Source organism: unidentified bacterial endosymbiont, from assembly GCF_918797525.1.
In the GTDB taxonomy this organism is placed as follows: domain Bacteria; phylum Pseudomonadota; class Gammaproteobacteria; order Enterobacterales; family Enterobacteriaceae; genus Enterobacter.
The window spans coordinates 4017528-4132870 of record NZ_OU963893.1; the positions used below are offsets into that span (position 1 = coordinate 4017528).

The window sequence follows — 115343 nt, forward strand, 5'->3', positions numbered from 1 at the left end:
ATTCTGCGTCAGCATCGGCTTCCAGCAGCTGTGGATCCGCTAGCCATTTTTCCATGCCCTGAATACGACGCTCCAGCGTCCGACGATCGCCGTAGCCTTCAGCGATCATCCACTTCAGCAGCACGATGTTAGAGGTCAGATACTCTTCGATCGGCGCCTTGTTCAGCTTGATGGTACAACCTGCGGCAGATCGCTCTGCGGAGGCATCGGTCAGCTCGAACGCCTGCTCCACTTTCAGATCCGGCAGTCCTTCAATCTCCAGGATGCGGCCTGAGAAGATGTTTTTCTTACCTTTCTTCTCTACGGTCAGCAGGCCCTGTTTGATGGCATACAGCGGGATAGCGTGAACCAGGTCGCGCAGAGTGATCCCCGGCTGCATCTTACCTTTAAAGCGTACCAACACTGATTCCGGCATATCCAGCGGCATTACGCCAGTCGCAGCGGCAAACGCCACCAGACCCGAGCCCGCCGGGAAGGAGATACCAATCGGGAAGCGGGTGTGAGAGTCACCACCGGTACCAACGGTATCTGGCAGTAACATGCGGTTAAGCCAGGAGTGGATAACACCGTCACCCGGACGCAGGGAAACACCGCCACGGTTCATGATGAAGTCTGGCAGCGTGTGGTGCGTGGTCACGTCGACCGGCTTCGGATACGCCGCCGTGTGGCAGAAGGACTGCATTACCAGGTCAGAAGAGAAGCCCAGGCACGCCAGATCTTTCAGTTCATCACGGGTCATAGGGCCAGTGGTATCCTGAGAGCCCACGGAGGTCATTTTCGGCTCGCAGTAAGCACCAGGGCGAACACCGGCTACGCCGCACGCGCGGCCAACCATTTTCTGCGCCAGAGAGTAACCCCGGTCGCTTTCAGCCACGTCTTTCGCCTGACGGAAAACGTCTGAGTGCGGCAGACCCAGCGCGTCACGCGCTTTGGTGGTCAGGCCACGTCCGATGATCAGCGGAATACGGCCGCCCGCACGCACTTCGTCAACCAGGACGTCGGTTTTCAGCTCGAAGCTTGCCAGCAGGTCGTTGGTTTCATGGTTACGCACTTCGCCTTTGAACGGATAAACATCAATCACGTCGCCCATATTCAGGTTGTTCACATCCACTTCAATTGGCAGCGCACCGGCATCTTCCATGGTATTAAAGAAGATCGGCGCAATTTTGCCGCCGAGGCACAGACCACCTCCGCGTTTGTTTGGTACATGAGGGATGTCATCCCCCATAAACCACAGCACGGAGTTAGTGGCGGATTTGCGCGAAGAACCGGTCCCGACAACGTCACCGACGTAGGCCAGCGGGAAGCCTTTTTCCTGCAGCGCTTTAATTTGCTTGATCGGGCCAACCACGCCCGGCTGATCCGGATCGATCCCCTCACGGGCGTTTTTCAGCATCGCCAGGGCGTGCAGAGGGATATCCGGGCGAGACCAGGCATCCGGAGCAGGAGAAAGGTCATCCGTGTTGGTTTCACCCGTCACTTTAAAAACGGTAACGGTAATTTTTTCAGCCAGCGCAGGACGGTTGAGGAACCATTCTGCATCAGCCCAGGATTGCATCACCTGCTTCGCGTAAGCGTTGCCGGCTTTGGCTTTTTCTTCCACATCGTAGAAGTTATCAAACATCAGCAGCGTTGAAGAGAGCGCTTTTGCGGCAATCGGTGCCAGCGTTTCGTTATCCAGCGCGTCAATCAGCGGATGAATGTTGTAACCACCCTGCATGGTGCCGAGCAGTTCAATCGCTTTTTCAGGAGTAACCAGTGGGGAGGTTGCTTCGCCTTTGGCAACCGCGGCAAGGAACCCGGCTTTTACGTAGGCAGCTTCATCTACGCCAGGCGGTACGCGGTTGATCAACAGATCTAACAGGAATGCTTCTTCGCCCTCAGGCGGGTTCTTCAGCAGCTCGACGAGCGCGGCCATTTGGGATGCATCTAACGGTTTGGGTACAATTCCCTCGGCGGCACGTTCTGCTACGTGCTTACGGTATTCTTCTAGCACGACGGTTCTCCTCGCTCTCATTATCATATTGCGGCGGGCGTTCTCTTCACGCTCCTGTGAGACAGCAGTTTAGTAGGGTAAAGCCCGATACCGCGTCGGGCAGCATAGCAGGATTTCTGCACAGTGTTAATCCGTTTACAAAAAAGCAACATTAAAAGATTTGCTGAATCGTTAAGGATGGTATATACCGCATCGGCAACAGCGGCCTTCTGAATTCCCCACGGCTTTTCGACCAGCAGATAGCATTGTGTAATAAATGCACACACTCTTTATCCGGATGTACCGGATGGTTTCCCAAGAAAAGTCAAAACTGTAAAACACGGGTGAATAATACTCGCGGCAACAGCGGCGCCTCACGGCACTGCACTCGTCTCGTTGGAGTCATTTTATGAAGTTGCCCCTTAAGCCACATCTGCTTGTTCTTTTTTGCAGTGTCGGGCTGTTTGCCGCCTCTGGCGTGATGTTCGTCAAAAGCCGCGTCGCGGATCCGGCTACCGGCGTCCCCGTCACGCAACCCGTATCCACGCCTCCGACACCCGCAGCACAGCCGGAACCGGTTATTACACCTACCTACAGCGCTGTACAAATCGATCAGTGGGTGGCCCCCATCGCGCTGTATCCGGATGCTTTACTGTCGCAAATCTTGATGGCATCGACCTACCCGTCCAACGTGATTCAGGCTGCCCAGTGGTCGAAAGATAACCCCAAAATGCAGGGTGATGCCGCCATTCAGGCAGTTGCCAGCCAGCCCTGGGATCCCAGCGTGAAATCACTGGTCGCCTTTCCTCAGTTGATGTCACTGCTAGGGGAAAATCCGCCGTGGGTACAAAACCTGGGCGATGCGTTTCTGGCGCAGCCAAAAGCGGTAATGGACTCCGTGCAACGCCTGCGCCTGCTGGCTCAGCAAACCGGGACACTGCAGTCGACGCCGCAGCAAACGGTCATCACCGGGACGAAACCCGCGCCTGCCAAAAACGTCGCCAGTGAGCCAACTCCCCGCACGAAAACAACACCCAGCCCAACGGTTATCAGGATTGAATCCGCCGACCCGCAGGTGATTTATGTTCCCACCTATAACCCGAATACAGTTTACGGGACCTGGCCAAACACCGCCTATCCGCCCACGTATCTCCCCCCCACCCCGGGAGAACAGTTTGGTAAAAGCGTCGTTAACGGCTTAGGTTTCAGCCTCGGTGTTGCAACAACCTACGCGATATTCAGCAGTATCGACTGGGACGACGACGACCATCACCATCATCATGATGATGATGGCGACCACCACCACCATGATGACGGCGATCACCACGACGGTTATAACCGCAACGGTGATAACAACATTAATATAAATGTTAATAACTTCAATAAAATCAGCGGACAACATCTCACGGATATCAACCGCAGCTGGCAGCACAATCCGGCGTATCGTCAAGGAGTAGCCTATCCCACTCACTCGTTGACTAACCGTTTCTATGCCACTAACGCGGCAACGGGGCTGAGTTCAGCGTCGCAACAATCGCTCAACCGTGACGGTCAACGCCAGGCTGCCATGAGTCAAATGGAGAAAACGACGGGCAAAATATTCCCGCAAGCAGCGCGACCGGGAACCAAAGACGCGCAGCGCCAGGCCTCCAGCCAACAGTTAAAGCAGATTACCCAGCGCAATAACTACCGGGGTTACGATACCAAACCGCAAACCGTGACACGGCCCCATACGCAGCAGCATGAGCACCGTCAGGCAATAACGCAAAGACAGGAGCAGCGTAGCCCGCAACTGGGCACTATAGCGCAGCGAACCAGCCAGCCACGCGCCAATGCCCTGAGCGGAAATGACAGTCGCTCCGCCAGCTGGCAGGCACAGCAGCAGCGTGGCGCACAGAGCCGCCAGATAGCAGCCCGCAATCATCCGCTACGGCAAGCACCTGCCGGACGCGCTGAGCATCATGAATTCCGTCATCGTTAAGGGAGCCGACATGAAAAGTAAAATCCTCAGTGGCATGGTGTTATTCATCGTTTCGGCCACCGCAATGGCACAGCAATATTTCGCGACTCCCGAGCAGGCAACCCGGACGCTGGTCAGCGCCATCAGCGAGCAGAATGAACCTACCCTGAACAACCTGCTTGGCGATCGCTGGCGCGATGTCCTGCCGCCTGAAGGGGTCGATCCTGGTGCCGTCGACCGCTTCCTGCGCGACTGGAAAGTTCGTCACCAGACCATTATCAACGGCGATACGGCGCACCTTGTTGTCGGGGAGAATCAATGGCAGTTGCCTCTTCCGGTGGTTAAAACCGCCTCCGGCTGGCGCTTTGACATTCAGGAAGCCGCCGGGGAGATCCAGACCCGGGAGATTGGGCGCAACGAGCTCGCCGCCATTGAGGCGTTACATGCCTACGTCGATGCCCAACAGAGCTACTTTGCGATGAACCATCAGTACGCCCGGAAGATTGTCAGTTCTGAAAGGAAAAAGGATGGCCTGTACTGGCCGACAGAACCCGGCGATGCGCCAAGCCCGCTTGGTCCGGCGTTCAGCCCGGGTGAGCCGGGTACCGGCTATCACGGGTATCATTTCCGTATTATGCCGGACAACAATGGCTTTGCGATGGTTGCCTGGCCGGTCAGCTACGGTAAGACAGGTGTGATGAGCTTTGTGATTAACCAGGACGACAGCGTAAACCAGGCGGATCTCGGCAATGATTCAGAGCACAAAGCCCGGGCGCTTACCGCATACATTACGGATAAAACCTGGCAGCCTGTCGCGCCGTAATACAGGCAAAAAAAACGCCTCCGCAGAGGCGTTTAGCAAGCAGGAAGAGACTTATTTCTTCTTCGCTTTGGCGTTTGGCAGGTCGGTGATGCTACCTTCGAACACTTCTGCCGCCAGGCCCACAGACTCATGCAGCGTCGGGTGGGCGTGGATGGTCAGCGCGATGTCTTCCGCGTCACAGCCCATTTCGATAGCCAGACCGATTTCACCCAGCAGCTCGCCGCCGTTGGTGCCGACAATTGCCCCACCGATAACGCGGTGAGTCTCTTTGTCGAAGATCAGTTTGGTTACGCCATCGGCGCAATCAGACGCAATAGCTCGCCCGGAAGCCGCCCACGGGAAGGTGGCCGTTTCGTAGCTGATGCCTTTCTCTTTCGCTTCTTTCTCGGTCAACCCTACCCAGGCAACTTCTGGCTCGGTGTAGGCGATAGACGGGATAACTTTCGGATCGAAGTAATGCTTCATGCCGGCGATAACTTCAGCGGCAACGTGACCTTCATGAACCCCTTTGTGCGCCAGCATTGGCTGACCGACGATATCGCCGATAGCAAAGATGTGCGGCACGTTGGTACGCAGCTGCTTGTCAACGCGGATGAAGCCACGGTCGTCCACTTCCACGCCAGCGGCCCCCGCGTCGAGATTTTTACCGTTCGGCACACGGCCGATGGCCACCAGCACCGCGTCGTAACGCTGTGCTTCAGCAGGGGCTTTTTTGCCTTCCATGGAAACGTAAATACCGTCTTCTTTCGCTTCAACGGCAGTCACTTTGGTTTCCAGCATCAGGTTGAATTTCTTACTGATGCGTTTGGTGAAGACTTTCACGATGTCTTTATCGGCAGCCGGGATAACCTGGTCGAACATTTCAACCACGTCAATCTCTGAACCCAGCGCATGGTATACGGTACCCATTTCCAGACCGATGATACCGCCGCCCATAACCAGCAGGCGTTTTGGAACGGTTTTCAGCTCCAGCGCGTCGGTGGAGTCCCATACGCGCGGATCTTCATGGGGAATAAACGGCAGTTCGATTGGACGAGAACCCGCAGCGATGATCGCGTTGTCGAAGTTGATCACGGTTTTGCCGTTTTCGCCTTCCACTTCCAGGGTGTTCGCACCGGTGAATTTACCCAGACCATTTACCACTTTCACTTTACGGCCTTTCGCCATGCCGGCCAGACCGCCGGTCAGTTGAGTGATAACCTTCTCTTTCCAGGTACGGATTTTGTCGATGTCGGTTTTTGGCTCGCCGAAGACGATACCGTGGTCCGCCAGCGCTTTGGCTTCTTCGATAACTTTCGCAACGTGCAGCAGCGCTTTAGAAGGGATACAGCCGACGTTCAGACACACACCGCCGAGGGTGCTGTAACGCTCTACGATGACGGTTTCCAGACCTAAATCCGCTGCGCGGAACGCTGCGGAGTAACCTGCCGGGCCTGCCCCAAGTACTACGACCTGAGTTTTGATTTCTGTGCTCATCATGACCTCTTAATTTATACCCGTCGTCCACCGGGTCGTTCAATCCGCCCGCAGTTTACAAAATTGTTAACAAGTTTGAAACAACAAACGGCTCACGAAGTGTCGCTTTCGCTAATAACCTCACAGCCTACATGAGATTAACAGAAAAAAGCCGGCCGATTGGCCGGCTTTTCAGTTACATCACCAGGCGGCGAATGTCGCTCAGCATGTTGTTGATGATGGTGATGAAACGCGCACCATCAGCCCCGTCGATCACGCGATGGTCGAAGGACAGAGAGATGGGCATCATCAGACGCGGCACGAACTCTTTACCATTCCACACCGGTTCCATCGCGGACTTAGACACGCCGAGGATAGCCACTTCCGGCGCGTTAACAATCGGTGCAAAGTGGGTAGTACCCAGGCCACCGATGCTGGAGATAGTGAAGCAGCCGCCCTGCATTTCGCCGGCAGTCAGCTTACCATCACGCGCTTTCTTAGAAATCACGGTCAGTTCACGGGACAGCTCGGTAATGCTCTTCTTGTTCACATCTTTAAAGACCGGAACAACCAGACCATTTGGGGTATCAACCGCCACACCGATATTGATGTATTTCTTCAGCGTCAGACGCTGTGCGTCTTCAGACAGCGAGCTGTTAAAGCGCGGCATCTGCTCAAGCGCCGCAGCAACCGCTTTCATGATGAAGACAACCGGGGTGAATTTCACGTCCAGCTTACGCTTCTCAGCTTCGGCGTTCTGCTGTTTACGGAACGCTTCCAGATCGGTGATATCGGTTTTGTCGAAGTGGGTAACGTGCGGGATCATCACCCAGTTACGGCTCAGGTTAGCACCCGAGATTTTCTGGATACGGCCCAGCTCCACTTCTTCCACTTCACCAAACTTGCTGAAGTCCACTTTCGGCCATGGCAGCATGCCCGGGATACCGCCGCCGGTAGCAGCAGGCGCAGCTTCAGCGCGTTTCACCGCCTCTTTCACGTAGGTCTGAACGTCTTCGCGCAGGATACGGCCTTTACGACCGGAACCTTTTACTTTCGCCAGGTTGACGCCAAATTCGCGCGCCAGGCGACGGATCAGCGGAGTCGCATGCACGTAAGCGTCGTTTTCCGCAAACTCAGACTTGCCTTCCGCCTTCGCTGCAGGCGCTGCGGCAGGTTTAGCCTTCTCTGCCGGTGCGGCGGCAGGAGCCGGTGCAGCAGCCGGTGCGGCGGCAGGCGCTGCGCCTTCCACGTCGAAGACCATAATCAGGGAGCCGGTGGACACTTTGTCGCCGGTGCTGATTTTGATCTCTTTGACGGTGCCCGCGAATGGCGCAGGCACTTCCATGGAAGCCTTGTCGCCTTCAACAGTGATCAGTGACTGTTCAGCGGCAACTTTATCGCCCACTTTCACCATCACTTCGGTGACTTCAACTTCGTCACCGCCGATGTCCGGTACGTTAACGTCTTTCGTGCCGCCAGCGGCAGCAGGTGCAGCGGCCGGAGCCGGGGCAGCAGCCTGTGCAGGCGCAGCGCCCGCCACGTCGAAGACCATGATAAGCGACCCGGTGGACACTTTGTCGCCGGTATTGATTTTGATCTCTTTGACGGTGCCTGCAAACGGCGCCGGCACTTCCATAGAGGCTTTATCGCCTTCTACGGTAATCAGCGACTGTTCAGCGGCGATGGTATCGCCCACTTTCACCAGGATTTCCGTGACTTCAACTTCGTCACCGCCGATGTCCGGCACGTTGACGTCTTTCGCTGCCGCGGCAGCTGCTGGAGCAGTGGCGGCCGGAGCGGCGTCTTTCTTCTCTTCCTGCGCAGGTGCAGCAACTGCACCGTCGGCGGAATCGAATATCATGATAAGTGCACCGGTCTCGGTTTTATCGCCAACAGAGACTTTGATCTCTTTAACGATGCCAGCCTGAGGAGACGGGACTTCCATAGAGGCTTTGTCGCCTTCTACGGTGATCAGCGACTGTTCAGCCTCAACGCTGTCGCCCACTTTGACCAGGATCTCGGTGATTTCAACTTCATCAGCCCCGATGTCCGGTACATTGATTTCGATAGCCATTATTCTTTTACCTCTTACGCCAGACGCGGGTTAACTTTATCTGCATCGATGTTGAATTTGGTAATTGCTTCCGCAACCACTTTCTTATCGATTTCGCCACGTTTAGCCAGTTCGCCCAGGGCTGCAACAACCACGTAAGAAGCATCGACTTCGAAGTGGTGACGCAGGTTTTCGCGGCTGTCAGAACGACCGAAGCCGTCAGTACCCAGTACGCGATAATCATCCGCTGGAACGTAAGTACGAACCTGCTCAGCGAACAGTTTCATATAGTCAGTAGACGCCACCGCTGGAGCATCGTTCATCACCTGAGCGATGTACGGCACGCGCGGGGTTTCCATTGGGTGCAGCATGTTCCAGCGCTCACAATCCTGGCCGTCGCGCGCCAGTTCGGTGAAGGAGGTGACGCTATAAACGTCAGAACCTACGCCGTAGTCTTTTGCCAGAATCTCTGCTGCTTCACGTACGTGACGCAGGATAGAACCGGAGCCCAGCAGTTGGACTTTACCTTTGTTACCTTCGAGGGTGTCGAGTTTATAGATACCTTTACGGATACCTTCCTCTGCACCTGCTGGCATTGCCGGCATGTGGTAGTTTTCGTTCAGAGTGGTGATGTAGTAGTAAATGTTCTCTTGCGCTTCACCGTACATACGGGTCAGACCGTCGTGCATAATGACAGCCACTTCGTACGCGTAAGACGGGTCGTAAGAGATACAGTTAGGGATAGTCAGAGACTGAATATGGCTGTGACCATCTTCGTGCTGCAAACCTTCACCGTTCAGGGTCGTACGACCGGAAGTACCACCAATCAGGAAGCCACGAGCCTGCTGGTCGCCTGCCTGCCAGCACAGGTCACCGATACGCTGGAACCCGAACATGGAGTAGTAAATGTAGAACGGGATCATCGGCAGGTTGTTGGTGCTGTAAGAGGTCGCAGCAGCCAGCCAGGATGCGCCCGCGCCCAGCTCGTTAATCCCTTCCTGCAGGATCTGACCTTTCTCGTCTTCTTTGTAGTATGCAACCTGCTCGCGGTCCTGCGGGGTGTACTGCTGGCCGTTCGGGCTGTAGATACCAATCTGACGGAACAAACCTTCCATACCAAAGGTACGCGCTTCATCGGCGATGATCGGCACGAGGCGGTCTTTAATAGACTTGTTCTTCAGCATCACGTTCAGGGCGCGAACGAAAGCGATGGTGGTAGAGATCTCTTTGTTCTGCTCTTCCAGCAGCTGAGAGAAGTCTTCCAGCGCAGGCAGTTCCAGCTTCTCGGTGAAGTTAGGCTGGCGAGCTGGCAGGTAGCCTTTCAGCGCCTGACGACGTTCGTGCAGGTACTTGTGCTCTTCAGACCCTTCCGGGAAGGTGATGTAAGACAGGTTTTCTACCTGCTCATCGGTCACAGGAACGTTGAAACGGTCGCGGATATAACGCACGCCGTCCATGTTCATTTTCTTCACCTGGTGCGCGATGTTTTTACCTTCTGCGGTATCGCCCATGCCATAACCTTTGATGGTGTGGGCCAGGATAACAGTCGCTTTACCTTTGGTTTCCTGTGCTTTTTTCAGTGCAGCGAAGACTTTCTTCGGATCATGACCACCACGGTTCAGGGCCCAGATCTGCTCGTCAGTCCAGTCTGCAACCAGGGCCGCAGTTTCAGGATATTTGCCGAAGAAGTGCTCGCGAACGTAGGCACCGTCTTTGGATTTGAAGGTCTGATAGTCGCCGTCAACGGTTTCGTTCATCAGTTGGATCAGTTTACCGCTGGTGTCTTTAAGCAGCAGTTCATCCCAACGACCGCCCCACATGACTTTAATCACGTTCCAGCCAGCACCTGCGAAAATGCCTTCCAGTTCGTTAATGATCTTGCCGTTACCGGTTACCGGACCATCCAGACGCTGCAGGTTACAGTTGATGATGAAGCACAGGTTGTCCAGCTTCTCACGGGTGGCGATAGTGATCGCACCTTTCGATTCTGGCTCATCCATCTCACCATCGCCCAGGAAGGCGTAAACAGTCTGCTCAGAGGTATCTTTCAGGCCACGGTGTTCCAGATATTTCAGGAATTTAGCCTGGTAGATTGCACCAATTGGCCCCAGGCCCATTGAAACGGTCGGGAACTGCCAGAATTCTGGCATCAGTTTAGGGTGCGGATAAGAAGACAACCCTTTACCGTGTACTTCCTGACGGAAGTTGTTCATCTGCTCTTCAGTCAGACGACCTTCCAGGAATGCACGTGCATAGATGCCCGGAGAGATGTGGCCCTGGAAGTACACCAGATCGCCGCCGTCTTTCTCGTTCGCTGCACGGAAGAAGTGGTTGAAGCACACTTCGTAAACGGTTGCAGAAGACTGGAAGGACGCCATGTGGCCACCCAGTTCCAGGTCTTTTTTAGATGCGCGCAGAACGGTCATGATGGCGTTCCAGCGGATGGCAGAACGGATACGACGTTCCAGATCCAGATTGCCCGGGTATTCCGGTTCGTCTTCGACGGCAATCGTGTTTACGTAGTTGTTAGCCCCTGCACCTGCAGCAACCTTTACGCCGCCTTTGCGGGCTTCTGAAAGGAGCTGATCAATCAGATACTGAGCGCGCTCAACACCTTCTTCACGGATGACCGATTCGATCGCCTGTAGCCAGTCGCGAGTTTCGATCGGATCCACGTCATTTTGGAGACGTTCTGACATGGGGGTATTCCTTATCTAATACGTTGATTTGTCTGGAACCTGTCCCATTGTATTTTCGCCGGAAAACACAATAAGACAGGTTCTACGTTTAGTTGCCGCGCGCTAAAATTTCCTGGCGCTTAATCCTTTCGTTGCTGTATGCGGCGTAATGAACGTTCGCGACGCGATTGTTCACGACTGCGGTCCAGCAAGATTTCCTCAATGAAAGCCAGATGGCGGTGCGACGCTTCGCGCGCCTGCTCCGGTTCCCCGGCCATTATCGCCTCGAATATTCGGGTGCGATGGTTGCTTACCAGTGGGAGCATGTCCCGCCGGGAATACAACAATTCAAAATTCTGACGAACGTTCTGGGCCAGCATCGGTTCCATGCAGCGTAGCAGATGGAGGAGCACCACATTGTGCGCCGCTTCGGTAACGGCAATTTGATACTGGACGACGGCGCTGGACTCGGCGTCTAAATCGCCGGACTGTTGTGCCCGTTCAATGGCCTGATGCAGTTCGCAGATACGCACGCGATCTTCATCATTGCTGCGAAGGGCGGCGTAATAGGCCGCAATACCTTCAAGCGCGTGGCGGGTCTCAAGCAGATCAAACTGGGATTCTGGGTGGTCAGAGAGAAGTTCTACCAGCGGGTCGCTGAAGCTCTGCCACAGGCTGTTTTGCACAAAGGTTCCGCCGCCCTGTCGACGAAGCAGCAAGCCCTTTGCTTCAAGGCGTTGAATCGCCTCACGCAGAGAGGGACGTGAAACGTCGAACTGTTTTGCCAGCTCGCGTTCTGGCGGAAGTTTCTCACCCGGGCGCAGTGTCCCTTCAAGGATTAAAAACTCCAGCTGCTGCTCAATCACATCAGATAATTTTGGTTGGCGAATTTTGCTGTAGGCCATATTCCCTGTCTTACGCCTTTTGCCCGGAGTCAATTGGTCTTACCAATTTCTTGTTCGTATCGCTAAAGTAACAAAGTATTCACCTTCTGTCCATATTGGTTTTGATTCAAATCAGTAAACCCGGCACATTTTAACAACCTTACAGATGTAACGTTTCAGACATGTAACTTTGCACAAATGAGCTGATTACTCTTTAAGGAGGCAGATTTAACCATAATGAAAAGAGGGTTTTGTAACCTGAAGCGATTCACGCGTACAGATTATGAAAACTTGCCCACTTTTTGCGCAACACTGTTGACCGGACGGGAAGACCTGGTGCCGGGCGATAACGTACAAATGCTCTATTTTTATTCAACTCGTCATCAGCCCTTCATAAAGCAGGTGCATTCGCGCTCACTTACCACTATTCTTTCGCTTACGGAAGGCATCTGGGCTATTTTCGGTATTTTTAACCGTAAAGAAATAAATACAGAAAACGGATATTCATAATTACACACGCGCAGCGTGAACATAACAACCACACACGAGGTTTCAAATGGAAGCTCAACAGCACGACGATCGGCTAAAGCGCGGGCTTAAGAACCGCCATATTCAGCTTATCGCGCTGGGCGGTGCTATTGGTACCGGCCTGTTTCTGGGAAGCGCGTCCGTTATCCAGTCAGCCGGGCCAGGCATTATTTTGGGTTACGCGATTGCAGGCTTTATTGCCTTTTTGATCATGCGTCAGTTAGGTGAAATGGTGGTTGAAGAGCCTGTTGCAGGCTCATTTAGCCATTTTGCCTATAAATACTGGGGCAGCTTTGCCGGCTTTGCATCTGGCTGGAACTATTGGGTACTTTACGTTCTGGTTGCCATGGCCGAGCTTACCGCCGTTGGGAAGTACATTCAGTTCTGGGATCCGGAAATCCCAACCTGGGTCTCCGCTGCCGTGTTCTTTGTCCTGATTAACGCCATCAACCTGACCAACGTAAAGGTGTTCGGCGAAATGGAGTTCTGGTTCGCGATTGTTAAAGTGGTCGCCGTTGTGGCGATGATCATCTTTGGCGGCTGGCTGCTGTTTAGCGGCAACGGTGGCCCGCAGGCGACCGTTCGCAACCTCTGGGAACAGGGGGGATTCTTGCCACACGGCATGACCGGGCTGGTGATGATGATGGCAATCATTATGTTCTCCTTCGGCGGTCTGGAGCTGGTAGGGATCACCGCAGCCGAAGCGGATAACCCGGAGCAAAGTATCCCAAAAGCCACTAACCAGGTTATCTACCGTATCCTGATTTTCTACGTGGGCTCGCTGGCCGTTCTGCTCTCATTGCTGCCGTGGACGCGCGTGACCGCTGACACCAGCCCGTTTGTGCTGATCTTCCACGAGCTGGGCGATACCTTCGTGGCCAACGCGCTGAACATCGTGGTCCTGACCGCGGCACTGTCGGTTTACAATAGTTGCGTCTACTGCAACAGCCGGATGCTGTTTGGCCTGGCTCAGCAGGGTAACGCGCCAAAAGCGCTGCTTAATGTCGATAAACGTGGCGTACCGGTAAATTCTATTTTCGTCTCTGCCGTCGTAACGGCGCTCTGCGTACTGATTAACTACCTGGCCCCGGAGTCCGCTTTCGGTCTGCTGATGGCGCTGGTGGTGTCTGCTCTGGTCATCAATTGGGCAATGATCAGCCTGGCGCACATGAAGTTTCGTCGCGCCAAGCAGCAGCAAGGTGTGACCACTCGCTTCCCTGCTCTGCTCTATCCGCTGGGTAACTGGATCTGCCTGCTGTTCATGGCCGCTGTGCTGGTAATTATGCTGATTACCCCCGGCATGGCGATTTCTGTGTACCTGATCCCGGTCTGGATTGCGATCCTCGGCGTGGGTTATATGGTTAAGCAGAAAAATGCCAAAAGAGTGAAAGCGCACTAACTCTTCTACTCTGTACCCGTTTTCACGGGTACAGAGTGTTGTTACCTTCCTCACAAATTCTCTTCTACAGCAATTTTATCCATATCACTGACCTTATACTGCAACGCATAAATTGATAAGCCAGAGAATAATTCTCTCCATACCGTAACCCGGAGAGCAGTCAATGGATAACAACAAACTTTCAGTAAAAGAAAAGATCGGCTATGGGATGGGCGACGCGGGATGTAACATCATCTTCGGCGCTATCATGCTGTTTGTTAACTATTTTTATACGGATATTTTTGGTCTCGCACCGGCGCTGGTTGGCGTATTGCTGCTGTCAGTCCGGGTGATTGACGCCGTAACGGACCCGATCATGGGCGCTATCGCGGACCGTACCCGCAGTAAATATGGCCGTTTTCGTCCATGGCTGCTGTGGATCGCCTTCCCTTATGCCCTGTTCAGCATCCTGATGTTCACCACCCCGGACTGGAGCTATAACAGCAAAGTTATCTATGCCTTCGTCACCTACTTCCTGCTCTCTTTGACCTATACCGCGATCAACATTCCTTACTGCTCGCTGGGAGGCGTGATCACCAACGACCCTAAAGAGCGCGTCGCCTGTCAGTCGTATCGCTTTGTGATGGTCGGTATCGCCACGCTGCTGCTGTCTCTGACGCTGCTGCCGATGGCCGACTGGTTCGGAGGAGACAACAAGGCCAAAGGCTACCAGATGGCGATGACCGTCCTGGCGCTGATTGGTACCTGTATGTTCCTGTTTAGTTTCTCAACCGTACGCGAGCGCGTGCGTCCGGCGGTACAGACTAATGATGAGCTGAAAAACGACCTCAAAGACGTGTGGAAAAACGACCAATGGGTACGCATTCTGCTCCTGACGCTGTGTAACGTCTGTCCGGGGTTTATTCGCATGGCCGCCACCATGTATTACGTCACCTGGGTGATGGGCCAGACCACCCACTTCGCCACCCTGTTTATTAGCCTTGGCGTGGTCGGCATGATGTTCGGCAGTATGCTGGCGAAAGTGTTAACCGACCGCTGGTGTAAGCTGAAAGTGTTTTTCTGGACCAACATCGCGCTGGCGATTTTCTCCTGCGCGTTTTACTTCTTCGACCCAAAAGCCACCATCACCATTATGGTGCTCTATTTCCTGCTGAACATCCTGCACCAAATCCCGTCCCCCCTGCACTGGTCGCTGATGGCCGACGTGGATGACTACGGCGAGTGGAAAACCGGTAAGCGCATCACCGGAATCAGCTTTTCCGGCAACATCTTCTTCCTCAAACTGGGGCTGGCGATTGCCGGTGCGATGGTCGGTTTCCTGCTCTCCTGGTATGGTTACGATGCGGGAGCCAAAGCGCAAAGCGCGGATGCGATTAACGGGATTGTGCTGCTCTTCACCGTTATCCCGGGCGTGGGTTACCTGATTACGGCGGGCGTCGTGCGTCTGCTGAAGGTAGACCGTGAAACCATGAAACAGATCCAGTCCGATCTCGACAAGCGCCGCAACAACTACCGCGAGCTGAATGACTATACCCTAAATAATTCGAGTTGCAGGAAGGCGGCAAAGGAGTGAATCCCCGGGAGCGTACATAGGTACGTGACTGGGATGAACGCGTGCAGCCAACGCACATGCAACTTGAAGTATGACGGGTATATCAGGAACTTAAAGCCGCTGAGACTACATAAGGAACGCCGAATGCAAACCTGGCCAAACCCGTTTATTGAACAACGTGCCGACCCCTACATTTTGCACCACGAGGAGCAATACTATTTTATTGCCTCCGTACCGCAGTACGACAGGCTGGCGATACGTCGCGCGGCTACGCTGGAAGGTCTGCGCAACGCCGACGAGGTGGTGGTCTGGCATAAACCTGACACCGGCCCGATGAGCCAGCTAATCTGGGCACCGGAGCTGCATAACATCGACGGCAGGTGGTACATCTATTTTGCCGCAACGCATACTCAGGCGCTCGACGACCTGGGGATGTTCCAGCACCGTATGTTCGCCCTGGAATGTAACGATCACGATCCGCTCAGCGGAAAGTGGGTAGAAAAAGGGCAAATTAAAACGCCGTTTGACACGTTTGCGCTGGACGCCACAACCTTTGTCCATCAGGGCAAACGCTGGTATCTATGGGCGCAAAAAGCCCCGGATATTTACGGCAACTCCAATCTCTATTTATGTGAAATGGAGAACCCGTGGACGCTCAAAGGCGCGCCGGTCATGCTCAGTAAACCGGAATATGATTGGGAGTGCCGCGGATTTTGGGTCAACGAAGGACCCGCCGTGCTATTCCATAAGGACAAACTGTTTATCAGTTACTCTGCCAGTGCGACCGACGAAAACTACTGCATGGGGTTATTGTGGATCGACAGGAGCGCCGATCCGCTTAATCCGGCAAACTGGCATAAAGCGCCGCAACCGGTGTTTGTCACGAGTGACGAAAACCGCCAGTACGGGCCGGGTCACAACAGCTTTACGCAAACGCCGGATGGCGACGATGTGCTGGTGTATCATGCGAGAAATTACACTGAAATCGAGGGCGACCCGCTCTACGACCCGAATCGACATACCCGCCTGAAACGTGTTCGCTGGGACGAAAACGGGATGCCTGATTTCGGCATCCCGCCTGCGGATACGCGTTAACCGGTACGGCGCGCGGGTTTACACCAGCGTGCCGTAAATGGTCAGCAGCGCCACAATCACCACTATCACAAAAGACGTTTTCTTCGCCATAGAGACCGCGGCTTTTGGCGTTTCAATCTTGTCGGTATGCGGCTCACGCGAGAGAGAGAACTGCGCCAGGCGGGTTAATACCTGGTATTGCGAGGTATGACGATCGCCCAAAGACGCGAACCACGCCGGCAGGGCTTTTTCGCCGTGACCGATTAACGCATATACCACTCCCGCCAGACGTACCGGGAGCCAGTCCAGCACGTGCAAAATAGCATCGATACCGGCCAGCAGGCGTTCATGCGGTGTCAGATACCGGGCAAGCCAGCTCTGCCAGGCACGAAAGAAGGCATATCCCATCAGCAGAACCGGTCCCCACGGCCCCCCCACCACTAACCAGAATAACGGCGCAAGATAGTAGCGAAAGTTAATCCACAGCAGCGCGTTTTGCAGCTCGCGTAAAAACTCGCGCTCATTGCAATCCGGCGGCACGCCATGAATGAGGGTAAGCTCGCTTGCCATCGCACCGCGCGCGTGGGTATCGTCACGGGAGGCTGCTTTCAGATAGGCATGGTAGTGCATACGTGCCTTACCCGCGCCAATACACAGCACCCCGAGCATGATCCACGCCACCAGCAACAGAACATTGAAAAAGAGGCCGTGAAGCGCGCGCAATAGCAGAAAGGTAACGAGCATGACACCTGCGGTCATAATCAGCGTCCGCAGCAGGGAAAAATGTTTAATCCGGCGAAAAAGCACCTCGATCCGATGATCCAGGTGCCAGTGCTCGCCAACTTTAAACAGGCGTTCAGCAATTAATACCAGTAGCATGGTAAACAACGTCATGTTATCTCCTTATCTGACGACGCGGTAAGCATGGCGTGAAACCGGGACCAGTCGAATGCCGGGCCTGGATCAGTTTTTCTCACGGGCGCAATGTCGCTGTGTCCCGTTATGTTGTCGGCAATTGCAGGGTACAACCCCGTCAACGCCTGTGTAACAGTCACCAGTTGTTGATACTGCGCATCGGTGTAGGGCGTAGCGTCAGTCCCTTCCAGCTCAATGCCAATAGAAAAATCATTGCAGCGTTCACGTCCTTGATAAACCGAAACGCCCGCATGCCAGGCTCGCTTATCAAAGGAAACGTACTGAACCACTTCCCCGTCACGACGGATCAAACAGTGAGCCGATACGCGTAAATGGGCGACGCTGGCGAAGAAAGGATGCACATCAGGATCAATCGTTCCGGTAAATAAGGCATCGATCCACGGACCACCAAATTCACCGGGCGGAAGACTGATATTGTGAACCACCAGCAGTGTGGGCTTTTCATCCTCCGGGCGGCAATCGTGGTGCGGCGAGGGCACATGCCGCGCGTCGACCAGCCATCCGTTTTCTAACAACATGCTGGAACTCCTTATATATGGTGCTGCTACCCGGTTCAGAGTAGCATGTTTCAATATTATGATTCGTTACCAATTTGGAGTTTTATCATGCCGCCTCGCCGCTATAACCCCGATCACCGACGTGAAGCGCTTCTGGAACGTATAAATAGGGATATCCCGGCAAGTGTTGCCCATGCCCTGAAAGAAGATCTGGGCGGTGACGTCAGTGCCGAAAACGATATTACGGCACAATTGTTGCCAAAAGAGACGCGCTCGCACGCGGTGGTCATCACCCGTGAAGATGGCGTATTTTGCGGCAAGCGCTGGGTGGAGGAGGTCTTTACCCAACTGGCGGGCGATGAGGTGCAGATGACCTGGCATATTAATGACGGTGATACGATTACGGCAAATCAGCCGTTGTTTGAGCTGGACGGCCCTTCCCGCGTGCTGCTCACCGGCGAACGTACCGCGTTAAACTTTGTGCAAACCCTGTCTGGCGTGGCAAGCGAAGTGCGTCGCTACGTCGAGCTGCTGGCAGGCACCCGCACGCAACTGCTGGATACTCGTAAAACGCTGCCGGGCCTGCGTACTGCGCTGAAGTACGCGGTGCTGTGCGGCGGTGGCGCAAACCATCGTCTGGGGTTGTCCGACGCCTTCCTGATTAAAGAGAATCACATTATTGCTTCTGGCTCAGTACGGCAGGCGGTTGAAAAAGCCTTTTGGCTGCACCCGGATGTCCCGGTCGAGGTGGAAGTTGAAAGTCTGGAAGAGCTGGAGCAGGCCATCAAAGCCGGTGCCGATATCATCATGCTTGATAACTTTGAAACGGAGCAAATGCGTGAGGCGGTGAAACTCACTAACGGGCGGGCACAACTGGAAGTGTCTGGCAACGTGACGTTCGATACCCTTCGCGAATTTGCCCAGACCGGCGTGGATTACATCTCCGTTGGCGCCTTGACCAAACATGTGCGTGCCCTCGACCTCTCGATGCGCTTTACATAATCTTCGCTTCCCTCTCCAGCCGGAGAGGGAAGATTCGACGCGGCTCGCATTCCCGTTATCCTGCGCTGCAACCTCGTATTAATTTTCTGAAAGCCCCTTCCCGTTCCCTTTTTTACCCCTCGATTCCGCGCCTTCACACTGGCAAAGTCGCGCCATCTAACCCGAGGAGCAGCCATGAAAAGACAACAAGGATTCACACTCATTGAGCTGATGGTGGTGATTGGCATTATTGCCATTCTGAGCGCCATCGGCGTGCCCGCATATCAAAACTACCTGCGGAAAGCGGCGTTGACCGACATGCTGCAAACCTTTGTTCCTTACCGTACGGCCATTGAGCTTTGCGCCCTCGATCACGGCGGCATTGATAGCTGTGACGCAGGCAGTCATGGTATTCCTTCTCCCACCACGACGCGTTATGTCTCAGGCATGAGCGTGACAAAAGGGATAGTGGTATTAACAGGCCAGGAGAGCCTGAACGGGCTTGAGGTGGTTATGACACCGCTCTGGAATGATGGCGATGGCATGACGGGCTGGACGCGCGACTGCAACACCAGTAGCGATAGCGCACTTAAAGAAGCCTGCGAAGATGTCTTTCGCTTCGACAACTGACGGGAGCGGCTCATGAACTCAGAACAACTTGTCGCCCTGTGCCAGCGCCATCAGGCCCTGCTACTGAGCAGTGATACCGAGAAAGTTAGCATTGCGGTGGTGGGAACTCCCGCTAATGAACTGATGGAAGCCCTGCGCTTCGCGACCCAAAAACGCATTGATATTGAGTGCTGGAGCGCTGAGCGTATGGAAAAAAACAGGCAGATGAACAGCCCGTCACAGCTACCGAACGTAACGACACCGCACTCGGCGGTGGATATCCTCAACCACACGCTGCAACAGGCGATAAACCAGCGCGCATCCGATATCCATATCGAACCGATGGAGCACACGTGTCAGTTGCGCTTACGCATTGACGGGATGCTTTATCCGCAGCCTCCCCTTTCAACAGAGCTGGCGACGATGCTATGCGCACGCTTAAAAGTGCTGGGTAATCTGGATATCGCCGAGCGTCGCTTACCCCAGGATGGTCAGTTCACGGTTGAACTGGCAAACGAGGCGGTCTCTTTTCGTATCGCCACGCTTCCCTGCAGCGGGGGCGAGAAAATTGTGCTGCGCCTGCTGCACCAGGTGCAACAGGCGCTGGATCCGGGAGCGCTGGGTATGGCTCCTCAGCAACTGACCGCCTTTAACGAGGTACTCCATCGGCCGCAAGGATTGATTCTGGTTACCGGTCCTACCGGAAGCGGTAAAACGGTCACGCTCTACAGCGCACTCCAGGCGCGTAACCGCCCAGACGTCAACATCTGCAGCGTAGAAGATCCCATAGAGATCCCCCTAAGCGGGTTAAATCAGACACAAATCAATCCGCGGGCAGGCTTAACGTTTCAAACCGTTCTACGAGCACTGCTGCGCCAGGATCCGGACATCATTATGGTGGGGGAAATACGCGATGGCGAAACGGCAGAAATTGCCATCAACGCCGCCCAGACCGGGCACCTGGTATTATCCACACTGCACACTAACTCGACGACAGAAACGCTGGTTCGTCTGCAGCAAATGGGGGTCGCGCGCTGGATGCTATCCTCTGCGCTCTCGCTGGTGATTGCCCAGCGGCTGGTGCGCCGTCTGTGTCCTCATTGTCGACAGGAAGCCGGGCCCCGCGCGGAATTACCCCGTTCCGTGTGGTCTCGCTCGCTTCCCCGCTGGCAAGCAGCAGGTTGCGATCGCTGTTATCGCGGTTTTTATGGCCGCGTTGCCATTTTTGAAGTGCTGACTATCGACAACACGCTTCAACAGGCGATTGCCAGCGGAGCGGGTATCGAGGCGATCGAATCGGGTGCCCGCCAGGCAGGAATGACATCGCTATTCGAGCATGGCTGTATGGCCGTTGAACGTGGGTTAACCACGCTTGAAGAGTTGCTGCGCGTACTGGGAATGCCCGATGGCTGCTGATCACCTTTGGCGCTGGCGGGCGCTTTCTCCTGAAGGAGAACCGCTGAGCGGAACGCTTTTGGCAACGAACAGGGAGGCGGCCTTCGCCAGTTTACTGCGCAAAGAGCTGCATCCTTTGTCCCTCACCCGTTGCTCACGAAGTGCTCGCTGGCATCCGCATCATTGCTATGACGTGTTTCGCCAGCTCGCGACGCTTTTACAGGCCGGGCTGACATTATCGCACAGCCTGCAAATGTTGGCACAACAACATCCTGCAAAACAGTGGCAGGCGTTGCTGCAAAACATCGCTGACGATCTTGCGGGAGGCTGCGCATTCTCAGAGGCGCTGAAGAAATGGCCCGCCGTATTTAGCCCCCTTTACGTTTCGATGGTGAAAACCGGCGAACTGACGGGCAAGCTGGAAACGTGCTGTCGTCAGCTCGCACAGCAACAAAAATCTCAGCAGCAGCTCAGTGCAAAAGTGAAAAAGGCGCTGCGCTACCCGACGATCATCCTTACGCTGGCGGTGCTTGTAGTGCTGGCAATGGTCACGCTGGTGCTACCGGAATTCGCTGCTATCTACAAAACGTTTAACACTCCACTTCCCTGGTTAACACGGCGAGTCATGGGGCTGGCGACATTTTTACAGTCAAACGCTCTCGCACTTTGTATTCCTCTTTTATTGGCTGCTATTACCGCCTACCGTTTGCGACAACACCCACGCTGGCAGCGCTTGATATTGCGTCTGCCCGTTATGGGGTCGCTGGCGCGAGGGCAAAAACTGGGGCGGATCTTCACCGTGCTGTCGCTCACGCAGCAGGCCGGTATCGCTTTTTTACAGGGGCTGGAAAGCGCCGAAGAGACCGTGGAGAGCCCCTACTGGCAGGGAATACTCCGCAATATCAAAGAGGATATTGAAAAAGGGTTACCCGTCTGGTCAACGTTTCAGAAAGCGGCAGTCTTTACCCCGCTGTGCATCCAGTTGGTCAGAACCGGGGAAATATCAGGGGCGCTCGACGTCATGCTAGAGAATCTTGCACGCCACCATACGGAGCAAACCTTTCAGCTGGCAGACAGTCTGGCGGCGCTGCTGGAACCGTTACTTCTCATTGTGACGGGCGTCATTATCGGCACGCTGGTGGTGGCAATGTACCTGCCTATTTTCCATCTGGGTGATGCGATGAGCGCGGGATAAGGCTGGCGCAGGGATATGCGCCAGCGCCAGTGTAAGCCCTTACAGGCTGTTGAATACGCGGTTTTCCTGTTCCTGAACGCGAATAAAGGTCGTGCGTTTCGTCAGTTCTTTCAGGCGGGAAGCCCCAACGTAGGTGCAGGCAGAGCGCAAGCCGCCCAGCACATCACGCGCCGTATTCTCAACCGGCCCGCGCAGGGGCAGCTTAACGGTTTTACCTTCCGCTGCGCGATATTTTGCCACTCCGCCAACGTGACGGGTCATCGCAGATTCAGAGCTCATACCGTAGAACAGCATGAATTTTTCGCCGTTTTCTTCAACCACGGTGCCACCGCTCTCTTCATGGCCTGCCAACATACCGCCGAGCATAACGAAGTCAGCGCCGCCGCCAAAGGCTTTGGCAACATCACCCGGCATGGTGCAGCCACCGTCGCTAATGATCTGGCCGCCCAGGCCATGCGCGGCATCCGCACACTCAATCACCGCGGACAATTGCGGATACCCGACGCCGGTCTTCACACGCGTGGTACACACAGAGCCGGGACCAATGCCCACTTTCACGATATCCGCGCCGGAGAGGATAAGTTCTTCACACATTTCACCGGTCACCACGTTGCCCGCGATGATGGTTTTGGTCGGCCAGGCTTCGCGCGCCTTGCTGACGAACTGGACAAAGTGCTCGGAATAACCATTTGCCACATCAATGCACACGAAGTTAAGCGCCGGGTTGGCATGCAAAATGTGGTTGGTTTTTTCGAAATCAGCGTCAGACGTTCCGGTCGATACCATTACATGCTTCAGCACATCTTCAGATGCTGCTGCGGCAAACGCGTTCCACTCTTCGGCGCTGTAGTGCTTGTGCACGGCGGTGAGGACATCAAATTTCGCCAGTGCGGTTGCCATCGCAAAGGTGCCCACCGTATCCATATTCGCTGCAATGATCGGCACGCCAGACCAGGTCTGACCGGAATGCTTAAAGGTGAATTGACGTTCGAGTTCAACGTCTGAGCGACTTTTCAGCGTAGAGCGTTTAGGGCGGATGAGGACGTCTTTGAAACCTAACTTCAGATCTTCTTCGATACGCATGTGGGGATTCCTGGGGTTAGAGGCAAATTGGTTAAAAGCACAACTCCAGTGACGCTATCATACGCACTAATACCTGCTCTGCAAGACTGCGAAATTCTCTTTTTTTACGCTACAATCCTATAAATTTACCTGGTCAAAAGCGGGTAAAACGAGCTAAACATGTGCGGAAGCATGTTTGAATTTTAAACAACTGATTTTAATAATGAATAATTCCCAGGATTTGATTTAATGGGGTATATCGTCGCATTAACCGGCGGCATCGGCAGTGGTAAAAGTACCGTTGCTGACGCATTTTCTCGTCTGGGCATCATGATAATCGATGCCGATGTCATTGCCCGTCAGGTGGTAGAGCCTGACACACCTGCGCTGAAGGCTATCGAAGCGCATTTTGGTCAGGCGATAATCAATGCGGACGGCACGCTTAACCGTCGCCAGCTTCGGGAATGTATATTTTCTGACGCTTCCGAAAAAAACTGGCTTAATGCCCTGCTCCATCCCATTATCCATCGGGAAACCCAGCGTCAGATTGCCGCCGCACGCTCGCCCTATGTTCTGTGGGTAATTCCACTTTTGGTAGAGAATCGACTGCAGGATAAAGCTGATCGCGTTCTGGTCATCGATGTGTCCCCTGAAACGCAGATCCAGCGGACCGTGGCGCGTGACCATGTGTCTCGTGAACATGCTGAACACATTCTCGCCGCACAGGCCACGCGCGCTCAGCGCCTTGCCGTTGCGGATGATGTTATTAATAATAACGGCGCACCAGATGCCATCGCATCGGATGTTGCCCGCCTGCACGCGCAGTATCTGACGTTCGCCGCGCAGGCCGTAGCCCAGGAAAAACCATAATGTCGACTCACATCCTTTTCGAGCATCCGCTCAACGAAAAAATGCGTACCTGGCTGCGCATCGAATTTCTTATTCAACAGCTTTCACAACATCAGCCAGTCAACGATCATGCCGCTGCATTGCATTTCTTCCGCAACGTGGGCGACCTGCTGGACGTGCTTGAACGCGGCGATGTCCGCACAGAGTTGCTGAAAGAGCTGGAGCGCCAGCAGCGTAAATTGCAGGCCTGGACGGAAGTGCCGGGGGTTGACCAGAGCCGTATTGATGCGCTTCGCCAGCAGTTGAAAAACAACAGCGTTTTGCTGATGGCCGCCCCTCGCGTTGGGCAGTTCTTACGTGAAGACCGCTTAATTGGTCTGGTGCGTCAGCGCCTTAGCATCCCTGGCGGCTGCTGCAGCTTTGATCTGCCCACGCTGCACATGTGGCTGCACATGCCGCAATCTCAGCGCGACATCCAGGTTAATAGCTGGCTGGCAAGCCTTGAGCCAATGACTCAAACGCTTTCGCTGATCCTCGATCTTATCCGTAATTCAGCTCCGTTCCGCAAACAAACCAGCCTGAACGGTTTCTACCAGGATAATGGTGATGATGCCGATCTGCTGCGCCTGAACCTGTCGCTTAGCGAGCAGCTTTACCCGCAAATTTCCGGACATAAAAGTCGTTTTGCGATCCGCTTTATGCCACTGGACAACGAAAATGGCACCGTGCCGGAACGCCTCGATTTTGAACTGGCCTGTTGTTAAGGAGCGCCTGTGTCTGACGTAACCACCGTTAACTGCCCCACCTGTGGCAAAACTGTCATCTGGGGCGAAATCAGTCCGTTTCGCCCCTTCTGTTGTAAGCGCTGCCAGCTTATTGACCTCGGCGAATGGGCGGCGGAAGAGAAACGCATCCCAAGCGAAGGCGATCTCTCAGACAGCGATGACTGGAGTGAAGAGCAGCGGTAGTTAACTGCCCCGCACCAACCGGGTAATCACAGGTTTATTGGCTGGCGGAAAGTTTTCGGCATCGCTCGCCTGAAGCGCAACCCAGTTACCCGGCTGCCCCTCTTTTCCCCAGGGTTCGCCTTCCCAGCTTTCCACCAGCCAAAACCACAGCGTGATGTGGCGATCCGGGAACTGATACTCACGTTTATCGAACAGCGTTGCACCAAGCGGCGTAATCCCCACCTCTTCCTGAAGCTCGCGTACCAGCGCCTGTTCCGGCGTTTCACCCGCCTCAATTTTCCCGCCCGGAAACTCCCACTTATTCGCCATATGGGCATCCGCAGCACGTTGAGTGATGAAGATCTCCTTTTGCGGATTGCGAATTATCCCGACGGCAATTTGCAGTGTTTTCATGGTGTCGCTCCCATAAAAAAGGCGCAGAGTTCTGCGCCTTTTCGATGTGTGTTGGTGTTAGTTCAGACGGCCGTGGCACGCCTTGTATTTTTTACCGGAACCGCAAGGGCACGGATCGTTACGCCCAACTTTACGATCGCCGGTCTGCGCCGCAATCGCCTCAGCGGCTTCGCTTTCATCCGTCTGGTGACTCAGCTGTTGCATCTGCGCCAGGCGCTCAGCTTCTTCACGACGCTGCTGCTCCATCTCTTCCACTTCTTCTGGCATACGTACCTGCACTTTGCTGAGCGTGCTGATCACTTCATACTTCAGCGACTCCAGCATAGCAGCAAACATCGCGAAGGATTCACGCTTGTACTCCTGCTTAGGATCTTTCTGCGCATAGCCACGCAGGTGAATCCCCTGACGCAGGTAGTCCATCGCTGCCAGATGCTCTTTCCACAGGGAATCCAGCGTCTGCAGCATCACGCCTTTTTCAAAGTGGCGCATCATCTCAGTACCAACCACGTCTTCTTTACGCTTGTAGACTTCCAGCGCATGTTCAAAGATACGTTCACGCAGCGTCTCTTCGTGCAGTTCAGGCTCTTTGTCCAGCCACTCTTTGATTGGCAGGTCGAGGTCGAAGTCGTTTTTCAAACGTTCCTGCAGCCCTTCAACATCCCACATCTCTTCAAGAGACTGCGGTGGAATGTGCCCGTCGATGGTTGCTTTGAACACATCTTCGCGAATGCTGTTAATGGTTTCGCTCACGTCGGACACATCCAGCAGCTCGTTACGCTGGGTGTAGATTGCGCGACGCTGATCGTTAGCCACGTCATCATATTCCAGCAGTTGCTTACGAATATCAAAGTTACGGCTTTCAACTTTGCGCTGGGCGTTAGCAATCGCCTTGGTGACCCATGGGTGTTCAATTGCTTCGCCAGGTTTCATACCCAGTTTACGCATCATGCCGGACACGCGGTCGGAGGCGAAAATACGCATCAGCGCATCTTCCATTGACAGGTAGAAGCGAGAAGAGCCGGCATCACCCTGACGACCCGCACGGCCACGCAGTTGGTTATCGATACGACGCGATTCATGACGCTCAGTACCAATAATGTGCAGGCCACCGGATGCCAGAACCGCGTCATGACGAACCTGCCAGTCCGCTTTAATCTGCGCAATCTGTTCTTCCGTTGGCTCTTCCAGCTCAGCCACTTCGGCCTGCCAGCTTCCCCCAAGCATAATGTCGGTACCACGACCCGCCATGTTGGTGGCGATGGTCACGGCAGCCGGATAGCCCGCCTGCGCGACGATATCCGCCTCTTTGGCGTGAAACTTGGCGTTCAGTACGTTGTGTTTGATACCCGCTTTGGTCAGTTCACTGGAGACCACTTCAGATTTCTCAATGGAGATGGTCCCGACCAGCACCGGCTGACCTGCCGCCGTACGATCGCGAATATCTTCGATGATCGCCTGAATTTTTTCCGCTTCCGTCATGTACACCAAATCCGGCATGTCCTTACGGATCATCGGACGGTTGGTTGGCACCACCACGGTATCCAGTTTATAGATAGAGCTGAATTCAAATGCTTCGGTGTCTGCCGTACCGGTCATCCCTGCCAGCTTCTCGTAAAGACGGAAGTAGTTCTGGAAAGTAATGGAGGCCAGCGTCTGGTTTTCGTTTTGAATATCAACGCCTTCTTTGGCTTCAACAGCCTGGTGCAGACCGTCGGACCAGCGACGTCCCTGCATGGTACGGCCGGTGTGTTCATCAACAATGATCACTTCACCGTCTTTCACGATGTAGTCGACATCACGGGTGAACAGCACGTGGGCACGCAGTGCCGCAGTCACGTGGTGCATCAGCATGATGTTAGTTGGGGAGTACAGCGACTCGCCCTCTTCCATAATGCCCTGCGCAACCAGCAGTTCTTCAATCTTCACCAGACCGCGCTCGGTCAGGTTCACCTGTCGTGCTTTTTCATCGACGGAGAAGTGGCCTTCACCCTGGAAAGTGTCGGAATCTTCTTTCTCCTGACGCAGCAGGTGTGGAATGATTTTGTCGACTTTACGGTACATTTCGGAGCTATCTTCCGCCGGACCGGAGATGATAAGCGGAGTACGCGCTTCATCGATCAGGATGGAGTCCACCTCATCCACCAGCGCATAGTGCAGTTTACGCTGTACGCGCTCTTCAGGGCTGAACGCCATGTTGTCGCGCAGGTAGTCAAAACCGTATTCGTTGTTAGTGCCGTAGGTGATGTCCGCGTTATAGGCGTCACGCTTAGCGGGCGCAGGCAGACCAGACATGTTAATACCAACGGTCAGCCCCAGGAATTCGAACAGGGGGCGGTTGTTTTCGGCGTCACGCTGTGCCAGATAGTCGTTGACGGTCACCACGTGAACGCCTTTACCGCTCAGTGCGTTCAGGTAGGCAGGCAGCGTTGCGGTCAGGGTTTTACCCTCACCGGTACGCATTTCTGCGATGCAACGTTCGTTAAGCACCATACCGCCCAGCAACTGCACGTCGAAGTGACGCATGCCGAAGACACGCTTACTCGCTTCACGCACCACGGCAAAGGCTTCCGGGATCAGGTTCTCTAAGACTTCGCCTTTCTCAAGACGCGCGCGGAACTCGCCGGTTTTAGCTTTCAGCTCATCATCGGAGAGCTTCTCCATCGCTGGTTCCATACCGTTGATGAGGGTGACAGCTTTACGCATACGGCGCAGAGTACGATCGTTACGACTACCTAAAACTTTGGTTAATAATTTGATTAGCATAATAAATTCTCAAACGCCCCATAATGGGCAGATAAATTAAGGTATTAATGAAGGTTAATTTAGCTGAGGCGTTGAGGCCCGGCGCGGATGCCATGAACCTGGCTTATCCATGTCGAGACAGAGAATGCTGCCGGTGGAACGAGCGTAAGTTGCGCCGTGTGACGAACGTTTACAGGCGCCTGAGTATCCTGGGTGAGCAAAGCATTGAGCGTGTCCAGCAGAGCAAGATGCTGGGCCTGAACAGGCAGCGTCTCTTCGGCCGCAGGCATGGCCTGCGGCACCATCGCAAATGAAAGATGGCGGATAACCGTGCGGATGGCGTGCTGATGCCAGTAATCAACCGAGAAATTCGGACGGCGATTAACCTCAAGCAAGGCGAGGTTAGTAAAGTTAACGCGTGTGGTGAGATCGTGTTTAGTCGTGGAGGTCTTTGGCGGGGACGCCGCTTCAGCATTGTTGCTGAGCACAGGCAAGCCGAGACTCGCCGCAACCATCCCTAATAAGAGATGCGGCCAGAAGTAACGTCTGCCAAATTGTCGCCAGCGCGTCAGTATTCCGCTCACCTGCTCCACCACATAAGCCAGCCCAAGACAGGCCGAGTCCAATTATTTTTTAGCGTCCAGATATTACCACTAATGCCAATACACATCAGCAGGAATGACGACGTACAGCCATCAAAAACGGTTAAGAATGCAGCTATCGCACGTATTTTCTACGCCAGGCAGGCAAAAAGAGAAACAGGGGCAAAATGAAGAAGGGAAAAAATAAAACGACTGGTCTCCCTGGCCGGAGAGAGTACCAGGTTAACCAGTCGATTTTTTACGAACGGTATAAACCGTTATGCGAGAACCGTAGTCGGTGCTTTGAAGGCAAGCGGCAGTTCAGCTTCATCTTCAAAGGTCACATATTCCCAGGCTTCCTGTTTTGCCAGAACGGCCTGCAACAGTTTATTGTTTAGTGCATGACCGGATTTGAACGCGGTAAATGCACCAATAATATTGTGACCACACATGAACAGGTCGCCGATAGCATCCAGCATTTTATGACGAACAAATTCATCTTCAAAACGCAGACCGTCTTCGTTCAGTACGCGATAATCGTCAACAACGATGGCACAATCGAAGCTGCCGCCCAGGCACAGGCCACGGGACTGCAGATATTCGATATCACGCATGAAGCCGAAAGTACGTGCACGGCTGATCTGGCGCATAAACGCATCGGCAGAGAAGTTCATCGCATAGCGCTGGGTGCTGGCATCAATCGCCGGATGGTTAAAGTCGATGGTGAAATCCAACGAGAAACCATTGTACGGTTTGAATTCAGCCCATTTGTCGCCATCTTCGACGCGAACGGTCTCTTTGATACGCACAAATTTCTTCGCGCAGTTCAGTTCTTCGATGCCAGCATCCAGCAACAGATAAACGAACGGAGCTGCACTACCATCCATAATCGGGATTTCTGGCGCATCGACTTCAACAATAATGTTGTCGATACCCAATCCCGCCAGGGCAGCGTTCAGGTGCTCTACGGTAGAAATCCGCACGTCATGCTCGTTCACCAGGCAAGTACAGAGCATAGTATCACGCACAGATTTGGCATCAGCCGGAAAATCTACCGGTGGATTCAAGTCGGTGCGACGATAGATGACCCCGGTATTGGCCGGCGCAGGGCGTAACGTCAGTGTGACTTTCTTGCCGGTATGTAAACCGACACCCGTCGCCTGAACGATACGTTTAAGTGTCCTTTGTTTGATCATCGTATAATCTCGCCAAATTAACTATCCAACCGAGAGTGTATATCACTAACGGTAGGCCAGTTTAGCACAAAGAGCGAAAATCCCCAAATTCCAGCCAATTCTTAGTCAGCTTGCTTACGCAGGAACGCTGGGATGTCCAGATAATCTGGCTCTTTCGCCGTTTGCGGGGTGGTATCGTTAACCACTTTCGCGGCCGGTTTCTGATCTTGAGTCAGTGGAGCCATACCGTGCTGCTGGTAACGATCCATAACCGGCTGCTGGGTCTGCTTATTGGTCACCAGGGTAATCTCGGGACGCTTGTCCATGCCAATACCGGTAGCAACAACAGTCACACGCAGCTCGTCGTTCATTTCCGGATCAAGAGAAGTACCGATTACCACAGTAGCATTGTCGGAGGCGAACGCACGGATGGTGTTACCCACGGTTTCGAACTCATCCAGACGCAGGTCAAAGCCAGCGGTAATGTTGACCAGCACGCCGCGCGCACCGGACAGGTCAATATCTTCCAGCAGTGGAGAAGAGATAGCCATTTCAGCCGCTTCTTCCGCACGATCTTCACCGCTCGCCACACCGGAGCCCATCATCGCATAGCCCATTTCGGACATTACGGTGCGAACGTCTGCAAAGTCAACGTTCATCAGGCCAGGACGGGTAATCAGTTCTGCGATACCCTGAACCGCGCCTTTCAGCACGTCGTTTGCTGCGCCGAAGGCGTCCAGCAGGGAGATGCCGCGACCCAGAACTTTTAATAGCTTGTCGTTCGGGATAGTAATCAGCGAATCCACATGCCTGGACAGCTCAGTAATACCCTGCTCCGCAAATGCCATACGCTTCTTGCCTTCAAAGTTGAAAGGCTTGGTCACCACAGCAACGGTCAGGATACCTAAATCTTTTGCGACTTCAGCAACAACAGGAGCTGCACCGGTACCGGTACCGCCGCCCATGCCCGCTGCGATGAAGACCATGTCCGCGCCATCAAGCGCTGCACGCAGGGCTTCACGATCTTCTTCTGCCGCATTGCGACCGACTTCCGGGTTAGCCCCAGCGCCCAGACCTTTGGTGATGCCACCACCGATCTGAATCGTCTGGCCAACAGCCGTTTTACGCAGTGCCTGTGCATCTGTGTTGACGGCAAAGAATTCAACGCCTTCAATGCGCTCGCGCACCATATGCTCTACGGCGTTACCGCCGCCGCCACCGACGCCGATGACTTTAATCACCGCGTCGTTGGTTAATTCCATTGGTTCAAACATAGTTTCTCTCCGTTGTGCCTGTCGCCCGAGACCGCTAATTCTCTCCGGTCTCTTTAAAAAATTAAAACTCTTTTCGCAGCCAGGTGTTAAGTCGTTTTACCCACGACCCCACCGAGACGCGTTTTTCCACTTCTGCTTCACCACTCAAGTGGGACTCTTTCCCGTAGTGCAGCAGGCCCACGGCCGTTGAATAGTACGGCTCCTGAGCGTAATCCGTTAAACCGGTAATATTCAGCGGCGCCCCGATACGTACCTGCGTATGGAACACGCGCTGAGCGCAGGCCGCAAGACCTTCAATTTGCGCTGCCCCGCCGGTTAATACAATCCCCGCCGCGAGATGATGTTTCACACCCTGCTGGCGAAGCTGTTCCTGTAACTGCAAAATCTCTTCGTTGACCAGGTTAAGCAGCTCGGTATAGCGCGGCTCAATCACCTCTGCCAACGTCTGGCGCTGCAGGCTGCGCGGTGGACGACCACCTACGCTTGGCACTTCAACGCTTTCATCTTTGCCCACGATAGACCCCAGCGCACAACCGTGGCGCACTTTAATCGCCTCTGCATCGCTGGGTGGCGTACCGAAGGCATAGGCAATATCGCTGGTCACAACGTTCCCTGCGTAAGGGATCACTTTGGTGTGGCGCAGCGCACCGCCGGTATACACGGCCATGTCCATTGTACCACCGCCAATATCGACCACACAGACGCCCAGTTCACGTTCGTCTTCGGTCAGCACGGAATAACTGGCGGCAAGACCGGCAAAAATAAGTTGGTCTACTTTCAGGCCACAACGTTCAACGGCTTTTACAATGTTCTTCGCCATATCGTTGTGACAGGTGATCAGGTGCACTTTTGCCTGCATGCGCACGCCGGAAAGTCCTACCGGGTTCTTGATCCCCTCCTGGTAGTCAATCGCATACTCCTGCGGGATAACGTGCAGCACCCGATGCTCATCGCGCACGCGCACGGATTTCGCCGTGTGCACAACGTTTTCAACGTCTTCCTGCGTCACTTCTTCTTCTGAAATGGGCACCATGCCGATTTCGTTCTGGCAGCTAATATGCTTGCCAGAGAGGGCCAGATAGACAGAGGAAATCTGGCAATCTGCCATCAATTCAGCCTGATCGATGGCGCGCTGAACGCATTTCACCACCGACTCAAGGTCGTTAACCCCACCTTTATCCATACCACGGGACGGGCAACTGCCCACGCCAATGATATTGACCATACCGTCGGGCAGAACTTCCCCTACTAAAGCGGCAACCTTCGCGGTGCCAATCTCCAGTCCAACTACCAGTTTTCTGTCCGTCGCCTTGATCATTGTTGTTCTGCCTGTACCTGTGCCTGATTCTGTTGCTGATTAGGTTCCTCGACCGGAGCCGGTTCCCAACCGACTGCTGCGCCTGAGTCATAGCGCAAATCAACGTAGCTTATCCGTTTGCCGTCCGTCTGCGCCTGCTGTTGTAAAACCGGGTAAAGTTCTACAAAACGCGCCAGACGCTTCATTGTATCGCCGCGCCCCAGGTTGAGCTTAATCCCATTCGTTAACGTCAGTTGCCATGAGCGACGCGCCGTCATCGCTGCATCTTTTAACGTAAACCTGTCCTTTGCCAGCACCTGACCCATTTCGCGGAAACCTTGCAGTACGTCGTTTTCGCTGCCTTCCGGGCCATACAACATCGGTAAATTTTGCTTGTTGACACGATCGGCCGGGACGCTGAAGGAATTTCCGTCCACATCAACCATGTGCTGATCATTCCACCGCGCAATGGGCACATATTCAACCAGATGAATCTTCAATTCATCAGGCCATTGCTTTCTCACACTCGCCTGTTTAATCCACGGCAGACGTTCAATCTGACTCTGGATAATATTGACATCCTGGGTCATAAAGGTGCCGGGCGACCCAAGTGCCAGGATAGACTGGCGAATATCATCGTTGCGCGTGTAATGACGTTCACCGGTCACCACCAGCTTCGAAAGCGGCAAGCGTTGCGCATCTTCCATCCAGCCTAGTACCATCCAGCCGCTGATAAACACGGTGCACAGCACCCCGAGCAGGAAGATAATCCCTGCAAGACGCGTTCCATTACTGCGGCGTGAAGAGGAATATTCTTCCTCTTCGTCGCGGTTGCGTGTGTTCAAAGCAGCCTGAGACATATCAGCCCGCCTGGTCCAGGATACGCACAACGAGTTGCGAGAAGCTCATTCCAGCCTGACGCGCAGCCATTGGCACAAGACTGTGGCTGGTCATACCGGGAGAAGTATTGGCTTCCAGCAGATAAAATTGCCCGTCACTGTCGCACATGACATCAATACGTCCCCAGCCGCTGCATCCCAGAATATGCCAGGCTTTAAGCACCAGAGACTGTAATTCTGCTTCCTGTTCTACTTCCAGCCCTGCGGGACAGAAATATTGCGTCTCATCAGAGAGATACTTCGCCTCATAATCATAGAAGACTCCGGCGGGTTGGATACGAATTGCCGGTAAAATTTCTTCGCCAAGCATCGCGACAGTCAATTCCGGCCCGCTAAGCCATTTTTCAATTAAAACGTCATCATCATGTTGAAATGCCAAATCTAAAGCCGCAGATATATCGCCAGCTTTATCCACTTTAGACATTCCCACGCTCGACCCTTCACGGCTCGGCTTTACAATAACCGGTAAGCCTAGCGCCGCAATGCGCGAAGTAACGCTGTCCTGCAGGCCCCATTCATATTCGCGTCGCGTCAGCGCAACCCAGGGAGCCACGGGCAAACCTGCGCCCTGCCACAACAGTTTACTGCGCAGTTTATCCATTGAAATTGCAGATGCCATCACGCCGCTGCCGGTATACGGCATGCCAATCACATCCAGCAGCCCTTGTAAGGTACCATCTTCACCACCGCGCCCGTGCAGCGCGATAAAGACTTTATCGAAGCCCATCGCTTTCAGTTGCGTGATATCAACCTCTTTTGGGTCGACCGGATAGGCATTTACGCCGCCTTCACGCAGACCCGCCAGTACGGCAGCGCCTGAGTTCAGAGAAACCTCGCGCTCGGCGGAGGTGCCGCCAAACAGGACAGCAATCTTATCAGCCATGACGCTCCACCTCCTGAGTTTGCGGCTTCAGTTTGATTTCGGCTAAGGTACGGGCGATTTTGCCGATATTTCCCGCACCCTGAATCAGAATTAAATCGTTGCCTGTTAGCACCGGCGCCAGAATTTCAGCCGCCTGAGCCGGGTCAGAAACCAGAATAGGGTCCACTTTACCGCGTCCGCGGATAGTACGACACAACGAGCGGCTGTCGGCGCCTGGAATCGGCGTTTCGCCCGCCGAATAAACATCCAGCATTAGCAATGTATCGACCTGCGATAGTACGTTAGCAAAATCGTCGTATAAATCGCGGGTACGGGTGAAACGGTGAGGCTGGAAGATCATCACCAGATTTTTTTCCGGCCAGCCCGCACGAGCGGCTTTGATGGTCGCATCCACTTCGGTCGGGTGGTGACCGTAGTCGTCCACCAGCATCGCGGTACCCGGCTTACCGTTCACGACGTCCAGGGGGAATTCACCGAGGAAGTCAAAGCGGCGGCCGGTTCCCTGGAAGTTTTCCAGCGCGCGCAGGATCGCCTCGTCACCAATGCCTTCTTCCGTTGCTACGGCAACGGCCGCCGCCGCGTTCAGGGCGTTGTGACGGCCCGGTGCGTTCAGCGTCACCTGCAGTAATTCTTTGTCCTGACGCGCGAGGGTGAAATGCCCCTGCGCGCCACTCTGCGTGTACGCTTCTATACGCACGTCAGCGTCTTCGCTGAAACCGTAGGTGGTTATCTGACGTCCGACGCGCGGCAAAAGCTCGCGGATCACCGCATCGTCCACGCACATCACCGCACGGCCATAAAACGGCAGGTTGTACAGAAAATTAATGAAGGTCTGTTTTAAATTCTCAAAGTCGCCCTGGTAGGTATCCATGTGATCGGCTTCGATATTGGTGACAATCGCCACCATTGGCTGCAGGTGCAGGAAGGATGCATCGCTCTCATCGGCTTCGGCAATCAGGTAACGGCTTTGTCCGAGACGCGCATGTACGCCTGCCGCTTTCACCAGGCCACCGTTCACAAACGTGGGATCAAGGCCCGCTTCAGCATAAATGCTGGACACCATGGCCGTAGTCGTGGTTTTACCGTGGGTGCCGGCAACCGCGATGCCGTGACGAAAACGCATCAGTTCAGCCAGCATTTCAGCACGACGAATAACCGGAATGCGCGCCTCGTGCGCGGCAACAATTTCCGGGTTATCTGCGGAGATGGCGCTGGACACCACCACCACGCTTGCATCGCTCACGTTTTCCGGGCGATGGTTGAAATAGATAGTCGCCCCAAGCGACGCCAGCTGCTGCGTAACAGGGTTTGGGGCCAGATCGGAACCACTGATCTGGTAGCCTTCGTTAGCTAACACTTCGGCAATACCACCCATGCCAGCACCACCGATGCCGACAAAGTGAATGTGCCGGACGCGACGCATCTCGGGCACGATTGAACGCAGTTTTGCCAGTTGTTGTGTATTCATTCTCTAAACGCCATCGACTACTTAAAAATTCGTGCAGCGCAACACGCGCTGCGAGGGTTAAGCCTGGGCTGCCAGACTCACTTCTTTTGCCACCCGTTCCGTCGCATCCGGGATGGCGGCTGCCCGCGCGCGTTGGGCCATCGCCAGTAATGCGGCTCTGTTCCAGCCCGCCAGGGTGGTGGCGACCGCATCGGCAGTAAATTGCGGCTGTTCGAAAATTTTCGCGGCGCCGGCTTTCTCAAGCGGCAGCGCATTCCAGTACTGCTGTCTGTCTTTATGCTGAAACGGCACAAACAGAGCAGGCAAACCAGCGGCGGCAATTTCGCTCACCGTCAATGCGCCTGAACGACAGACGACGACATCGGCCCATGCATAAGCGGCGGCCATGTCATCGATAAACTCGGTCACTTTATGCTGCGGCTGACCGGCATCGGCGTAAGCCTGTTCAACACTCTGCTGAGCGCCTTTTCCGCTTTGATGCCAGATAGAAACTGCCTCACCCAGCATTGCGGCAACCTGCGGCATCGTCTGGTTTAAAATGCGTGCGCCCTGAGAGCCGCCGACCACCAGCACGCGTACCGGCCCGTCACGCCCCTGTAGCCGGACATCCGGCAGCGGTAACGCCAGCACGTCAACCCGTACCGGGTTACCGACCACCTCCGCTTGCGCAAATGCGCCGGGGAAGGCTTGCATCACTTTAGTGGCAATTTTTGCCAGCCACCTGTTGGTCAACCCGGCAATGCCGTTCTGCTCATGCAGCACAACCGGGATCCCCAGTGACCATGCCGCCAGACCGCCGGGGCCAGAAACATAGCCCCCCATGCCTAATACCACGTCAGGCTGAAAGCGCTTCATGATGCTGCGCGCCTGCCGCCAGGCGTTAAAAATACGCACCGGCGCCAAAAGCTGAGCCTTGATACCTTTACCACGGAGGCCGGAAATCCGAATAAAGTCGATCTCAATACCGTGTTTCGGCACCAGATCGGCTTCCATGCGGTCTGCGGTTCCCAGCCAGCGAACCTGCCAGCCCTGATCCATTAAATGGTGCGCAACCGCCAGCCCCGGGAACACGTGTCCTCCGGTACCGCCTGCCATCACCATTAACCGCTTCGGTTGATTCATCGTGAACCTCGCGTAAACGCCTGAGCCTTCTCCAGACGCGTTTCATAATCTATGCGTAACAAGAACATAATGGCCGTCGACATGATCAACAGACTCGAACCACCATAACTGATCAACGGCAACGTCAGACCTTTAGTCGGTAACATACCGGCTGCGGCCCCGACGTTAACTAAGGCCTGAAAGCTGAACCAGATACCAATTGAACAGGCCAGGAAACCTGAGAAGCGGTGATCGATCTCCAGCGCTTTCCGGCCAATTGACATGGCGCGGAAAGCGACGAAGAATACCATTAATAGTGCTAATACCACACCGATATAACCCAGTTCTTCCCCAATAATGGAGAAGATGAAGTCGGTATGCGCCTCGGGTAAATACTCAAGTTTTTGCACCGAGTTTCCCAGGCCTTGCCCCCAGATTTCACCCCGGCCAAACGCCATCAGCGACTGTGTTAACTGATAACCGCTGCCGAACGGGTCTTCCCACGGGTTCCAGAAAGAGGTGACGCGACGGATACGATAGGGTTCGGCGAGGATCAGCAGCACAACCGCTGAAATACCCATCCCAATGATGGCGATGAATTGCCACAGCTTCGCCCCGGCCAGGAATAGCATCGCCAGGGTAGTCACAAACAGCACCACCACGGTACCGAGGTCAGGCTGCGCCAGCAAGAGGACCGCAAGCACCAGAATAACGCCCATCGGTTTTAAGAAGCCACGGAGGTTGTTACGTACCTCGTCAACCTTACGCACCAGATAGTTCGCCAGGTAGCAGAACAGGGACAGCTTGGTGAATTCCGCGGGCTGAATACGCAGCGGGCCGAAGGCAATCCAGCGCGATGCCCCGTTTACGGAGCTGCCGACGACCAGTACGATCAACAACATGATGATTGAGGCAATCAGCATCGCCGTACTGTGACGCTGCCAGAACGCCATCGGCAGGCGCAGGGTAATCATCGCCAGACAGAACGCCAGTATGATGTACAACCCGTCACGCTTGGCAAACAGGAAAGGATCGTTCGCCAGGCGCTGGCCAACGGGCATTGACGCCGAGGTCACCATAATAAAGCCGACCGCCGCCAGCCCCAGCGTGAACCACAACAGCATGCGGTCATACATAATCAGGCTGTCGGAATCTTTATCCCGCGAAGCCATCACCCAGCCTTTTAGCGCCGCAAACAGCCATGCCAGAATGCCAAAACCTGGCAGGCGCGGCATTTTCAGGCGAGGGAGAGATAAACGCATCAGCCTAACTCCTTCGCCAGGCGGGTAAAGACGTCACCCCTCTGTTCGAAATTCTTGAATTGATCGAGGCTGGCGCATGCCGGAGAGAGCAGCACCATATCACCCGGCTTCACGCGCGGAGCAACTAACCGCATCGCCTGCTCCATGGTCTCGGTTTGTTCTGCGATCTCAGGGCGCAGTTCGGCCAGTTGGCTACCGTCGCGGCCAAAGCAATAAAGACGGATATTCTCTCCGGCCAGGTACGGCTGCAGGGGAGAGAAATCGGCAGATTTACCGTCGCCGCCAAGCAGCACATGCAGCGTGCCGTCAACGTGCAGGCCATTCAGAGCCGCCTCTGTGCTTCCCACGTTGGTCGCTTTTGAATCATTAATCCAGCGCACACCGTTATGCTCCAGCGCGAGCTGGAAGCGGTGGGCCAGACCAGTGAAGGTGGTCAACGCTTTCAGGCTGGAGGAGCGAGGCAGACCTACGGCATCCGCCAGCGCCAGCGCCGCCAGGGCATTGGTGTAATTATGCTGGCCTGAAAGCTTCATCTCTTTGACATCCAGCACTTTCTCACCTTTCACGCGCAGCCAGGTTTCGCCTAACTGACGGTTAAGATGATAATCACCCATGGTGATACCAAAGCTGATGCAGCGTTCATCAGCGCCGCGTACCGGCATGGTCAGCGCGTCGTCGGCATTGACCACGCAAACGTTGGCATTTTCGTAAACGCGCAGTTTGGCCGCGCGGTATTGCTGCAGGCCAAACGGGTAGCGGTCCATATGATCTTCAGTCACGTTCAGGATCGTCGCCGCCGCCGCGTGCAGACTGGAGGTCGTCTCCAGCTGGAAGCTGGAGAGTTCCAGCACGTACAGTTCGCAATCCTTATTCAGCAGCATCAGGGCCGGTAGACCAATATTGCCGCCCACTCCCACGTTCTTACCCGCCGCCTTTGCCATTTCGCCGACCAGCGTGGTCACGGTGCTCTTACCGTTAGAACCGGTGATCGCAACCACCGGCGCCTGTGCTTCACGGCAGAACAATTCGATGTCGCCGACAATCTCTACACCCGCGTCCGCAGCCGCGCTGAGTGAAGGGTGCGCCAGCGCCATGCCCGGGCTGGCAACAATCAGATCGGCTGCCAGCAGCCAGTCGTCATTCAGCCCACCAGGGTGGCATTCCACCTGTTCCGGCAGTTTATCCAGACCCGGTGGAGAAACACGCGTATCCATCACCCGCGGCGTCACGCCACGCGCGAGGAAAAAGTCTACGCACGAGAGGCCGGTCAGGCCCAACCCGATGATAACGACTTTTTTGCCCTGGTAATCTGCCATGATTAACGTACCTTCAGCGTTGCCAGGCCAATCAGCACCAGCATCAGCGAAATAATCCAGAAGCGCACAATTACGCGCGGCTCTGGCCAGCCTTTCAGTTCATAGTGATGGTGAATCGGCGCCATACGGAAGATGCGCTGACCGCGCAGCTTAAAGGAGCCAACCTGCAAAATAACCGACAGGGTCTCAACCACAAACACGCCGCCCATGATAACCAGCAGGAATTCCTGACGCAGCAGCACGGCAATAATGCCCAGCGCGCCGCCCAGGGCCAGCGAGCCGACGTCGCCCATAAAGACCTGAGCCGGATAGGTGTTGAACCACAGGAAGCCAAGGCCTGCCCCGACAATCGCCGTGCAGACAATCACCAGTTCCCCTGCGTGGCGCAGATACGGAATATGCAAATAGTTGGCAAAGTTCATGTTACCGGTCGCCCAGGCTACCAGGGCAAAACCAGCCGCCACAAAAACGGTTGGCATTATCGCCAGGCCATCCAGACCATCGGTGAGGTTGACAGCGTTGCCGGTGCCGACAATCACAAAATACGCCAGCAGGATGTAGAACAACCCCAGTTGCGGCATGACATCTTTGAAGAATGGCACCACCAGCTCGGTGGCGGGGGTGTCTTTACCGGCAAGGTACAGCGCGAAGGCCACGCCCAGAGCAATCACCGACATCCAGAAATATTTCCAGCGGGCAATCAGCCCTTTGGTATCTTTACGCACCACTTTGCGATAGTCGTCGACGAAACCAATGATTCCATAACCTATGAGGACGGTCAGTACGCACCAGACGTAGGGATTAGAGGGATACGCCCACAGCAGCACGGAAACGACAATGGCGGTCAGGATCATAATCCCGCCCATCGTCGGCGTACCACGTTTGCTGAAATGGGACTCCGGACCGTCGTTCCGCACGACCTGACCGAATGAGAGTTTTTGCAGACGGGCAATCATGCGCGGCCCCATCCACAATGAGATGAACAACGCAGTCAGCAGGCTGACAATGGCGCGAAACGTCAGATAGGAAAAGACGTTAAAGCCTGAATAATATTTGACCAAATGTTCGGCCAGCCAAACTAACATGTTCCGTTCTCCTGTAATGCGTGCACAACCTGCTCCATGGCGGCACTACGTGAACCTTTCACAAGCACTGTCACAATGTGTTTTTCTGCAATTAAAGATTTAAGCCGTTCAATTAATGCGTTTTTTTCGGCAAAGTGTTCGCCGACACCGCTGGCATCGCTAAGCGCCTGGCTCAGTTTTCCTGTGCTCAGCACACAATCCAGCCCTGCGGCTTTCGCAGCATCGCCCACCTGAATATGACAAGCTTCACTGTCATCACCCAGCTCGGCCATATCACCAACCACCATCACGCGATAGCCCGGCATCTCAGACAGCACCTGCACCGCCGCGGTCATCGAACCAACATTGGCGTTGTAAGAGTCATCCAGCAGCAGTGTATTTTCCGCCAGCCGAATCGGGAACAAACGCCCCGGCACGGCGGTTAAGTTTGCCAACCCGGTTTTGATCGCCTCATGCGTCGCACCCACCGCCATCGACAACGCCGCCGCCGCGAGTGCATTGGCGATGTTATGGCGCCCCGGCAGCGGCAACAGCACGTCAATCCCGCCCGTAGGGGTATTGAGCGTGAATTGCGTACCCTGCGAAGTCACATGAATATGGGTGGCGGTAAAATCACTGTCGGCGGCATTCGGCGAGAAACGCCAGGTCTTGCGTGCCCCAATAGTGCTCTGCCAGTTCAGCCAGTCGTTATTATCGGCATTCATAATGGCGATACCGTCAACCGGCAGGCCGGTGTAAATCTCCCCCTTGGCTTTCGCCACGCCTTCCAGCGACCCGAAACCTTCCAGATGAGCAGCGGCCAGGTTATTGACCAGCGCCGCTTCCGGGCGGGTCAGGCTCACGGTCCAGGCGATTTCGCCCTGGTGGTTTGCCCCCAGTTCAATGACCGCAAACTCATGCTCTTTGGTCAGGCGGAGTAATGTCATCGGCACGCCGATGTCATTATTGAGGTTCCCGGCGGTATAAAGTGTCTTTCCACACTGCCCGAGAATAGCCGCCGTCATCTCTTTTACTGACGTCTTTCCAGACGACCCCGTAAGCGCCACGACGCGCGCGGGAACGTGCTGACGCACCCACGCGGCCAGCTCACCAAACGCCAGCCGCGTATCCTTCACCACAATCTGCGGCAAGTCGATGTCGAGCTTGCGGCTGACCAGCAGCGCGCCTGCTCCGTTCTCTTTGGCCTGTGCCACAAAATCATGGGCGTCAAAACGTTCGCCTTTCAGCGCCACGAAAAGAGAGCCTTCGGTCACTTTACGGGTATCGGTTGTCACGGCGTCAATGGTCAGATCCTGCCCCAGCAGCTCGCCCTGCAATACCGCAGCGGCCTGGGTTAGCGTGATGTTAATCATGTGACCACCCCCAGCAGACGTGCAGCCGTCACGCGGTCGGAGTAATCCAGACGGCGATTGCCGACAAGCTGATAATCTTCGTGGCCTTTACCCGCCAGCAGAACCACATCGTTCTCACGCGCCTGCATAATAACGTTGGTAACAGCTTGCGCACGGCCTTCCACCACCCGCGCGCGTCCAGCGTCCAGCATGCCAGCCAGGATATCGTTAATGATGGCGCGTGGCTCTTCGGTGCGCGGGTTGTCATCGGTGACAACCGGAATATCCGCGAACTGTTCGGCAATGGCCCCCATCAGAGGGCGCTTGCCTTTATCACGGTCACCGCCGCAGCCAAAGACGCACCAGAGTTTACCGGCGCAGTGCAGACGTGCCGCTTCCAGCGCTTTTTCCAGCGCATCCGGCGTGTGGGCATAATCCACCACCACGGTCGGTTTCCCCGGTACGCTGAACACTTCCATACGGCCACATACCGGCTGCAGACGCTCTGCAGTTTGCAGCAGTTCAGCCATCGGATACCCCAGCGCCAGCAAGGTCGCCAGAGCCAGTAGAACGTTGCTGACGTTAAAAGCCCCCATCAGGCGGCTTTCAATCTCGCCCTCCCCCCACGAGGAAGCAAAGCGGATTGTCGCCCCGCTGTCGTGATAGCTCACGTCAAGCGCCTTTAACCAGCGGCCGTGGCAGTTCGGGTTAATGTGGTCTTCCATTGATACGGCAACCGCATCCGGCAGTTTTGCCAGCCAGCGGCGGCCTACTTCGTCATCAGCGTTGATGATCGCCTGTCCACAGTGATGGGTGGAGTAGAGCAGCCATTTAGCCGCTTCGTAATGCTCCATATCACCATGATAATCAAGATGGTCGCGACTGAGGTTGGTGAATACAGAGGCGGCAAATTTCAGCGCCGCCACACGGTGTTGCACCAAACCGTGCGAAGAAACTTCTATTGCGGCAAAGGTCGCCCCCTGCTCTGCCAGGCCCGCCAGCACATGCTGCACGTCAACGGCAGAACCGGTGGTGTTTTCCGTTGGGATCACTTTGCCCAACAGACCGTTGCCCACGGTGCCCATCACCGCGCCAGTTTCACCCAGCAGTTGCGCCCATTGCGCCATCAACTGGGTGGTGGTGGTTTTTCCGTTAGTGCCTGTTACCCCTACCAGACGCAACTGGTCGGAAGGTTGGTGATAGAAACGTCCTGCCAGCGCAGAAAGACGTTCATTCAACTGGCGAAGATAAATAACCGGCACACCGTGCATTTCACGAATTTCACCGTCGGTTGCCTCATCTTTAGCCTCAGCAATAATGGCAGCAACCCCTTGCGCAATCGCCTGCGGGATATAACGACGCCCGTCCGCCTGATGACCCACTACAGCCACAAAAAGATCGCCAGAAGCAGCCGCACGGCTGTCCAGCACCATCTCCCGTAGCGCTCGCGCAGGCGCATTTTGCACCCACGGAGCGAGAAGGTCGCGCAAATTACGATCTGCCACCTGTACCCTCGCCTTGATTAGTTACAAATTCACTTTTATCGCCCGTCGCCAGCGCATCCGGTTCAATGTTCATGGTGCGCAACACGCCGCCCATGATTGCGCCGAAAACAGGCGCGGAGACGGCGCCGCCGTAATATTTACCCGCCTGTGGATCGTTGATGACGACCACCAGCGCAAAACGCGGATTGCTTGCAGGCGCGACGCCTGCGGTGTAGGCAATGTATTTATTGATGTAGCGGCCGTCTGGCCCCACTTTTTTCGCCGTACCGGTTTTGATGGCGATACGATAACCTTTGATCGCGGCTTTCACGCCGCCGCCGCCAGGCAGCGCCACGCTCTCCATCATGTGCACAACGGTACGCACAATGGATTCCGGGAACACCCGCTCGCCCGGAACCGGGGGATCAACTTTGGTAATCGACAGCGGGCGGTAGATGCCATAGCTGCCAATCGTTGCGTAGACTCGCGCTAACTGTAATGGCGTTACCATTAGCCCATAGCCGAAAGAGAAGGTGGCCCTCTCTATGTCAGACCACCGTTGTTTTTGAGGATATAAGCCACTGCGTTCCCCGACCAACCCCAAATTGGTCGCTTTTCCCAGCCCAAAACGTGAGTAAGTCTCTACTAACGCTGAGGACGGCATCGCTAACGCCAGCTTAGACACACCGACGTTACTCGACTTCTGTAAGACCCCGGTGAGGGTCAGTTCGCTGTAACGTGCCACATCTTTAATTTCATGGCCGTTAATGCGGTAAGGAATGGTATTCAGAACGGTACTTTCATTAACGATGCCGCGCTGGAGCGCTGTCATCACCACCATCGGTTTTACGGTGGAACCGGGTTCAAACACGTCGGTGATTGAACGGTTACGCATCGCATCTTTTGCGGTGCCGGCGAAATTATTGGGGTTATAAGACGGACTGCTGGCCATCGCCAACACCTCGCCCGTGGCGACATCCACCAGCACAGCGCTGCCGGACTCTGCTTTGTTGAAGGCGACAGCGTTATTCAACTCGCGGTAGACCAGCGCCTGAAGACGTTCATCAATGCTCAGGGCCAGGTTGTGCGCCGCCTGACTGTCGGTTGACGAGATATCTTCGATAACGCGACCGTAGCGGTCTTTACGCACGATACGTTCGCCCGGCTGGCCGGTCAGCCATTTATCAAAGCTTTTCTCTACCCCCTCGATACCCTGGCTATCGACGTTGGTAAAGCCGATGAGGTGAGCGGTTACTTCGCCTGATGGATAATAACGACGAGACTCCTCACGCAGATGGATACCCGGCAGTTTCAGTTTGCGAATATAGTCTGCCATATCAGGGTTAACCTGGCGCGCCAGATAGATAAAGCGCCCTTTCGGGTTCGCATTGACGCGGGATGCCAGCTGATCCAGCGGCATCTTCAGGGCATCCGAGAGCGCTTTCCAGCGATTATCGAGCGTGATGCCGCCAGCATCGTGCAGCTCTTTCGGATCGGCCCAGATGGCCTTAACCGGCACGCTTACCGCCAGCGGGCGACCAGAGCGGTCGGTGATCATACCGCGCGATGTCGAGACTTCCTGCACGCGCAGGGAGCGCATGTCCCCCTGACGGACCAGCATGTCAGGCGCGATAATCTGTAACCACGCCACGCGACCCAGCAGAAAACCCAGTGCCAGTAAAATGCAGCCGCAAAGCAACGCAAAACGCCAACTGACAAAGTTGGCCTGTTCTTCCTGACGTTTTGGTTTTAGCGTCTTTGCCGCTGATTTCATGCGTCGCATTTTTCCTTATTTTTGTACTACGATATTTTCCTGCGAAGGATCAACATGCTGCAGTTGCAGCTTTTCCGTTGCTATCCGTTCAACCCGGCTGTGATCGCCAAGCGCATTCTCTTCAAGGATCAGGTTTCGCCATTCAATATCCAGCGCATCGCGTTCCAGTACCATCTGCTCGCGCTGCGCAGTTAATAAACGGGTATGGTGGGCGGTTGTGACCACCGTTACGGCCGTCGCAATGATGCAAATGAACAAGCAGAGTGGTAGCTTCCCAAACCGCAAAAGATCGTCGCCGATCACGCCAGGCAAGGCATGGCGCTCGTTGCTTCCTAACGAATCCTTAACTTTGCTTAGGGTCTCTGTCACTCTGCCGATCATGCGTTCGTCCTTTCTGCAATGCGCAGCACTGAACTACGGGCACGTGGATTCTCTGCCACCTCTTCTTCGCCCGGCATCAACTTGCCTAATGCTCGCAAATAACGGCCACCCAATTTACTGAGTTGTTCTTCCGTCATCGGCAACCCTGCAGGAACCTGCGGACCGCGGCTCTGTTCACGCATAAAGCGTTTCACAATGCGGTCTTCCAGCGAATGGAAGCTGATGATGGATAACCGCCCATCCGGGGCAAGCACGTCGAGCGAGTTTTTTAGCGCCAGCTCTATTTCCTCCAGTTCACTGTTTACCCAGATGCGAACCGCCTGGAAGGTACGGGTCGCGGGATGTTTGTGCTTATCCTTCACCGGCATGGCAGCGGCAATTACCTCGGCCAGCTCTTTCGTGCGGGTCATCGGCTCAATACGGTTGCGCTCAACGATGGCGCGCGCAATACGCTTGCCAAAACGTTCTTCGCCGAAGGTTTTGATTACCCATGCAATATCGGCTTCGTCAGCAGTTTGTAACCACTGCGCAGCAGATTGACCACGCGTAGGATCCATGCGCATGTCCAGCGGGCCGTCTCGCATAAAAGAGAAACCGCGTTCTGCATCATCAAGCTGGGGTGAGGAGACGCCAAGATCGAGAAGGATTCCGTCAATCTTGCCCGTCAGGCCACGCTCGGCAACATAATCCGCGATCGCAGAGAAAGGTCCATGGATGATGGAAAAGCGAGGGTCATCGATGGTTTGCGCAACGGCAATCGCCTGCGGATCGCGATCGATTGCCAGCAGACGTCCATCCGCTCCAAGCCGGGAAAGGATCAAACGTGAGTGCCCACCGCGGCCAAAAGTGCCATCAATGTAGATGCCGTTTGGACGAATATTCAGGCCATTCACGGCCTCATCCAGCAACACCGTTGTATGTTTGTAATTTTCCATCATATTTATAGAGACAAGTCCTGCAGCCGTTCCGATAGCGTTTCGGAATCGTTCTGCTCAGCGTCGATATCTTCCTTGACCTGTTGATACCAGGTCGTTTCATCCCACAGTTCAAACTTGTTGAACTGTCCGACCAGCATCACTTCTTTAGTCAGACCGGCATGTTGCCGCAACACAGGCGCAATCAGTAATCGCCCTGCATTATCCATCTGACACTCACTGGCATGACCCAATAACAACCGCTGTACGCGGCGTTCCTGCGGGTTCATGCTCGACAGTCGCGACAGCTTTTGCTCAATAATTTCCCATTCAGGCAAGGGATAAAGCAGCAGGCAGGGGGAGTTGATGTCAATGGTGCACACCATTTGACCTGAAGCATTCTCGATCAACTGGTCACGGTATCGCATTGGTACCGATAAGCGACCTTTGCTGTCGAGGTTAACTAACGTTGCTCCACGGAACATGCCAGCCACACCCCTCCTCACCACTTTAACCCACAAATTCCCACACGAAGGAGTTTACGGAGCGAGGGAAAAGCTTGTCAAGCCAGGACTATCCCTACAAGGGCCCGAAAGCCCTCTATTTACAGAGATAAACGCGCCTGGTTAATAACTGCACAACTGGCGAGGCAAAATTAACGTTATGAATATTTGTAAGAAAAAAACCGAATATGCACACTAGCGTTAACGCTCACTCAATATCATCGCAACGAAATATAAAGTGTCAGTTTGCGACGCGGGCTGCATTTTAAGACATATTCCCTGGGGATAACAGCGTCAGATGAATCCTGACAGCGCGTGAGTGCACGAGCAGACAGACGAACGGGGTCGGGCGGGAGAAAAAGGAGTGAATATTCATCGACAGAGCATGCCTGTAACAAAATAATACAAATATAATGTTTAAAAAACGATTAAAGGTTCTTTAAGTCGCAATTTATAATGGCGAAATGAATAAATAAAAACTGCAGGCTATGATTCGTAAGGAATTATCCTAATTTTTATCCGGGAATTATCCCTATGCCTTTCTCTCTCAAATGGGGGCGGTTTTTCCCCCCTGAAGCATTAATGACGGCTCAGAATTCCGCGGCGGTACAGATTGCGTTTGATGCGCGTCAGCCCTGGCTTCGGTTTACGCGGCTCGTCCAGGCTCGCCAATACGATCTCCAGCACCCGTTCAGCCACGTCGCGATGTCGCTGAGCAACCGCTAGTACCGGGCACTGCAGGAAATCGAGCAGTTCATTATCGCCGAAGGTGGCAATAGCCAGATCGGATGGCAGCTTACCTTCGCGACGCAGCGTCACATCCATGACACCCTGCAATAATGCAAACGAGGTCGTGAACAAGGCTTGCGGCATGGGATGCGTCTCCAGCCATTTTTCAAACAGCAGTGCAGCGGCCTCACTTTCATAGCTGTTGGCATAGAGATAGTCGACCTCACGCGGATCGTCTTTCCATGCGGCCCTGAACCCTTGTTCACGCAAGAAACTCACAGAAAGCTCGGGCAACGCCCCCAGATAAAGCACGGTTTCGGCCGGGAAGGTTCTCAGCTCAGCCGCCAGCATTTCTGCATCATCCCGATCGGCGCCCACCACACTGGTGAAATGCTCTCTGTCCAGTGCGCGGTCGAGCGCGACGATGGGCAGCGGATCATTCGCCCAGCGCTGATAAAATGGGTGTTCTGGCGGTAAAGCGGTTGAAACGATAATGGCATCGACCTGGCGCTGGAGCAGATGCTCAATGCAGCGCATTTCGTTATCCGGCTGATCTTCCGAACAGGCAATCAATAATTGATAGCCACGCTGGCGAGCCTGACGTTCAAGGTAGTTAGCGATTCGGGTATAGCTGGTGTTTTCCAGATCGGGGATCACCAGACCAATAGAGCGGGTACGCCCGGCGCGTAAGCCGGCTGCGACAGCATTCGGATGGTAATTATGCTCACGAACCACCGCCATCACTTTTTCAACGGTCTTATCACTGACACGGTACTGCTTTGCTTTACCGTTAATCACATAGCTGGCTGTAGTTCGTGACACGCCCGCTAGCCGGGCGATTTCATCCAGTTTCACAATTGCCCCTTAAAAAAAGAAAAGTGTCCATGGCCCTGTCAAGGTTATGGTTAAATCTTTTAACATCTAAACGCAGAATAGTCACCGCGGCAATCGCTTTTATCTGTATTCGCGGTGGTTTGTACAAAAAAAAGCCCGGCTTTGGCGACCGGGCAGGAAGAGGCTAACTATTTTGACAACTAACGCATGATTTTATCGCCGCGCGACAGGCCAACAATGCCGGAACGCGCAACCTCAACAATTTTTGCCACATCCCGTACAGATGCCAGAAAAGCATCCAGTTTATCGCTCGTTCCGGCCATCTGAACCGTATAGATAGATGGCGTAACGTCGATAATCTGCCCACGGAAGATATCCGTATTGCGCTTGATCTCTTCACGCCCGTAACCGCTGGCCTGAATCTTTACCAGCATGACTTCACGTTCAACGTACGCCCCCTGCCCGAGTTCACTGACCCGCAGCACATCGACCAGCTTATGCAGCTGTTTCTCGATCTGCTCCAGCACTTTGGCATCTCCGACGGTTTGAATCGTCATACGTGACAGCGTAGGATCGTCAGTAGGCGCAACGGTCAGGCTTTCAATGTTGTAACCGCGCTGCGCGAACAGCCCGATGACGCGAGACAGCGCACCTGACTCATTTTCCAGTAATACCGATAATATCCGGCGCATATCAGGTTCTCTCCGTTTTACTTAGCCACATTTCGTCCATACCACCACCGCGAATATGCATCGGATAAACGTGCTCTGTACCGTCGACCACGACATCGACAAAAACGAGGCGGTTGTTTTTAACATGCTCCAGCGCTTCAGCGAGTGTAGCTTCCAGCGCTGCCGGCTCGGTCACGCGCATACCAATATGGCCGTAGGATTCGGCAAGGCGCACAAAATCGGGCAATGACTTCATATATGACTGAGAGTGCCGCCCGGAATAGATCATATCCTGCCACTGCTTCACCATACCGAGATAACCGTTATTCAGGTTCAAGACCAGTACCGGCAGCTCATACTGCAGTGCCGTAGAAAGCTCCTGAATATTCATCTGAATACTGCCATCCCCCGTGACACAAACGACGGTCTCCTTGGGCAGAGCCAGCTTCACGCCCAGCGCGGCGGGCAGACCAAAGCCCATCGTTCCCAGGCCGCCCGAGTTGATCCAGTGACGAGGTTTATCAAACGGATAATACAGGGCGGCGAACATCTGGTGCTGGCCCACGTCAGAGGTAACATACGCATCGCCTCTGGTCAGCCGCCAGAGCGTTTCAATAACCGCCTGCGGTTTTATACTCTCACTGTGCGTGTCGTACTTCAGACACTGACGCCCTCGCCACTGCTCAATCTGCTGCCACCAGTCGCGGATCTCATCCAGCGGTTGCACCGTAGTCTCATGAGCGAGGAGATCCAGCATTTGTTGCAGGACCTGGCGCGCATCGCCCACGATCGGTACATCTGCCGAAACTGTTTTTGAAATAGAGGTAGGATCGATATCAATGTGCAATACAGTGGCATTCGGGCAGTATTTCGCCAGGTTGTTGGTGGTTCGATCGTCAAAGCGCACGCCAACGGCAAAGATCACATCCGAGTTATGCATGGTCATATTAGCTTCATAGGTACCATGCATACCTAACATGCCGAGAGCCTGACGATGCGATGCCGGAAATGTGCCCAACCCCATCAGCGAAGAGGCGACGGGAAGATTCAATTTTTCTGTCAGTTCGCGAAGCTGCGCCTCGCAGGCGGCGTTGACCGCTCCGCCGCCGACATAGACCACCGGTTTTTTCGCCGCCACAAGCGTTTGCAAGGCACGTTTAATCTGGCCTTTATGCCCCTGCGTAGTCGGGTTGTAAGAGCGCATGCTCACCGAATCAGGCCAGAAATAAGGCAGCTTATTTCCCGGGTTCAGTATATCTTTCGGCAAATCAACCACCACCGGACCAGGGCGCCCGCTTGCCGCCAGCCAGAAGGCTTTTTTTAATACGCCAGGAATGTCTTCGGTTTGTTTGACCAGGAAGCTGTGCTTAACAACGGGGCGTGAAATCCCCACCATGTCGCACTCCTGGAACGCATCATAGCCAATCAACGAGGTCGCCACCTGTCCGGAGAGAATGACCAATGGGATGGAGTCCATATAGGCCGTTGCAATCCCGGTTATAGCATTTGTCGCCCCAGGCCCTGACGTCACCAGCACTACGCCCACCTCGCCTGTGGCACGTGCCAGCCCGTCAGCCATATGCACCGCTGCCTGCTCGTGGCGTACCAGAACATGGTCAATGCCGCCTACCGTATGCAGCGCATCATAAATATCGAGGACTGCGCCTCCCGGGTAGCCGAACACTTGCTTTACGCCTTGATCGATAAGCGATCGAACGACCATTTCCGCGCCAGACAACATCTCCATGCTTCGCCTCCAGGCTTTTTGTTACAGACCGACAGCAGACTTCATTTCTACGCCGTCTTACGACTGGAATGAACCAATCTTATAATGTGCAGAGTGATAGCTACCTTAACCGCTCGTTATGAGGCAGGCAATTAGCAAACCGGGAGGGGCAAAGGGCATGGAAAGCAGAAAACATAGCCATCGGCAAGGGATATGGTGAATTCGTCTGGCAAGAGCATGGGCGGTGATAAATCATCGCTTAAAACAGGGAAGATTCAGTAAATCATCTATTTTTGAGAGGCTCACAGCAGGCCGCAAAAAAATCTCACAGAATAAAATAGTTTTTTTATAGAAAAATACAGGATAAATAGCATAGTAGCATGCAATTTATCCTGATGAGCCTATCGACGGCAGACGCTAATAAGTAACTCTTCCATCCACTGATGCCCTTTATCCCGGCCAGCCGCTTCATGCCAGGAGAGGTAGCAGGTACGGCTGTTTAGCTTAAGCGGTAACGGCAATACCTGCAGGTTTAACTGTTCAGAAAACTCTTCCGCCAGCCAGCGCGGGGCAATGGCCACCAGGTGCGTCTGAGAAACCACGTTTAATACGCTAACCATGGCCATTCCCTGATAAGCAACGCTTGCTTGCTTGTCCGGCGTGTCGTACCACGGCAGACTGAACGAGGCATATCTGTCGAGCGCCACCACGGCATGCTGCTCATTATAAACATCGCTTTCCCGAAGCGGAGAATTCATTCGAGGATGTTTTTTACTGGCGACTAACACCATTTCATCTTTAAAGAGGGGAATACATGAAAACTCAGGACGACGAAACTCTTCATATCCAAGAACGAACTCTGTTTCCTGATAACGAAGCTGGTGTTCGGTGTTCTGATTAAGGGATGATTTAAATACCAGGTGAATATTTGGCGCAATTTCTTCAACTTTATTGTATATAACTGATGTCAAATAGTTATCTAACGGGCTACAAACGCAAAGATGGAAAACACGCTCACTGCTTAAGGGTTCAAAACCAGAGCCGGGAAGCTCATTCTGGACTAACTGCAGCGCCTGACGGATAGAACCAAAAAGCTGAAACGCACGCGCGGTGGGTTGAATCCCTCTGCCGTAGCGTACAAACAATTCGTCGTTAAACATAACTTTAAGCCTGGCCACTGCATTACTGACGGCCGGCTGTGACATGCCCAGAGTTTGTGCTGCTCGGGTAATATTCTGCTCCTGCATTACCGCGTCGAACACGGTGAGCAGGTTGAGATCTACCATGCGTAACTGAGGTTTAACCCCATCATGAATTTGAGGCTGATTAATTTTTATTTCTGGCATTTCTAACTCCACTGTCACGCTAAATTCCCTTTGCAAAAGTACAGTAATAAGTTGTAAAAATATGATTTACCATGCAGATAAAACCAGCGAAAGAGAATTTTTTAAAATTCGGAAAATATAAAGAATAGCCATCATAAGACAGGCATCGCTTATCTCAGAAATATAGTGAGGAAATCGCCCGCTAATAATATCAAAAACATTATGAGCGGAATGAAACCATAATCCGGAAAAATATACAATCACCCCTTCGGTTAAGGATAACTTAAGTATTATTAAACTATTAACATTTCACCCACGCAAAGAGTTAACATCTCGGTAGCATCTTAATCTTTTTATCTCTGCCATGGACATTCACCGCATTTATAAGTTAATGAATGCAAACAGATTCCCCCCACCACGATTTCACGGGTTTAAATATGTTGAAATGAAACTAATTATATTTAAACCATACCAGAGATGAATAACCAGTCCAAAAGTAGACAATTGAATGGGTACAAAAGGACAAAACCAGCACAATAAGCTAATCCCAACAAAGGGCCACGGCGGGGTGTTGGGTGGGTTTCTGCTCTCAAGGGTTGACATGCGCTGCGGTATCCAGTACCACTAAAAGCATATTAACGTTCACGGAGCACGATTCATGATTCGCACCCTTCGTTTCACCGGTCTACTACTACTAAACGCATCCACTGTGCGCGGTAGACTGGCGGGCGACATTCAGCGTTGAATCGTCACCAGTAAAACTAAAACCCGCGCCATTGCGCGGGTTTTTTTATGCTCGTAGCAAGGCGCCCTAAGACTGACAAGGACCTAACCCATGAGCCAGCAAGTCGTTATTTTTGATACTACTTTACGTGACGGTGAACAGGCATTACAGGCGAGCCTGAGTGCGAAACAGAAACTGCAGATTGCGCTGGCTCTCGAACGTATGGGCGTCGACGTAATGGAGGTCGGTTTCCCTGTCTCTTCTCCGGGTGATTTCGAATCGGTACAGACCATTGCGCGTACGATTAAAAACAGCCGTGTATGCGCTCTGGCTCGTTGCGTAGAGAAAGACATCGACGTTGCAGCCGAATCGCTGAAAGTGGCCGAAGCCTTCCGTATTCATACATTTATCGCCACCTCCCCTATGCACATTGCAACCAAATTGCGCAGCACGCTGGATGACGTCATTGAGCGGGCGGTTTACATGGTTAAACGTGCACGCAACTATACTGATGACGTTGAATTCTCCTGTGAAGATGCGGGCCGTACGCCGATCGACGATTTAGCGCGCGTCGTTGAAGCCGCAATCAATGCCGGTGCCAAAACCATCAACATCCCGGATACCGTCGGCTACACCATGCCGTTTGAGTTTTCTAATATCATCACCGGCCTGTATGAGCGTGTGTCAAACATCGATAAAGCGATTATCTCTGTTCATACTCACGATGATTTAGGTCTGGCGGTGGGTAATGCCATCGCCGCCGTCCACGCCGGCGCGCGTCAGGTTGAAGGCGCAATGAACGGCATTGGTGAACGTGCCGGCAACTGCTCGCTGGAAGAAGTGATCATGGCGATCAAGGTGCGCAAAGACATCATGAACGTGAACACGCGCATTAATCACAATGAAATCTGGCGCACCAGCCAGACCGTCAGCCAGATTTGCAACATGCCGGTCCCGGCGAACAAGGCAATTGTCGGTACCGGTGCCTTTGCACACTCCTCGGGTATTCACCAGGACGGCGTGCTGAAGAACCGTGAAAACTACGAGATCATGACCCCGGAATCGATCGGTTTAAACCAGGTCCAGTTGAACCTGACTTCTCGCTCTGGCCGTGCGGCAGTCAAACATCGCATGGAGGAGATGGGTTATCAGGACAGCGATTACAACATGGATCAGCTGTACGACGCATTCCTGAAGCTGGCGGACAAAAAAGGACAGGTCTTCGATTATGACCTGGAAGCGCTGGCCTTCATCAACAAGCAGCAGGAAGAACCAGAGCATTTCCGTCTGGACTACTTCACCGTGCAATCAGGCTCAAGCGACATTGCCACCGCATCCGTAAAACTGGCCTGCGGCGAGGAAATCAAAGCTGAAGCGGCAAACGGTAATGGCCCTGTCGATGCCCTCTACCAGGCGATTAACCGCGTAACTGAGTACGACGTCGAGTTAGTCAAATATGATCTGACGGCTAAAGGCCAGGGTAAAAATGCTCTTGGTCAGGTGGATATCGTTGTGAACTACAACGGGCGTCGTTTCCACGGAGTAGGCCTGGCAACGGATATCGTTGAATCCTCTGCAAAAGCGATGGTGCATGTCCTGAACAACATCTGGCGCGCCGCCGAAGTTGAAAAAGAGTTACAACGTAAAGCTCAGAACAACGAGAACAAAAAGGAAACCGTGTAATGTCGAAGAGTTACCATATTGCTGTGTTGCCGGGTGATGGTATTGGCCCGGAAGTAATGGCACAGGCGTTGAAAGTACTGGAAGCCGTGCGTTCACGGTTTGCGATGAAAATTACCACCAGCCACTACGATGTGGGCGGCATAGCTATCGATAATCACGGTATGCCGCTGCCTAAAGCGACCCTTGAAGGTTGTGAAAATGCAGATGCCGTGCTGTTTGGCTCCGTGGGTGGCCCACAATGGGAACACCTGCCGCCAGCAGAACAACCAGAGCGTGGCGCGCTGCTGCCGCTGCGTAAACACTTTAAGCTGTTCAGCAACCTGCGTCCGGCGAAGCTGTATCAGGGTCTGGAAGAGTTTTGCCCGCTGCGTGCGGATATCGCCGCCAACGGTTTCGATATCCTGTGCGTGCGAGAATTGACCGGCGGTATCTACTTTGGTCAACCAAAAGGCCGCGAAGGCAATGGCCAGCACGAGAAAGCGTTTGATACCGAGGTGTATCATCGTTTCGAAATTGAACGTATTGCCCACATCGCTTTTGCGTCTGCGCGCAAACGTCGCCATAAGGTGACCTCAATTGATAAAGCGAACGTTCTGCAGTCATCCATTTTGTGGCGTGAAATCGTCGGTGAAATCGCAAAACAGTACCCGGACGTTGAACTGTCGCACATGTACATCGATAACGCGACGATGCAGTTGATTAAGGATCCGTCCCAGTTTGACGTCCTGCTGTGCTCCAACCTGTTTGGCGATATCTTGTCGGACGAGTGCGCGATGATCACCGGCTCCATGGGCATGTTGCCGTCAGCAAGCCTAAATGAAGAAGGCTTTGGACTGTACGAACCCGCAGGCGGCTCCGCGCCGGATATCGCGGGCAAAAACATTGCCAACCCGATTGCGCAGATCCTCTCTCTGGCGCTGCTGCTGCGCTATAGCCTGGATGCAGGCGACGCGGCAACCGCAATTGAAAACGCCATTAACCGTGCGTTAGAAGAAGGCGTTCGTACCGGTGATTTGGCACGCGGCACGGCGGCAGTCAGTACCGATGAAATGGGCGACATCATTGCCCGCTATATCGCGCAAGGGGTGTAATCATGGCGAAGACGTTATACGAAAAGTTGTTTGACGCGCACGTTGTCTACGAGGCGCCAAACGAAACCCCGCTGTTGTACATCGACAGGCATCTGGTGCACGAGGTAACGTCACCACAGGCATTCGACGGCCTGCGCACGCATAAGCGTCCGGTGCGTCAGCCGGGTAAAACCTTCGCCACCATGGATCACAACGTCTCCACTCAGACCAAGGACATCAATGCGTCCGGCGAGATGGCGCGTATCCAGATGCAGGAGCTTATCAAGAACTGCAATGAATTTGGCGTTGAACTCTACGACCTGAACCACCCGTATCAGGGCATTGTCCACGTAATGGGGCCAGAGCAGGGCATCACCCTCCCGGGCATGACCATCGTCTGCGGTGACTCCCATACCGCCACCCATGGTGCGTTTGGGGCGCTGGCATTTGGTATCGGCACGTCTGAAGTTGAACACGTTCTGGCCACGCAAACCCTGAAGCAGGGCCGCGCCAAAACCATGAAGATTGAAGTGAAGGGCAAAGCGGCCCCGGGCATTACTGCAAAAGATATCGTGCTGGCCATCATTGGTAAAACCGGTAGCGCAGGCGGTACCGGCCACGTGGTTGAATTCTGCGGCGAGGCTATTCAGGCGCTGAGCATGGAAGGGCGTATGACCCTGTGCAACATGGCTATTGAGATGGGCGCAAAAGCGGGCCTGGTGGCGCCAGACGAGATCACCTTCAGCTACGTGAAGGGCCGTTTGCATGCGCCAAAAGCGCAGAATTTTGTCGATGCCGTCGAATACTGGAAAACCCTGAAAACCGACGATGGTGCGAATTTTGATACTACCGTCACCCTGCAGGCGGAGGAAATTGCGCCACAGGTCACCTGGGGTACCAACCCGGGCCAGGTGATCTCGGTCAACGACGCCATTCCCGATCCGGCCTCTTTCGCCGATCCGGTTGAACGGGCGAGTGCGGAAAAAGCGCTGGCCTATATGGGGCTGAAACCCGGCGTTCCCTTAACCGATGTCGCCATCGATAAAGTCTTCATTGGCTCTTGCACCAACTCCCGTATCGAAGATTTGCGCGCCGCCGCCGATATTGCCAAAGGCCGCAAAGTAGCGCCGGGCGTGCAGGCGCTGGTGGTGCCAGGCTCCGGTCCGGTGAAAGCCCAGGCGGAAGCCGAAGGTCTGGATAAGATCTTTATCGACGCGGGCTTCGAGTGGCGCCTGCCAGGCTGTTCCATGTGTCTGGCCATGAACAATGACCGCCTGAACCCAGGTGAGCGTTGCGCCTCCACCAGCAACCGTAACTTTGAAGGCCGTCAGGGTCGGGGCGGGCGCACGCATCTGGTCAGCCCGGCGATGGCTGCCGCTGCCGCCGTTACCGGCCATTTCGCCGATATTCGCAGCCTGAAATAAGGAGACAATCATGGCAGAGAAATTTACCCAACATACGGGCCGGGTTGTCCCACTCGACGCCGCTAACGTCGATACCGATGCGATCATTCCAAAGCAGTTCTTGCAGAAAGTCACGCGCACCGGCTTTGGTGCGCACCTGTTTAACGACTGGCGTTTTCTGGACGACAAGGGCGAAGTTCCCAACCCGGAGTTCGTTCTGAACTTCCCGGAATATAAAGGCGCGTCGATTTTACTGGCACGAGAAAACTTTGGCTGCGGTTCGTCACGCGAGCATGCCCCCTGGGCGTTGACCGACTACGGTTTTAAAGTGGTGATTGCCCCGAGCTTCGCGGATATCTTCTACGGTAACAGCTTTAACAACCAGTTGTTGCCGGTGACGCTGAGCGATGCGCAGGTCGATGAGCTGTTCGCACTGGTGCAGGCGAATCCGGGGATGTCGTTTGAGGTGGATCTGGACGCGGAAATGGTAAAAGCCGGGGATAAGACCTACAGCTTCAGCATTGATGCCTTCCGTCGCCACTGCATGCTGAACGGTCTGGACAGCATCGGCCTGACGCTCCAGCACGAAGACGCTATCTCAGCGTATGAGAAAAAACAGCCTGCGTTTATGGGCTAAAGGCAATGGCCCGCAGGGTGCGGGCCATTGATAAGGGTGCGTTGAGGCTCAACCACTCCAGAGAGGCGGGGAAACTTCCCCCGCCAATACCGCTAACGTTTTGCTTCGTAAGCCAACACTGCCGCCAGCTCTGTTTTCTCCTGTCTGAAGTGCAGCTCACACAGCGAGTCGCGCACCATCCAGGTGAAGATCAACAGCGTCGTACAGATCAAAAACAAACTTAACAGCAGAGTACGTTTTGGCATTCCAGCCTCCTTATTGCTTTTCGGCAATGAAGAGACTAACCTCGCAATGATGGTTGTGAAGTTGGTCTCCCCATCAATTTTTTGATGTGGGACTCTCCACTGTTTGCCTCTTGCGATAGCCTGAGGCAAACAGCCTCAAGCACCCGCCACGCACTCTATGCGCCTTCTGCGTTCCTGTCAGAAAGTCGTATCATTTCGTGAAGCCGCCTTCCAGAATCAAACATCTTTAACCCGGCAGGTCAGTACCAGCGTAACCACCGAAATCGCCGCAATCATCCAGTAAACTGACGCATGTCCGTAGCTTTGCGACAGCGCGCCCTGAATCACACCGGCAAGAATGACGCCCGTCGAAATACTGTTGGTGAAAAGCGTGGTCGCGGAGCCTGCCCGCCCCGGCATTAAATCCTGGAACCAGAGCATGCCTATCCCGGCGACGATGCCGATAAACACGGCGTTGAAGAGCTGCAATGCCAGCAACGCTTCCTGCGAATGGAAAAGGATCAGCCCCAGGTAGAACAGCACCCCAGCCGCTACCGCCACAATCATCATCCGGCGTTTGCCAAAGCGCTTCACGTAATACCCCGCCAGGATCATCGCCGGAATTTCCAGCCCGGCGGCGGTACCCATCATGATCCCCGCAAGCTTGTCCGGTAACCCCAGATCGCCGCTGATCCACAATGGCATATCGATAATGTACATGGTGTTGCAGGTCCACATCAGCGTGGAAGCAATAAACAACATGCGGACGTTTTTATCCTGCCAGCCGCTAACCTGGGTGATGGGCTTATCCGTCGTCTGCTCAACCCGCGCCACCGACGGCAGCGCGAAAGCAATCAGCACCAGGCTGATGACAAAGATCCCGGCAGCGATAGAGAACATGGTGGTGAAGCCGTAATTCAGCGCTAGCATGAATGCCAGCGGCGGGCCAATCACCCATGCCAGCGAAAGCTGCGCACGCATCACTGAACTGAACATCACCACTTCCCGCGCTGAATTATCCGCATATTCACGCGCCAGCGCGAACAGTTGCGGCATCGCGGTATTGGCCAGCGAGGCCAGCAGCACGCCGCAGGTGATGAGCGTCAGATAATGGCGATTAAATGCAAATAGCAGCGCGTTACCCACGGCCATCGCACAGCAGAACAGGATCAGCTTACGCCGGTCACCCTGACGGTCAGATCGTTTCGCCAGCCCCAGGCTCACCAGGATCCCGGCAATGGCGTTGACGGTATAAAACAGCCCCACCCAAAACGGCTGTGCGCCCACCTCGCGGCTGAGGAACAGGCTGAGCGTCGGTGCCTGTAGCGCCCCCGCCACGCCCATCATAAAGGCCACCAGCATAAAAGCGGCATACACGCCGTTCAGGCGTCGCCCCATCGTCATCAACCAGAGCATGCGCAAGTCCTTGTGAAAGCAAAATCGAAATTGGGTGAAATAATAAACGAAAAAAGCCAGCAAAAACATTTTGCTGGCGGGTGATTAGCACCAATACTCAGTCACACATGATCGAGGCGAGTTAACCAGAAGAAACCGCTGTAACGTCCCACTGCATCAATTCTTCTAACATTTTCAGCCGTTGCTCAGCGCACTGGCGGGCCAGCCAGGATGCGCCTTTTGTCGCCGAAAAGTACTGCTGATAAAACTGACGTGCGGTAGACCTCTTCATAATTCACCTCCTCGCTTCATCGCTAAGGATTATTGGCTTAATATAGGGAAAAATAAATTGCTGGTTTTCTTTCAGGAGTTCCCCTTTTATGCCTTCTGGTCGTCTGCAACAACAATTCATCCGCCTCTGGCAATGCTGCGAGGGGCAATCGCAGGAGACCACGCTAAACGAGCTGGCTGACCTGCTCAACTGCTCACGTCGGCATATGCGTACCTTGCTCAACACCATGCAGCAGCAGGGCTGGCTCAGATGGGAGGCCGAGGCCGGGCGCGGTAAGCGTTCACGTCTGACCTTCCTCTACACCGGTCTGGCGTTACAGCAACAGCGTGCAGAGGATCTGCTTGAGCAGGACAGAATTGACCAGTTAGTGCAGCTGGTGGGAGACAAGGCGGCCGTGCGTCAGATGCTGGTCTCGCATCTTGGACGAAGTTTCCGCCAGGGCCGCCATATCCTGCGGGTGCTCTACTATCGCCCGATGAAAAACCTTTTGCCTGGCACGGCGTTACGGCGTTCAGAAACCCATATGGCCCGGCAGATTTTCAGCGGCCTGACGCGAATAAATGAGGAAAACGGGGAACTGGAAGCGGATATTGCCCACCACTGGCAGCAAATCGCGCCCCTTCACTGGCGCTTCTTTTTACGTCCTGGCATCCATTTTCACAACGGTCGTGAACTGGAAATGGTCGATGTGATTGCCTCTCTTGAGCGTGCGCGCAGGCTACCGCTTTACGCGCACATTTCACGCATCCACTCCCCGACGGCATGGACACTGGATATTGAGCTAGCGCAGCCGGATAAATGGCTTCCCTGGCTGCTGGGGTATGTGCCGTCAATGATTCTCCCTGCCGAGTGGGAGTCACTTAACCATTTTGCCAGCCAGCCGATTGGCACCGGCCCCTACTCGGTTTCCCGCAATAATAATAACCAGTTGAAGATCCGCGCCTTTGATGACTATTTTGGCTACCGGGCGCTGATCGACGAGGTGAACGTCTGGGTGTTACCGGATCTTAACGAAGAACTGAGCGCCGGGCTGACGCTGGAAGGCCCGACGACGGGCGAAAAAGCGGTTGAAAGCCGCCTTGAGGAAGGGTGTTATTATCTGCTGTTCGATCGCCGTAGCCAGCGTGGCGCCAGCCACGAGGTCCGCCAGTGGATTAGCCACATTCTGGCGCCCGCGAGCCTGATTTACCATGCGGATGTACAGTATCAGGCCTGGTGGTTCCCGGCCTACGGTCTGCTTCCCCGCTGGCACCATGCCCGTCCAGCGCGCAGTGAAAAGCCCGCTGGGCTGGAATCCATTACTTTGACCTTCTATCGCGAGCACGTTGAACACCGCTTTATTGCCAGGATCATCGGAAAATTGCTGGCGGCGGCTGGGGTGACGCTGGAGATCCAGGAAGTCGACTATGATGAATGGCATCGCGGCGATATCGTGAGCGACATCTGGCTTAACAGCGCTAACTTCACTCTGCCGCTGGATTTCTCGCTCTTTTCACATCTGTATGAAGTCCCGCTGATCCAACACTGTATCGATCGGGACTGGCAACAAGATGCCGCCAAATGGCGCGCAGGCGAGATGCATCTGGCCGCGTGGTGCCAGCAGTTGCTGGCTGAACAGGCTATCGTGCCGTTGATTCACCACTGGCTCATGATCCAGGGGCAACGCAGTATGCGCGGCTTACGGATGAATACGCTGGGCTGGTTTGATTTTAAATCCGCCTGGTTTGCCCCGCCGGAACCATAACACTTTCGTAATATTCACCAAATCATTACAATACCGCCGTTCTCAACGGGGTGCTGCATCACTGATGTGCGCTGAGATAATACCCGTCGAACCTGATCCGGATAACGCCGGCGAAGGGATTTGAGGCTGTCGCTCAAAATCCTTTGCCACTCAACATTGAGGTGCAAAGTGTTAAAAAAAGTTCTTTCCCTGCTGGCGCTGTTTGCGCTGCCTGCCGTGGCTAAGCCCGTTCTGACGGTCTACACCTACGACTCCTTCTCTGCCGACTGGGGCCCTGGCCCGGTGGTTAAACAAGCTTTTGAAGCCGACTGTGGCTGCGAGCTGAAGTTCGTGGCACTGGAAGACGGCGTTTCACTGCTTAACCGTCTGCGTATGGAAGGCAAAAACAGCAAAGCCGACGTGGTGCTCGGCCTGGATAACAACCTGCTGGAAGCCGCCACTCAAACCAAACTGTTTGCCAAAAGCGGCGTGGCGGCAGAGGCGGTTAACGTGCCGGGCGGCTGGACAAATGACATCTTTGTGCCGTTTGATTATGGCTATTTTGCTTTTGTTTACGACCAAAACAGGCTGAAAAATCCGCCGAAAAGCCTGAAAGAGCTGGTTGAAGGCGATCAGAAATGGCGTGTGATTTACCAGGATCCGCGCACCAGCACGCCGGGTCTTGGGTTGTTGCTGTGGATGCAGAAAGTGTATGGCGATAAAGCGCCCGAAGCGTGGCAGAAACTGGCCGCTAAAACCGTGACCGTCACCAAGGGCTGGAGTGAAGCATACGGTCTGTTCCTGAAAGGGGAAAGTGACCTCGTCCTGAGCTATACCACTTCTCCGGCTTACCACATTATCGCCGAAAAGAAAGACAACTATGCCGCGGCGAACTTCGCAGAAGGCCACTATCTGCAGGTCGAAGTGGCTGCACGCACCGCCGCCAGCAAACAGCCGGAACTGGCGGAGAAGTTCCTGAAATTTATGCTTTCACCCGCATTCCAGAATGCGATCCCGACCGGCAACTGGATGTATCCGGTCACCGACGTCGCGCTCCCGGCAGGCTTCGGGCAACTGACTAAACCACAAACCTCGCTGGAGTTTACGCCGCAGCAGGTTGCCGCGCAGCGTGCCGCCTGGATAAGTGAATGGCAACGCGCCGTCAGCCGCTGATCCCCGGCTGGTTAATTCCCGGTCTGCTCGCCGCCCTCCTGATGGTGGCGGTCAGCCTCGGCGCGTTCCTCGCGTTGTGGTTTAACGCGCCTGAAAGCGGCCTGCCCGCGCTCTGGCACGACAGCTATCTCTGGCACGTCATTCGGTTCTCCTTCTGGCAGGCGTTTCTTTCTGCCCTGCTGTCGGCGATCCCGGCCATTTTTCTGGCGCGAGCGCTTTACCGCAGGCGTTTTCCCGGCAGGCAGGCGCTGCTTCGCCTGTGCGCAATGACGCTGATCCTGCCGGTGCTGGTAGCCGTGTTTGGCATCCTGAGCGTGTATGGCCGTCAGGGCTGGCTGGCCTCTCTCTTTACGATTTTAGGACTGGAGTGGACCTTCTCCCCCTACGGGCTGAAGGGCATTCTGCTGGCGCACGTCTTTTTCAATATGCCGATGGCGACACGGCTCTTTCTGCAGGCGCTGGAGAACATTCCCGGCGAGCAGCGTCAGATTGCAGCGCAACTGGGCATGCGTGGGGGAGCCTTCTTCCGTTTTGTCGAGTGGCCATGGCTGCGTCGGCACATTCCCCCCGTGGCGGCCCTGATCTTTATGCTCTGTTTCGCCAGTTTTGCCACCGTGCTGTCGCTCGGCGGTGGCCCACAGGCGACGACCATCGAGCTGGCTATCTATCAGGCGCTAAGTTATGACTACGATCCGGGTCGCGCCGCGCTGCTGGCTCTGGTGCAAATGGTATGCTGTCTCGTGCTGGTGATACTCAGCCAGCGGCTGAGCAAAACCATTGCGCCGGGCAGCCATCAGATTAAAGGCTGGCGCGATCCGCAGGATAGCCTGCACAGCCGCATCTGCGATGTCATTCTTATTACGCTGGCGCTTATGATTCTGCTTCCGCCATTGATAGCAGTTATCGTTGATGGTCTGAACCACAACCTTGTATCCGTATTGCTGCAGCCCATACTTTGGCAAGCCACCTGGACTTCGCTACGGATTGCGCTGGCAGCCGGACTGCTCTGCGTTAGTCTGACCATGATGCTGCTGTGGAGCAGCCGGGAGCTTTACGCTCGTCAGGCCCGCAAAGCCGGGCAAGCGCTGGAACTTACGGGGATGCTGATTCTGGCAATGCCGGGGATTGTGCTGGCGACGGGATTCTTTTTACTGTTGAACAGCACCGTTGGCCTGCCGGAAAGTGCCGACGGCATTGTGATTTTCACCAATGCCCTGATGGCGATCCCTTACGCCCTGAAGGTACTGGAAAACCCGATGCGCGACGTCAACAGCCGCTACAGCCTGCTGTGCCAGTCGCTCGGCATGCGGGGCTGGCAGCGCTTAAAGATCGTCGAACTGCGTGCGCTGAAACGCCCGCTGGCTCAGGCGCTGGCCTTTGCCTGCGTGCTGTCGATCGGCGATTTTGGCGTCGTTGCGCTCTTTGGCAATGAAGATTTCCGCACGCTGCCGTTCTGGCTGTATCAGCAGATAGGCTCCTATCGCAGCCAGGATGGCGCAGTGACGGCATTGTTGCTGTTGCTGCTGTGCTTTGCATTATTTACCGTTATCGAGACACTCCCGGGGCGCGATGATAAAACTGATTGATGTAACCTGGCTGTACCAGCATCTGCCCATGCGCTTTACCCTCTCCGTGCGTCAGGGAGAGAGGATTGCGGTGCTTGGCCCCAGCGGGGCCGGAAAGAGTACCTTGCTTAATCTGATCACCGGTTTTTTGCAGCCGGCAAGCGGATCGATACAGATCGAAAATCGCGACCATGCCCACACGCCGCCCTCCAGGCGTCCGGTATCGATGCTGTTTCAGGAAAATAATCTGTTTACCCATCTGACCGTACGGCAAAACATCGGCCTGGGGATGGATCCTGGGTTAAAGCTGGACGATGCACAGCGGCAGAAGCTGGAGCTTATTGCCGGGCAGATGGGCATTACCGCCTTACTTGACCGCCTGCCAGGTGAGCTTTCCGGCGGGCAGCGGCAACGTGTGGCGCTGGCGCGCTGTCTGGTGCGAGAGCAGCCGGTACTGCTGCTTGATGAACCCTTCTCCGCACTCGACCCGGCACTGCGCCAGGAGATGCTCGCGCTGGTAAAGGATGTCTGCCAGCGTCAGCAACTGACGATGTTAATGGTATCGCACAGCATTGAAGATGCGGCACGCATCGCTCCGCGATCGGTGGTGATCGCAGAGGGACGCATTGTATGGGATGGTGAAACAGAAGCGTTGATCAACGGCAAAGCAAGCGCATCGCACCTGCTGGGCATCCATTAACGGCTGACCACCTTCAATAAAATCTCGCCGTAGACCGGCATCAGCGGGTGGCGGATAAGCGCCACCAGCGCCACTACCGCCACACCCAACGTCACCGGCGCCAGCCAAAACAGGCGAGCCCGGGGCAGATAGCGCGTCAGGCGATCGGCAGTCGCTTTTGCGCTGCGCCACAGCCGCCAGCAGAGCCACACCGCCAGCCACAACAGCACAGCGGTTCCCAGCAGCAGCCACTTAAACTCACCGCTGTGCATACCGTCAGGGATCTCTACGGTCGCGCCAGCGAGGATACCCGGCAGGAAGTAAAACGGCGGCCAGAAAACACAGCCGATAATGTTCGGGACCATGAATTTAGTAACAGGCAGGTCCAGCATCCCGGCGACCATCGGCACAAGCGGACGCGTTGGCCCGACAAAGCGGCCGACAAGGATAGTGAACATGCTGTGCTGATGCAGCGCGTGCTCGGTTTTATCCAGCAGCGCTTTGTTCTTTTTCATAAACGACCAGCGATGCAGCGGCTTTTTAAAGCGCCAGCCCAGCCAGAAGGAGACCCAGTCCCCGAGTAAACAGCCAACAATACCGGCCATCCACGCCTGCCAGAAACTGACCTCGCCGCTGCCAATCAACGCCCCAAGCCCCGCCATCATCACCGTGCCGGGCAGAATAAGTCCAACGAGCGCCAGTGACTCCAGAAACGCCACCAGCGCAACGGCGATGAGCGAATACATAACGGACTGGGTGATAAAATGTTCCAGCAATGCCTGCATACCTATTCCAGTCAAAAAACGAATCAGGGATTCTGCTTAGCGCCCTGCTCCGCGTCAAGGCAATATAGTTTACAGGGTGCTTCCAGGGTTCACCTGTTTGTTTCGCTATTTTTACGGTTTATTCACATCCCGCGCGAAATTCGCTGGGGCTTGCACCGGTGCATTTCTTAAACACGCGGGAAAAATAGAGCTGATCTTCAAAGCCCACGTTGCGCCCCACGGTGGCAATCGGCATTCGGGTGGTGCTGAGCAACAGCTTCGCCTGGCTGATACGCTGATCCTCGCGCCAGCTCAGTACGCTCACCCCAAGCTGCTGGCGGAACAGATGCGATAAACGCGACGGGGAAAGGCAGACATGCTGGGCGACGCTGGCAATATCAAACTGGCTGTCGGCCAGATGATCGCTGATATACTGACAGGCATCGCGCACGCGGTTATCCAGCGGTGGATTAAGCGACTCGTTAATCGCTTCCATCCTGCGCAACAGCACCTGTTCAAGCAGGTTAATCGCCAGCAGTTCAGCGTAGCGCCCTCCCGCTTGCCCCGCGTCAATAATCTGCGCAAACAGCTCGCGAAACTGCGCCAGATGAGCCTCGTCAGGACGATAAAAACCGGTGTGCGCGAAAATCGCTGGCCACGACAGCCACTCCTGCCAGTAGGCTCGCGGGCGGAAATAGACCCACTGGTGATACCACTCTTTCGCATCCGGATGACGCCCGTAGTGATGGACCTCCCCCGGCGGAAAGAGCAGCATATCGCCGGGTCGGCAGACGAACTGCTGATCACCGTTTTTTACGATCCCTTCGCCGCGTACGGTGAGATTCAAAATAAAGCCCTTCATCCCCAGCGGTCGGTCGACGTAAAAATCGAGGTACCCTTCCGACTCAATCGGGGTTAACCCTGCCACCAGATGGGCATTAAACGAGTAGCCAGGCAGTAAGGGATCGTTTTGCGTTTCGGCCATAGATTCAGTTCTCCCAAGGGTCCAGAAGGAAACCAATTGTCCATATCGATAAAAGCGGGTTAAACATGCCTCGTGAAATGCGCTAAAAACCATGACACCGCATTCATTTGCGCCAGGCTTCAGCCTTTCCCCCTATTTTGTCCGCCCCTGAGGGCAGATAAGCAGTAACAAAAGTGTCTATAAGTACGGCAGAAATGTCCACATAGAATATTTGCACGGCGTCACACTTTCCAACGTAACAGCAATTTAATCCATAAGATTAGCGGATCCTGCCTGACGATTTTTTTCCCCAGTCTCTAATGTTCTTTCATATCTGTTTTTTGATGGAGCAACACCATGGCAATTGCGATTGGTCTCGATTTTGGCAGCGACTCGGTTCGCGCTCTGGCAGTGGATTGTAAGACTGGCCAGGAGATAGCAACCAGCGTTGAGTGGTATCCGCGCTGGCAAGAGGGGCGCTACTGCGATGCGCCAAACAACCAGTTCCGCCACCATCCGCGTGACTACATTGAGTCGATGGAAGCGGCAATCAAAACCGTCCTCGCCGAGCTTTCTGACGCCCAGCGAGCAGAGATCGTCGGGATTGGCGTCGACAGCACCGGTTCAACGCCCGCCCCGGTGGATGCTGAAGGCCGCGTGCTGGCGCTGCGCCCCGAGTTTGCTGATAACCCGAACGCCATGTTCGTGTTGTGGAAAGATCATACCGCCGTCGAAGAAGCTGAAGCCATTACCCGTTTATGCCATCAGTCGGGTAAGACGGACTACTCACGCTATATTGGCGGTATTTACTCCAGCGAATGGTTCTGGGCCAAAATTTTGCACGTCACCCGTGCAGATGCCGCAGTCGCGCAGGTTGCCGCATCGTGGATTGAGCTGTGCGATTGGGTTCCGGCGCTGCTCTCGGGCACCACGCGTCCGCAGGATATCCGCCGCGGGCGCTGCAGCGCCGGACATAAGTCTTTATGGCATGAAAGCTGGGGCGGCCTGCCGCCAGCGGCATTCTTTGATGAACTCGATCCGATCATCAATAAGAACCTGAAATATCCGCTATTTACTGAGACTTTCACCGCAGATGTTCCGGTTGGCACGCTCTGCGACGTGTGGGCGAAGCGTCTGGGTCTGCCGCAGAATGTGGCGATTTCCGGCGGCGCATTTGACTGCCATATGGGCGCGGTCGGCGCGGGCGCACAGCCCAATACGCTGGTTAAAGTGATTGGGACGTCTACCTGCGACATTCTGACGGCAGATAAAGCCAGCGTGGGCGACCGCACGGTGAAAGGTATCTGCGGCCAGGTGGACGGCAGCGTCGTGCCAGACTTTATTGGCCTCGAAGCGGGCCAGTCCGCGTTTGGCGATATCTACGCCTGGTTTGGCCGCGTGCTGGGCTGGCCGCTGGATAGGCTGGCGGCTGCGCACCCTGAACTGAAAGCGCAAATTGCAGAGAGCAAAAAACAGCTTCTGCCTCAGCTCACTGAGGCCTGGGCAAAAAATCCGTCTCTCGACCACCTCCCGGTGGTGCTTGACTGGTTCAACGGCCGCCGCACGCCGTTTGCTAACCAGCGCCTGAAAGGGGTCATCACCGATCTCAACCTGGCAACTGATGCACCAGCACTCTTTGGCGGCCTGATTGCGGCAACCGCGTTTGGCGCCCGCGCCATTATGGAGTGCTTTACCGAACAGGGTATCGACGTCAACAACGTGATGGCGCTGGGCGGTATCGCCCGTAAAAACCCGGTGATCATGCAGGCCTGCTGCGACGTATTAAACCGTCCGCTGCAGATTGTGGCCTCGGATCAGTGCTGTGCGCTGGGGGCCGCGATTTTTGCCGCTGTCGCCGCTGGCGTACATAGCGATATCCCGACTGCGCAACAGCGCATGGCGAGTGCCGTAGAAAATACCCTTCAGCCGCGCGCTCAACAGGCGCAACGCTTTGAACAGCTTTATCAGCGCTACCTGCAATGGGCAAAAAGCGCTGAGCTTCACTATCTCCCTGTCGCTGCCCCGTCGAAACACTCCGCGGACACTACGGCAACCCTGACACATTAAGGATTTTACAATGACCATTTTTAATAATTATGAAGTGTGGTTTGTGATTGGCAGTCAGCATTTGTACGGACCGGAAGCGCTGCAACAGGTGACGAAACACGCGGAGCACGTGGTTAATGCCCTGAACGCTGAAGCCAAACTGCCGTGCAAGCTGGTGCTTAAACCACTGGGTACGACACCGGACGAAATCACACGCCTCTGCCGCGACGCCAACTATGACGATAAATGCGCCGGGATGGTGGTGTGGCTGCACACTTTCTCTCCGGCCAAAATGTGGATCAACGGCCTGGCTATCCTTAACAAACCGCTGCTGCAGTTCCACACCCAGTTTAACGCCTCCCTGCCGTGGGATAGCATTGATATGGACTTTATGAACCTGAACCAGACCGCGCACGGCGGCCGCGAGTTCGGTTTTATTGGCGCCCGTATGCGTCAACAGCACGGTGTGGTCACCGGCCACTGGCAGGATAATCATGCCCAGCAGCGCATCGGCGCCTGGATGCGTCAGGCGGTATCGAAACAAGATACCCGCCAACTAAAAGTGGTGCGTTTTGGCGATAACATGCGCGAAGTGGCAGTCACCGATGGTGATAAAGTGGCTGCACAGATCAAATTCGGCTTCTCCGTTAACAGCTGGGCCGTGGGCGACCTGGTACAGGTCGTCAATGACATCAGCGATGGCGACGTGAGCGCGCTGGTCGATGAGTACGAAAGCAGTTACCGCCTGACTGCTGCGGCACAAATTCACGGCGACAAACGCCAGAACGTGCTGGATGCCGCGCGCATTGAACTGGGCATCAAGCGTTTCCTCGAACAGGGCGGCTTCCACGCCTTTACCACCACTTTTGAAGATCTCCACGGGCTGAAACAACTGCCAGGCCTGGCGGTACAACGTCTGATGCAGCAAGGCTACGGCTTTGCGGGCGAAGGCGACTGGAAAACTGCCGCTCTGCTTCGCATCATGAAGGTGATGTCAACCGGTCTGCAGGGCGGCACCTCCTTTATGGAGGATTACACCTATCACTTCGAAAATGGCAACGATCTGGTGCTCGGCTCGCATATGCTGGAAGTGTGTCCTTCTATTGCGGTTGAAGAAAAGCCGATCCTCGATGTTCAGCACCTCGGTATTGGCGGCAAAGCCGATCCGGCACGTCTGATCTTCAACACCCGTACCGGCCCGGCCATTAACGCCAGCCTTATCGACCTTGGCGATCGTTTCCGCCTGCTGGTGAACTGTGTCGACGCGGTAGAAACGCCGCACGCTCTGCCAAAACTGCCCGTCGCCAACGCGCTGTGGAAAGCACAGCCAGACCTGCCGACCGCGTCAGAGGCCTGGATCGTCGCCGGTGGCGCGCACCACACGGTCTTCAGCCATGCGCTGGATCTGAACGATATGCGTCAGTTTGCCGAACTACATGACATCGAAATCACCGTGATTGATAACGATACCCGCCTGCCAGCCTTTAAAGACGCGCTGCGCTGGAACGAAGTGTATTACGGTTCAAAACGTTAATGTACGTAATGCCCGGTGGCGCTGCGCTCACCGGGCAGGGAGACAACAATGTTAGACGATCTTAAACGTCAGGTGCTCGACGCTAACCTGGCGCTGCCTAAACATAACCTCGTGACCCTGACCTGGGGCAACGTCAGCGCCGTCGACCGTGAAAAGGGGGTGTTTGTTATCAAGCCCTCCGGCGTGGATTACACGGTGATGACCGCAGAGGATATGGTGGTGGTCAGTATTGCCACGGGCGAAGTGGTGGAAGGAAAGAAAAAGCCCTCCTCCGATACGCCCACCCACCGCCTGCTTTATCAGTCATTTCCAACCCTCGGCGGCATTGTGCACACCCATTCCCGCCATGCGACTATATGGGCGCAGGCTGGGCAGTCCATTCCGGCCACCGGCACCACCCATGCGGACTACTTCTACGGCACCATTCCCTGCACCCGCCAGATGACCGAGGCAGAGATCAACGGTGAGTATGAGTGGGAAACCGGCAACGTGATCGTCGAAACCTTTGAAAAACAGGGGATCGATGCGGCGCAGATGCCCGGCGTGCTGGTGCATTCGCACGGGCCGTTTGCATGGGGCAAAAATGCCGAAGATGCGGTACATAACGCCATCGTGCTGGAAGAGGTCGCTTACATGGGGATTTTCTGCCGCCAGTTAGCCCCGCAGCTACCGGATATGCAGCAAACGCTGCTGGATAAGCACTACCTGCGCAAACATGGGGCGAAGGCCTATTACGGACAGTAAGCTGTATATATACCCAGCATAAAATCGTCAACCAGGCTATAATCAAGCCTGGTTGTGTTTTATGGGATAACGGCGTGGCGCAAGCGCATGAAGGTTTTTTACTGACCCGACACTGGCGGGATACGCCTCAGGGCACCGAGGTTGAGTTCTGGCTGGCGACGGATGGCGGCCCGTTGCACGTCACGCTGCCGCCGCAGGAGTCCGTGGCCTTTATTCCCGAAACGCATGTGGAGAAGGTAAAACAGTTGCTGCGCGGCGAAAATAACTGGCGCATCACCCCGCTTGAGCTAAAAGATTTCCATCGCCAGCCGGTTTACGGCCTTTACTGTCGCGCCCATCGTCAGCTAATGCGTTATGAGAAACTGCTGCGCGAGGCGGGCGTCACGCTCTACGAAGCCGATATCCGTCCGCCGGAACGCTTCCTGATGGAGCGCTTTATCACCGCCCCGGTCTGGGTCGACGGCACGCCGCAAGGCAATGGGTTGGTCAACGCCCGCCTGAAACCTAACCCGCACTATCGCCCGCCGCTCAAATGGGTGTCGTTAGATATCGAAACCACCCGGCACGGTGAGCTTTACTGCATTGGCCTCGAAGGCTGCGGACAACGGGTTGTCTATATGCTTGGGCCGCCAAATGGCGATGCATCTGCACTCGATTTTCATCTGGAGTACGTTAACAGCCGTCCACAGCTGCTGGAAAAACTGAATCAATGGTTTGCCGATCACGACCCCGACGTCGTGATCGGCTGGAACGTGGTGCAGTTCGACCTGCGCGTACTGCACAAACACGCCGAACGCTACCGCATTCCACTGATGCTGGGACGGGGTAACAGCGAGCTGGAATGGCGCGAGCACGGTTTCAAGAACGGCGTTTTCTTCGCGCAGGCCAATGGCCGCCTGATTATTGACGGCATCGAGGCGCTGAAATCGGCTTTCTGGAATTTCGCCTCTTTCGCCCTGGAAGCCGTAGCGCAGGCGCTGCTTGGCGAAGGCAAGTCCATCGACACCCCATGGGACAGGATGGACGAGATCGACAGGCGTTTTAACGAAGACAAACCGGCGCTCGCCACCTATAACCTGAAAGATTGCGAGCTGGTTACGCAGATCTTTCACAAAACCGAGATCATGCCCTTTCTGCTGGAACGCGCATCGGTTAACGGTCTTGCGGTCGACAGGCACGGTGGCTCGGTGGCAGCATTTAGCCATCTCTATATTCCCCGCATGCACCGGGCCGGATACGTTGCCCCCAACCTCGGAGACGTGCCGCCACAGGCAAGCCCCGGCGGGTATGTGATGGACTCACGCCCGGGGCTGTATGACTCGGTTCTGGTACTGGATTATAAAAGCTTGTATCCGTCGATTATCCGCACGTTTCTGATAGACCCCGTGGGCCTGGTAGAGGGTATGGCCCAGCCAGATGAACAACACAGTACGGAAGGTTTTCTTGGGGCACGTTTCTCGCGCGAGAAAAATTGTCTGCCAGAGATTGTGGGTAATATCTGGCACAGCCGCGATGAAGCCAAACGTCAGGGGAATAAGCCCCTCTCTCAGGCATTGAAAATCATCATGAATGCCTTTTATGGCGTGCTGGGCACCAGCGCCTGCCGTTTTTTTGATCCCCGACTGGCATCGTCGATTACCATGCGCGGGCATGAAATTATGCGCCAGACCAAAGCGCTGATTGAATCCCAGGGCTATGACGTCATTTACGGCGATACCGACTCCACGTTTGTGTGGCTGAAAGGGCCCCATTCTGAAGACGATGCCTCACGGATCGGTAAAGCGCTGATCGCTTTCGTCAACACCTGGTGGCAGGAAAATGTGCAAAAAGAGCGTTTAACCAGCGCCTTAGAACTTGAGTATGAAACCCATTTTTGCCGTTTTTTAATGCCGACCATTCGCGGTACCGATCAGGGCAGCAAAAAGCGTTACGCTGGGATGATTCAGGAAGGCGAAACGCAGCGGATGGTCTTTAAGGGGCTGGAGACGGTGCGTACCGACTGGACGCCGCTGGCGCAACAGTTCCAGCAAACGCTCTACCTGCGTATCTTTCGCAATGAGCCGTATCAGGATTACGTGCGCGAGACCATTGCCAGCCTGATGGCGGGTGAGCTGGATAACCAACTGGTCTACCGCAAGCGCCTGCGTCGCCCGCTAGCGGAATACCAGCGCAACGTCCCGCCACACGTGCGCGCCGCGCGTCTGGCGGATGAAGAAAACGTGCGTCGGGGACGTGCGCCACAGTACCAGAATCGCGGCAGTATCAAATATGTGTGGACCACCAGCGGCCCGGAACCTGTGGATTATCAACAGTCGCCTCTGGATTACGATCACTACCTGACACGCCAGCTTCAACCGGTCGCCGATGGAATTTTGCCCTTCATCGACGATGATTTTGCTACACTAGTGACAGGGCAGCTTGGCCTATTTTGACACGTGACGAAATCGCCGCCATCCAGTACCATAGCGCCCTTTCCATTCCCGGACCCATTTTTCGACGACCGTTTTACGACGGTGGTTGGACTATTGCCTGCAATTAAAGATTAGAGCCGAACAACTATGCCTTTTACACTTGGTCAACGCTGGATCAGCGATACAGAAAGCGAACTTGGATTGGGAACCGTGGTTGCAATCGATCCGCGCATGGTGACACTCCTCTTCCCTGCCACCGGTGAAAACCGCCTGTACGCTCGCAATGACTCCCCTGTTACCCGCGTGATGTTCAATCCGGGTGACACCGTGACCAGCCATGACGGCTGGCAGATGAAGGTTGAAGACGTAAAAGAAGAGAATGGACTGCTCGCCTATATTGGTACTCGCCTGGACACTGACGAGGCCAATGTTATCCTGCGTGAAGTGCTGCTCGACAGTAAGCTGGTCTTCAGTAAGCCGCAGGACCGCCTGTTTGCCGGGCAAATCGATCGTATGGACCGGTTTTCTCTGCGCTACCGTGCGCGTAAGTTCCAGAGTGAACAGTACCGTATGCCGTGGAGCGGCCTGCGTGGTCAACGCACCAGCCTAATCCCACACCAGCTCAATATCGCCCATGACGTGGGCCGTCGCCACGCGCCTCGCGTCCTGCTGGCCGACGAAGTCGGGTTGGGTAAAACCATCGAAGCGGGCATGATCCTGCATCAACAGCTGCTCTCTGGTGCCGCCGAGCGCGTGCTGATCGTGGTGCCGGAAACGTTACAGCACCAGTGGCTGGTTGAGATGCTGCGCCGCTTTAACTTGCGCTTCTCGCTGTTTGACGACGAGCGCTATGCTGAAGCGCAGCACGATGCCGATAATCCGTTTGAAACTGAACAACTGGTGATCTGCTCGCTGGACTTTGTTCGCCGCAGCAAGCAGCGCCTTGAACATCTGTGCGAAGCAGAATGGGATCTTATGGTCGTCGATGAAGCACACCACCTGGTCTGGAGCCAGGATGCGCCGAGCCGTGAATATATGGCTATCGAACAGCTTGCTGAGCACGTGCCTGGCGTTCTGCTGCTGACCGCCACGCCGGAGCAACTTGGACTAGAAAGCCACTTCGCCCGTCTGCGCCTGCTCGATCCCAATCGTTTCCATGATTTTGGGCTGTTTGTTGAAGAACAGAAAAACTACCGCCCGGTCGCCGATGCCGTCGCCCTGCTGCTGGCAGGTAAACGTCTTACCGATGCCGAACTCAATACCCTGAGCGATCTGATTGGCGAGCAGGATATCGAACCGCTGCTTCAGGCCGCCAACAGCGAAAGCGACGATGCAGAGTCTGCGCGTCAGGAGCTGGTCTCCATGTTGATGGATCGCCACGGTACCAGCCGCGTTCTGTTCCGTAACACCCGTAACGGCGTGAAAGGCTTCCCGAAACGTGAACTTCACACCATCAAACTGCCGCTGCCGACCCAATATCAAACGGCCATTAAAGTGTCCGGCATTATGGGCGCGCGGAAAACGGCAGAAGAGCGTGCCCGTGACATGCTCTACCCGGAACAGATTTACCAGGAATTTGAAGGTGATACCGGCACGTGGTGGAACTTCGACCCGCGCGTAGAATGGCTGATGGGCTATCTTACCGCGCATCGTTCCCAGAAAGTGCTGGTGATCTGCGCCAAAGCGGCGACAGCGTTGCAGCTGGAACAGGTTCTGCGCGAGCGCGAAGGCATTCGTGCCGCCGTGTTCCATGAAGGGATGTCGATTGTCGAACGTGACCGTGCCGCGGCCTGGTTCGGCGAAGAAGACAGCGGTGCGCAGGTTCTGCTGTGTTCAGAAATCGGTTCTGAAGGCCGTAACTTCCAGTTTGCCAGCAACCTGGTGATGTTCGATCTGCCGTTTAACCCGGATCTTCTGGAACAGCGAATCGGTCGTCTGGATCGTATCGGCCAGGCGCATGATATTCAGATCCACGTGCCTTATCTGGAAAAAACCGCCCAGTCCGTTCTGGTGCGCTGGTTCCACGAAGGTCTGGATGCGTTTGAACATACCTGCCCGACTGGCCGCACCATTTACGACGACGTTCACAATGACTTGATTGGCTATTTGGCCGCCCCCGAAACGACCGAAGGATTTGATGAGCTGATCAAATCCTGCCGGGAGAAGCACGACGCGCTGAAAACCCAGCTTGAACAGGGCCGCGACCGCCTGCTGGAGATCCACTCCAACGGTGGCGAAAAAGCGCAGGCGCTGGCTGAGAGCATTGAAGAGCAGGATGATGATACCAGCCTTATCAGCTTCTCCATGAACCTGTTCGACATCGTCGGTATTAACCAGGACGATCGCGGTGAGAACATGATCGTTCTGACCCCGTCCGACCACATGCTGGTACCGGACTTCCCGGGCCTGCCGGAAGACGGCTGTACCATCACCTTTGAACGTGACGTGGCGCTGTCGCGCGAAGATGCGCAATTTATTACCTGGGAACATCCTTTGATCCGCAACGGTCTGGACTTGATCCTCTCAGGCGACACTGGCAGCAGCACCATTTCACTGTTAAAGAACAAAGCGCTGCCGGTAGGGACGCTGCTGGTCGAACTGATCTACGTGGTGGAAGCTCAGGCCCCTAAACAGCTTCAGCTCACTCGCTTCCTGCCGCCAACGCCGGTGCGTCTGCTGCTGGACAAAAACGGCACGAACCTGGCCGCGCAGGTCGAGTTTGAGAGCTTCAATCGTCAGTTGAGCGCCGTGAACCGCCATACAGGCAGCAAGCTGGTTAACGCGGTACAACAAGATGTGCATGCTATTTTGCAACTAGGTGAAACCCAGGTCGATAAAGCGGCCCGTGCGCTGATTGATGCCGCGCGCAGCGAAGCGGATGAGAAACTCTCCGCCGAGCTTTCACGTCTGGAAGCGTTAAAAGCGGTGAACCCGAATATCCGTGACGATGAACTGGCCGCCATTGAAAGCAACCGTCTGCAGGTGCTGGAAAGCCTGGATCAGGCCGGCTGGCGTCTGGACGCCCTGCGTCTCATCGTTGTGACGCATCAGTAAACGGAGCGCAAGATGGTAATGGAGCCTTACAATCCCCCCATGGAACCCTGGCTGGCAGTGCTTTATCAGGATGAGCACATCATGGTGGTCAATAAGCCAGGCGGCTTGCTGTCCGTCCCCGGGCGTCTTGACGAGCACAAAGACAGCGTGATGACGCGTGTTCAGCGCGACTATCCGCAGGCCGAGTCTGTCCATCGCCTGGATATGGCAACCAGCGGGGTGATTGTGGTGGCGCTGAATAAAGAAGCGGAGCGCGAGCTTAAGCGTCAGTTTCGCGAGCGTGAACCGAAAAAGCAGTATGTGGCGCGCGTCTGGGGTCACCCTGCGCTGGCAGAGGGACGGGTGGATTTACCGCTGATTTGCGACTGGCCGAACAGACCGAAGCAGAAGGTGTGCTACGAAACCGGTAAGGCGGCGCAAACCGAGTATGAAGTGCTGGCGTACGCGCCGGATAATACCGCACGGGTGCTGCTTAAGCCCATTACCGGGCGCTCTCATCAACTGCGCGTGCATATGCTCGCAATGGGTCACCCGATACTGGGCGACCGTTTCTATGCCCCGCCAGAGGCGCTGGCGTTAGCGCCGCGTTTACTGTTGCATGCACGTTCGCTCACGATAACCCACCCGGTTTTTGGTAATGTAATGACCTTTAACGCCCCGGTGGATTTCTAAAAAAATGGCCCGACGGTGTCGGGCCATTCAATTATTTAAATCCTTTCTGCTCTTTAATCAGCTCATACGCTTTCTGTATTTCCTGCGCTTTTTGCTTCGCCATTTCCATCATTTCTGGCGGCAAACCTTTCGCGACCAGTTTATCCGGGTGATGCTCGCTCATCTGCTTGCGATAGGCACGCTTAATGGTGGCGGCATCGTCCGTTGGCTTCACACCCAGCACGTTACAAGCATCTTCCAGAGTCGGGCCACGCTGCGCCTGCTGCCAGCCGCCGCCAGCCGATTGCCGCTGATAGCCTCCGCCAAACTGCGCGCCCCCCTGCATCATGCGCAGGAACTGATCGAACTGTAGGCGGGAGATCCCTAACTCTTCAGCAATGACATAAAGAACATCGCGTTCGTTGGGATGAAGTGAACCATCGGCGAACGCCGCCTGAATTTGGATCTCCAGAAACATCCGAATTAAATCAAAACGTCCGAAGCAGATGCTGCGGAACTGGCGCATCTTTTCCCGCAGCGGATAGTTATCCGCTTTACCGATACGGAACGCATTTTGCGCCGCCACGCGGGAATCACCGTGCAGATTCATGCGATCCATGAACACGCTGGCAATCTGAATATCGGCTTGCGTCACCCGCCCTTTTGACTTGGTTAAGTGCCCCATCACCTCAAAGGTGGTGGAGAAAAAGAGTGACTGACGCTCGCGCTGGTTAGCAAACCAGGCCATTTTGCGGCTACGCGCCTTATCGAACATATGGCCAATAATAAGTCCCAGAACGATCCCCCAGAACCCGCCGCCCATGATGATGGCGAACGCAACGCCGATTAATTTACCCCAATACTGCATATACTCCCCGGATAGTCATGTTCCTGGTCGACGCAACGCCATAATCACAGTGTTCAAGCCACAGTCAATTGAAGGACATCGCCTATAATTTGCTTTATCATACCCGTCATTCGATAGCGAGCCTACCACTCTGGCGCGCAAACGGGCAGGATTAACGCTGGTACTGCGCTGATGAGTAAGATAGTCTCTGAGCGTTTGTAAGCCGTAGCCACTGATGACGGAACACTAAAATACAACGTATGAAAAAACGTATCCCCACCCTCCTGGCCACACTGATTGGTGCCGCTCTGTATAGTCAACAGGGGCTTGCAGCCGATCTCGCCTCGCAATGTATGCTTGGCGTCCCAAGCTTCGACCGACCCCTTGTTGAGGGCGATGCAAATAGCTTGCCGGTGACCATTACTGCCGATAGCTCAAAAGGCACTTATCCAGAAAACGCCACCTTCACAGGCAACGTTGATATCAGACAAGGCAACAGTCGCCTGCAGGCCGATGAAGTGCAATTGCATCAAAAACAGCCAGAAGGCGCGGCCGAGCCGGTGCGAACCGTTGATGCACTAGGTAATGTGCACTATGACGACAATCAGGTCATCCTGAAAGGTCCGAAAGCCTGGTCGAATCTGAATACTAAAGACACTAACGTCTGGGAAGGTGATTACCAGATGGTAGGTCGTCAGGGGCGTGGTGACGCAAAGCTGATGAAACAGCGTGGTGAAAACCGCTACACCATTCTTGAAAACGGGTCCTTCACTTCCTGTCTGCCGGGTTCAAACACCTGGAGCGTGGTCGGGAGTGAAGTGATTCATGACCGTGAAGAGCAGGTCGCGGAGATCTGGAACGCTCGTTTTAAACTCGGCCCGGTCCCTGTCTTCTACAGCCCTTATCTGCAGCTCCCGGTGGGCGATAAACGTCGTTCCGGCTTCCTGATCCCCAATGCCAAATACAGCACCACGAACTACTTTGAGTTCTACCTGCCGTATTACTGGAACATCGCGCCTAATATGGACGCGACCATCACGCCGCACTATATCCACAAGCGCGGCAACGTGATGTGGGAGAACGAATTCCGTTATCTGACCAAAGCCGGCGCAGGTCTGATGGAGCTTGATTACCTGCCATCAGATAAAGTCTTCCAGAACGATTACCCAACCGAAAGCGATAAACACCGCTGGCTGTTCTTCTGGCAGCATGCCGGGGTAATGGATCAGGTCTGGCGTTTTAACGTTGACTACACTAAGGTCAGCGATCCTTACTATTTCAACGATTTTGACTCCAAATACGGTTCCAGTAACGATGGTTACGCCACACAGAAATTCAGCGTGGGCTATGCTCTGCAGAACTTCAACGCCACGGTGTCAACCAAGCAATTCCAGGTGTTCAGCAGCCAGAACACCAGCACTTATGGTGCGCAGCCGCAGCTGGATGTTAACTGGTATCAAAATGATGTAGGTCCATTTGACACCCGGGTTTACGGCCAGGCAGTGCATTTTGTGAATACCAATTCAAATATGCCAGAAGCCACGCGTGTTCACCTCGAGCCGACCATCAACCTGCCGGTGTCAAATAACTGGGCCAGCCTGAACACCGAAGCCAAAGTGATGGCAACCCATTATCAGCAGAAGAATCTGGACTGGTATAACAACCGCTATAACGCCGATCTTGAAGAGTCGGTGAACCGCGTACTGCCGCAGTTCAAAATGGACGGTAAGCTGATCTTCGAACGTGATATGGGCCTGTTGGCGGATGGATATACCCAAACGCTTGAGCCACGTATGCAGTATCTGTACGTGCCTTTTCGTGACCAAAGCAAAATACAGAACTACGACTCCTCTTTCCTGCAGTCTGACTTCAGCGGCCTGTTCCGCGACCGTACCTATGGTGGTCTCGACCGTATTGCTTCCGCTAACCAGTTAACCACCGGTGTCACTACGCGCGTTTATGATGAATCCGCCGTTGAACGTTTTAACGTTTCTGTGGGTCAAATCTACTACTTCACCGAAGCGCGTACGGGTGATGACAACATCAACTGGGAGAAAGACAACAAAACCGGTTCGCTGGTTTGGGCGGGTGATACCTACTGGCGTATGACCGATCGCTGGGGTTTACGCGGCGGCCTGCAGTACGACACCCGTCTCGACAATATTGCAACGAGCAGCACAGCTATTGAATATCGTCGTGATGAAAACCGTATGCTGCAGTTGACGTACCGTTATGCCAGCCCGGAATACATTCAGGTTACGCTGCCAAACTATGCTAGCCGGGAACAGTATAAAGACGGGATTTCGCAGGTAGGTGGAGCGGCAAGTTGGCCAATCGCCGACCGCTGGTCAATCGTAGGCGCTTACTACTTTGATACCAATACCAGCAAGCCTGCTGACCAGATGGTAGGTCTGCAATATAACTCCTGCTGTTATGCGCTGCGCGTCGGTTATGAACGCAAACTTAACGGCTGGGATTCACAAAACAATCAGAGCAAATACGATAACGTGATTGGCTTTAATGTCGAGTTGCGCGGCCTGAGTTCTAACTACGGTCTGGGCACGCAGCAGATGCTGCGCTCGAACATTCTGCCGTACCGTAGTTCCTTGTAATGTGATTGATTTACAACGTAATCCGCTCTGCGGTTAATTGAAATGGAAAAAGTATGAAGAACTGGAAAACGCTGCTGCTCGGTGTCGCTATGGTTGCAAATACCAGCTTCGCGGCACCCCAGGTTGTCGATAAAGTCGCGGCTGTGGTTAACAATGGCGTAGTGCTTGAAAGTGACGTTGAAGGTTTGATGAAATCTGTGAAGCTCAATTCGGGCGAAGCGGGTCAACAACTTCCTGACGACGCCACGCTGCGCCACCAGATACTGGAACGTCTGATCATGGATCAGATAGTCCTGCAAATGGGGCAGAAAATGGGTGTGAAGATCTCTGACGAGCAGCTCGATCAGGCGATCGCTAACATCGCGAAGCAGAACAACATAAGCGCGGATCAGATGCGTAGCCGCCTGGCCTATGATGGCATCAGCTATGCCACCTACCGCAATCAGATCCGTAAAGAGATGCTGATTTCGGAAGTGCGTAACAACGAAGTCCGCCGCCGCGTCACTATCCTGCCTCAGGAAGTGGAGGCACTGGCAAAACAGGTGGGTAACCAGAATGATGCCAGCACTGAACTGAACCTGAGCCACATCCTGATCCCACTGCCAGAAAACCCGACCTCCGATCAGGCTGCGCAAGCAGAGAGCCAGGCGCGCGCTATCGTTGACCAGGCGCGTAACGGCGATGACTTTGGCAAACTGGCTATCACCTATTCCGCTGACCAGCAGGCGCTGAAAGGCGGACAGATGGGCTGGGGACGTATTCAGGAACTGCCGTCTATCTTTGCTCAGGCGCTGAGCACGGCGAAGAAAGGCGATATCGTCGGTCCCATCCGCTCAGGCGTGGGCTTCCATATCCTGAAAGTGAACGATCTGCGCGGTCAGAGCCAGAACATTTCCGTCACGGAAGTGCATGCTCGTCATATCCTGTTGAAAGTCTCTCCGATCATGACTGACGATCAGGCGCGTGCGAAGCTGCAACAAATTGCCGCAGATATTAAGAGCGGCAGAATCACCTTTGCCAATGCCGCAAAAGAGTTCTCTCAGGATCCTGGCTCTGCAAACCAGGGCGGTGAACTGGGCTGGGCTGCGGCAGACATCTACGATCCGGCATTCCGCGATGCATTGATGAAGCTAAATAAAGGCCAGATGAGTGAGCCGGTGCACTCCTCCTTCGGCTGGCATCTGATCGAACTGCTGGATACCCGCAACGTTGATAAAACCGACGCGGCCCAGAAGGACAGAGCCTACCGCATGCTGTTCAACCGTAAGTTCTCTGAAGAAGCGGCGACCTGGATGCAGGAACAACGCGCCAGCGCTTACGTAAAAGTTCTGAGCGACTGATGAACGCGCATCGTGTTGCGATAACGCCCGGCGAACCCGCCGGGATTGGGCCTGACCTCGTTGTTCAGCTTGCCCAGCGCAGCTGGCCAGTTGAGCTGGTGGTCTGTGCAGATGCAACACTGCTGCAGGACCGGGCAACGCTGCTCGGTCTGCCTTTAATGCTCATCCCGTACACTGAAGGCAGCCCGCCCGTTCCTCAGCGGGCTGGCACCCTCACCCTGCTGTCGATCCCTGTTCGTACGCCTGTGCTCCCGGGCCAGCTCAGCACGGAAAACGGTCACTACGTCGTTGATACGCTGGCACGTGTCTGCGACGGCTGCCTGAACGGCGAGTTTGCCGCATTGATCACCGGCCCGGTGCACAAAGGTGTGATCAACGAAGCCGGTATTCCCTTTACCGGACATACGGAGTTCTTTGAAGAACGCTCGCACAGCCCGAAAGTCGTGATGATGCTGGCGACGGAAGCGATGCGCGTCGCGCTAGTAACGACCCATTTGCCCATCAGGGCCGTCCCCGATGCTATTACCCCACAACATCTGCGTGAGATTATCGGCATCCTGCATCATGACCTGCAGACCAAATTCGGCATTCAACAGCCGCACGTTCTGGTTTGCGGCCTGAATCCGCATGCCGGTGAAGGCGGACATATGGGAACCGAAGAGATCGACACCATTATTCCGGTGCTGGAGGAAATGCGTGCGCAAGGGATGAACTTAAGCGGGCCGCTGCCTGCGGATACCCTTTTCCAGCCTAAATATCTGGATAATGCCGATGCCGTGCTCGCGATGTACCACGATCAGGGCCTGCCCGTGCTAAAATACCAGGGCTTTGGCCGCGGAGTGAATATCACTCTCGGTTTACCTTTTATTCGAACGTCCGTTGACCACGGTACTGCGCTGGATCTGGCAGGCCAGGGGAAAGCGGAAGTCGGCAGTTTTATTACGGCGCTTAATCTCGCCATCAAAATGATTGTTAATACGCAATGACTAATCGAGTCCATCAGGGCCACTTAGCCCGCAAACGCTTCGGGCAAAACTTCCTCAACGATCAGTTCGTGATCGAAAGCATCGTGTCGGCGATTAATCCGCAGAAAGGCCAGGCTATGGTCGAAATCGGCCCGGGTCTTGCCGCACTGACTGAACCCGTAGGCGAACGCCTGGACGAACTGACGGTAATCGAACTTGACCGCGATCTCGCCGCTCGCCTGCAAACGCACCCGTTCCTGGGGCCGAAGCTGACCATTTATCAGCAGGATGCCATGACCATGAACTTTGGCGAGCTAGCAGAGAAACTGGGCCAGCCGCTGCGCGTGTTCGGTAACCTGCCTTATAATATCTCTACGCCGCTAATGTTCCACCTGTTTAGCTATACTGATGCCATTGCTGACATGCACTTCATGTTGCAAAAAGAGGTTGTTAACCGTCTGGTTGCAGGCCCAAACAGTAAAGCGTATGGTCGTTTAAGCGTGATGGCACAATATTTCTGCAACGTAATCCCGGTACTTGAAGTGCCACCGACCGCCTTTACGCCACCACCAAAAGTGGATTCTGCGGTCGTGCGCCTTGTGCCACACAAAGTGAAACCGTACCCGGTGAAAGCGTTGCGCGTGCTGAGCCGTATTACCACTGAAGCCTTTAACCAGCGACGTAAGACTATCCGTAACAGCCTCAGCAATTCGTTTACCGTTGAGGTGTTATCTGAGCTGGGGATCGACCCGGCAATGCGTGCGGAAAATATTTCCGTCGAGCAGTACTGCAAGCTGGCTAATTACATCAGCGAAAATGCCCCGCCGAAGGAGAGCTAAGCCATGATCGATTCGCCCCGCGTCTGTGTCCATGTACAAAGCGTCTATGTTGAATCTCAGTCCTTACCGGATGAAGAACGTTATGTCTTCGCGTACACCGTGACCATTCGCAACCTGGGGCGGGTGCCTGTGCAACTGCTTGGGCGCTACTGGCTTATCACCAACGGCAATGGCCGGGAAATCGAAGTTCAGGGCGAAGGTGTGGTCGGCGAACAACCCCACATCGATCCTGGCGAAGAGTACCAGTACACCAGCGGCGCGGTCATCGAAACGCCAATGGGTACCATGCAAGGCCATTATGAAATGGTCGATGCCGAGGGTAATGCGTTCCGCATTGCCATTCCTGTATTCCGTCTCGCCATTACAACACACATTCACTAATCTAATGTCTACATATCTGATTGGCGACGTTCACGGTTGCTACGATGAACTGATCGCATTATTAAAGCAGGTCGACTTTACGCCGGGGCGGGATACGCTCTGGCTGACGGGTGACTTAGTGGCGCGTGGACCTGGCTCGCTTGACGTGTTGCGCTTCGTAAAATCGCTGGGCGACAGCGTGCGTATGGTGTTGGGTAATCACGATTTGCATCTGCTGGCGGTGTTTGCCGGCATCAGCCGTAACAAGCCGAAAGACCGACTTTTGCCGCTGCTGGATGCGCCAGACGCGGATGATTTGCTCAACTGGCTGCGTCGTCAGCCGCTGTTGCAGGTCGATGAAGAGAAAAAACTGATGATGGCCCATGCCGGGATCACGCCACAGTGGGATCCTGAAACGGCAAAAACCTGCGCCCGTGACGTAGAGGTGATGCTGGCGAGCGACTCCTATCCTTTTTTCCTCGACGCCATGTACGGCGATATGCCGAACCACTGGAGCGACGATCTCACCGGCCTGGCGCGTCTGCGTTTTATCACGAACGCCTTCACGCGCATGCGTTTCTGCTTCCCGAATGGGCAACTGGATATGTACGCCAAAGAGACGCCAGAAAATGCGCCTGCACCGCTTAAGCCGTGGTTCGCCATACCCGGACCGGTCACCCGCGAATACAGCGTGGTATTTGGTCATTGGGCGGCACTTGAGGGTAAAGGCACGCCGGACGGGGTTTACGCGCTTGATACCGGGTGCTGCTGGGGCGGAGAACTGACCTGCTTACGCTGGGAAGATAAAGCGTATTTCGTGCAGCCGTCCAACCGACAGCAGAACTCAGGAGAAGATGAGGCTGTCGCCTCCTGACTCATCCCCTCTCCCCAATGGGATGAGGGGGTCTCTCGCCTAGCGACGTTCCAGAATTTCGAAGCAGTAGCTATGCGAATTCTGCGCATCCGCATCGTGGAATTCACTGAAGACCGACTCCCATTGATCCGGATCGTAATCCGGGAAATGGGTATCTCCTTCTACTTCCGCATCAATGTGCGTCAGATACAGCTTCTGCGCTTTTGGCAGGAACTGCTCGTACACACGACCACCGCCAATCACCATGATCTCTTCGACATGACCGCAAGCGACAATGGCCTCGTCGACGGATTTTACCCATTCGACGCGGTCGTCAGTGCCCGTCTGGCTGCTGATAACAATATTCTTACGGCCCGGCAATGGACGACCAATCGACTCCCAGGTCAGGCGGCCCATCACTACCGGCTTGTTTAACGTAGTACGTTTAAACCATGCGAGATCGGCAGGCAGGTTCCACGGCATGGCGTTTTCCATACCGATAACACGGTCTACCGCCAGCGCTGCAATCAGACTGATCATTAGAAATTTCCCGGATCCAAAAAATTGCCGCCACTATACGGAAAGCTTAATCTTTCGTCGACTGGCGGCAGAGTAAAGAAATAGAAATTTTTTACTATTACTGGCAACTCCGCTTCACGCGGAAGGTTTACTCTCGGGCTCATCCTGCGGATCACCGGTATGCAACCCCTCTTCCGTGCCCTGCCAGCCGTGTCGCTGGGTCAGCGACAGGTGATTACGATCTTCATTGATAATCTCCGTCAGCATCGCGCTGGTGCGTTTAAACACGGCGGCACGTTCTGAAGCCGTACTGCTCGCCATCGCGACCATCTCTTCTACCATCCCGATGTTAAAGCGGCGGAACAGGTCAGCACGCTCACGGGCTTCGTACGCCCCCAGCCCCAGTCTTTCCAGCGCCATACGCCCGGATTTCAGCGCGCCTTCAAAGGTTTCACGCTCCGGTGCGACTACCCCGGCCTGGCGCAACTGGATGTAATGATCCACATCGCGGGCGCGTGAAATAATGGTCAGATTCGGGAAGTGCGCTTTCACCAGCGCAACCATCTCCATGCTGGCCTGCGGATCGTCGATGGCATTAATCAGCACCTCGGCTTTCGCCGCTCCGGCGGATTCCAGCAGGTCAACCCGGGTCGCATCGCCGTAGAATACTTTCATGTCAAACTTACGCAAGGTATCCACGTGATCGGGATCGTGATCGAGAATGACCATTTTCACCCCGCTGGAGAGCAGTAATCGACCGGCGATCTGCCCGAAGCGGCCAAACCCGGCAACGATCGCCCGCGGCTGCTCTTCGTCAATCTCGTCGGCTTCGCGCTCCTGCTCGCTCCCTGATTTTTCCAGACGCGTCAGCAGCACCAGCAGAACAGGCGTCGCGGCCATCGACAGCGCTATGGCAAGCGTTAAGGCCTTCGCCCACTCGGGGTCGAGCACGTTAGCCATCTGCGCCGCGCCAAAGACCACGAAAGCAAATTCACTCCCCTGCCCCAGCAGCACGGCGAACCATCGACGCTGTTTGTTCGGCACCTTCAGCGGACGGGCGATCAGCCACAGCATCGCCATTTTGATCGCCAGGAAACCGACCAGCAGGATGACGATCCGCAGCGGATGCGTAACCAGCGTACCGAAGTCGACAGACATCCCCACGCCGATGAAAAACAGCCCCAGCAGCAGCCCCTTGAACGGCTCGATATCGCTTTCCAGCGCATGACGGTATTCAGAACTTGCCAGCAGTACACCTGCGAGGAAAGCGCCCATGGCCATCGACAGCCCGGCCTCCTCCAGCAGCAGGCCAAAGCCAAACACCAGGAATAATGCAACGGCACTGAACACTTCCCGCAGGCCCGAGCGGGCGACAAAGCGCAGCAGCGGACGGGTAACATAGCGACCAAGGAGAATAACCAGCGCCAGCGCCCCGGCGACCTTCAGCGCCGACAGCGTAAAAGCCCCTAACGTCGTGGAGGAACCGCTCGCCGCCAGCAGCGGGATCATTGCTACCAGCGGAATGGCGGCGATGTCCTGGAACAGTAAAACCGAGAACGCACTGCGCCCCATCTGCGAAACCGTCAGGTTGCGTTCATTCATCGCCTGCATCGCAATAGCCGTCGAGGAGAGCGCCAGGGTCATGCCGATAAGCTCGGCAATTTTCCACTCCATCCCCAGCAGGATACAGAATCCGCCCAGCAGCAGACCGCAGGCCATCATCTGCAGCGCTCCGCCGCCAAACACCGAGGCGCGCAGTTTCCATAAACGCTGCGGATCCAGCTCCAGACCAATAATAAACAGCATCAGCACGACGCCTATCTCAGCGAAGTGGAGAATCGCCTCAGCGTCCGTCACCAGACGAAGCCCCCATGGCCCGATGACGCAGCCGGCGATCAAGTAACCGGGAACGGACCCCAGCCCGAAGCGAACCGCTACGGGCACAATCAGTGCCGCCGCGCCGAGGTAAATCAGCGCTTGTATCAGCGTATGGCTATCCATTGTGCGTCTCCTGCCACTCAAGTAAGCGTTGTTTGTAGCGGCGAGCCTGCGCCTGTAGGGTTTCATCGTCGCAGACAAAGGTGCAGTGCATCGCAAAAGGCGGCAGCCAGTTCAGACCACAGTAGAGCGCCGTCGCCTGCAGCGGCTGCGCCAGGCTGTCAAACCCCGGGAAAGCACCAATATTAAAATGACTTTCGCCTCCGCCGGTGGTCACCGCCCACATCAGGCTTTTCCCCAGCAGTGCCCGGCCATTGTGGCCATACGCCCAGCCGTGGGAAAACACTTTATCGATCCACAGTTTCAACAACGGAGGGGTGCTATACCACTGCATAGGATGTTGCCAGACAATCAGATCAGCACGCGAGAGCGCTTCCTGTTCAGCAGCTATATCGATATTAAAGTCGGGATAGAGTTGATAGAGGGAACGTATTTCTACGTTTTCAAGCGTCCTTACCTGCTCGAGCATCCGTTTATTCGCATGCGAATGCTGCGGATAAGGATGGGCATAAATTATTAGAATCATTGATTAGCCTGTTGTTTTACCGCTTTCTTTTGCCAAAGAGTGTAGTCAGTAATTCAACAGGCTAATAGTGAATATTATTGACGAGCTAACGTCAGAAATCTGAACTAGTTATCCAGTTCACCCATCGATTTCACCCGATCGCGATTGATCTGCTCGGTTTGACCGGTCTCAGCATTTTTATAGGATACCAGACCAGTATCGTCATCTACCTGAGGCTTGCCGTCAGTGACGATAGTTTTACCGTCAGTGGTTTTCACGGCCTGATTAGATGAACAGCCGACAACGGTAAACATCGCGGTGGCAGCCAGAACAGAAGCGATCAGTCGTTTATTTTGCATGGTGTTTTCCCTTGCTCTCAGTTGAATTTGATTATCGACCTAACAATAGTAGGCTAACTGACTGCATGTGGCTGGAAAACCAGAAGGTTCTGAAGAGGGGAAACGGGCCCGGCAACGGTGCGCTACCGGGCATGTGAGCTTACTTGTTAATCTGGGCGTGCATTTCCTGCACTGAAATCACCTTCTCGGTGGCATCCGCATTCAGCGCCATGGCCGTTGCGAAACCGCCGTTCAGTGTAGTGTCGTAGTGCACTTTATACTGCAGCGCGCTACGGCGGATCAGCTTCGAGTCTTCAATCGCCTGGCGGCCTGCGGTAGTGTTAATGATGTAGGTGTATTCGCCATTCTTGATACGATCCTGAATGTGCGGACGACCTTCATGCACCTTGTTTACCAGACGCGGGTTGATACCCGCTTCACCCAGCACAATCGCCGTGCCGTGGGTTGCATCCAGCTCGAAGCCCTGTTTCAGCAGCTTGGCGGCCAGGTCAACCACGCGCTCTTTATCACCTTCGCGCACAGAGAGCAGCGCACGGCCCGATTTTCTCATGGTGGAGCTGCTGCCCAGTTGTGCCTTGGCGAACGCTTCTGCGAAAGTACGGCCCACGCCCATCACTTCCCCGGTAGAGCGCATTTCTGGCCCTAACAGCGGGTCAACGCCCGGGAACTTGTTGAACGGTAGCACCACTTCTTTCACCGAGTAATACGGCGGGATGACCTCTTTGGTGACGCCCTGCTGCGCCAGCGTCTGGCCTGCCATTACGCGCGCCGCCACTTTCGCCAGCGGAACGCCGGTGGCTTTAGAGACGAACGGGACGGTACGCGCCGCGCGCGGGTTGACTTCAATCAGGTAGACTTCGTTATCTTTCACCGCGAACTGAACGTTCATCAGCCCGCGAACCTGCAGCTCGAAGGCCAGTTTCTGCACCTGCTGGCGCATCACGTCCTGAATTTCCTGGCTCAGGGTGTAGGCTGGCAGAGAACAGGCTGAGTCACCGGAATGAACGCCCGCCTGCTCTATGTGCTCCATAATGCCGCCAATCAGCACCCTTTCGCCGTCGCAGATGGCGTCAACGTCGACTTCGACCGCATCGTCGAGGAAGCGGTCAAGCAGCACGGGCGCATCGTTGGAAACGCTCACCGCGGTCTGGAAGTAACGACGCAGGTCGGCTTCGTCATAAACGATTTCCATCGCGCGGCCGCCCAGAACATAGGAAGGACGCACCACCAGCGGGTAGCCGATATCCTTAGCTTTTTCCACGGCCATTTCGATGGCGGTGACGGTGGCGTTTGCCGGCTGTTTCAGCTTCAAACGGTCAACCGCCTGCTGGAAGCGCTCGCGGTCTTCTGCACGGTCAATCGCATCCGGGCTGGTGCCGATAACCGGCACGCCTGCCGCTTCCAGCGCACGCGCCAGCTTCAGCGGGGTCTGGCCGCCGTATTGCACGATAACGCCTTTCGGCTTTTCGATATGCACGATTTCCAGCACGTCTTCCAGGGTCACCGGCTCGAAGTAGAGGCGGTCAGAGGTGTCGTAGTCGGTCGAGACGGTTTCCGGGTTGCAGTTGACCATTATGGTCTCGTAGCCGTCTTCGCGCAGCGCCAGAGAGGCGTGTACGCAGCAGTAGTCGAACTCAATGCCCTGGCCGATACGGTTTGGACCGCCGCCCAGCACCATAATTTTGTCGCGGTCAACGGACGGGTTCGCTTCGCACTCGTCTTCATAGGTGGAGTACATATACGCGGTATCGGTGGCGAATTCCGCCGCACAGGTGTCCACGCGCTTGTAGACCGGGTGCAGGTCATACTGGTCGCGCAGCTTGCGGATTTCCGCTTCGCGCACGCCCGCCAGTTTTGCCAGACGCGCATCGGCGAAGCCTTTACGCTTCAGTTGGCGCAGGAAATCAGCGTCCAGGCCGGTGATGCCCAGTTCCGCCACTTTCTCTTCCAGACGCACCAGCTCTTCAATTTGTACCAGGAACCAGCGGTCGATGTTGGTCAGGTTGAACACACCGTCGACCGAGAGGCCCGCACGGAAGGCGTCGGCGATATACCAGATGCGCTCTGCGCCCGCGTCTTTCAGCTCGCGGCGGATTTTGGTCAGCGCTTCCGGGTCGTCCAGGCTCACTTTCGGATCAAATCCGGTGGCGCCCACTTCCAGACCGCGCAGGGCTTTCTGCAAGGATTCCTGCTGCGTGCGGCCAATCGCCATCACTTCGCCGACAGATTTCATCTGGGTGGTCAGACGGTCGTTCGCGCCGGCGAATTTCTCGAAGTTGAAGCGTGGAATTTTGGTCACAACATAGTCGATGGACGGTTCGAAGGACGCAGGGGTGCGGCTGCCGGTGATGTCGTTCATCAGCTCGTCGAGGGTGTAACCCACCGCCAGTTTCGCCGCCACTTTGGCAATCGGGAAGCCGGTCGCTTTAGAGGCCAGCGCCGAAGAGCGGGAGACACGCGGGTTCATTTCGATAACAATCAGACGGCCGGATTTCGGGTTTACGGAGAACTGAACGTTAGAGCCGCCGGTCTCTACGCCTATTTCACGCAGTACCGCCATCGAGGCGTTACGCATGATTTGATACTCTTTGTCGGTCAGCGTCTGCGCTGGCGCAACGGTGATGGAGTCGCCCGTGTGGATACCCATCGCATCGACGTTTTCAATGGAGCAGACGATGATGCAGTTATCGTTTTTATCACGCACCACCTCCATCTCGTACTCTTTCCAGCCAATCAGCGACTCATCAATCAGCAGCTCTTTGGTCGGGGAGAGATCCAGTCCGCGCTCGCAAATCTCTTCGAACTCTTCGCGGTTGTAGGCAATACCGCCGCCGGTGCCGCCCATGGTGAAGCTAGGCCGGATAATGCACGGATAGCCCACGTCAGCGGCAACCGCCAGCGCCTCTTCCATGGTGTGTGCGATACCGGAGCGCGCCGTGTCGAGACCGATTTTCTTCATTGCCACGTCGAAGCGACGACGGTCTTCAGCTTTATCAATCGCGTCGGCGGTGGCGCCAATCATGGTTACGCCGAACTCGGCGAGCACGCCCTGACGCTCCAGCTCCAGCGCGCAGTTCAGCGCCGTCTGGCCGCCCATGGTAGGCAGCACCGCGTCCGGACGCTCTTTCTCGATGATTTTACGCACCACTTCCCAGTGAATCGGCTCGATGTAGGTTGCATCCGCCATTTCCGGGTCGGTCATGATGGTAGCCGGGTTAGAATTCACCAGGATAACGCGGTAACCCTCTTCACGCAGAGCTTTACACGCCTGGGCGCCGGAGTAGTCGAATTCACAGGCCTGGCCGATAACAATTGGGCCAGCGCCGAGGATCAGGATGCTTTTTATGTCTGTACGTTTTGGCATGGTCTTCTCGGCTCCTGATTATTTAACGGTAGTACGGTAAAGCTCGATAAGTTCGATGAAGTGATCGAACAGCGGTGCGGCATCGTGCGGGCCGGGGCTCGCCTCCGGGTGTCCCTGGAAGCTGAACGCCGGTTTATCGGTACGATGGATGCCCTGCAACGTGCCGTCGAACAGGGATTTGTGCGTGACGCGCAGGTTAGCCGGCATAGAGGCTTCATCCACGGCAAAACCGTGGTTTTGCGCGGTAATCATTACCCTGTTGTTGTCGATGTCTTTCACCGGGTGGTTACCACCGTGGTGGCCGAACTTCATCTTAACGGTGTTCGCACCGCTCGCCAGCGCCAGCAACTGATGGCCCAGACAGATGCCGAAGATCGGAATATCGGTTTCCAGGAAGGACTTAATAGCGTCGATTGCATAGTCGCACGGTGCCGGGTCGCCCGGGCCGTTAGAGAGGAAGATGCCGTCCGGGTTCATCTTCAGCACCTCTTCAGCAGAGGTTTTCGCCGGCACCACCGTCAGACGACAGCCACGGTCAACCAGCATACGCAGGATATTACGCTTAGCGCCGAAATCGTAGGCCACCACGTGGAACGGCAGTTCGCTCTCTTTTTTAGCTTCCGGCAGCTCGCCTGAAAGCGTCCAGCTTCCCTGCGTCCAGCCGTAGGCTTCTGCCGTGGTTACCTCTTTCGCCAGGTCCATGCCGTTCAGGCCCGGGAAGGCTTTCGCTTTTTCCAGCGCCAGCGCGGCATCCAGGTTATCACCCGCGATAATGCAGCCATTCTGTGCGCCCTTCTCGCGCAGCAGACGCGTCAGCTTACGGGTATCGATATCAGCAATCGCCACGATGTTATGGCGCTTCAGATAAGAAGAGAGGTCTTCGGTATTACGATAGTTGCTGGCAATCAGCGGCAGGTCGCGAATGACCAGACCTTGCGCATGTACCTGAGAGGATTCTTCGTCGGCAGCATTAGTGCCGACATTACCGATATGGGGATAAGTAAGAGTAACGATTTGGCGGGAATAGGAAGGATCAGTGAGGATTTCTTGATAACCGGTCATTGAAGTATTGAAAACGACTTCCCCAACCGCCGAACCTGTTGCCCCTATGGCCCGACCGATAAACTGGGTTCCGTCTTCCAGAACCAATAGCGCTGACTTAATCAAAACACCCTCCAGAGAATATTCACTCACTTTATTTGCATATTAATTCACAACAACGTGATGAGCAACGCAAATTTGCTGCCGGCGGATTTTCGGCAAACGGCGGCATTCTGGAGATTTGGTTGGATAAAGTCAACTAAAAAAGGATATTTTGTCTAGTATTTTGCAATACTTGAGAACATATTGCGGATTAAGGGATAAAAAGATCAGCTAAACAACCAAGGGAAACGCTTGCGCGGTAAGGTTAATGGAAATGCTGGCGTTAAAATACTCAAAAGTAGACTGGATGGTTAAAATTTACATTGACGCAACACAAATTATCTCACACAAGCCTACTTTAATGGCTTACATAGGAATTTTACCCTTAAACAGTTAAAATAAAAGGGCAATAAAATATCGCCCTATGCAATCAAGACATTAAGACTGCAAAACCACATCACAATGGGTAATAAAACTCACAAATTATTAAGATCTAGCACATCTCGCATATCAAAAAGACCATTATCCTTCTGTTTCAGCCACAAAGCTGAACGTACCGCACCGTTGGCAAATGTCATTCGGCTGGACGCTTTATGCGTAATCTCGACGCGTTCCCCAATATCGGCGAACATCGCCGTGTGTTCGCCGATGATATCCCCTGCACGCACCGTTGCAAAACCGATTGTGCCCGCAACGCGCTCGCCCGTATGCCCTTCACGAGAGTAGATCGCGATATCGCTTAAATTTTTATCCATTGCATCTGCAATCGCTTCGCCCATCGCCAGCGCGGTGCCTGATGGCGCATCAACCTTGTAGCGGTGGTGCGCTTCGACAATTTCGATGTCGGTATAGTCGCCCATCACCTTTGCCGCTTTCTCCAGCAGTTTCAGCATCACGTTGACGCCGACGCTGAAGTTGGCGGCAAAGACAATCGCAATCTCGTTTGCCGCATCCTGAATGGCAAGCTTACCGGCCTCATCAAAACCGGTGGTGCCAATAACCATGCCTTTGCCGTGCTGGCGGCAAAAGGTCAGATGGTTCAGCGTGCCTTCCGGGCGCGTAAAATCGATCAAGACATCAAAGTCGTCTTTTACCGCCTCCAGGCTACCGTGCACGCTGACGCCTGTTTTACCCGCGCCAGCCAGTTCACCTGCATCGGTTCCCAGGAGTGATGAACCTTCACGCTCTAGCGCCGCGCCCAGCGCAACACCATCCATCTGCAGTGCCGCCTGAATAAGCTGGCGGCCCATACGTCCACCCGCGCCCGCAATCGCGACACGGATCTGTGCATCATGCATAGTTATTCTCTTACGTTAAAATGATGTAAACCGTTTTCAGAGTAACCAGCCTTCACCGAGGCTGCCACAGAAAACATCGATAATTAGAATTTAATGTGAAACTGACTTAACTATCAGTAAAAGACATGATTATGTGGTCAAGATAAAGCAAGGGATAAAAAAAAGGCCAACACAGAAGGTGCTGACCATCGTTTGGATAAAGGGTTATTCCACTTCCCGGGCGTCAATACGCAGTTCTTTCGGCACTTCAAAGACGATGTTCTCTTCACGCCCTTCCAGCGGTACCGCCTCGCCACCGCCCAGCTCCTGCAGACGTACAATCACGTTCTGCACCAGAATATCCGGTGCGGAAGCACCCGCGGTAACGCCGACGCAGGCCACATTTTTGACCCACGCTTCCTGTATATCCGTCGAATCGTCAATCAGGAACGCCGCTTTCCCCATACGCTGCGCCAGCTCGGCCAAACGGTTGGAGTTAGAGGAGTTTTTGGAGCCGACAACCAGCACCACGTCCGCCTGTTCAGCCAGTGCACGCACGGCTTCCTGACGGTTGGTGGTGGCGTAGCAGATATCATCTTTACGCGGGCCGACGATTTTCGGGAAGCGCTGGCGCAGGGCGTCAATCACGTCTGACGTGTCATCTACGGAGAGCGTGGTCTGGGTCATAAACGACAGACGCCCTTCGTTTTTCACGTCCAGCGTAAAGACATCTTCCGGCGATTCGACCAGGTACATCCCCCCTGCCGGGTTGCTGTACTGCCCCATGGTGCCTTCCACTTCAGGATGACCTGCATGGCCAATCAGGATCGACTCTTCGCCACGACGACTGGCGCGCGCCACTTCCATATGCACTTTGGTCACTAACGGACAGGTGGCGTCGAACACGGTCAAATCGCGACTTTTCGCTTCGTTACGTACCGCCTGAGAAACGCCATGCGCGGAGAAAATCAGGATCGCGCCGTCAGGCACTTCACTGATTTGCTCAATAAAGATGGCGCCACGCTCACGCAGGCTATCGACCACGTAGCGGTTATGCACCACTTCGTGACGCACGTAAATCGGTGCGCCGTAAATCTCCAGCGCGTTTTCAACAATGCTGATAGCGCGGTCTACACCAGCGCAAAAACCGCGCGGGTTAGCCAACAGGATCTGCATCTTAAGCCTCCAGCGCTGGGTCTATCTCCAGCACTTCAATATCAAAATGGACGGTGCGCCCGGCCAGCGGATGGTTGAAGTCAACGGTAATAGAGTCACCGCTGATTTCACGGATCACGCCAGGCATTTCGCTGCCATCCATAGCGGTAAAGAGCATAATTGCCCCGATTTCCGGTTCGCCCGCATCCATAAACTCGCGACGCGAAAAATACTGGACAAGGTCGGGACTTGGCACGCCAAACGCCGCATCCGGCTCCAGCGAAAACGCCTTTTTCTCACCCTCTTTCAGCCCCAGCAACTGCTGCTCAAGACCTTCGGACAGGGAGGTATCGCCAAGACGAAACAGGGCAGGTTTGCCGTTGTTGCGGGTGGATTCTGCCGTGGAGCCATCATCCAGTTTCAGCGTGAAGTGAACGAGGATCGCGCTGTTGCTCTGTACGGATTTAGACATGCAAATTGCTCGCTTATTTTGCCCGGCGATGCGACATCACCGGGCGAGTTTGTTACGCCTGCTCTTTCGCGGCCGGTTTGGGTAAAAAGCCTTCCAGCACGATTAACGCCGCACCGATGCAAATGGCGGTATCGGCCAGGTTAAAGGTCGCGAAATGCCAGTCGCCGACGTAGAAGTCGATCATATCGACGACAAAGCCGTGCCACAGACGATCGAACAGATTACCTAACGCGCCGCCGATGATCAGCGCATAGGCGATGTTATTCAGCTTTTGCGTCGCCTTCGAACGGTACATCAGCACGGCCAGTATGACGCAGATACCGATGGCGATACCCGCGAAGAACCAGCGCTGCCAGCCACCGCTATCAGCAAGGAAACTAAACGCCGCACCGTAGTTACGGGCATAGTGCAGGTTAAGCGACGGGAACAGCGGAACCGTATCCCCCAGAGCGAAGTTCTGGAGGATCAGGTACTTGCTGCCCAGATCGATAATCAGCACCGCCGCTACCAGCCACAGCCAGCGCAGACCTGTTGAACAGAGAGAGTTAGGCATCAGGCAAACTTACGTTTTTCGCCGTTACCGGCGATATTGCTGATACAGCGTCCGCAGATCTCTGCGTGTTCCGCCACCTGGCCGACATCCGTCGTGTAGTGCCAGCAACGCGGGCATTTATCACCTTCGGCTTTGCTGAGCGCGATCTTAAGCCCTTTGAGCAGTTCGCTCTGCTGGGCATCTGCAGACGCGTCAGCATAATCCGCAACTTTCGCTCCCGAGGTCAACAGGACAAATCGCAATTCCTCGCCCAGCGCCGTCAGCTTCGCCGCCAGCTCCGGTTCGGCGTACAGGGTTACTGCCGCTTCCAGAGAACCACCGACTTTTTTGTCTGCGCGCGCCTGCTCGATAACCTTGTTCACTTCGCCACGCACTTTCAGCAGTTCGTCCCAGAAGGCATCGTTCATCGCTTCGGTGCTGGAGAGATCGAACAGACCTTCGTACCACTCGCCGGTGAAGACATACTTCTCACGCTCGCCCGGCAGGTAACCCCAGATTTCATCGGCGGTGAAGGACATGATCGGCGCCATCCAGCGAACCAGCGCTTCTGCGATGTGGTACAGCGCCGTCTGGCAGCTACGACGCGCTACGCTGTCCGCTTTGGCGGTGTACTGGCGGTCTTTAATGATGTCGAGGTAGAACGACCCCATTTCGACAGAACAGAAACGCATCAGGCGCTGTACCACTTCATGGAAGTCGTACGATTCATAGGCCTTCAGGATATCATTCTGAGCCGCTTTCGCGCAGCCTACCGCCCAGCGGTCCAGCACCACCATCTCTTCCGGCTTCACCATGTCTTTAAGTGGATCAAAACCGTTGAGGTTCGCCAGCAGGAAGCGCGCGGTGTTACGGATACGACGATAGCTGTCGGCAGCACGTTTGAGGATCTCGTCCGACACCGCCATTTCGCCAGTGTAATCGGTGGATGCCACCCACAGACGCAGGATATCCGCGCCCAGTTTGTTCATCACATCCTGTGGAGAGACGGTGTTACCGATAGATTTGGACATCTTACGGCCCTGACCGTCCACGGTGAAGCCGTGGGTCAGAACCTGGCGGTATGGCGCTTTGCCTTTCATGGCGGTGGAGATCATCAGCGATGACATGAACCAGCCACGGTGTTGGTCGGAACCTTCCAGATACATATCGGCAGCATGACCGGTAAACTCAGGACGCACGTCCACCACGGAAGAGTGGGTTGAACCAGAGTCAAACCATACGTCCAGAGTATCTGGCACTTTCTCGTAGTTGTCAGCATCAGCGCCCAGGATATCGCGGGAGTCGAGATCCCACCACGCCTGAATACCGTCGACTTCTACACGCTTAGCCACTTCTTCCATCAGCGCCAGGGTGTTCGGATGCAGTTCCTGCGTCTCTTTGTGGACAAACAGAGACATCGGCACGCCCCAGGTACGCTGACGGGAGATACACCAGTCAGGACGGTTAGCCACCATCGATTCGATACGCGCCTGGCCCCAGTCAGGGATCCACTGCACGCCTTTGATCTCTTTCAAAGACTGCGCACGCAGGCCTTTTTGATCCATGCTGATAAACCACTGCGGGGTAGCACGGAAAATGATCGGCGACTTGTGACGCCAGCAGCACGGATAGCTGTGCTGCATTTTCTCAACGTGCAGCAGCGCGCCGCGCTCACGCAGCATGTTGACGATAATGTCGTTTGCTTTGAAGACGTTAATACCGTCCAGCGCCGGATAAGTCCCCGGCAGGTAAGACCCATCCGGGCCAACCGGGTTAGCGATTTCCAGACCGTATTTCAGGCTGATGTTGTAGTCGTCAGGACCGTGACCACCGGCGGTATGTACCGCACCGGTACCCGCGTCCAGCGTGACGTGGTCGCCCAGGATCGCCGGAACGTCAAAATCCAGGAACGGGTGTTTAAAACGCATCAGCTCAAGCGCGTCGCCTTTTACGGTGCCCAGCACGGTGTAGTCGGTGATGTTCGCGCGCTTCAGCACGTTTTCTACCAGATCTTTCGCCAGGATTACCGCCTGCCCCTCAACCTGTACCAGCGCGTACTCGAACTCGCCGGAGAGAGAGATTGCGCGGTTCGCCGGCAGGGTCCACGGGGTAGTGGTCCAGATCACCAGCGAGATCGGGCCGCTTACGCCAGGCAGACCGAATTTAGCTTTGATCGCGTCCTGATCGACCGCTTCGAAAGCCACGTCGATAGAAGGAGACGTTTTGTCGTAATACTCCACTTCGGCTTCTGCCAGCGCAGAGCGGCAGTCCACGCACCAGTGCACCGGCTTCGCGCCTTTGTGCAGGTGACCGTTACCGATGATTTTGCCCAGGGCCCGGATGATGTTGGCTTCGGTTTTGAAGTCCATGGTCAGGTACGGATGCGACCAGTCGCCCAGCACGCCCAGACGGATGAAGTCTTCACGCTGACCATCAACCTGCGTCGCGGCGTATTCACGGCATTTCGCACGGAACTCGGCGGCGGTGAACTTTTCACCCGGCTTGCCAAACTCTTGCTCAACTTTGAGTTCGATTGGCAGACCGTGGCAGTCCCAGCCCGGAACGTAAGGCGAGTCATATCCCGTGAGGCCTTTAGACTTCACGATAATGTCTTTCAGAATCTTGTTAACCGAGTGACCAATATGAATGCTGCCATTCGCATAGGGAGGGCCATCATGCAGAATGAAGGTTTTTTTGCCTTTTTTGGCTGCACGGATGATGCCGTACAGGTCATCATCGGTCCAACGCGCCAGCATCCCCGGTTCACGCCTGGCGAGATCGCCGCGCATCGGGAACCCTGTTTCCGGCAAATTCAGGGTTGATTTATAGTCACTCATCAGATTCTCGGTTCCGTATTTATCACGTAGGCATTTAAGCCGGTCAAAGCCCAAAAAACTCGCGGGCCGTTAATTCATCTCGCGCGATTTGCGCTTTAAGCTCATCCAGCGAAGCGAATCGCTGTTCATTGCGTATCTTTTTACGCAGTATTACATCTATATGGCGACCATAAAGGTCCATTACAACGTCCAGCAGATGCACTTCAAGCTGCTGTCGCACGCCAGCGACCGTTGGACGTGTGCCAATGTTGGCGACGCCATAAAAGGTTTTGTCGCCCGACATAGCCACTTCCACCGCATAGACCCCTTTAACCGGGGAGACCTGACGACGCAGCGGGATATTCGCCGTCGGGAAACCGATGGTGCGGCCCAGCGCATCACCATGGACCACACGGCCTGAAAGGGTAAACGGATGCCCGAGCAGCGTTTCGGCGGTGTCCAGGTCATCATTAGCCAGCGCCTGGCGAACCGCCGTGCTACTGACGCGAACGCCGCCCTCACAGAAGGTCATCGCGCTGGTGATGTCAAAGCCGTACTCAAGGCCAGCCTTCTGTAATAGCAAGAAATCGCCCTGACGACCAGCGCCAAAGCGGAAATCATCCCCTACGGCGAGAAACTGCACGCGAAGACGCTTTACCAGCAGGTCACTGACGAAATTTTGTGCTGTCAGCGCGGCAAAGCGCCTGTCGAAGCGCACGCACAGGACGTAATCCACGCCGGAATCCGCCAAATAGCGAAGCTTTTCGCGCAGACGCGTGAGTCGGGCAGGCGATTTATCGCCTGCGAAAAGCTCCAGCGGCTGCGGCTCGAAAATCATCACCACAACGGGCAGGCCACGCGCCTCTCCTTCTTTACGCAACCCCTGCAACAGCGCCTGGTGACCACGATGCACGCCGTCAAAATTACCAATGGTCAGCACGCACCCGTGTGGGGCTTTGCTGAGATTATGTATGCCGCGTATCAGCTTCATGTCTGGCTCTAACAGTGAAAATCGCCAAAGTATACCTTGTAGAGCGGTTAAGGTTAACCGGCGATTGTTCGCGCAAAACAGAAAGCCGTAATGATTTCATCATGCTGACCTTTCATAGCGAAAAAATCTGCCCGCGAACTGCGATTTTTATACCGAAAAGCTGTATTCACGGAAGACAAGCTGGTAGAATCCTGCGCCATCACTACGTAACCAGGCGTCGCGACTTAACGGCGCTTATTTGCACAAATCCATTGACAAAAGAAGGCAGAGAGGGCATATTCCTCGGCCTTTGAATTGTCCACATAGATCATATTTGGGAGTTGGACTTGGCTAATATCAAATCAGCTAAGAAACGTGCCGTTCAGTCTGAAAAGGCTCGTAAGCACAACGCAAGCCGTCGCTCTATGATGCGTACTTTCATCAAGAAAGTATACGCAGCAATCGAAGCTGGCGACAAAGCTGCAGCACAGAACGCATTTAACGAAATGCAACCAATCGTGGATCGTCAGGCTGCTAAAGGTCTGATCCACAAAAACAAAGCAGCGCGTCATAAAGCAAACCTGACCGCGCAGATCGGCAAACTGGCTTAATCGCTACTTGCTGTTGCTTGTTTAAAGAACCCGCTTAACGCGGGTTTTTTTATACCTTTATTTTGCCGGGGGCGTAAACAGCGCCGAGTAGTCGCGGTTGCAGATGCGCTGCACCGCCGGGTGCTGAATCATTCTTTCGGCAAATATCGCGTGATACTCCTCCATCACGTTATCGAGCCTGCCAATCTCCGCGATCCTGCGATCCGTATAGAGGTCGTGCGCGTACAGCGTTGGCGCCACAAAGATAGCGTTGTGCGCTTCGCCAAAGGCCTTCATCAGCGCGGCATCGTCAAATTCCCCGAGGATCTCTACTTTCAGGCCCTGCGAGTTAAACCAGTTTTGCAGCTTACGCCCGAGCATGGATCGCCTTCCTGGCACCAGCAAACGGCGCTCTTCCAGGCAGGCCGGGAAGGCTTTTTCCGGCGGCGTAATACACCAGAAACTTACGCCGCATTCGCCAATCTTGACCGAGAAAAGACCTTCCTGCTGTGTGGAATCGATAGGGCAATCCGAAATAATCATATCCAGCTTATGCTGGCTTAACTGCTCCAGCAGCATTTCGTGAGTGGATTCAAAGCAGCGCAGGTGGATTTGCTCATCTTCAACTACCGCCGCATCCAGTACGCCGCTCACCAGCCGTTTTGACAACGCATCGGCCACGCCAACATCAAAGAGCAGGTTCGACTCTTTGCGATAGTTAACGATATCCAGCATCTCCTGGCTTAAGGTGAACATCTTATCCGCGTAGCGAAAAACCAGTTCGCCCAACTCGCTTGGCTCAATCCCACGGCCCTTGCGCTTGAACAGCTTGCCCTGAAGACGTTCTTCCAGCGCCTTGATTTGCCCGGTGATGGTCTGCGGTGTCAGGTAAAGCGCCTCTGCAGCCCCCACCACCGAGCCCTGCCTGTAGACGTGCCAGAAGTAGTAAAGATGGTTATAGTTCAAATGTGACATTGCGCCCTCACTCCCTGATTGTGAAACGGGAGAAGGCTTGCCTCCCCCCGCTTTCCGCTATGCCTGGACGACCTGTCCGGACAATTTCACCTTCAATAAGGTGTAACCCACTACCGCGGCCAGCAATGAACCGATAAGAATGCCGAGTTTAGCCCAAACGATGAGTTCAGGCGCGTGTGCGCCAAACGCCAGCGTCGAGATGAAGATTGACATTGTAAATCCAATTCCGCACAGCACGCCCACCGCCATAATCTGCTTAAATGTAGTGCCATATGGCAATGATGCCAGTTTCAGCTTCAGCGCCAGCCAGCAGAAAAGGCTAATCCCCAGCGGCTTGCCGATAAACAGTCCTGCAATGATGCCCAGCGGGAGGATCGACGTCAGCCCGTCCAGCGTAATCCCTTTCAGCGAAACGCCCGCGTTGGCAAACGCAAATAAGGGCAGGATCATATACGCAACCCAGGGGTGTAAAACATGCTCAAGACGTTTCGCCGGCGAGCGGCCATGCTTCTCCTTAAGCGGAATAAAGAAACCTACGATAACGCCCGCCAGCGTAGCATGCACCCCGGATTTCAATACAGCAGTCCAGAGAACCGCGCCCACCAGAATATAAACCCCGGTACGTCGGACACCGCACAGATTAAGCAGCCCCAGAGCCGCAATAGCGCAGGCGGCCACGCCCAACGATACCACTGATAGATCGCGGGTATAAAACAGGGCGATGATCACTATTGCTCCGAGGTCATCAATAATTGCCAGCGCCATCAGGAAAACCTTCAGCGCTACCGGCACACGGCTTCCTAAAAGTGCCAATACGCCTAATGCAAAGGCAATATCCGTCGCCGCCGGTATGGCCCATCCTGCGCGGGTAACGGGGTCGGTATAGTTAAATGCCAGGAACAGCAACGCCGGGACGGCCATCCCACCGATAGCGGCAATGACCGGAAACGCCGCCTGACGTAAACTGGCGAGAGATCCTTGCATCAGCTCACGTTTTACCTCCAGCCCAATCATCAGAAAAAACACCGCCATGAGGGCATCATTCACCCATAACAGCATGTTTTTATTGATCTCAAGCGCCCCCACCCGAAGCTGAACAGGCGTTTCCAGAAGAGCATGATACGCGGCACGGGTAAAATCGCTGTTAGCCATGACCATGGCGAGTGCAGCAGCGATGATGAGAATGATGCCTCCCGAGGCATCACTACTAAAAAAACGATGCAGATGTTTCATCTCTACTCTCACATTTTTATGACGACACAATAGAGACAATCATACTCTCCTCAAATATTCGTTAAAATTAGATTATTCAGCGTAGATGACTCAGTTTAAGCGATCTATATCTCCTCCCCGTTGAGGATCCATAATGAAAAAGCCCCGGATTGACCGGGGCTGTAATTAAGGACAGCTTATAACTCAATATGCGCCGAGGTCAGTCCATGCCTGGCCTGGGCCGCAGTTCAGGTCTGGCTGCAGGCCTTCACACCACCAGTTAACCTGGTAGTTGTGACCTTTCCAGCTCACGATTTCGAACTCACCCCAGTTTACGCCGTAAATGGTTGTTGCATCCCACTGTGGGTATTCAGAGGCAGAGTCATCTGGCAGAGTATCAGTGTCATCAGACGGTGTTGGGGTCGGAGTGACATCCTCTTCGTCATCAGCCGGAGTCGGTTCAACCGCGCTTGCCGCTGGCACAACGGTCAGAACGAAACGTTGCTGGGTTGAAGGTTCGCCTTGAGCATCACGCACAAACAGGGTGAACTGCAGTTCAGTCGCAGCTTCAACAACCGGTACCACGAACTCGATAACCGCAGCGGTTTTATCTGCAACGTCAATGGCTGCTGGCACACCCCAACTGAAGCTCAGCGCATCATTATCTTCATCGCTTGAACCTTCGCCAGAAAGCTGGATACGGGAACCGCCGACAACGCGCAGTTCAATAGCCGCTTTAGGTGCATGGTTAGCTTTCTCACCATCTTCTTTGTCTTCGTCAGCAGGTTCGACATTGATGCCTTCAAAGTAGAATGGCTCCATATCAATCACTTCTTTGCTGATTTCATAACCCAGACCTTCACGCGCTGCGTTTGCCAGCACCCCGTTGTCCTGGTCAATGGTCCAGGTGAACAGGCCACCCAGGCCGAGTTTAGCCGCATACTCACCTTTCGCTTTTACGCTGCGTGGAGTATCGAGGGACATAAACAGTTTTGATTGTGGGTTGTACAGGTAATCTGCATTTGCAACCTGGTCAGTATAAACGTTGAAGCCGTTACGACCTTTCTGGTTTTCCAGATCCAGATAGTTATAAATGGTGTCATACCATTCAGTAGTGCCAGATTCGAAGGAACCAGTGGTTGTACCTTCACCTGCGCTGTAAGAACCTTTCAGCGGGGAGAAGCTTTCGATTTCTGCGTTACGGGCATTACGGGTGTAACCTGCATAACCGATGTTAATGCGATCCGCAGGGAAGCCTTCGGCAATCAGATAATCGATAACGGCTTCAATGCTCCAGCCACCTGCAGACAGTGGAGACAGGTTGGTGTGATGGGTCAGGCTTTCTGACCATGGGGTACCGAAGAAGTCATAGGTCATCACGTTGATGCCATAGAGACCTGCATCCAGCAGCGCTTTAACGTTAGAGTAACCCAGGGTTTCTACAACAGCAGAGCTGGCGATAGAAATTTTAACATCGCTACGGCCTGCGGCATCCAGCTGAGTTTTCAGCTCTTTGATGACCAGAGCATAGTTCGCACCATCTTCCGGGCCGTAAGGGTTGTTGTTACCGGCTGCATTTGGATATTCCCAGTCAATATCAACTTCACTGAACATTGGGAACTGTTTAAATAACTTCACCACACCGGCTGCGAAGGTTTTGCGCGCAGCTTCAGTTTTTGCCATCTCATGGAAGCCGTTACTCATGGTCCAGCCACCGATACTCATGGAAAGCGCCAGAGTGTGCCCCAGTTGCTTCGCTTTCGCCTGCAGGTCGCGCAGGCCGCCCAGCAGGCCGTGAGTATTTTGTTGAGTCACCGTCATCGGCTCAACGTCCCAACCACTGGTCTCCTGGTTGCAGTTGACATAGGACTGGAAGTCACCCCATGGGTCGAGGAAAGTCGGTTCGTTAGTGGTTTTACCGGTCTGCGCCGCCGCATTTTCGATGGTGTACTGTTTTTCACCTTTATCACCAACAACGCCGATAAAACCGAAGATGATTTTGTCATAAGCCAGTGGATCGACATTCGCCAGATCGTAGCCACGTCCGCGGTTAGCAGGCGTGTCACCGCCCTGCAGGCGGCCATCGTACTGAGACCAGTCGGTGTAGTAACCAAATACCTTAGATTTCTTCGCATCGGCTTTATAAACGTTATAAACCGGATTAGCCACACGGGCAGACGTATAACTGAATTTGCTTACTTCAGTTGCAGGAATAAATCCGTCCGCTGCATTACTGGTTTCAGTCAGAGTATCGCCTTTAATCAATTTGCTGGTAGTCATAATATTTCCCTTATATATAGATATTTGTGTTTTCGCAGTTCGTTCTGCTGGTTGAATAATCCCTTAATTGCGTACCGAAGGCTAATCACAAAACATCATCATTGCCGATGACAATTAATTTATATTAATAAACGCTAACAATAAATTAAACCGAGGATATATTTCAACATTTTATTCACCAGTCCGGCAACATATATCCTGCCAACAAAAAGTTAAATAGCATTTAATACCTTTTTAAATTTCATTTAAGATCCAATCCAAGCTGTGATACACATTAAAAAATCAAACCTAAAATGCAGTTATTTATTTTTAATATATGGATTAGGTCGATTCTCATAATTAATATCCTACCCCGCCACAAAAGCATGTGGCGATATCATTCTGAGGGAACACAATGAAAACGTATATCATCAACCATGACTGCATCTTTAATGAACGTAAATACGAGCTACGGAATATCACCAACTCAATGGTCGTGCGGATGACGGCGATGAGGGCCAGGTGCCTGAGCTTTATCATTGAGCATGCACAAAATGAGGTGATTGAACGCCAGGAGTTGACCACAGCACTGTGGGGTAGCAGAGGAAACTATGTTAATGACGCAAACCTAACGCAAATTCTTTATCTGATTCGCAAAGATCTTAAATCACTCGGGATTCATGATCTCCTCATTACAATCCCCCGTAAAGGTATCCACGTAAATGATTTAATTCCTATTGAATCAAAGGATACCGACACGCCAGCAGCAGTTCCACTTTTTAATCTTGCCCGTCTTAAACAACTGTTTATCGCTTTTTTTAAGCACAGATAATTACATTCAAATATTATCACGGAGGTTATAATGAATCCTGTTATAGATGGTATTCTTGCAGTAGAAGGGGGTTACTCCAATAATCCCGCCGATCGGGGGGGTGAAACCAACTGGGGGATTACGAAATCCACTGCCCGGGCGAATGGTTACTCTGGCGAAATGAAAGCACTGACCCGTGAAGAGGCCTACGCTATCCTTGAGAATGCTTACTGGATCAAGCCAGGGTTCGAGAGTATTTCGCATCTGTCCTGGTCTATATCGTTTGAATTGTGTGACGCCGCGGTCAACATCGGCCCACATTATCCCTGCACGTGGTTGCAGCGCTGGTTAAACGCCTTCAACAAGGAGCAGCAATTGTATCGTGATTTAAACGCTGATGGTCTTATCGGTCCAATGACGCTAACGGCTCTGGAATCCTTTCTGAATGCACGCGGTAGCGAAGGCGAAGAGGTTCTGCTCAGAGCGCTGAATTGTAGCCAGGGAGCTTATTATCTAAACATTACTGAGGAGAGAAGACAGAACGAGCAGTTTGTTTATGGCTGGCTAAAAAATCGTGTTGTTTAAGTTGAATAATGGGGCGATGTAAACGTTACAACGCCCCATTTTCACCATCGATAATTAATTGCCGATCAATTTCAAGATTTACGTTGTTTGAAGACGCTCATTCTTTACCTGATACAATACGCTTAACTCGCGCACCGAGTAACTTGATAATGGGAACAGAAAATACACCTCCCACACCGGCAAAAAGTAATATCATATTAAAACTTAGACCTTTTTCAATCGCTACAGCACTCAGTATAAGACTGGTAAAGCAAGAGATGATTATTTGGGTAATACATCCCATTAAGCGGCAATGAAGGTTACTGGCTTTGAACTCCTCTGATTTTAACAAAAAACTCACAACCCCTCCCCATGCTCCGGTCGAGATGACCATAATAAGCACTTCTACTTCGAGAAGGATCGCCTTTGGCGTTTCTAGTTGCGCTGGTAATAACATACATGATTCCTTTTGGATTGCGTGACACGACAAATTTAACCCCGTCAGGGAAAAGATGAGAGTCAAAAAGAATCACTTAACATAGATACTGCAAAATTTCTTATTTGGAACGTTAATGACGGAAGGCAGATAAGGTATGTAGCATGTCGACGACTTCTTGAATATATTGGCCCTTGGTATTTCTTTTATACCATGATGCGTAAACATTCATTTGTCGAACTTTCATTTCACGCGGCAACTGTAAGATATTAATATTATATTTACGTTGATTCTTAAAGAAAATAGCAACTTTTAGCGGGATCAACGCGATGAGTTGCGTGCGCTCAACAATGCCAATCAGACCTGTCAGAGAATCGCTTTTGTAGCCAATAACCCTTCGCTCTTTAACATCAACATGATTACTGTATAAATTATCATCTTCAATTGTCATTTCGGGACAATCGTTAGCTTTGAAAACCGCGTGTTGGGCAGAAAAAAAGTTATGCAATGATAACTGCGAGAGTTCACTTAATAAGTTGTCCTTGCCGCAGATAACACAAAAGTGTTTGAAACTATCAATCGCCTTGCATTCGAAATCACTATCATTATTACATTCATGGCTAATCGCTATATCGCACTCCTCCATAACTAATAGTCTTTTCATTTCTGCTTTTTCCCGATTACGATTAGAGTAATGGCGAAAAGAAAAACGTTCAAAAAATTTATCGTCGTAAATCTGTGATAAATAATAGTTTTCGGTAATATCTCCCCCCAGAAGCGTTATATTATTTTGCTCCGTATCCTTTATTTCGGGTTTAAGCGCTGTTTTAATTAAATCAATAGCCTGACAGAAGCGACCATGGACTTCGAGCGCCTTAACCGTGGGAACGAGACCCGTTCGACCTCTGACAAACAGGGTTTCCTGGTAGAACCCCTGCAGACGGTTCAGTGCAATCGATACAGCCGCCGGGGTGACTGACAATCGTTGAGATGCTTTCGTGACATTTCCAGCGGAAATGACCGCATCAAGCACCTTAATCAAATTATAATCAAATTCACTCTTCAAAAAATAACTCCCGTTTCATCAACACCTCCACAACGTAATAAAGGAGTAATAAGGAACATTATTACTCCCTCTCAGATATAATCCAAATCAATTAATATCATTAATTGATAAGTTGGGATGATATCACTGATTAAGGGGCAATCATATTTAGAGGAAAGTAATGAGACTTTAAGGAAATCTTAAAACAAAAAGCATTATTTCCTCATTTAAAGCATTTAATTATTTTTTAATATCAAGGATAAGATCTTAAATAGATGAGATAAAAAAAAGCCCGGAATAAATTCCGGGCTCTTTTTTTGCTTGAACTCAGCGGGTCAAATCATCGAAGAATTTTTTGACACCGTCGAAGAAGCTTTTCGATCGCGGACTATTTTTCTCGCCCGTTGGGCCACCGAAACTTTCCTGCAGCTCTTTAAGCAATTGTTTCTGCTTATCGTTCAGGCCAACAGGCGTTTCTACCACTACGCGACATAGCAGGTCGCCCTGTGCGCCACCGCGAACGGATTTAACGCCTTTACCGCGCATGCGGAACAGTTTGCCGGTCTGGGTTTCACCTGGCACTTTCAAGTTCACGCGACCATCGAGCGTCGGCACTTCTATTTCACCACCCAGCGCCGCCATCGCGAAGTTGATAGGAACTTCGCAGTACAGGTTATTACCTTCACGCTCAAAGATAGCGTGCTGCTTGACCTGCACCTGAACATACAAATCGCCTGCCGGAGCACCATGCTCCCCCGCTTCGCCTTCACCCGTCAGACGGATACGGTCGCCCGTATCCACACCCGCAGGAATTTTAACCGACAGGGTTTTGGTTTTCTCCACGCGGCCATGACCGTGACATTTATTGCACGGATCTTTAATCAGGGTACCGCGACCATGACAGTGCGGGCAGGCTTGCTGTACCGCGAAGAAGCCCTGACGCATCTGTACCTGGCCGGAACCATGACAGGTAGGACAGGTCTGCGGCTGAGTTCCCGCTTTCGCCCCGCTGCCGTGGCAAATCTCACACTCTTCCAGCGTCGGAATGCGGATCTCTTTCGTCACACCGCGAACGGCTTCTTCCAGCGTCAGATCCATGTTATAGCGCAGGTCTGAACCACGGGCTGCACGCTGACGGCCACGACCACCGCCGAAGATGTCACCAAATACGTCGCCAAAGATATCGCCGAAATCAGCGCCGCCACCAAAGCCGCCGCCACCGAATCCACCGCCGCCCATACCGCCCTGCTCAAAAGCAGCGTGACCGTATTGATCGTAGGCTGCACGTTTTTGTGCATCGGTCAGGATTTCGTAGGCTTCTTTAATCTCTTTGAATTTGGCTTCGGCCTCTTTATCCCCTTGGTTGCGATCCGGGTGGAATTTCATGGCCAGGCGTTTATACGCCTTTTTGATTTCACGCTCGTCCGCTGTTTTCGGAACGCCTAAAATCTCGTAATAGTCTTGCTTTGCCATTGTTTTTTTTAAGCCCCTTAACATGCAAGCACGGGCGGAGAGGAAACCCCTTCGCCCGTGCCAATTAATGACCCTGCATCAGGGCGATTATTTTTTGTCTTTCACTTCTTCGAACTCAGCGTCGACAACGTCGTCATCTTTCGCGTTGTTCGCAGAAGCGTCCGCGCCAGCCTGCTGCTGTGCGTGCTGCTGCTGAGCAATTTCCATCAGCTTCTGAGAAGCCTGTGCAAGCTCCTGCATTTTCGCTTCGATGTCCGCTTTATCTTCGCCTTTCAGAGACGTTTCCAGCGCGCTCAGTACAGCTTCGATAGCCGTTTTGTCTTCTGCTGGCAGTTGTTCGCCAGCTTCTTCAACCTGCTTACGAGTGCTGTGCAGCAAATGGTCACCCTGGTTACGCGTCTGAACCAGCTCTTCGAACTTACGGTCAGACTCAGCGTTAGCTTCCGCTTCACGAACCATTTTTTCGATTTCAGCTTCGTTCAGGCCAGAAGATGCTTTAATGGTGATCTTCTGCTCTTTACCGCTGTTTTTGTCTTTCGCAGACACGTGCAGAATACCGTCAGCATCAATATCGAAGGTCACTTCGATCTGCGGCATACCGCGCGGTGCCGGGCTGATACCATCCAGGTTGAACTGACCCAGATCTTTGTTATCCGCCGCACGCTTACGTTCACCCTGCAGCACATGGATGGTTACCGCAGACTGATTGTCTTCCGCAGTAGAGAACACCTGGCTGTGCTTGGTTGGAATGGTGGTGTTTTTGCTGATGAGCGCAGTCATCACACCGCCCATGGTTTCGATACCCAAAGACAGCGGGGTAACGTCCAACAGCAGTACGTCTTTCACTTCGCCAGTCAGCACGCCGCCCTGAACCGCTGCACCGATAGCAACAGCTTCGTCCGGGTTAACGTCTTTACGCGGCTCTTTACCAAAGAATTCAGCCACTTTCTTCTGAACCATTGGCATACGCGTCTGACCACCGACCAGGATAACGTCCTGAATGTCAGATACGGACAGGCCTGCGTCCTGCAGGGCTACTTTCAGTGGCTCGATAGAACGGTTCACCAGGTCTTCTACCAGGCTTTCCAGTTTCGCACGGGTCACTTTGATGTTCATGTGTTTAGGACCAGACGCATCTGCAGTAATGTACGGCAGGTTCACGTCGGTCTGCTGAGCAGAAGAGAGTTCGATCTTCGCTTTCTCAGCGGCTTCTTTCAGACGCTGCATCGCCAGCGGGTCGTTACGCAGGTCAATGCCCTGATCTTTCTTAAACTCATCAACCAGGTAGTTGATCATACGGCTATCGAAGTCTTCACCGCCCAGGTGGGTATCACCGTTGGTTGCCAGAACTTCGAAGGTTTTTTCACCGTCAACTTCGTCGATTTCGATAATAGAGATATCGAAAGTACCGCCACCGAGGTCGTAAACCGCGATAGTACGGTTGCCAACTTCTTTATCCAGACCGTAGGCCAGAGCCGCTGCGGTTGGTTCGTTGATAATACGCTTGACTTCGAGACCTGCGATACGGCCAGCATCTTTGGTTGCCTGACGCTGAGCATCGTTGAAGTATGCTGGTACGGTAATAACCGCTTCAGTTACCGGTTCGCCCAGGTAATCTTCAGCCGTTTTCTTCATTTTCTTCAGCACTTCAGCAGAGATCTGCGGCGGTGCCATTTTCTGACCTTTAACATCGATCCATGCATCACCGTTGTCAGCACCGATGATTTTGTAAGGCATGATGGCTTCATCACGCTGCACTTCTTCGTCCTGGAAGCGGCGACCAATCAGGCGTTTAATCGCAAACAGGGTGTTTTGCGGGTTTGTCACTGCCTGACGTTTAGCCGGCTGACCAACCAGAGTTTCACCATCCTGGGTATATGCAATGATAGAAGGCGTGGTGCGATCGCCTTCGGCGTTCTCCAGCACGCGTGCAGTAGTGCCATCCATAATCGCTACACAAGAGTTAGTAGTACCCAGGTCGATACCAATAATTTTACCCATCTAAACGTCTCCACTAAAAATTCAGTCAACATGTGGTTGTGTACCTGTAATAAGGGCAGAAGGTGCTTTTTCAACTGTCCAGATTTGATATTTTTTCAGGTCCACACACTGCGGTTGACTACTAGATGGGGTCACTACAGCATCCATCAAGGGGGAGAGATAAAAAATTTTTCATTTTCTCCCTGATGAAATCGTAATGATAAGCAGTTCGGTACAGACAGCGGCTGAAAACGGAACAATACTTTGCGTTATCTGTAACAAGCTGTACCTGTTCGTTTATAAAACTCACGCGAAACGCTGCCCATAGAGCCAAGGCGGTGTAATGTATCCTACTGAAAAATTGAACTTTTAGCTTGTAAAGCATTTCTCGTTAGCCTGGTCCTTGAGGGTCTAACGCGCATCAAGTTCATTGAGGAGACGAAACGGGTTGTTGAGCAAGCATTTGCAGCAACAGGATCGTCTGCTAAGGACCAGGGCGGCACAGTTTTATACGCAGGTGGAGTTTGTTCGGGAAAACAATAAAATCCTCGGCTATATTATTTCTTCTGTGAATATTTTTATATCCGGAATGGCATCTATTCGTGGTGTAATAATGATTGCTACAGGCACGCCAATAGGGATATTGGCATGTGCATTTCTTGTCGTAGATGGTGCAAATAGCATAAGGAGTTGATAAAATCCTGCATGGTCAAGAATCAAAGTCAGAAGGTATTTTTGCTGAAGAGGCAATGGAAAAAGCTATCTTTATGGGTTTCAAACCTGAAGCGGGGCTCGCAATTTACAAAGCGATCTCCCTAAATACAAGTGTTTATACACTATTTGGTTTATCCAGAAAAGCAGAAGCCCGGCGACTTTTTCGTTATATTCCAAAAGATTACTACCAAAAAATTACTACCAAAAAATCACAGTCACAGGCAAACCCAGGCTGACCATGAAAATTCTGGGTTATGGCGTAAAAGCGAAGGCGATTTTTGATCTTATCAATACAAATTAGATCCGTTTTAACCTGCAAAATCGCCAGGATTTATATGAGATTACCGGCGGTTGTATAAATATTAAAATAATTAATGTTATTAACAAGCCAATACTTCCAGAAATTAACTTGCTTGTACTGGAATAAACAGCCAAAAATCAATACCAGTAAAAAGAATGATTAGATAGCAGTTAATATCTTAAATCTTTAAAAAATTCGGTAATATTCATTATATCTCCTTTTAAATTATCAAAAGAAGGTTTACAGGGACTGTTTATATTTGCGGCATACCAGCCCTTACGCCCGCCTATAATGCTGAGAATTGTAACAACCTTAGACCCACTTCAGAGACGCTTCCTTACCCGGCTGAGCACATCCCAACGCCATTCTGGCAACGACGTTCTGTCACAATTGGGATATTCGTAGGGGAAATGGAAACAGCTATCTTTTACATTCCAAAAGACGACTACCGAAATCCACCGTAATAGGCAAGCACAGGCGGTTGTATAAAAATTGCAACCGCTACTCCACAAGAATGGCCAACGGTGCCTGAGGAAAAACAGCAAATATTTCTTCGACGGGTATACATTTTATATCCGCAACGCTTATCACCCTAAGCGTCAGGTTTTATCTGCCTCTCCAAAGGTAGCATTGCTTGTCCTGTCATAATTACGTGTCAGCGTCTTATCTATCGCTTTACTGACTGTCACGGGACCGATAGCGGCATAATCAGCTCGACAATAAATCGTGAACATTGTTACTGACTCTCTCCTCTGTATAGGTTTTCCCACCCATGACACTAACGATTGTCAAACCAAAATTTAACAAGCTGGTGAATAGCTTAGGGGCTGGCATCACTCCCTGTCTGCTTAGGCGGTCAAGGTTCTCAACATACAACCACGAATCAGATGAAATAACCCCAACTTTTACAGCGTTAATGAATCCATAAAATTCACCTCGTGTGGTATTCTTGCCGCGAAACGCAGAGACGCCCGCATCCAGGATCTGGACGTACTCCAAACCATGAATTGCAGCGTATTGTTTCGCTTTTTCAGTCTGACGCGCCAGGGATATGTTCCCTGTCTGTTTGTCAGTAGACCAACCTATACAGGAATAAAGTTTTTTCATGGCTAACACAGAGAATAATAAACATTCTGAAAGTATCACTTTTTCGAACCAGGGCAACACTACGTTGGCTAATCCGGCTCCGCTGGGCCTGATGGGGTTTGGCATGACCACCATCCTGCTAAACTTGCACAATATCGGGATGTTCCCGATGGATGGCGTAATCCTGGCGATGGGCATTTTTTACGGCGGTATCGCGCAAATCTTCGCGGGCCTGCTCGAGTATAAAAAAGGCAATACGTTCGGCTTAACCGCCTTTACCTCTTACGGCTCTTTCTGGCTGAGCCTGGTCGCCATCCTGCTGATGCCTGGCATGGGCCTGGCAGACGCAGCGAACGCGCACTTCCTGGGTGTTTACCTGGGTCTGTGGGGTGTCTTCACGCTGTTCATGTTCTTTGGCACCCTAAAGGCAAACCGCGCCCTGCAGTTCGTCTTCCTTAGCCTGACCGTACTGTTCGCCCTGCTGGCCATAGGCCACCTGGCGGATAACGAAGGCATCGTTCACATTGCAGGCTGGGTCGGCCTGGTGTGCGGCGCAAGCGCCATCTACCTGGCGATGGGCGAAGTGCTGAACGAACAGTTTGGCCGCACCGTGCTGCCGATTGGTGAAAAACACTAATCTTTCGTCGTGCCCGCCCTGCGGGCACGTCTTTCCTTCCAGTAAGGCTTATCCAGCCAGTATCGGCTGGTCCATCGGTTTCTGACGCAGCCAGAACCCCAGCACCAGCCCCATCAGCGCCAGCGCCAGCACATACCAGGCCGGGGCCATCGGCGACACACCCATCAGCACCGTGACGGCAATCGGGGTCAGTCCGCCGAAGATGGCATACGCGACATTGTAGGAGAACGAGATCCCCGAGAAACGCACCTCTGCCGGGAAGGCGCGGACCATCACATACGGCACCGCGCCAACAACCCCCACGCATAGCCCCACCGCACCGTACAGCAGGAACAGCTGTTCAGGATGGCTACCCGCAAGATGGTAAAACGCCCAGCTCGATACCGCCAGCAGCAGGCTCCCCACGATAAAAGTCAGGCTCGCGCCAATGCGGTCAGCGGCCAGCCCTGCGGCCAGACAGCCAAAGCAGAGCATAACCGTGGCGATACCGTTGGCCTGCAGCGTCACGGCCGGGGGGAAACCATACTGTTTTTGCAGCCAGACCGGAGACATCAAAATCACCACGACGATCCCTGCAGACAGCAGCCAGGTGAGAAGCATCGACATCACAACCGCACCTCTGTGCCGCATCACCACCGTCTTAACCGGCAGCGCCTGCGCCAGGGCCTTGCGCTGGCGCATCTCAAGGAAAATCGGCGTCTCCTGCAGCCAGCGGCGCAGGTACATAGCCACCAGACCAAACGCCCCGCCCAGCAGGAATGGAAGACGCCAGCCCCACTCATGCACCGCCTGCTGCGTCATGCTGGTATTGACCAGAGTAGCAACCACCGACCCCAGCAAAATGCCGACGGTCAGTCCCGCAGTTAAGGTCCCGCAGGCGATACCAATACGACGTGCCGGCACATGCTCGGCGACAAATACCCATGCCCCGGGCACTTCGCCGCCAATGGCTGCTCCCTGAAGTAGACGCATCAGCAACAACAGGAGTGGCGCAACGATACCCAGTGAGGCATAGGTTGGCAGCAGGCCAATGGCCAGCGTCGGTACGGCCATCAGCAATATGCTGAGGGTAAACATCTTTTTACGTCCGACCAGATCGCCAAAATGCGCCATCACAATGCCGCCCAGCGGACGGGCCAGATAACCGGCAGCAAAAATACCAAACGTCTGCACCTGGCGCAGCCAGTCAGGGATGTCCGGCGGAAAAAAGAGTTCTCCTACGACGGCGGCAAAGAAAACAAAGATGATGAAGTCATAAAACTCCAGCGCGCCGCCCAGTGCGGCAAGCGAGAGCGTTTTATAATCCTGTCGATTCAGAGGTCGGGCGTTAAGCGGCATAAGCTAACCCTGGTAGCGTGGTTGTGGATGTAATTTTACAGAATTCGTAAAGAAAAAATTACTATACCGTAAAAATTTAGCCACGCTACAGCGTCGTCAACTAATGCCAGACATTGGTTAATTTCAGGTGATTGTTTCGCGGAGGGCACTTTTCGGGCGAAATGCTGCTACCACTTTACCATCGGTTTCAACATACGGACCGTCCAGCAACTGTATACAATACGGTACACTTGCAAAGA

The 115343-nt window shown here is 54.1% G+C and carries 98 protein-coding genes, 1 pseudogene and 1 riboswitch (2 of these 100 cut by a window edge); of the genes and pseudogenes, 39 read left to right on the forward strand and 60 right to left on the reverse strand.

The window, feature by feature from the left end:
• A protein-coding gene (gene acnB / locus NL510_RS19310) for a bifunctional aconitate hydratase 2/2-methylisocitrate dehydratase (RefSeq protein WP_253379373.1) crosses the window boundary here: on the reverse strand, positions 1-1996 show its 5' portion. The gene continues 602 nt to the left of window position 1, outside the view; only the first 1996 of its 2598 coding nucleotides appear in the window; it begins with the start codon at positions 1994-1996; its stop codon lies beyond the left edge, outside the window.
• 388 nt (positions 1997-2384) lie between these two features.
• On the opposite strand from acnB, the gene NL510_RS19315 reads away from it, so the two are divergent.
• Complete coding sequence (locus NL510_RS19315; RefSeq protein WP_253379375.1) at positions 2385-3956, forward strand: DUF3300 domain-containing protein; 1572 nt, start codon at positions 2385-2387, stop codon at positions 3954-3956.
• A gap of 10 nt (positions 3957-3966) precedes the next feature.
• Entirely contained in the window at positions 3967-4758 is a 792-nt protein-coding gene (locus NL510_RS19320) for a DUF2950 family protein (protein ID WP_253379377.1), read from the forward strand.
• A 51-nt stretch (positions 4759-4809) separates the two neighbouring features.
• On the opposite strand, the gene lpdA is transcribed toward NL510_RS19320, so the two are convergent.
• The 4 genes from lpdA to pdhR form a co-directional block, all read right to left on the reverse strand.
• Entirely contained in the window at positions 4810-6234 is a 1425-nt protein-coding gene (gene lpdA / locus NL510_RS19325) for a dihydrolipoyl dehydrogenase (RefSeq protein ID WP_253385018.1), read from the reverse strand.
• 175 nt (positions 6235-6409) lie between these two features.
• Positions 6410-8287 (reverse strand): pyruvate dehydrogenase complex dihydrolipoyllysine-residue acetyltransferase, encoded by a 1878-nt coding sequence (gene aceF, locus NL510_RS19330; RefSeq protein ID WP_253379379.1) that lies wholly within the window; start codon positions 8285-8287, stop codon positions 6410-6412.
• Between the two features lie 14 nt (positions 8288-8301).
• A complete protein-coding gene (aceE, locus tag NL510_RS19335) occupies positions 8302-10965 on the reverse strand; it encodes a pyruvate dehydrogenase (acetyl-transferring), homodimeric type (RefSeq protein ID WP_253379381.1) in 2664 nt (887 codons plus the stop codon).
• Positions 10966-11084: 119 nt separating this feature from the next.
• Entirely contained in the window at positions 11085-11849 is a 765-nt protein-coding gene (gene pdhR / locus NL510_RS19340) for a pyruvate dehydrogenase complex transcriptional repressor PdhR (protein WP_253379383.1), read from the reverse strand.
• Positions 11850-12384: 535 nt separating this feature from the next.
• On the opposite strand from pdhR, the gene aroP reads away from it, so the two are divergent.
• The 3 genes from aroP (at position 12385) to NL510_RS19355 (ending at position 16402) form a co-directional block, all read left to right on the forward strand.
• Complete coding sequence (gene aroP / locus NL510_RS19345; protein ID WP_253379385.1) at positions 12385-13755, forward strand: aromatic amino acid transporter AroP; 1371 nt, start codon at positions 12385-12387, stop codon at positions 13753-13755.
• Between the two features lie 163 nt (positions 13756-13918).
• A complete protein-coding gene (locus tag NL510_RS19350) occupies positions 13919-15328 on the forward strand; it encodes a glycoside-pentoside-hexuronide (GPH):cation symporter (RefSeq protein WP_253379387.1) in 1410 nt (469 codons plus the stop codon).
• A 123-nt stretch (positions 15329-15451) separates the two neighbouring features.
• Complete coding sequence (locus tag NL510_RS19355) at positions 15452-16402, forward strand: glycoside hydrolase family 43 protein (RefSeq protein ID WP_253379389.1); 951 nt, start codon at positions 15452-15454, stop codon at positions 16400-16402.
• Between the two features lie 18 nt (positions 16403-16420).
• Here the strand turns inward: NL510_RS19355 and ampE are convergent, their stop codons facing one another.
• A complete protein-coding gene (gene ampE, locus NL510_RS19360) occupies positions 16421-17275 on the reverse strand; it encodes a beta-lactamase regulator AmpE (protein WP_253379391.1) in 855 nt (284 codons plus the stop codon).
• Positions 17272-17835 (reverse strand): 1,6-anhydro-N-acetylmuramyl-L-alanine amidase AmpD, encoded by a 564-nt coding sequence (gene ampD, locus NL510_RS19365; RefSeq protein ID WP_253379393.1) that lies wholly within the window; start codon positions 17833-17835, stop codon positions 17272-17274. The genes ampE and ampD overlap by 4 nt, the downstream gene beginning before the upstream one ends.
• An 87-nt stretch (positions 17836-17922) precedes the next feature.
• Between ampD and nadC the strand changes: the two genes are divergently transcribed.
• From nadC to hofC, 4 genes are all read left to right on the forward strand, one after another.
• The gene (gene nadC / locus NL510_RS19370) at positions 17923-18816 is read left to right on the forward strand and encodes a carboxylating nicotinate-nucleotide diphosphorylase (RefSeq protein ID WP_253379395.1); all 894 of its coding nucleotides are present in this window, start codon (positions 17923-17925) and stop codon (positions 18814-18816) included.
• A gap of 174 nt (positions 18817-18990) precedes the next feature.
• Positions 18991-19425, forward strand: a complete 435-nt coding sequence (ppdD, locus tag NL510_RS19375) for a prepilin peptidase-dependent pilin (protein WP_253379397.1) — start codon at positions 18991-18993, stop codon at positions 19423-19425.
• 12 nt (positions 19426-19437) lie between these two features.
• Complete coding sequence (gene gspE, locus NL510_RS19380) at positions 19438-20820, forward strand: type II secretion system protein GspE (RefSeq protein ID WP_253379399.1); 1383 nt, start codon at positions 19438-19440, stop codon at positions 20818-20820.
• Complete coding sequence (gene hofC / locus NL510_RS19385; RefSeq protein WP_253379400.1) at positions 20810-21994, forward strand: protein transport protein HofC; 1185 nt, start codon at positions 20810-20812, stop codon at positions 21992-21994. Before gspE ends, hofC begins: the two co-directional genes overlap by 11 nt.
• A 39-nt stretch (positions 21995-22033) precedes the next feature.
• Here the strand turns inward: hofC and NL510_RS19390 are convergent, their stop codons facing one another.
• A complete protein-coding gene (locus NL510_RS19390; protein ID WP_253379402.1) occupies positions 22034-23077 on the reverse strand; it encodes a GMP reductase in 1044 nt (347 codons plus the stop codon).
• 228 nt (positions 23078-23305) lie between these two features.
• Here NL510_RS19390 and coaE point away from each other — a divergent pair, with 228 nt between their 5' ends.
• From coaE to yacG, 3 genes are read left to right on the forward strand one after another with little or no spacing between them, the layout of a single operon-like run.
• Positions 23306-23926: a dephospho-CoA kinase gene (gene coaE, locus NL510_RS19395; protein WP_253379404.1), complete on the forward strand. Its 621-nt coding sequence runs from the start codon at positions 23306-23308 to the stop codon at positions 23924-23926.
• Positions 23926-24669, forward strand: a complete 744-nt coding sequence (zapD, locus tag NL510_RS19400) for a cell division protein ZapD (RefSeq protein WP_253379406.1) — start codon at positions 23926-23928, stop codon at positions 24667-24669. Before coaE ends, zapD begins: the two co-directional genes overlap by 1 nt.
• A 9-nt stretch (positions 24670-24678) precedes the next feature.
• Positions 24679-24873, forward strand: coding sequence for a DNA gyrase inhibitor YacG (gene yacG / locus NL510_RS19405; RefSeq protein ID WP_253379408.1), 195 nt, complete (start codon positions 24679-24681; stop codon positions 24871-24873).
• Here the strand turns inward: yacG and mutT are convergent, their stop codons facing one another.
• The 23 genes from mutT to leuO form a co-directional block, all read right to left on the reverse strand.
• Positions 24874-25266, reverse strand: coding sequence for an 8-oxo-dGTP diphosphatase MutT (mutT, locus tag NL510_RS19410; protein ID WP_253379409.1), 393 nt, complete (start codon positions 25264-25266; stop codon positions 24874-24876).
• Positions 25267-25323: 57 nt separating this feature from the next.
• Positions 25324-28029: a preprotein translocase subunit SecA gene (gene secA / locus NL510_RS19415; protein ID WP_253379410.1), complete on the reverse strand. Its 2706-nt coding sequence runs from the start codon at positions 28027-28029 to the stop codon at positions 25324-25326.
• 59 nt (positions 28030-28088) lie between these two features.
• Complete coding sequence (gene secM, locus NL510_RS19420; protein WP_253385020.1) at positions 28089-28592, reverse strand: secA translation cis-regulator SecM; 504 nt, start codon at positions 28590-28592, stop codon at positions 28089-28091.
• Positions 28593-28867: 275 nt separating this feature from the next.
• Positions 28868-29785 (reverse strand): UDP-3-O-acyl-N-acetylglucosamine deacetylase, encoded by a 918-nt coding sequence (gene lpxC, locus NL510_RS19425; protein WP_253379411.1) that lies wholly within the window; start codon positions 29783-29785, stop codon positions 28868-28870.
• Positions 29786-29886: 101 nt separating this feature from the next.
• Positions 29887-31038, reverse strand: coding sequence for a cell division protein FtsZ (ftsZ, locus tag NL510_RS19430; RefSeq protein ID WP_253379412.1), 1152 nt, complete (start codon positions 31036-31038; stop codon positions 29887-29889).
• A 61-nt stretch (positions 31039-31099) separates the two neighbouring features.
• Positions 31100-32356, reverse strand: a complete 1257-nt coding sequence (gene ftsA / locus NL510_RS19435; RefSeq protein ID WP_010426970.1) for a cell division protein FtsA — start codon at positions 32354-32356, stop codon at positions 31100-31102.
• A complete protein-coding gene (ftsQ, locus tag NL510_RS19440) occupies positions 32353-33195 on the reverse strand; it encodes a cell division protein FtsQ (protein ID WP_253379417.1) in 843 nt (280 codons plus the stop codon). The genes ftsA and ftsQ overlap by 4 nt, the downstream gene beginning before the upstream one ends.
• A 1-nt stretch (position 33196) precedes the next feature.
• Positions 33197-34117: a D-alanine--D-alanine ligase gene (locus NL510_RS19445; protein WP_253379418.1), complete on the reverse strand. Its 921-nt coding sequence runs from the start codon at positions 34115-34117 to the stop codon at positions 33197-33199.
• Positions 34110-35585, reverse strand: coding sequence for a UDP-N-acetylmuramate--L-alanine ligase (murC, locus tag NL510_RS19450; RefSeq protein WP_253379419.1), 1476 nt, complete (start codon positions 35583-35585; stop codon positions 34110-34112). Before murC ends, NL510_RS19445 begins: the two co-directional genes overlap by 8 nt.
• A 57-nt stretch (positions 35586-35642) precedes the next feature.
• Positions 35643-36707, reverse strand: coding sequence for an undecaprenyldiphospho-muramoylpentapeptide beta-N-acetylglucosaminyltransferase (gene murG / locus NL510_RS19455; protein WP_253379421.1), 1065 nt, complete (start codon positions 36705-36707; stop codon positions 35643-35645).
• Positions 36704-37948 (reverse strand): cell division protein FtsW, encoded by a 1245-nt coding sequence (gene ftsW, locus NL510_RS19460; protein ID WP_253379423.1) that lies wholly within the window; start codon positions 37946-37948, stop codon positions 36704-36706. The genes murG and ftsW overlap by 4 nt, the downstream gene beginning before the upstream one ends.
• A complete protein-coding gene (murD, locus tag NL510_RS19465; RefSeq protein ID WP_253379424.1) occupies positions 37948-39264 on the reverse strand; it encodes a UDP-N-acetylmuramoyl-L-alanine--D-glutamate ligase in 1317 nt (438 codons plus the stop codon). Before murD ends, ftsW begins: the two co-directional genes overlap by 1 nt.
• A 2-nt stretch (positions 39265-39266) precedes the next feature.
• A complete protein-coding gene (gene mraY, locus NL510_RS19470; RefSeq protein WP_028016681.1) occupies positions 39267-40349 on the reverse strand; it encodes a phospho-N-acetylmuramoyl-pentapeptide-transferase in 1083 nt (360 codons plus the stop codon).
• Positions 40343-41701, reverse strand: a complete 1359-nt coding sequence (gene murF / locus NL510_RS19475; protein WP_253379425.1) for a UDP-N-acetylmuramoyl-tripeptide--D-alanyl-D-alanine ligase — start codon at positions 41699-41701, stop codon at positions 40343-40345. Before murF ends, mraY begins: the two co-directional genes overlap by 7 nt.
• Positions 41698-43185 (reverse strand): UDP-N-acetylmuramoyl-L-alanyl-D-glutamate--2,6-diaminopimelate ligase, encoded by a 1488-nt coding sequence (gene murE / locus NL510_RS19480; protein WP_253379426.1) that lies wholly within the window; start codon positions 43183-43185, stop codon positions 41698-41700. Before murE ends, murF begins: the two co-directional genes overlap by 4 nt.
• Positions 43172-44938, reverse strand: coding sequence for a peptidoglycan glycosyltransferase FtsI (locus NL510_RS19485; RefSeq protein WP_253379427.1), 1767 nt, complete (start codon positions 44936-44938; stop codon positions 43172-43174). The genes murE and NL510_RS19485 overlap by 14 nt, the downstream gene beginning before the upstream one ends.
• Positions 44939-44953: 15 nt before the next feature.
• Complete coding sequence (gene ftsL, locus NL510_RS19490) at positions 44954-45319, reverse strand: cell division protein FtsL (RefSeq protein WP_253379428.1); 366 nt, start codon at positions 45317-45319, stop codon at positions 44954-44956.
• Positions 45316-46257, reverse strand: a complete 942-nt coding sequence (gene rsmH / locus NL510_RS19495) for a 16S rRNA (cytosine(1402)-N(4))-methyltransferase RsmH (RefSeq protein WP_253379430.1) — start codon at positions 46255-46257, stop codon at positions 45316-45318. The genes ftsL and rsmH overlap by 4 nt, the downstream gene beginning before the upstream one ends.
• Positions 46258-46259: 2 nt before the next feature.
• Positions 46260-46718 carry a division/cell wall cluster transcriptional repressor MraZ gene (gene mraZ, locus NL510_RS19500; RefSeq protein ID WP_253385022.1) on the reverse strand — a complete coding sequence of 153 codons (459 nt, stop codon included), beginning with the start codon at positions 46716-46718 and terminating at the stop codon, positions 46260-46262.
• 597 nt (positions 46719-47315) lie between these two features.
• On the reverse strand, positions 47316-48320 hold the full coding sequence (cra, locus tag NL510_RS19505; RefSeq protein WP_253379431.1) for a catabolite repressor/activator: 1005 nt from the start codon (positions 48318-48320) through the stop codon (positions 47316-47318).
• A 179-nt stretch (positions 48321-48499) separates the two neighbouring features.
• Positions 48500-48991, reverse strand: coding sequence for an acetolactate synthase small subunit (gene ilvN / locus NL510_RS19510; protein WP_253379435.1), 492 nt, complete (start codon positions 48989-48991; stop codon positions 48500-48502).
• Between the two features lies 1 nt (position 48992).
• Positions 48993-50717 (reverse strand): acetolactate synthase 3 large subunit, encoded by a 1725-nt coding sequence (ilvI, locus tag NL510_RS19515; protein ID WP_253379436.1) that lies wholly within the window; start codon positions 50715-50717, stop codon positions 48993-48995.
• Positions 50718-51097: 380 nt separating this feature from the next.
• Complete coding sequence (leuO, locus tag NL510_RS19520; RefSeq protein ID WP_253379438.1) at positions 51098-52042, reverse strand: transcriptional regulator LeuO; 945 nt, start codon at positions 52040-52042, stop codon at positions 51098-51100.
• Between the two features lie 637 nt (positions 52043-52679).
• On the opposite strand from leuO, the gene leuL reads away from it, so the two are divergent.
• The 5 genes from leuL (at position 52680) to leuD (ending at position 57538) form a co-directional block, all read left to right on the forward strand.
• Complete coding sequence (gene leuL, locus NL510_RS22950) at positions 52680-52766, forward strand: leu operon leader peptide (RefSeq protein ID WP_366518973.1); 87 nt, start codon at positions 52680-52682, stop codon at positions 52764-52766.
• A gap of 90 nt (positions 52767-52856) precedes the next feature.
• Positions 52857-54428: a 2-isopropylmalate synthase gene (gene leuA / locus NL510_RS19525; protein ID WP_253379439.1), complete on the forward strand. Its 1572-nt coding sequence runs from the start codon at positions 52857-52859 to the stop codon at positions 54426-54428.
• Positions 54428-55519, forward strand: coding sequence for a 3-isopropylmalate dehydrogenase (gene leuB / locus NL510_RS19530; protein ID WP_253379443.1), 1092 nt, complete (start codon positions 54428-54430; stop codon positions 55517-55519). Before leuA ends, leuB begins: the two co-directional genes overlap by 1 nt.
• A gap of 2 nt (positions 55520-55521) precedes the next feature.
• Positions 55522-56922 carry a 3-isopropylmalate dehydratase large subunit gene (leuC, locus tag NL510_RS19535; protein ID WP_253379446.1) on the forward strand — a complete coding sequence of 467 codons (1401 nt, stop codon included), beginning with the start codon at positions 55522-55524 and terminating at the stop codon, positions 56920-56922.
• Positions 56923-56932: 10 nt separating this feature from the next.
• Positions 56933-57538, forward strand: a complete 606-nt coding sequence (gene leuD, locus NL510_RS19540; protein ID WP_253379448.1) for a 3-isopropylmalate dehydratase small subunit — start codon at positions 56933-56935, stop codon at positions 57536-57538.
• Positions 57539-57630: 92 nt separating this feature from the next.
• On the opposite strand, the gene NL510_RS19545 is transcribed toward leuD, so the two are convergent.
• The 3 genes from NL510_RS19545 to sgrT all read right to left on the reverse strand — a co-directional run bounded on the left by NL510_RS19545 (position 57631) and on the right by sgrT (position 59449).
• On the reverse strand, positions 57631-57783 hold the full coding sequence (locus NL510_RS19545; protein WP_014068883.1) for a Hok/Gef family protein: 153 nt from the start codon (positions 57781-57783) through the stop codon (positions 57631-57633).
• Between the two features lie 216 nt (positions 57784-57999).
• Positions 58000-59178: a sugar efflux transporter gene (locus NL510_RS19550; protein ID WP_253379450.1), complete on the reverse strand. Its 1179-nt coding sequence runs from the start codon at positions 59176-59178 to the stop codon at positions 58000-58002.
• Positions 59179-59299: 121 nt separating this feature from the next.
• Positions 59300-59449, reverse strand: a complete 150-nt coding sequence (gene sgrT / locus NL510_RS19555) for a glucose uptake inhibitor SgrT (protein WP_253379452.1) — start codon at positions 59447-59449, stop codon at positions 59300-59302.
• An 88-nt stretch (positions 59450-59537) separates the two neighbouring features.
• Between sgrT and sgrR the strand changes: the two genes are divergently transcribed.
• The 4 genes from sgrR to thiQ all read left to right on the forward strand — a co-directional run bounded on the left by sgrR (position 59538) and on the right by thiQ (position 64610).
• Positions 59538-61193 (forward strand): HTH-type transcriptional regulator SgrR, encoded by a 1656-nt coding sequence (gene sgrR / locus NL510_RS19560; protein WP_253379453.1) that lies wholly within the window; start codon positions 59538-59540, stop codon positions 61191-61193.
• Positions 61194-61229: 36 nt separating this feature from the next.
• Positions 61230-61330, forward strand: a riboswitch (TPP riboswitch).
• 31 nt (positions 61331-61361) lie between these two features.
• Entirely contained in the window at positions 61362-62345 is a 984-nt protein-coding gene (thiB, locus tag NL510_RS19565; protein WP_253379455.1) for a thiamine ABC transporter substrate binding subunit, read from the forward strand.
• Complete coding sequence (gene thiP / locus NL510_RS19570; RefSeq protein WP_253379457.1) at positions 62321-63931, forward strand: thiamine/thiamine pyrophosphate ABC transporter permease ThiP; 1611 nt, start codon at positions 62321-62323, stop codon at positions 63929-63931. Before thiB ends, thiP begins: the two co-directional genes overlap by 25 nt.
• Positions 63915-64610: a thiamine ABC transporter ATP-binding protein ThiQ gene (gene thiQ, locus NL510_RS19575; RefSeq protein WP_253379459.1), complete on the forward strand. Its 696-nt coding sequence runs from the start codon at positions 63915-63917 to the stop codon at positions 64608-64610. The genes thiP and thiQ overlap by 17 nt, the downstream gene beginning before the upstream one ends.
• Here thiQ and NL510_RS19580 read toward each other — a convergent pair.
• The gene (locus NL510_RS19580) at positions 64607-65374 is read right to left on the reverse strand and encodes a DedA family protein (RefSeq protein WP_253379461.1); all 768 of its coding nucleotides are present in this window, start codon (positions 65372-65374) and stop codon (positions 64607-64609) included. The two genes, thiQ and NL510_RS19580, sit on opposite strands and share 4 nt — an antisense overlap.
• A gap of 118 nt (positions 65375-65492) precedes the next feature.
• Positions 65493-66338, reverse strand: coding sequence for an arabinose operon transcriptional regulator AraC (gene araC, locus NL510_RS19585; RefSeq protein ID WP_253379462.1), 846 nt, complete (start codon positions 66336-66338; stop codon positions 65493-65495).
• Between the two features lie 336 nt (positions 66339-66674).
• Between araC and araB the strand changes: the two genes are divergently transcribed.
• The 6 genes from araB (at position 66675) to rluA (ending at position 76778) form a co-directional block, all read left to right on the forward strand.
• Positions 66675-68384 (forward strand): ribulokinase, encoded by a 1710-nt coding sequence (araB, locus tag NL510_RS19590; RefSeq protein WP_253379463.1) that lies wholly within the window; start codon positions 66675-66677, stop codon positions 68382-68384.
• A 10-nt stretch (positions 68385-68394) separates the two neighbouring features.
• Entirely contained in the window at positions 68395-69897 is a 1503-nt protein-coding gene (araA, locus tag NL510_RS19595; RefSeq protein WP_253379464.1) for an L-arabinose isomerase, read from the forward strand.
• A gap of 48 nt (positions 69898-69945) precedes the next feature.
• Positions 69946-70641, forward strand: coding sequence for an L-ribulose-5-phosphate 4-epimerase (araD, locus tag NL510_RS19600; RefSeq protein ID WP_253379467.1), 696 nt, complete (start codon positions 69946-69948; stop codon positions 70639-70641).
• A gap of 74 nt (positions 70642-70715) precedes the next feature.
• On the forward strand, positions 70716-73073 hold the full coding sequence (gene polB, locus NL510_RS19605) for a DNA polymerase II (RefSeq protein ID WP_253379469.1): 2358 nt from the start codon (positions 70716-70718) through the stop codon (positions 73071-73073).
• Between the two features lie 126 nt (positions 73074-73199).
• Positions 73200-76106, forward strand: coding sequence for an RNA polymerase-associated protein RapA (rapA, locus tag NL510_RS19610; RefSeq protein ID WP_253379471.1), 2907 nt, complete (start codon positions 73200-73202; stop codon positions 76104-76106).
• Between the two features lie 12 nt (positions 76107-76118).
• A complete protein-coding gene (gene rluA, locus NL510_RS19615) occupies positions 76119-76778 on the forward strand; it encodes a bifunctional tRNA pseudouridine(32) synthase/23S rRNA pseudouridine(746) synthase RluA (protein ID WP_253379472.1) in 660 nt (219 codons plus the stop codon).
• Between the two features lie 31 nt (positions 76779-76809).
• On the opposite strand, the gene djlA is transcribed toward rluA, so the two are convergent.
• Positions 76810-77625: a co-chaperone DjlA gene (gene djlA, locus NL510_RS19620; protein WP_253379474.1), complete on the reverse strand. Its 816-nt coding sequence runs from the start codon at positions 77623-77625 to the stop codon at positions 76810-76812.
• Between the two features lie 239 nt (positions 77626-77864).
• Here djlA and lptD point away from each other — a divergent pair, with 239 nt between their 5' ends.
• The 6 genes from lptD to apaH are packed head-to-tail and all read left to right on the forward strand — an operon-like array spanning position 77865 to position 84594.
• Positions 77865-80216, forward strand: a complete 2352-nt coding sequence (lptD, locus tag NL510_RS19625) for an LPS assembly protein LptD (RefSeq protein ID WP_253379476.1) — start codon at positions 77865-77867, stop codon at positions 80214-80216.
• 53 nt (positions 80217-80269) lie between these two features.
• Entirely contained in the window at positions 80270-81556 is a 1287-nt protein-coding gene (surA, locus tag NL510_RS19630; RefSeq protein ID WP_253379478.1) for a peptidylprolyl isomerase SurA, read from the forward strand.
• Entirely contained in the window at positions 81556-82542 is a 987-nt protein-coding gene (pdxA, locus tag NL510_RS19635; RefSeq protein ID WP_436298605.1) for a 4-hydroxythreonine-4-phosphate dehydrogenase PdxA, read from the forward strand. The genes surA and pdxA overlap by 1 nt, the downstream gene beginning before the upstream one ends.
• Entirely contained in the window at positions 82539-83360 is an 822-nt protein-coding gene (rsmA, locus tag NL510_RS19640; protein ID WP_253379485.1) for a 16S rRNA (adenine(1518)-N(6)/adenine(1519)-N(6))-dimethyltransferase RsmA, read from the forward strand. Before pdxA ends, rsmA begins: the two co-directional genes overlap by 4 nt.
• A gap of 3 nt (positions 83361-83363) precedes the next feature.
• A complete protein-coding gene (apaG, locus tag NL510_RS19645; protein WP_253379487.1) occupies positions 83364-83741 on the forward strand; it encodes a Co2+/Mg2+ efflux facilitator ApaG/CorD in 378 nt (125 codons plus the stop codon).
• Positions 83742-83745: 4 nt separating this feature from the next.
• Positions 83746-84594 carry a bis(5'-nucleosyl)-tetraphosphatase (symmetrical) ApaH gene (gene apaH / locus NL510_RS19650; protein ID WP_253379489.1) on the forward strand — a complete coding sequence of 283 codons (849 nt, stop codon included), beginning with the start codon at positions 83746-83748 and terminating at the stop codon, positions 84592-84594.
• 39 nt (positions 84595-84633) lie between these two features.
• Here apaH and folA read toward each other — a convergent pair whose 3' ends face one another.
• The 13 genes and pseudogenes from folA to NL510_RS23115 all read right to left on the reverse strand — a co-directional run.
• Positions 84634-85113: a type 3 dihydrofolate reductase gene (folA, locus tag NL510_RS19655; RefSeq protein WP_253379491.1), complete on the reverse strand. Its 480-nt coding sequence runs from the start codon at positions 85111-85113 to the stop codon at positions 84634-84636.
• A 114-nt stretch (positions 85114-85227) separates the two neighbouring features.
• Positions 85228-87093, reverse strand: a complete 1866-nt coding sequence (kefC, locus tag NL510_RS19660) for a glutathione-regulated potassium-efflux system protein KefC (RefSeq protein WP_253379493.1) — start codon at positions 87091-87093, stop codon at positions 85228-85230.
• Entirely contained in the window at positions 87086-87616 is a 531-nt protein-coding gene (gene kefF, locus NL510_RS19665; protein WP_253379495.1) for a glutathione-regulated potassium-efflux system oxidoreductase KefF, read from the reverse strand. The genes kefC and kefF overlap by 8 nt, the downstream gene beginning before the upstream one ends.
• A 104-nt stretch (positions 87617-87720) precedes the next feature.
• Positions 87721-87954 (reverse strand): YgdI/YgdR family lipoprotein, encoded by a 234-nt coding sequence (locus tag NL510_RS19670; protein WP_253379497.1) that lies wholly within the window; start codon positions 87952-87954, stop codon positions 87721-87723.
• Positions 87955-88093: 139 nt separating this feature from the next.
• The gene (carB, locus tag NL510_RS19675) at positions 88094-91318 is read right to left on the reverse strand and encodes a carbamoyl-phosphate synthase large subunit (protein ID WP_253379500.1); all 3225 of its coding nucleotides are present in this window, start codon (positions 91316-91318) and stop codon (positions 88094-88096) included.
• Positions 91319-91336: 18 nt separating this feature from the next.
• Positions 91337-92485 (reverse strand): glutamine-hydrolyzing carbamoyl-phosphate synthase small subunit, encoded by a 1149-nt coding sequence (gene carA, locus NL510_RS19680; protein ID WP_253379502.1) that lies wholly within the window; start codon positions 92483-92485, stop codon positions 91337-91339.
• Between the two features lie 452 nt (positions 92486-92937).
• On the reverse strand, positions 92938-93759 hold the full coding sequence (gene dapB / locus NL510_RS19685) for a 4-hydroxy-tetrahydrodipicolinate reductase (RefSeq protein ID WP_253379504.1): 822 nt from the start codon (positions 93757-93759) through the stop codon (positions 92938-92940).
• A 204-nt stretch (positions 93760-93963) separates the two neighbouring features.
• Entirely contained in the window at positions 93964-94914 is a 951-nt protein-coding gene (ispH, locus tag NL510_RS19690) for a 4-hydroxy-3-methylbut-2-enyl diphosphate reductase (RefSeq protein ID WP_253379506.1), read from the reverse strand.
• A gap of 1 nt (position 94915) precedes the next feature.
• Positions 94916-95365, reverse strand: a complete 450-nt coding sequence (gene fkpB, locus NL510_RS19695; protein WP_253379508.1) for an FKBP-type peptidyl-prolyl cis-trans isomerase — start codon at positions 95363-95365, stop codon at positions 94916-94918.
• Positions 95366-95417: 52 nt separating this feature from the next.
• On the reverse strand, positions 95418-95918 hold the full coding sequence (gene lspA / locus NL510_RS19700; protein ID WP_253379510.1) for a signal peptidase II: 501 nt from the start codon (positions 95916-95918) through the stop codon (positions 95418-95420).
• Positions 95918-98734, reverse strand: a complete 2817-nt coding sequence (gene ileS, locus NL510_RS19705) for an isoleucine--tRNA ligase (RefSeq protein ID WP_253379512.1) — start codon at positions 98732-98734, stop codon at positions 95918-95920. Before ileS ends, lspA begins: the two co-directional genes overlap by 1 nt.
• 43 nt (positions 98735-98777) lie before the next feature.
• A complete protein-coding gene (gene ribF, locus NL510_RS19710) occupies positions 98778-99704 on the reverse strand; it encodes a bifunctional riboflavin kinase/FAD synthetase (RefSeq protein ID WP_253379518.1) in 927 nt (308 codons plus the stop codon).
• Positions 99705-99716: 12 nt separating this feature from the next.
• A pseudogene (locus NL510_RS23115) lies at positions 99717-99914 on the reverse strand (DUF2575 domain-containing protein); the annotation flags it as partial.
• Between the two features lie 116 nt (positions 99915-100030).
• On the opposite strand from NL510_RS23115, the gene rpsT reads away from it, so the two are divergent.
• Complete coding sequence (gene rpsT, locus NL510_RS19720; protein WP_253379520.1) at positions 100031-100294, forward strand: 30S ribosomal protein S20; 264 nt, start codon at positions 100031-100033, stop codon at positions 100292-100294.
• A gap of 57 nt (positions 100295-100351) precedes the next feature.
• On the opposite strand, the gene nhaR is transcribed toward rpsT, so the two are convergent.
• The 3 genes from nhaR to NL510_RS19735 form a co-directional block, all read right to left on the reverse strand.
• The gene (gene nhaR, locus NL510_RS19725) at positions 100352-101248 is read right to left on the reverse strand and encodes a transcriptional activator NhaR (RefSeq protein ID WP_253379525.1); all 897 of its coding nucleotides are present in this window, start codon (positions 101246-101248) and stop codon (positions 100352-100354) included.
• Between the two features lie 57 nt (positions 101249-101305).
• Positions 101306-102481, reverse strand: coding sequence for a Na+/H+ antiporter NhaA (nhaA, locus tag NL510_RS19730; RefSeq protein ID WP_253379527.1), 1176 nt, complete (start codon positions 102479-102481; stop codon positions 101306-101308).
• A 183-nt stretch (positions 102482-102664) separates the two neighbouring features.
• Positions 102665-104740 (reverse strand): glycoside hydrolase family 18 protein, encoded by a 2076-nt coding sequence (locus NL510_RS19735; protein ID WP_253379529.1) that lies wholly within the window; start codon positions 104738-104740, stop codon positions 102665-102667.
• Between the two features lie 394 nt (positions 104741-105134).
• On the opposite strand from NL510_RS19735, the gene NL510_RS19740 reads away from it, so the two are divergent.
• Together NL510_RS19740 and NL510_RS19745 are read left to right on the forward strand one after the other, a co-directional pair.
• Positions 105135-105551: a winged helix-turn-helix domain-containing protein gene (locus tag NL510_RS19740; RefSeq protein ID WP_253379533.1), complete on the forward strand. Its 417-nt coding sequence runs from the start codon at positions 105135-105137 to the stop codon at positions 105549-105551.
• Between the two features lie 30 nt (positions 105552-105581).
• Complete coding sequence (locus NL510_RS19745) at positions 105582-106115, forward strand: glycoside hydrolase family 108 protein (protein WP_253379534.1); 534 nt, start codon at positions 105582-105584, stop codon at positions 106113-106115.
• 97 nt (positions 106116-106212) lie between these two features.
• On the opposite strand, the gene NL510_RS19750 is transcribed toward NL510_RS19745, so the two are convergent.
• From NL510_RS19750 to dnaK, 4 genes are all read right to left on the reverse strand, one after another.
• Positions 106213-106551: a phage holin family protein gene (locus NL510_RS19750; RefSeq protein WP_253379535.1), complete on the reverse strand. Its 339-nt coding sequence runs from the start codon at positions 106549-106551 to the stop codon at positions 106213-106215.
• Positions 106552-106663: 112 nt separating this feature from the next.
• Entirely contained in the window at positions 106664-107596 is a 933-nt protein-coding gene (locus NL510_RS19755) for a LysR family transcriptional regulator (protein WP_253379536.1), read from the reverse strand.
• A 306-nt stretch (positions 107597-107902) separates the two neighbouring features.
• Positions 107903-109048: a molecular chaperone DnaJ gene (dnaJ, locus tag NL510_RS19760; protein WP_253379537.1), complete on the reverse strand. Its 1146-nt coding sequence runs from the start codon at positions 109046-109048 to the stop codon at positions 107903-107905.
• Positions 109049-109135: 87 nt separating this feature from the next.
• Positions 109136-111049 carry a molecular chaperone DnaK gene (dnaK, locus tag NL510_RS19765; protein ID WP_253379538.1) on the reverse strand — a complete coding sequence of 638 codons (1914 nt, stop codon included), beginning with the start codon at positions 111047-111049 and terminating at the stop codon, positions 109136-109138.
• 496 nt (positions 111050-111545) lie between these two features.
• Here dnaK and NL510_RS19770 point away from each other — a divergent pair, with 496 nt between their 5' ends.
• Both NL510_RS19770 and NL510_RS19775 read left to right on the forward strand, forming a co-directional pair.
• The gene (locus NL510_RS19770) at positions 111546-111722 is read left to right on the forward strand and encodes a hypothetical protein (protein WP_253385026.1); all 177 of its coding nucleotides are present in this window, start codon (positions 111546-111548) and stop codon (positions 111720-111722) included.
• A 55-nt stretch (positions 111723-111777) separates the two neighbouring features.
• The gene (locus NL510_RS19775) at positions 111778-111978 is read left to right on the forward strand and encodes a DUF4225 domain-containing protein (RefSeq protein ID WP_253379539.1); all 201 of its coding nucleotides are present in this window, start codon (positions 111778-111780) and stop codon (positions 111976-111978) included.
• Between the two features lie 773 nt (positions 111979-112751).
• On the opposite strand, the gene NL510_RS19780 is transcribed toward NL510_RS19775, so the two are convergent.
• A complete protein-coding gene (locus tag NL510_RS19780) occupies positions 112752-113150 on the reverse strand; it encodes a recombinase family protein (protein WP_253379541.1) in 399 nt (132 codons plus the stop codon).
• Between NL510_RS19780 and satP the strand changes: the two genes are divergently transcribed.
• Positions 113149-113766, forward strand: coding sequence for an acetate uptake transporter (gene satP / locus NL510_RS19785; protein ID WP_253379543.1), 618 nt, complete (start codon positions 113149-113151; stop codon positions 113764-113766). The genes NL510_RS19780 and satP overlap by 2 nt on opposite strands.
• 48 nt (positions 113767-113814) lie before the next feature.
• Here satP and NL510_RS19790 read toward each other — a convergent pair whose 3' ends face one another.
• A complete protein-coding gene (locus tag NL510_RS19790; protein WP_253379550.1) occupies positions 113815-115104 on the reverse strand; it encodes an MFS transporter in 1290 nt (429 codons plus the stop codon).
• 123 nt (positions 115105-115227) lie between these two features.
• Positions 115228-115343: the 3' portion of a molybdopterin adenylyltransferase gene (gene mog, locus NL510_RS19795; protein WP_253379551.1), read on the reverse strand. 472 nt of this gene lie beyond the right edge of the window; 116 of the gene's 588 nt are visible here — the last part of the coding sequence; its start codon lies beyond the right edge, outside the window; its stop codon occupies positions 115228-115230.

Bases quoted from the DNA above. Each gene is read 5' to 3' on its own strand.
- NL510_RS19315 (WP_253379375.1), top strand. From the start codon at position 2,385: ATGAAGTTGCCCCTTAAGCCACATCTGCTTGTTCTTTTTTGCAGTGTC.
- NL510_RS19320 (WP_253379377.1), top strand. From the start codon at position 3,967: ATGAAAAGTAAAATCCTCAGTGGCATGGTGTTATTCATCGTTTCGGCC.
- lpdA (WP_253385018.1), bottom strand. From the start codon at position 6,234: ATGAGCACAGAAATCAAAACTCAGGTCGTAGTACTTGGGGCAGGCCCG.
- aceF (WP_253379379.1), bottom strand. From the start codon at position 8,287: ATGGCTATCGAAATCAATGTACCGGACATCGGGGCTGATGAAGTTGAA.
- aceE (WP_253379381.1), bottom strand. From the start codon at position 10,965: ATGTCAGAACGTCTCCAAAATGACGTGGATCCGATCGAAACTCGCGAC.
- pdhR (WP_253379383.1), bottom strand. From the start codon at position 11,849: ATGGCCTACAGCAAAATTCGCCAACCAAAATTATCTGATGTGATTGAG.
- aroP (WP_253379385.1), top strand. From the start codon at position 12,385: ATGGAAGCTCAACAGCACGACGATCGGCTAAAGCGCGGGCTTAAGAAC.
- NL510_RS19350 (WP_253379387.1), top strand. From the start codon at position 13,919: ATGGATAACAACAAACTTTCAGTAAAAGAAAAGATCGGCTATGGGATG.
- NL510_RS19355 (WP_253379389.1), top strand. From the start codon at position 15,452: ATGCAAACCTGGCCAAACCCGTTTATTGAACAACGTGCCGACCCCTAC.
- ampE (WP_253379391.1), bottom strand. From the start codon at position 17,275: ATGACGTTGTTTACCATGCTACTGGTATTAATTGCTGAACGCCTGTTT.
- ampD (WP_253379393.1), bottom strand. From the start codon at position 17,835: ATGTTGTTAGAAAACGGATGGCTGGTCGACGCGCGGCATGTGCCCTCG.
- nadC (WP_253379395.1), top strand. From the start codon at position 17,923: ATGCCGCCTCGCCGCTATAACCCCGATCACCGACGTGAAGCGCTTCTG.
- ppdD (WP_253379397.1), top strand. From the start codon at position 18,991: ATGAAAAGACAACAAGGATTCACACTCATTGAGCTGATGGTGGTGATT.
- gspE (WP_253379399.1), top strand. From the start codon at position 19,438: ATGAACTCAGAACAACTTGTCGCCCTGTGCCAGCGCCATCAGGCCCTG.
- hofC (WP_253379400.1), top strand. From the start codon at position 20,810: ATGGCTGCTGATCACCTTTGGCGCTGGCGGGCGCTTTCTCCTGAAGGA.
- NL510_RS19390 (WP_253379402.1), bottom strand. From the start codon at position 23,077: ATGCGTATCGAAGAAGATCTGAAGTTAGGTTTCAAAGACGTCCTCATC.
- coaE (WP_253379404.1), top strand. From the start codon at position 23,306: ATGGGGTATATCGTCGCATTAACCGGCGGCATCGGCAGTGGTAAAAGT.
- zapD (WP_253379406.1), top strand. From the start codon at position 23,926: ATGTCGACTCACATCCTTTTCGAGCATCCGCTCAACGAAAAAATGCGT.
- mutT (WP_253379409.1), bottom strand. From the start codon at position 25,266: ATGAAAACACTGCAAATTGCCGTCGGGATAATTCGCAATCCGCAAAAG.
- secA (WP_253379410.1), bottom strand. From the start codon at position 28,029: ATGCTAATCAAATTATTAACCAAAGTTTTAGGTAGTCGTAACGATCGT.
- lpxC (WP_253379411.1), bottom strand. From the start codon at position 29,785: ATGATCAAACAAAGGACACTTAAACGTATCGTTCAGGCGACGGGTGTC.
- ftsZ (WP_253379412.1), bottom strand. From the start codon at position 31,038: ATGTTTGAACCAATGGAATTAACCAACGACGCGGTGATTAAAGTCATC.
- ftsA (WP_010426970.1), bottom strand. From the start codon at position 32,356: ATGATCAAGGCGACGGACAGAAAACTGGTAGTTGGACTGGAGATTGGC.
- ftsQ (WP_253379417.1), bottom strand. From the start codon at position 33,195: ATGTCTCAGGCTGCTTTGAACACACGCAACCGCGACGAAGAGGAAGAA.
- NL510_RS19445 (WP_253379418.1), bottom strand. From the start codon at position 34,117: ATGGCTGATAAGATTGCTGTCCTGTTTGGCGGCACCTCCGCCGAGCGC.
- murC (WP_253379419.1), bottom strand. From the start codon at position 35,585: ATGAATACACAACAACTGGCAAAACTGCGTTCAATCGTGCCCGAGATG.
- murG (WP_253379421.1), bottom strand. From the start codon at position 36,707: ATGAATCAACCGAAGCGGTTAATGGTGATGGCAGGCGGTACCGGAGGA.
- ftsW (WP_253379423.1), bottom strand. From the start codon at position 37,948: ATGCGTTTATCTCTCCCTCGCCTGAAAATGCCGCGCCTGCCAGGTTTT.
- murD (WP_253379424.1), bottom strand. From the start codon at position 39,264: ATGGCAGATTACCAGGGCAAAAAAGTCGTTATCATCGGGTTGGGCCTG.
- mraY (WP_028016681.1), bottom strand. From the start codon at position 40,349: ATGTTAGTTTGGCTGGCCGAACATTTGGTCAAATATTATTCAGGCTTT.
- murF (WP_253379425.1), bottom strand. From the start codon at position 41,701: ATGATTAACATCACGCTAACCCAGGCCGCTGCGGTATTGCAGGGCGAG.
- NL510_RS19485 (WP_253379427.1), bottom strand. From the start codon at position 44,938: ATGAAATCAGCGGCAAAGACGCTAAAACCAAAACGTCAGGAAGAACAG.
- ftsL (WP_253379428.1), bottom strand. From the start codon at position 45,319: ATGATCGGCAGAGTGACAGAGACCCTAAGCAAAGTTAAGGATTCGTTA.
- rsmH (WP_253379430.1), bottom strand. From the start codon at position 46,257: ATGATGGAAAATTACAAACATACAACGGTGTTGCTGGATGAGGCCGTG.
- mraZ (WP_253385022.1), bottom strand. From the start codon at position 46,718: ATGTTCCGTGGAGCAACGTTAGTTAACCTCGACAGCAAAGGTCGCTTA.
- ilvN (WP_253379435.1), bottom strand. From the start codon at position 48,991: ATGCGCCGGATATTATCGGTATTACTGGAAAATGAGTCAGGTGCGCTG.
- ilvI (WP_253379436.1), bottom strand. From the start codon at position 50,717: ATGGAGATGTTGTCTGGCGCGGAAATGGTCGTTCGATCGCTTATCGAT.
- leuO (WP_253379438.1), bottom strand. From the start codon at position 52,042: ATGCCAGAAATAAAAATTAATCAGCCTCAAATTCATGATGGGGTTAAA.
- leuL (WP_366518973.1), top strand. From the start codon at position 52,680: ATGATTCGCACCCTTCGTTTCACCGGTCTACTACTACTAAACGCATCC.
- leuA (WP_253379439.1), top strand. From the start codon at position 52,857: ATGAGCCAGCAAGTCGTTATTTTTGATACTACTTTACGTGACGGTGAA.
- leuB (WP_253379443.1), top strand. From the start codon at position 54,428: ATGTCGAAGAGTTACCATATTGCTGTGTTGCCGGGTGATGGTATTGGC.
- leuC (WP_253379446.1), top strand. From the start codon at position 55,522: ATGGCGAAGACGTTATACGAAAAGTTGTTTGACGCGCACGTTGTCTAC.
- leuD (WP_253379448.1), top strand. From the start codon at position 56,933: ATGGCAGAGAAATTTACCCAACATACGGGCCGGGTTGTCCCACTCGAC.
- NL510_RS19545 (WP_014068883.1), bottom strand. From the start codon at position 57,783: ATGCCAAAACGTACTCTGCTGTTAAGTTTGTTTTTGATCTGTACGACG.
- NL510_RS19550 (WP_253379450.1), bottom strand. From the start codon at position 59,178: ATGCTCTGGTTGATGACGATGGGGCGACGCCTGAACGGCGTGTATGCC.
- sgrT (WP_253379452.1), bottom strand. From the start codon at position 59,449: ATGAAGAGGTCTACCGCACGTCAGTTTTATCAGCAGTACTTTTCGGCG.
- sgrR (WP_253379453.1), top strand. From the start codon at position 59,538: ATGCCTTCTGGTCGTCTGCAACAACAATTCATCCGCCTCTGGCAATGC.
- thiP (WP_253379457.1), top strand. From the start codon at position 62,321: ATGGCAACGCGCCGTCAGCCGCTGATCCCCGGCTGGTTAATTCCCGGT.
- thiQ (WP_253379459.1), top strand. From the start codon at position 63,915: ATGATAAAACTGATTGATGTAACCTGGCTGTACCAGCATCTGCCCATG.
- NL510_RS19580 (WP_253379461.1), bottom strand. From the start codon at position 65,374: ATGCAGGCATTGCTGGAACATTTTATCACCCAGTCCGTTATGTATTCG.
- araC (WP_253379462.1), bottom strand. From the start codon at position 66,338: ATGGCCGAAACGCAAAACGATCCCTTACTGCCTGGCTACTCGTTTAAT.
- araB (WP_253379463.1), top strand. From the start codon at position 66,675: ATGGCAATTGCGATTGGTCTCGATTTTGGCAGCGACTCGGTTCGCGCT.
- araA (WP_253379464.1), top strand. From the start codon at position 68,395: ATGACCATTTTTAATAATTATGAAGTGTGGTTTGTGATTGGCAGTCAG.
- araD (WP_253379467.1), top strand. From the start codon at position 69,946: ATGTTAGACGATCTTAAACGTCAGGTGCTCGACGCTAACCTGGCGCTG.
- rapA (WP_253379471.1), top strand. From the start codon at position 73,200: ATGCCTTTTACACTTGGTCAACGCTGGATCAGCGATACAGAAAGCGAA.
- rluA (WP_253379472.1), top strand. From the start codon at position 76,119: ATGGTAATGGAGCCTTACAATCCCCCCATGGAACCCTGGCTGGCAGTG.
- djlA (WP_253379474.1), bottom strand. From the start codon at position 77,625: ATGCAGTATTGGGGTAAATTAATCGGCGTTGCGTTCGCCATCATCATG.
- lptD (WP_253379476.1), top strand. From the start codon at position 77,865: ATGAAAAAACGTATCCCCACCCTCCTGGCCACACTGATTGGTGCCGCT.
- surA (WP_253379478.1), top strand. From the start codon at position 80,270: ATGAAGAACTGGAAAACGCTGCTGCTCGGTGTCGCTATGGTTGCAAAT.
- pdxA (WP_436298605.1), top strand. From the start codon at position 81,556: ATGAACGCGCATCGTGTTGCGATAACGCCCGGCGAACCCGCCGGGATT.
- rsmA (WP_253379485.1), top strand. From the start codon at position 82,539: ATGACTAATCGAGTCCATCAGGGCCACTTAGCCCGCAAACGCTTCGGG.
- apaG (WP_253379487.1), top strand. From the start codon at position 83,364: ATGATCGATTCGCCCCGCGTCTGTGTCCATGTACAAAGCGTCTATGTT.
- apaH (WP_253379489.1), top strand. From the start codon at position 83,746: ATGTCTACATATCTGATTGGCGACGTTCACGGTTGCTACGATGAACTG.
- folA (WP_253379491.1), bottom strand. From the start codon at position 85,113: ATGATCAGTCTGATTGCAGCGCTGGCGGTAGACCGTGTTATCGGTATG.
- kefC (WP_253379493.1), bottom strand. From the start codon at position 87,093: ATGGATAGCCATACGCTGATACAAGCGCTGATTTACCTCGGCGCGGCG.
- kefF (WP_253379495.1), bottom strand. From the start codon at position 87,616: ATGATTCTAATAATTTATGCCCATCCTTATCCGCAGCATTCGCATGCG.
- NL510_RS19670 (WP_253379497.1), bottom strand. From the start codon at position 87,954: ATGCAAAATAAACGACTGATCGCTTCTGTTCTGGCTGCCACCGCGATG.
- carB (WP_253379500.1), bottom strand. From the start codon at position 91,318: ATGCCAAAACGTACAGACATAAAAAGCATCCTGATCCTCGGCGCTGGC.
- dapB (WP_253379504.1), bottom strand. From the start codon at position 93,759: ATGCATGATGCACAGATCCGTGTCGCGATTGCGGGCGCGGGTGGACGT.
- ispH (WP_253379506.1), bottom strand. From the start codon at position 94,914: ATGCAGATCCTGTTGGCTAACCCGCGCGGTTTTTGCGCTGGTGTAGAC.
- fkpB (WP_253379508.1), bottom strand. From the start codon at position 95,365: ATGTCTAAATCCGTACAGAGCAACAGCGCGATCCTCGTTCACTTCACG.
- lspA (WP_253379510.1), bottom strand. From the start codon at position 95,918: ATGCCTAACTCTCTCTGTTCAACAGGTCTGCGCTGGCTGTGGCTGGTA.
- ileS (WP_253379512.1), bottom strand. From the start codon at position 98,734: ATGAGTGACTATAAATCAACCCTGAATTTGCCGGAAACAGGGTTCCCG.
- ribF (WP_253379518.1), bottom strand. From the start codon at position 99,704: ATGAAGCTGATACGCGGCATACATAATCTCAGCAAAGCCCCACACGGG.
- nhaR (WP_253379525.1), bottom strand. From the start codon at position 101,248: ATGTCACATTTGAACTATAACCATCTTTACTACTTCTGGCACGTCTAC.
- nhaA (WP_253379527.1), bottom strand. From the start codon at position 102,481: ATGAAACATCTGCATCGTTTTTTTAGTAGTGATGCCTCGGGAGGCATC.
- NL510_RS19735 (WP_253379529.1), bottom strand. From the start codon at position 104,740: ATGACTACCAGCAAATTGATTAAAGGCGATACTCTGACTGAAACCAGT.
- NL510_RS19740 (WP_253379533.1), top strand. From the start codon at position 105,135: ATGAAAACGTATATCATCAACCATGACTGCATCTTTAATGAACGTAAA.
- NL510_RS19745 (WP_253379534.1), top strand. From the start codon at position 105,582: ATGAATCCTGTTATAGATGGTATTCTTGCAGTAGAAGGGGGTTACTCC.
- NL510_RS19750 (WP_253379535.1), bottom strand. From the start codon at position 106,551: ATGTTATTACCAGCGCAACTAGAAACGCCAAAGGCGATCCTTCTCGAA.
- dnaJ (WP_253379537.1), bottom strand. From the start codon at position 109,048: ATGGCAAAGCAAGACTATTACGAGATTTTAGGCGTTCCGAAAACAGCG.
- dnaK (WP_253379538.1), bottom strand. From the start codon at position 111,049: ATGGGTAAAATTATTGGTATCGACCTGGGTACTACTAACTCTTGTGTA.
- NL510_RS19775 (WP_253379539.1), top strand. From the start codon at position 111,778: ATGGAAAAAGCTATCTTTATGGGTTTCAAACCTGAAGCGGGGCTCGCA.
- satP (WP_253379543.1), top strand. From the start codon at position 113,149: ATGGCTAACACAGAGAATAATAAACATTCTGAAAGTATCACTTTTTCG.
- NL510_RS19780 (WP_253379541.1), bottom strand. From the start codon at position 113,150: ATGAAAAAACTTTATTCCTGTATAGGTTGGTCTACTGACAAACAGACA.
- NL510_RS19790 (WP_253379550.1), bottom strand. From the start codon at position 115,104: ATGCCGCTTAACGCCCGACCTCTGAATCGACAGGATTATAAAACGCTC.